The organism is Paraburkholderia fungorum, assembly GCF_902833645.1.
In the GTDB taxonomy this organism is placed as follows: Bacteria; Pseudomonadota; Gammaproteobacteria; order Burkholderiales; family Burkholderiaceae; genus Paraburkholderia; species Paraburkholderia fungorum.
Genome location: NZ_CADFGE010000018.1, coordinates 1 through 115,106, shown reverse-complemented (window position 1 = coordinate 115,106; position 115,106 = coordinate 1). Strand labels below are relative to the sequence as shown.

Genomic DNA, 115,106 nt, shown 5'->3' with positions numbered 1-115,106 from the left:
GTGGCCGCTGATCAAACCGCGGGACAGCACGCCATACGCCGTCACGCCAATCCCGAGTTCGCGGCACACCGGCAGGATCTCGTCTTCAATGCCGCGTGAAATCAGCGAGTACTCGATCTGCAAGTCGCTCACCGGATGCACCGCTGCCGCACGGCGGATGGTCGTCGCGCCCACCTCGGACAAACCGACGTGCCGTACATAGCCGGCTTTGATCATGTCCGCGATCGCGCCCACCGTATCTTCGACAGGCACGTTGGGATCGAGCCGCGCGGAACGGTAGATGTCGATATGATCCACGCCCAGCCGCTGCAGCGAATAGGCGAGAAAGTTTTTGACCGCGGCGGGACGTGCGTCGTAAAGCGACCAGCCGCCGGCGGGGTCGCGCATCGCCCCGAATTTCACGCTGACGATCGCCGCGTCGCGACGCGACGGCGGCGCGCTTTTCAGCGCCTCGCCGATCAGCATTTCGTTGTGGCCGGAGCCGTAGAAATCGCCCGTATCGAGCAGCGTAATGCCGGCTTCGAGCGCGGCGTGGATGGTGGCAATGCTTTCGGCGCGGTCCGACGGACCGTACATGCCTGACATGCCCATGCAGCCAAGACCGATCGCCGAGCTTAGCGGCCCCGTCTTACCCAGTTGAAGTTGTTTCATGACGTTCCTCTTTGGAAGTGACGCCGCAAGAAAAGGCGCTCGACCCGAAGTATCGGCCCAATTTCAGCGTGCGATAATCCACTTCAATCTGAATGACCCGTGCGGAACGGCGAACAATGCAGGAACCCGATCTTTCCGATTTGAAAGCTTTCGTCGCCGTCACGCGGGCCCGCGGATTTCGCCATGCCGCGCTGACCAGCGGCGTGTCGGCCTCCTCGCTTAGCGAAGCGGTTCGAAGGCTTGAACAGCAGCTCGGCGTCAGACTGCTCAACCGCACGACGCGCAGCGTCACACCCACGGAAGCCGGTCAGCGTCTGTTCGAACGGCTCGCGCCGGCGTTCGGGGAAATCGCCATCGCGCTGGATGCGGTGAATCTCTTTCGCGAGAGTCCTACCGGAACGTTGCGGTTAAACGTTCCGTCGATCGCGGCGAGAGAAATCCTGCCCGCGCTCCTGTCCCGCTTCCTTGCCGCTCACCCGGGCATCACGGTGGATGTCGGGACCAACGACACGTTCATCGATATCCTCGCCGCGGGTTTCGATGCCGGCATCCGCTACGACGAACGCCTCGAGCGCGACATGATCGCCGTGCCGATCGGCCCGCGCGTTCAGCATTTCGTCGCGGCGGCTTCGCCAGCCTACCTCGCGGCCCGCGGCGTACCGCGGCATCCGGGCGAACTGCTGAACCACGCATGTATCGGCCACCGCTTCGACAGCGGCGTACTCGCGACCTGGGAATTCAAACGGGGCGACGAGGTTGTGCGGATCGAGCCAAACGGGCCGATGATCGCCTCCGTGATCGAATTGCAAAGAGGCGCGGCCATCGACGGATTGGGGATCGTCTATTCGTTCGATGAGTTTCTGCGGCCGGCAATCGAACAAGGCACGCTCGTGCCGATACTCGACGAATGGTGTCAATCGTTCAGCGGACCGTTTCTGTACTACCCGAGCCGGGCACATATGCCGGCGCCGCTGCGGGCATTCGTCGACTTCATTCTCGCCGCCAACGACCCGGATAGTCAGCCATAGGCGCGACACGAGGCGCGATACGCCGGGCTACGCGTTGTACTGCATGAGTCCCGGCAACGCCTCCGCCAATGCATCGATAGCCAGCCGCACCTTCAGCGGCAAGTGCGGAGTTTGCAACCAGAGCGCGTAGACATCGTAGAGATATTCCGGCTGATCCGGCAGCAATCGCACGAGACTGCCGGTCTGAATGCGCTCGCGAACGAGCCAGTATGGCAGCCACGCAAGCCCCATCCCGAGCACCGCCGCGTCGGCGATTGCATCGAGATCGTCGAACCGCAACCTGTTTGACGGAGTGACCTCGACCGGCGAGTTCCCGGCGCACGGAAACAGCCACGGGCGAATACGCCCCGAGCGCCTGTAAATAATCGCCTGATGCGTGCTGAGTTCTTCTATCCGCCGAGGATGCCCGTGCGCCGCCAGATAAGCGGGTGCGGCACAGACCACCATATGCTGGCGCGCAATGCGACGCGCGATCACGCCTGCCTTGTCCCCCAGACCGCCGGTCCGGATGGAGAGATCGTAGTCGTCTTCTGCCAGATCGACTAAACGGTCGTTGAAAGAGAGATCCAGCTCCAGCCTCGGATGGCGTTGCGCAAATGCCAGCAGGACCGGCGCCACACAGCGCCGCCCGAAGTGAACGGGCATCGAGACGCGCAGCTTGCCACGCGGTTCGGACAGTTGATCGGCAGCGAGAGCATCCGCCGCATCCGCTTCGGCGAGTATGGCCCGGCAGCGTTCGTAGTAGGCGCGGCCGAACTCCGTCAGGCTCTGCCGCCGCGTGGTGCGGGTAATCAGGCGCACGCCAAGACGCTCCTCGAGAAACTGCACGTGCTTGCCGACCATCGGTCCGGATAAGGCGAGTGCGTCCGCCGCGGCCGCGAACGAGCCCAAATCGACAGCTTTGACGAACACGGCCATGCTCGTGAGACGGTCCATATTGATAACTGTTGGTTTCGACTGTTCTAGTTATAACGCTATTTATCCCGTCATGCATCGCCGTCATAGTTCATTCATTCCAATCACTTTCGAGTTGAAATCCTATGACACGTGTTATTCGCTTTCATCAACATGGCGGCCCCGAGGTTCTACGCATCGAGGACGTCACCGTTCCACCGCCCCCTCAAGGGGAAGTTCAGATCCGCGTGAAGGCGTTGGGTCTTAACCGCGCCGAGGCCATGCTGCGCGCGGGCAATTACATCGAAACGCCTACGCTGCCTTCCGGTCTTGGGTACGAGGCCGCGGGTATCGTCGATCGGGTCGGGGAAGGCGTGCAAGAATTCGCGCCAGGCGACGCGGTCAGCGTCGTGCCGCCGCCGACCATGCTGCGCTGGCCCGCTTATGGTGAGGTGGTCAATTTTCCCGCCAGGTTTGTCGTCAAGCATCCGCCTTCGCTCAGTTGGGAAGCGGCCGCGGCAGTCTGGATGCAATATCTCACCGCTTACGGTGCGTTGATCGACATCGCCAAACTGGGTAAGGGAGACTTCGTTGCCGTGACCGCGGCGTCGAGCAGCGTCGGCCTTGCGGCGATACAGATTGCCAACCGGGTCGGCGCCACCCCCATTGCGGTCACGCGCACCTCGGCCAAGCGGCAGGCGTTGCTCGAGTTGGGCGCCGCCCATGTCGTCGCTTCCGCGGAGGAACACCTGGCGGGCCGCCTGAAGGAAATCGCAGGGTCGCAGGGTGTGAGGGTCGTGCTGGACCCAATCGGCGGCCCGATATTCGAGCCGCTCACGGACGCCATGTCTCACGGCGGCATCCTGCTGGAGTACGGCGCTTTGAGTTCTGAGCCGACACCTTTCCCGTTATTCACGGTGTTGAGCAAGGCGCTGACGCTGCGCGGCTATCTGGTGCACGAGATCATCGGCGATCTGGCGCGACTCGCGGCGGCCAAGGCTTTCATCCTCGACGGATTGGCCTCGGGCGCGTTAAAACCCGTCATCGCGAGGACATTCCCGTTCGACCAGATCGTCGACGCCCATCGCTTTCTGGAGTCGAACCAACAGTTCGGGAAGATTGTCGTGACGGTTTGAACCCGGCCGATACAGCGCGCTCAGCCGGCTGCGACGACCTCGATACGCAAGGCTTCCCCGCCGGCTGCAATCGCCAGCAAATGGTCGACGTTCGGGTGCGCGCCCGGACGGTTGCGCGCGTCGGCCGTATGCTCGGCGAACACGGCGAGGCCGTGTTCTGCCGCCTTGGCGTCCAGCGTGCCGAAGGTTTGCTGCAGATAGTTGTATACCGCCAGCGAGCCCTGCTTGCCCGGCTTGTTCTCGATGCTGGCCACTACGGCGCCCTTGCCGTCGAGCAGATCGATACGTTCGATGCCACCAATGGCGGGCAGTTGGGCGAGGTTGTCCTTGAACACGTTGCTCGGCTGAATCACTGAAAACACTCCTTCTATTCGAAAAAATACGGCGAGCCGTATCTTATCCGATAGGGTGCTGCGCATCGCGCTCAACACACGGCGCGCCGCAAGGCCCGGCGTCGCGCGAACTTCGGTTTTTTCGAACTATCGCTCCCGGTTTAGCAGATTTATCCGTTTCCCAACCTGACGCAGACTGAGGCTCACCACCACTGCGGACCTTGTCCGCGCCAAGGAGCCCCGATATGCGTAACTATCCGCGCAACAGTCCTCAAGCCGCCGCACGTATCGTCGCGTTGGCGCTCATCTCAGACGGTCACGTCAGCAGCTCGGAAGAGCGTGCACTCGAAAGCCTCGATATCGCCGGCGAGCTGGGTCTCGCCCCGGCGCAATTCGCGCAGATTGTCCAGACGATGTGCGAAGACCAGTCGGTCGCGCACACGCCGGCGGTCGGCCAGCTCGATGCGGCCCAGCTCACCACGTTGTTCGGCGAGATCGACGACACCGCCTTGCGTCGCAAGGTGATCCGCCTGTGCCTCGCCGTCACGGTCGCGGACAACTATCTGGCGGACGGCGAAATCGCCTTGCTCACCGCCGTGTTCAGGGCGTGGGGACCTCAGCCGGTCCAGCCCACGAACCGGCACGTCGCACTGCTGAGCGCGCCGCGCGCTCACGCGCGCACGGCAGCGACCACCTGAGAAGCGAGCGCATGATGTTGCCCGCGCCGCGAACGGATCGCGTGGATCTCTTCGACCACGCCTTCCGCCCGGCCGAGCCGGCGCAGTCCGCGCAGCAACGCGACGTCCCCGGCGCCGAGTTCCGCGAGCGGAAACACCCCGAGGCCACGCGCGGCGAACACCGCCATCAGCGCGCTGTCTTCGAATTCGCCGGCAATCCGCGGCCGGATACCCGTAGCTTCGAACCAGCGGTCGAGCCGCGCGCGCAACGCGCTGTGCCCGGTAGGCAGAAGCACGGGCACATCGGCGAGGCACTGCGGAAAGCCGGCACGGGCGGCTTTGCCGACAATCGCCGCCGGACCGTACCAGTCGACCGGCGAGCCGATCAGGCGCTGGCTCACCACGCGCAAATCCGCATTGTGCGGCGCGGGTTGGCACGCAAGAACGAGATCGAGCCGATGGAGCGCGAGTTCGGACAACAGTTGCGCGTGCTCGCCTTCGTGACATAACAGCCTGAGCGACGGCGTATCGAGCACCGGCGCCAGCAGCGCGTGCGCCGCGAGCTTGGAGATGCCGTCGGAAAGCCCCACGGCAAGCCGCGCAATGCGTTCGCCGCCCGTCTCGCGCATCTCGTCGAGCAGCGCCTCGCCAATCTGAAAAATCTGCTCCGCGCGATTGAATGCCGCCTCGCCCGCTTCGGTCATGGTGACGCCGCGCCCGGCCGGCTTCAGCAACTGGCGACCGATCGATTTTTCCAGCTCGCGCACCTGTGCGCTGATCGTCTGCACCGCCATATCGAGGCGCTCGGCCGCACGCGCGAAGCCGCCCTCTTTCACGACGATCCAGAAGTAGTACAGATGGCGATAGTTGAGCATGGGCAGGAAATAGTTCGAAAAAACCGATATATCGATCAGATTATCACTGATTTATCCGAACCATGAAGACGGCGATGATAGCGACATACCGAAGTTGCCCGTCACTCGTCATTCATTACTTACGGACCCCATGGATTCCTTACTCATTCTCGCTGCCGACCCCGCCGCATGGGCTGCGCTTCTCACGCTGGTCGTGATGGAAATCGTGCTCGGCATCGACAACCTGATCTTTATCTCGATCCTCAGCAACAAGCTGCCGGAAGCCCAGCGCGCGCGTACCCAGCGCCTCGGCATCATGCTCGCGCTCGTGTTGCGGCTCGGCCTGCTCGGCACCGTCGCGTGGATCGCGCAGCTGACCGCGCCTGCTGTGACGTTGCTCGGCCACGCGTTTTCGTGGCGCGACCTGATCCTGCTTGGCGGCGGCCTGTTCCTTGTCTGGAAGGCGACGAGTGAGATTCACCAGAACGTCGTCCATGCCGAGGAGGTTCGCGACAAGGCAAGCACGACCGTGCAATTGACCGCAGTGGCCGCGATCGGACAGATCCTCGTGCTCGATATCGTGTTTTCGGTCGACAGCATCATCACGGCGGTCGGCATGACCGAACACATGCCGATCATGTTCATTGCCGTGATCGCCGCGGTCACCGTGATGCTGTTCGCGGCCAACCCGCTGTCGCGCTTTATCGACCGGAATCCGACCATCGTGATGCTCGCACTCGGCTTCCTGCTGGTGATCGGCATGACGCTCATCGCCGAAGGTTTCGGCACCCACGTGCCGAAGGCTTACATCTACGCGGCCATGGCGTTCTCCGCGTTTGTCGAAGCATTGAACATGCTCGTGCGTCGGGCGAAATCGAAGCAGGCGCTTAGCGTCGAGCGATGAGCGTCCACCGACTTTTTATCCTTAAGGAGCAACGAAATGAAATGTCCTGTTTGCAAGACCGCTGACTTGCTGATGACCGAGCGACGCTCGATCGAAATCGATTACTGCCCGGTCTGCCGCGGCGTCTGGCTCGATCGCGGCGAACTCGACAAGCTGATCGCGCAGGATGCCGGCAGCAACGAAGCGCCGGTGAGCGCCGCCGCACCCCCGAGCCGGAACGATCACCACGATCGCGACCGTTCACACAACAGCGAGCATGGCTACGACCGCAATCGTGGGTATGACAACAACCGCTCGTATGACAGTCACCGCACGGACTATCGGGGACACAAGAAAAAGCGCTCGCTGTTCGACATGTTCGATTTCGACTGAACGTGTCCGCGACTATTCGGACCCGCGGCTGTATCGAATGAAAGGGCGCGTGCTGATCCAGCAGCCGCGCCCTTTCAGTTTTTCCTTCTCGATCTCTGCTGACGTGGCCTCATGCCAACGCCAAACCCTTCAGACAAATAACAACGCGCCGCGTGTCATCGGCCGGGCGATCTGCCGCGTTAACGCATTTAAGGCGGCACAGTTGTAGCAGCAGTTACCTAGCGGCAACAACCGGCGCACCAACCCATCACCAGTAACGCTCAGCATTGGCGGTTTGAGCGCGGCGCGCACGCGCTCAATCTCCTCGCGCACACTGCCTTGATGCTTCCCCAAATTGTTTTGCCTGCCCGTTTATCCTTCAGATGCCAATTTCATTCGTTTCGATCAAAAAAACCGGCGTGCTTGCCGCGCTCGCTTATTGCGCGCTCAGCATCGCGATGCCGGCTCATGCAGCCGACAACGTGATCGTGCTCGACTCCGGCGAAGCCCAACTGACGCTGGTCGATCCGGCGACGCACAAGGTCATCGGCACGGAGCCGACCGGCAAGGAACCGCATCATCTGATGATTACGCCGGACGGTCACTCGCTGATCGTCGCCGATTCGATTTCGAACGATCTGATGTTTCTCGATCCGCACACCGGCCGCGTGCAGCGCAAGGTCGAAGATATCGAAGATCCCTATCAGCTCGGTTTCTCGCCCGACCACAAATGGTTCGTCACCGCCGGCCTGCGGCTGGATCGCATCGATGTGTATCACTATGACGGCCAGAACATGACGCTCGCCAAACGCGTCCCGCTTTCGAAAACGCCGAGCCATATGACGTTCTCGTCCGATAGCAAGATCGTGTTCGTCACGCTGCAAGACACCGGCGAAGTGGCCGCGATCGATCTGGCGACGCAATCGGTGCTATGGAAACTGCATGTCGGCAATACGCCCGCCGGCCTCTGGATGACGCCGGGCGACCGCTATCTGTTGATCGGCATGACGGGCGAAGACGACGTCGCCGTGGTGGATTGGCACAAGCAGCAAGTCGTGAAGAAAATCCAGACGGGGCGCGGCGCGCACAACTTCCGCAACCTCGACGACGGCCATCACGTGGCGGTCACGAACCGCGTGGAAAGTACGATCAGTATTCTCGATTACAACACGCTGACGAAAACCGCCGACATCACCGGACTTATGCCCGGACCCGACGACATGGAACTTTCCGCGGATCATCGCTATCTGTGGGTCACATTCCGTTTTGCGCGACATGTCGGCATCATCGATCTGACAACGCATAAACTTATCGACACAATCGCTGTCGGACGCTCACCGCATGGTTTGTATTTTGCCAACCGTGCCCCCGTGTACGCGCCCAATCCAGACTGAGCAGGCTTTCGTTTTGATGACAGCATTCGCAATTTCAAGAGGTTTTCGATGATTCACGAGATCGTCGCGCAACTCGACAATGGCGTCTCGGCGTTGCAGACACTTCTGTACGTCGACGTGGTGCAGCCGTTGTTCTATCGCTTCGGCCTGATGGGCTACGACGAGGACACCTACGACGCGCTCTACTGGGTGATCATCGGTGTGCTGGAAATACTGATCACGTATATCGCCTTGCGGCCGCTGGAAGCGCTGCGGCCCATCGAGACATGGTCGGATCGCAAAGCGCTGCGCGCCGATGTGATCTACACGTGGATTGCCAAGCTCGGCATCATCAATATCGCGTTCTTCTTCATGCTGCAACCATTGTTCAATCATTGGCAGAGCCTGATGGCGATCTACAACGTGCCGAACATCGACATCGACGGCTTGTGGCCGGGCGTCACCGATCAACCGGTCGTGTCGTTCCTGATCTATCTGATCGCGCTCGATTTCTTCGGCTACTGGTATCACCGCTGGCAGCACCGCTTCGGCGTGTGGTGGGAACTGCACGCGGTGCATCATAGCCAGCAGCAGATGTCGTTGTGGGCCGACGACCGCAATCACTTTCTCGACGACATCATCCAGGCGGCGTTCTTCGCCGCGATCTCGCTCTTCATCGGCGTACAGCCGACCCAGTTCGTGGTGCTGGTCGCCGTCGGCAACTTCATGCAGAGCGTGCAGCACGTGAACGCGCGTTTGCCGTATGGGTGGCTGCTCGAACGCACGATCGTCAGCCCGATTTTTCACCGGCGTCATCATGCGATCGGCTACGGCCATGAAGGCACGCGCTACGGCTGCAACTTCGGCGTGCTGTTTCCGTGGTGGGACATGATGTTCAAGACCGCGTCGTGGGACCGCACCGTCGAGCCGACCGGCATTCGCGACCAGTTGCCGGCACCGCACGGCGCCGGGCGCTCCTACGGCAACGGCTTGATCGCCCAGCAATGGCGCGCGTTTGGCCGCATCGCCATGCGTCTGCGGGGCCAACGCTCCTACGGTGGCGTGACAGACTGAGCGACATCGCTCGCTGTGAAGCCTGGGGCGCCTCACCCCAGGCCCACGGCCCGCGCGATTAGCAACCCGCCTGCGCCGACGATCCCGGCCCCGATGACGCGCGCCGCGCGCTCGCCATGTGGGGCAACGCGTTCGACGGTGATCGCCGCCGTCACGGCCGCCATCACCCGCAAATCCATCATCCCGGCCACCAGAAGGACCATGGTCAGCCCGGCACAGCAGGAACTGCAGTGGAGGCCGAGACGCAAGCCGTGCCGCCACGCCGTGGCGGCATCCACGGGCAGAGCGGGCAAGCCGCACCGTCCCGGCAGCATCTGGCCGCACCCCGGCGGCGTACGGCAACAGGCAAGACGGCGTGCCTTCCACGCCGTGAACTGCAACGCGCCGGCGATCAGCACAATTACACCGGCCGCAAGCGGAACGACGCGCGCCAGCGCCGGCAGTTCCGTTTCGAGCGCCGCAAGCGCAACGCCGAGCGGAAATACGGCCACACCAAGCGCGCTCCATACGAAGAAATACCCCGCGCCCACCAGCAGCGTCAGACGGCCGACGCGCGTCTCACCGATTGCGCTGACGGCGAGGCGATAGCGCCACAGCATGGGGACGAGCGACGGCAGCATCATCGCGACCATCATTACGATCCACATGCCGACAAACGACGCCGCGAGTCCAGGCCACGTCTGTCCACACATTCGCATCCATGCCGCCGACATTGTCCAGCCGCCTGGCATCGGCATGCCGCCCATTGCCGACATCGACGCGGCGCTCACCGCCGTCACCGTCGCGCTGACGGCGAACAGCAGCGCCGAGACGCCCAGGAACGCCCGCTGCGAAACGGGGGTCTCGCTCGGGCGCCGCGATATTCGCCGGCCTGCGCTCGCGCTCACCTGTTCCATCGCAGGGCTCAGCGCGTCTCGTACTCGTCGTGGCGCTTCCACCAGACGCCCGTCTCGTTGCGCCCCTTCGGCGCGCGGTCGAGCCACTGATACATCGGCCAGATGCCGTCCACGCCTCGCGCATAGGTGGAATACGTGTGATAGACCACGCCGTCTTCGAGAACGAACGCACTCAAACCCGGCCGGTCGCGCGTGTACGTCGCCGCGTCGGTGCCGCAGGTCGCCGCGAACTGGGCGACGGGCTCGGGAATCTGCGCCGCGTCCATCGCGTGGGCGCCGCGCTCATAGTTGTACTCAATGCTCCCTTCACGCTGTTGCGCCTCGGTAAACGCGATGTTGAAGTCGAAGTTGAAGTCGCTGCCGTGCGAAGACGCCCAGGGGAACGTCCACCCCATCCGGCGCTGATACGCCTGCAGCTTCTCGAACGGCGCCCGCGACACCGCCGACAAGGTGACGTCGTGATTCGCCAGATGAACCGCGACGCCGTCGAAGCCATCCGCGATCGACGAACATGACGGACATCCCGCCTTGTAGTCAGGCCCAAACATGAAGTGATAGACCAGAAGCTGCGAGCGTCCTTTAAAGAGGTCCGCCAGCGAAGCGCTGCCCGCATCGGTTTCGAACCGGTACTGCTTGTCGATGCGCACCCAGGGCAGCGCCTGCCGTTGTTGCGCCACCGCATCGCTCTGCCGTGTGAGCGCCTTCTCCGCCTTGAGCAGTTCGAGCCGTGCGGCCAGCCATGCGTCACGCGTTCCGGTCGTATGTGTCGTAGTCATGCTTGCCTCCTTGGGCGTCCTGCGTCGCTCGCCTGATTGTCGATACGACGTAGTGGTTGGTGGTCGTGCTAGATTAGTCACGGGCACCCGGACGGTGGGAGTGACAAGTGTGGCGGGATTCAGATAGACCATGACACCATGGACGCGCTAGTAACGGCGGCGGCGCGGGCGCTGGCGGCAGGCGACCCGCTCGGCGCATTGAACCGGGTCGCCTTGCGCGACGACGCAGCCGCGCTCGCACTGCGCGGCATCGCGATGGCACAGCTCGGCGATCTCGTTCGAGCAAAGGCGCTGGTGCGAAGCGCCGCGCGCGCCTTCGGTCCGAAAGAACCGGTAGCCCGTGCCAGATGTGTAGTTGCCGAGGCCGAAATCGCGCTCGCCTCACGCGATCTGGGCTGGCCCGCCAAGGCGCTCGACGCCGCGCGGGCAACGCTCGAAGCCCACGGCGACCGGCTGAATGCCGCGCATGCGCGGTATCTCGAAGTCCGGCGCCTGCTCCTGATCGGCCGCCTCGACGAGGCCGAGCGTTTGCTCGCGAGGCTCGACCCCACGCCCTTCCCACCCGCGCCGCGCGCCGCTCACGAGCTGGTCGTCGCGGGAATCGCAATGCGCCGCCTCCAGACGAAACAGGCGCGCGCCGCGCTCGCCGAAGCTGAACGCGCCGCCCGTCAGGCCGGCATCCCGTCGCTGACGGCGGAAGTCGACAGCGCCCGCCTCCTGCTGAACACGCCCGCAGCGCGGCTGGTCGCGCATGGCGAGGAACGGCCCCTGCTGCTCGAGGAAGTCGAAGCGTTGCTGACGTCGAAGGCGCTCGTTGTGGACGCGTGCAGATACGTCGTACGTGAAGCCAACATCGTCGTACCGCTCGCGAGGCGTCCGGTGCTGTTCACGCTGGCACGTACCCTGGCCGAAGCATGGCCTGAAGACGTACCGAGGGACGCGCTTATCGCGCGAGCATTCCGGACGAAGCACGCCGATGAAACGCATCGTGCGCGATTGCGCGTCGAAGTCGGGCGGCTGCGCGCCTTGCTCGGGCCACTGGCCGGCATCAGCGCAACGAGGCAGGGCTTTGCGCTCGCGCCGCACGGCGCGCGCGAGGTCGTCGTACTCGCGCGGCCGGTGGAAGAGCCGCACGCCATGGTGCTCGCGTTCCTCGCCGACGGTGAGGCGTGGTCGAGCTCGGCGCTCGCGATTGCGCTGGATACCAGCCAGCGCACCATGCAGCGCGCACTCGACACGCTGGCGGCCGCCGGCAAGGTGCAGTCGTTCGGCCGCGGGCGGGCGCGGCGCTGGATGACGCCGCCCATGCCCGGATTCACGACGACTTTGTTACTCCCCGCGTCTCTGCCGATTGATTAGGATGCAGCCATGAAACGATCAGCCGCCAATATCGTCCGTGAATATGGACCCTTTCCGGGCGTCGACGCCGTACATGGCGTGACCTTCGACGGGCAACACGTCTGGATCGCGAGCGGCGACAAGCTGAACGCTTTCGATCCGGCGAGCGGAGCCATGCTGCGCACGATCGACGTGGTCGCGCGGGCCGGCACGGCCTTCGACGGCCAGCACCTGTTTCAGCTCGCCGACGAACGCATCCAGAAAATCGATCCGGTTAGCGGCCGCGTGCTGGATACGATCCCGGCGCCCGGCGGTGGCGGCAATTCAGGGCTCGCGTGGGCCGAAGGATCGCTCTGGGTGGGACGCTATCGCGACCGGCGGATTCATCAGGTCGATCCCCAAACCGGGGAAATTCTTCGCACCATCGAATCCAACCGCTTCGTCACCGGCGTCACCTGGAGCGACGGGGAACTCTGGCACGGCACCTGGGAAGACGACGCGAGCGAGTTGAGGCGAATCGATCCTGGTACCGGCGAAGTGCTGGAAAGCCTCGAGATGCCGCCGGGCGTCTACGTGTCGGGACTCGAAGCCGATGGCGGCGATCAGTTCTTCTGCGGCGGCGCAACCAGCGGGAAAGTGCGCGCGGTACGTCGGCCCGCACGAGGCGCCGAGCTTCCCGCCGAGTCTGTGGACGAATAAGCGAAGCAGACAGTGCGCCACCTGGCACAACGCCCGGATCGACACGCCAGCCGATAAACAACAAACGTTGCCAATCCAGGGTTTCCATCAACAGAAATAGCTGTTGCCAAACTTTTTGTTGTCGTACTATCCGCCTTGACAACACATGTTGCCACATAGGCGGGTTGCGCATCGCATGTTGCGACGCCACCCGGTGTTAGTCAGCCGCCCCTTGACGCTGTCAGGGGCATTGCCCACCACCGCGGAGAATTTATGGGACGTCGCTCCTTCCTCATGTCTATGGTTGCTGTCGCCATGCTCGGCACAACCCTCGCCCACGCTGACAACAAGGAACTCGTTGTCGGCACCGACACATCGTTCATGCCCTTCGAATTCAAGCAGGGCGACAAGTACGTTGGTTTCGATCTGGACCTGTGGGCGGAAATCGCCAAAGATCAGGGCTGGACCTACAAGATTCAGCCGATGGATTTCGCCGGCCTGATTCCCGCTCTGCAAACGCAGAACATCGACGTTGCGCTCTCCGGCATGACGATCAAGGAAGAACGCAAGAAGGCGATCGACTTCTCCGATCCGTACTACGACAGCGGCCTGGCCGCGATGGTGCAGACCGGCAACACCAGCATCCAGTCGATCGACGACCTGAACGGCAAGGTGATCGCGGCCAAAACCGGCACGGCCACCATCGACTGGATCAAGGCGCATCTGAAACCCAAGGAAATCCGTCAGTTCCCGAACATCGACCAGGCGTATCTTGCGCTGGAGGCCGGCCGGGTGGGCGCCGCCATGCACGACACACCGAACGTGCTCTATTTCGTCAGCACCGCCGGCAAAGGCAAGGTAAAGGTCGCCGGCACACCGGTCAGCGGCGACAAGTACGGCATCGGTTTTCCGAAGGGCAGCCCGCTCGTCGCCAAGGTCAATCAGGAGTTGAGCAGGATGAAAGCGGACGGCCGCTACGCGACGCTGTACAAGAAATGGTTCGGCTCGGAGCCGCCCAAGTCGTAAGCGTCATTGGCAGGACGCGCAGCGAAGCCCGCTGCGCGCGGGACGACTCAACCAGGAGCGGTGTGTGGAATTCGATTGGTCAGTTATCTGGACTGCACTTCCGGACTTGATGGCCGGCGTGAAACTGACGGTGTTCATTGCGTTCGTGGGACTGGCCGGCGGGTTCGTGGTCGGCGTCATCGCCGGCATGTTCCGCGCGTACGGTCCGCTCGCGCTTAACGTCGTCGCGCAGGTCTACATTGAACTCATTCGCGGTACGCCGATTGTGGTTCAGGTAATGTTTCTTTACTTCGCGCTGCCGCTGCTCGCGCATATCCGGATCGACGGACTCACCGCCGCCATCATCGCGATCACGGTGAACTCGGGCGCCTACCTTGCCGAAGTTGTACGCGGGGCTTTGCTGTCCATTCCGAAAGGCTTGATGGAGGCCGGTCTCGCCATGGGATTGTCGATGCCGCGGGTGTTGCTGAAAATCGTCGGGCCGCTGGCGTTCCGCCGGCTGATTCCGCCATTGGGCAATCAGTGCATTGTGAGTCTGAAGGATACGTCGCTCTTTATCGTCATCGGCGTAGGCGAACTGACGCGCCAGGGCCAGGAAATCATCGCCGGAAATTTTCGTGCGGTCGAAATCTGGTCGGCCGTCGCGGTGATTTACCTGGTCCTGACGGGTGTGATGACGCTGTCGTTGCGTCTCGTCGAAAGAAGGATGCGCATCCTATGAGTATGGTCGAATTCCAGAGTGTCTCGAAGAGCTTCGGCCACGTGCCCGTGCTCAAGGACATCGATCTTCGTATCGAGAACGGAGAAGTCGTGGTGATCGTCGGGCCTTCGGGCTCCGGCAAATCGACCCTGCTTCGCTGTATCAATGCGCTCGAAAAGATTAGTGGCGGCGAGCTGCTCGTCGACGGCCTGAGCGTCAAAGGCAATGCATCGGACATCCGCACGATTCGCCTCGAAGCCGGCATGGTGTTTCAGCAGTTCAACCTGTTTCCGCAGATGACCGCGCTCGAGAATGTGATGTTCGGACCCATTCAGGTCCGTGCAGCAACGCGTGCCGAAGCGCGTGACCAGGCGATGGCGCTGCTCGACAAAGTCGGTCTCGAATCGCGGGCCAATCACTATCCGTCGGAATTGTCCGGTGGACAACAGCAGCGTGTTGCGATCGCGCGGGCGCTTGCCATCAAGCCCAAGCTGATGCTCTTCGACGAGCCGACGTCCGCGCTCGACCCCGAGCTTCGTCACGAAGTGCTCAAGGTCATGCAGGATCTCGCGACTGAAGGCATGACGATGATCGTCGTCACACACGAGATCGGCTTCGCGAAGCGGGTAGGGACACGTCTGCTGTTCATGGACAACGGGGGGATTGCGGAGGACGGCGAGCCGGCGGCGCTGATCGACAATCCGCCTACGCAGCGCTTGAAGGACTTTTTGCAGCATGTGGCTTAGCTCATTGCGTGCCTCGGATCCTGGCATCGGCTTGCCAACCCATCGCCATTATGTGACGATGGGTCGATGCCCTACACGATCGAGCCTCTGCAATGACCACCATGAAATTCGATACAGTCGTGCTCGGCGCGGGCATTGTCGGCGTGTCGGTGGCGGTGCATCTTCAGAAACGCGGCCGTCAGGTCGCACTGGTCGACCGCAAGCAGCCCGGCAACGAAACGTCGTTCGGCAATGCCGGGCTGATCCAGCGTGAAGGCGTGTATCCGTACGCGTTTCCGCGCGACCTCGGCACCTTGCTTCGGTACGCGCGCAACCAGTCGCCGGACGTTCGCTACCATGCTGACGCCATACTCAAGACCGCGCCCTTTCTTTGGCAATACTGGCGCAATTCTCATCCGGCAAAACACGCGGCTATCGCGAGGTCGTACGCCACACTGATCGAGCATTGCGTGGACGAACACCGCGCGCTGGCGGCCGAGGCCGGCGCGAGCGCGTTATTGCGCCCAACCGGCTGGATCAAGGTGTTCCGCACGGCGCCCGTGTGGGACGAAGAAATCCGGCATGCCGAACAGTGGCACCGGGAATATGGCGTCGAATTCGAAGCGCTGGATGCGGGCCGGCTGCAACAGAAGGAGCCCGATCTCGACAAGACCTTGTTAGGCGGCCTGCGTTATACGGAGTCCGAATCCGTAAGCGACCCCAACGCGCTGGTCACCGCCTACGCAAAGTATTTCGAAGCGCTCGGCGGACGCTTCTTCATCGGTGACGCGGACTCGTTTCGTGAAAGTTGGACGGTCGACACGCAAGACGGAACCATCACCGCTTCATCGGCGGTCGTCGCGTTGGGACCGTGGTCGGATCGTGTGAGCGCGCGGCTCGGCTATCGCTTGCCGCTCGCCGTCAAACGCGGGTACCACATGCACTATGCGCCACAGGGGGCAGCCCGTCTGAATCATCCGGTTCTGGACGTCGAGAAGGGCTACGTGCTGGCACCCATGGCAAAAGGCATCCGTTTGACCACGGGTGCGGAAATCGCGCACTGCGACGCGCCTAAAACACCCACGCAACTCGCCGCGGTCGAACCGGTTGCGCGCACGCTGTTTCCATTGGGCGAGCGCCTCGACAACGAGGCGTGGATGGGACGGCGTCCCTGCACGCCCGACATGATGCCGATCATCGGACCCGCCGGAAATTACAAGGACCTGTGGTTCGCGTTCGGCCATGCGCACCATGGGCTGACGCTTGGCCCCGTCACGGGCCGGCTGATCGCCGAGATGATGACCCACGAGGAAACGCTCGTGGACACGCGGCCGTTCAGGGTGGAGCGGTTCTAAAGCCGATTCGCTCCACCGTTTGATCCGTTCAGGTTGCCCGAGAGCGGTTACTGGCCGCTCGTCTGCAAGATCGCACGATACTGCTGTCGCACCGGCTGGGCGTTTTCGTAATTACGTTCCTTGATCACGCCAAAGCCGCGAATCGACGACGGCACCCGCAACAAGGCCAGCGCCGCTTCGATCGTTTGCGGGGTGAGCCGTTGAAGCGCGAGTTCGACGTCTTCCTCGAATTCGCCGATCAACGCACGTTCGATGACACGGTCCTTCTGGCGGCCAAACGGATCGAAGGCGGTGCCGCGCAACACTTTGCCGTGCTTCATCACGCGCAACAGCGGATCGAGCCACGCCGCGCGAAGGGCAATCTTGGTTCTGCGGCCGGTACGAGGATCGCGACGCGTCAAAAGCGGCGGCGCCATGTAAAAGGTCTTCTTGCCACCGCCATCGAAAGCGCCGGACAGGTACGACTGGAAGCTGCCGTCGGTATGCAGACGCGCGACTTCATACTCGTCCTTGTACGCGAGCACCTTGAAATAGTTGCGCGCCGCCGCTTCGGTAAGTTCACCGGCGGTCCCGGCAATACGCTGCTCGGCCTGCTGCACCCGCTCGACAAGCGCCCTGTAGCGGCGGCCATAGGCGGCGTTCTGATAACGCTCAAGGTCGCGCACACGGTCGGCAACAAAGCGCTCGAGTTCGAACTCACCGGATGCCACCACAGCCACGCCGGAAACCTGCTCGATCACACTCGCGTCGTGAGCCAGCAAGCGGCCCCAGAAGAACGCCCGCCCGTTCATCTTGACTGCCGTGCCGTTCAGTTCGATAGCCCGCAAAATGGCCGTTTCCGAAAGCGGAATCAAGCCTCGTTGATACGCATACCCAACCATCATCATGTTCGACGCAATCGCGTCACCGAACAGAATCTCGGCGGCGCCCGAACCATCCCAGAACGCGGATGAGCCCGACCCGAGCGCGCCTTCGATCGCACGCTGGTGAATGGCCTTGCTCACGGGCAGATCGCCATCGCGCACAAAGTCCGAGGTGGATGTAATCCGTTCGTTCACAACGGCCCGCGTCACGCCCGGCGCGACCCGCGAGAGCGCACCCGCTGACGCCGCGACCACCGCGTCGCAACCAAGCAGAACATTCGCGGCGTGCGCGCCGATGCGTGACGTCACGATTTGCGCGCGGCTGCTCGCAATCTGCACATGGCTGATCACGGCACCGTTCTTTTGCGCGAGACCGGTGAAATCCAGGGTCGAGACGCCCTTACCTTCCAGATGGGCGGCCATCGCGAGAATCGCACCGATCGTGACCACGCCCGTGCCGCCGATACCGGTGACGACAATGCTCGCGTGTGCGTCCAGATCGGCCGGCACAGCCGCCGGCGCAGGCAGTTTCGCGCGCCATTCAGCCTCAATCGCGCCAATCCGCTTCTGATCCGGCTGTTTGGGTTGCAGCCCCTCAACCGTAACGAAGCTCGGGCAGAACCCTTTGAGGCACGACGTGTCCTTGTTGCAACTCGACTGATTGACGGCACGTTTGCGGCCGAGCTCCGTTTCGAGCGGTTCGATCGCAATGCAATTCGACTGCACCGAGCAATCGCCGCAGCCTTCGCAAACCGCCGGGTTGATCACCACGCGCCGGGGCGGGTCGATCAGCTTGCCGCGTTTGCGGCGCCGGCGCTTCTCGGCCGCGCAGGTCTGGTCGTACACGATGACCGAGACGCCTTTGGCCGCACGCAGCGTGCGCTGGAGTGCGTCGAGGTCGTCGCGATGCTGAATCTCGACGTTCGCGGGCAGCCGCAGGGAACCGGTGTACTTTTCAGGCTCGTCGGAAACGACCACCACTTTGGCAACACCCTCGGCGACCACCTGGGCCACCACGCGCTGAACAGTCAGGCTGCCTTCGGCGGGCTGGCCTCCAGTCATCGCAACCGCGTCGTTAAAGAGAATCTTGTACGTAACGTTGGATTTCGCCGCGACCGACTGGCGAATCGCAAGACTTCCCGAGTGCTGATAGGTGCCGTCTCCCAGGTTGACGAACATGTGCGGAATATCCATGAACGTCGACATGCCGATCCATTGCACGCCCTCGCCGCCCATCTGACAGAACGTCGCCGTATCGCCCGCTTCGCCCAAGGCCATGATGTGACAGCCAATGCCGGCGGCAGCGTACGAACCATCCGGCAACCGGGTCGACGTATTGTGCGGACAGCCGGCGCAGAAAAACGGCTTGCGGCTCAGCGGCTGCGCATCGTTGCCGGCCGCCGCGAGCGCAATGACGCGCGAACCATTGCGTTGAACCGGCGCAACGAGCGGAACCGGCGGAACGGATACCGTGAGTTCGACCTGGGTATGGGCAAAGAACCGTTTCAGCGCGGCCGCGATCTGGTCCGGCGCGAACTCCATCGCGGCGGGCAGTAGCGGCCCTGCTTCGCCCAGGTCCTTGCCGAACACAGCGGGACGTTCGTCCGGCCGCAGATTGAACAGCGCCTCCTTGATCTGACGCTCGACGAAGGAGCGCTTCTCTTCGACCACGACCAGCGCCTGCATGCCGCGCGCAAAGGCGCGTACGCCCTCGGTCTCCAGCGGCCAGATCATGCCGATCTTGTAGACGCCGATGCCGAGGCGCTCAAGCTCCTGCGCCGACAGCCCAAGGGCCGCGAATGCCGCCAGCACGTCGCCGTGCGCCTTGCCGACCGTGACGATACCGACCCGCGCGCCGCACGGCCGTACGAGCGTGCGATCGAGCGGGTTGGCACGCATGAAAGCGAGGGCGGCGGGCAAACGCTCATCGAGTATGCGTCGTTCGAGTTCGCTGCGCTCGGCCGGCCAGCGAAGATTCGGATCGTAGTTGAAGCCGCGCCCTTCCGGCACGTGGATGTCGGCCGGCAATCTGAAACGAGGCGCCGCGCCGGCGTCATGCGCCTGCACGGTCATCGACCGGCCGCTTTCAACGGTTTCGGTGATGGCCTTGAAAGCGACCCACAGGCCGGAGAAACGCGACATCGCGTAACCCGCCAGACCGAACTCGATATATTCCTCAACCGACGCCGGAAACAGAATCGGCATCATCGCGCCTTCGAAGACATGGTCCGTCTGGTGCGGGAACATCGACGACTGTGCCGCGTGGTCGTCACCCGCCACGGCGAGCACGCCGCCTTGCCTCGACGTGCCCACAATGTTCGCGTTGCGGAACACATCGCCGGTTCGGTCGACGCCCGGGCCCTTCCCATACCACATCGAGAAAACGCCTTCGACGCGCTTGCCGGGAAAGGCGTCGACCTGTTGCGCGCCCCACAGCATGGTGGCGCCCAGGTCCTCATTCAAGCCGGGTTCAAAGCGGATCGCGTGGTCCGCGAGCAGTTTCTTCTGACGCCACAGTTCCTGATCGAAGCCGCCGAGCGGCGAGCCGCGGTAGCCCGACACCAGGCCGCCTGTCCGGATGCCCGCGGCGCGATCGCTGCGAGCCTGTTCAAGCAGAATTCGCACCAGCGCCTGGGTGCCCGTCAGGAAAACGGTGCCGTTCTCCCTGACGTAGCGGTCCTCGAGACCGTAGTCCATGTCGATCGGACGCCCCAGCTCCACTGCTCGCATATTCATTGTGTGTCTCCTCTGCCTGTAGTGGCATGCGAGCCATTTTAGGTAGCCGATAGAGGCGATTCGTGCCAAACTCAGTCCCACAATCGCTTGAAATTGGCAAGTCGCGCCGATTTTCAACCGTTTTAAGGGAAAGTTAGCCAATGAAGTTTGACCGTACCGACGTGGCCATCCTGCGCGCATTGCAGCTCGATGCCCATACGAAAGCCGCCGACCTCGCGGAGTCGCTGGGTCTTTCGCTGTCGCCGTTTTACCGGCGTATCCGGATGCTTGAAGAGGCCGGCGTCATCAACCAGTACGTGACGCTGCTGGATCAGGAGAAGGCGGGGTTTCCCGTCAATGCGTACGTGTCCGTGGCAATCGAGAAGAAAAGCGAGGCACGGCTCGCGGCGTTCGAGCGCGCGATTGCGAACCTGGATGAAGTGATGGAGTGCTACCTGATGACCGGCGCTTTCGACTACATGCTCCGGGTGGTCGCGGCCGACATTGCGGGCATCGAGCGCTTCGTCATGACCCGGCTCACGAAGGTTGACGGCGTGCGCGACATTCACACCTCCGTCGCGCTGCGTCGCGTCGAATATAAAACCGCGCTGCCGCTACGCATTCGCGACGAATAATGCCTAGCTGAAGGGCGCCTTTTCCGGTTCAGCCGCATATTTGTCACGGAGCGCGTTCACGCAGCGGGTGAAGCGCGTGCGGAAGCCGACAGGGTCGGTACTCGGCGGCGTGAGTCCATCCGAGGTCACGTTCCATCCGTCGGCGGTGCGGGTAGCGTCCAGATCGAAGTTCGCGCCCGGCTCGTCTTCGAGAATCACCGTCTCGCGTATTTCGCGGCCCCCGGCGCTGATCACCGCCTGACACCCCTGATGAAGGCCGCCCGCCGCATGAACGCCGCTGCTGCCCAGAGGGGCGCTATTCGCGGCTGCGCCGTACATCCGTAGCGACTGGAATTGGGGCGGCGTCGCGGCGGTAACGAATGCAACGTCGCTGTCCGATATGCCGTCGCTACAACCGCTGATCAGGCACGAAATCGCGGCCAGCACGAAGCCGGCGAAAGCGTGTCGAAAACTCCATGTCTCGTGGCATAGCATGGTTGGCCCCGTAGTTCTTGATATGTGGTCGGGAACCTCGTGTCCCGGCTCCGCGCCATTCATTGCGGCAATAAGGATAGCCGATACGCATGCCAACGATCCAGCGTGCCGATATCAAGTCGGGACACGTCACTCGCCTCTGAGTGCGCGTATTGCATCCAGCAATCTGTCGATCTCGGGCTCCGTGGTCAGATAGCTGACGGACGCACGCGCAATCTGCTTAAGACCTCTCGCCTCCATATCCAGCGGCGTGTAGCCCACACCGTTACTGCCGATCGTAATGCCCTGCGCCGCCAGTTTGCGCTGCACCGAGAGCGGCTCCAGACCCGCTACGTTGAACGCCACCAGGCCGGACTGTTCGCGCCCCTGATCCAGCACCGTCACGCCGGGGATCTCCGCGAGTTGCACGCGCAAGGCCTGAGCAATGCTGTCGATGCGCGCGCGAATATTTTCGATGCCGATCTCCAACGCCTCTTCCAACGCATTGGCCACGCCGCAATGCAAGGCGGGCGACGATTCCGACACCTCCAGACGCGCCGCGTCGTTACGCAAGACGGGTTCGCCGTCGGCGCCCAGCGGCGCGGATCGCGTATCGACGAAAGCCGGGGTCAGGCGCGGCAGAAAATCCTCGCGCACGTACAGCAGACCGGTGCCTCGCGGGCCGCGCAACGCCTTGCGGCACACGCCGCTCAGAACGTCGCAACCCACCGCGGCGACGTCGATGGGAAGTTGTCCAAGCGCCTGCGCGGCATCGATGAAGTACGGGATGCCGTGGCGGCGCGCGACCTGCCCGATCGCCGCGGCCGGGTTGATCAGTCCGCCGTTCGCCGGCATCCAGGTCAGCGCGATCAGGCGCACACGATCATCGAGCATGGCCTCCAGCGCCTGCGGATCGACGGCGCCGCTGGAGTCGGACGGAATGACGTCGATCGTCGCCCCTGTGCGCTGTGCCGCAAGACGCATGGCGGCCAGATTGCCGCCCCACTCATGACGCCCGACCAGAATCCGCTCGCCGGATCGCAAGGGCGCAAGCGCCGCGAATGCGGCCCCCCAGCCGGACGAGTTGCCTGTCGTCAGCGCAATCTCCGCGGGCCGGGCGTTCAGCAGGCGCGCAGCCAGCAGGCGCGCGCGCTCGGTTTGCTCACGTCCCGTTACGCCGGCTTCCATCGGCCCCGTGGTAGCTTCGAGCCATAGCTGGGCGCGTATCGCTTCCAGCGTGGCGGACGACGGCAGCGAGGCCCCCGCGTGATTGAAATGCGTGACGGTTTGAGCGCCGGGCGTGCGGGCGCGCAGCGCTTCCACGTCGGCAAGCGAGAGAGGAGATGGCATGGTTATTCCAATGACGGGCGTTGAGCTCAAGCTGCTGTAAGAGAGATCACGGCTTCGACTTCGACGGCCACACCGGCAGGCAGCGACGCGACACCGACCGCACTGCGCGCATGGCGGCCGGCCGCGCCAAATACGTCGACCATCAGATCGGATGCACCGTTGGCAACGGCGCTATGACGATTGAAGTCCGGCGTGCTGGCGACGAACACACCCAGGCGAACGACGCGCGCGACACGCTCCAGCCGGTCGCCTGTCGCGGCCGCAATCTGCGACAGGACGCCCAGCGCCGCGAGGCGCGCCGCCTCGATGCCTTGATCGTCCGTGAGCTCTTCGCCGAGGCGGCCCAGGCAGGCCGGCTGGCCGCCCTTGCGTGATATCTGGCCGGATATAAAGAGAAGATTGCCTTCTTGCACGAACGGCACGTAATTGGCTGCGGGCGAGGCTGCGGCTTCAAGCGTCAGGCCGAGTTCGGCGACACGTGCGGAGATGGAAGAGGTCATATCAGGAGCGTCCGATCGTAAGGGAGAACCCATCGTATGGGCCCGGCCTTGGTGTGACCAATCAATTTTTACACGCCACGCATGAGCGAAACTAATGCGTACCGTCCAGCACGTCTTGCGCGGCGGTCTGCGTGATCCACGCGCGGAAAGCAGACGCGGCATCGCTCAAGCCGCCCTTGGGGGTGACGAGCCACCAGCCGACGCGAGGTTCGTCCAGCACCGCGTCGGGCAATGCCTCCACCAGCGCCTTGCTCGCCAGTTGCTGGCCAATCAGCCGATGGCGGCCCATTGCGATGCCCTGCCCGGCGAGCGCCGCTTCCACGACGATGTTGTAGTCATGCAGTTGCACATGCTGCGCGCGGCTAAGGTCTACGCCGAACCGATTCGCCCACAGTTCCCACTCGAAGGAATGCTTCGAATACGAGGCCAGAAGCGGAAAGCGCAGCAGATCCTGCGGCTTGCGCGGGCGGCTTCGGCCACTGACAAGGGACGGGATGCAAACCAGCGAAAGACGCTCAGGCATGAGTTGCTGCGAACGTACGCCCGGCCAGCCGCCCCGGCCGTAACGGATCGCCACGTCGACCTCGCCGCCCGACACGTCGGCCAATGCGATCTCGGGCCGCAACTGCAGATCGATACCGGCATGGGCGGCCGAGAAAGCATGCAAGCGCGGCGCCAGCCAGCGCGTTGCAAAAGAAGCCAGAATCCCGACCGTCAAGGTGGCCCGCTCGCCGGGATGCACGCGAACCTCGCGGGTACCGGCGCGCAGCAGTTCGAAGGCGGCATGCACCTTCGCGTAATACGCCAGGCCCTCTGGGGTCAGCTCGACGGCACGCGTGCGCCGCTCGAATAACGCAACGCCCAGGTCGGCTTCCAGTTTCTGGATCTGGTGACTGACAGCACTCTGTGTCACGAACAGTTCCTGAGCCGCATGACTGAAACTCAGACGCCTCGCGGCCGCTTCAAAAGCACGTAGCGACAGGAGCGGCGGTAATGAGCGGGCGGAATGCATCGGAGCTTGGCAATGGCACGAAGAGTTTGCCATGCTACGCCACTTGGTATTGCCGCGCGCGCCTCAGGCACGCAGCGCGATACGAATGCCGCCGCACGCGCTAGCGCAAGCCGGCCGCAATTTCGACGTTCGCGACCATCGCCATGAGCCGCGGCGCGACATCGTCGATCAAACGACGTCCCTGCGCCGACTGCGCCGGCACCGCGCAGTTGAACACCAGCGTCTCAGCGTCCACCTGCGCGCACAACGGCGCAGCGACGCCGTACGCGTTCTTCTGCATATCGCCGTACGAAAAGCACACGCCGGCTTCATGGTAGTCGCGCAGCGCCTGCTGCACCTGCGCCCCATAAAGTTGCCATTGCTCAGGCACGGCGACGCGCAGCCGGTTCAGCGCCACCTCACGCTCCTGCGGTGTGACCGCCGCCAGCCACGCCCGGCCCATCGCCATCCGCAGAATCGGACGCACCGCGCCGACGTCGGGCCGGGCAAGAATCCGCTCGTCGCCCGGACAGCATTCGACGTAGACCATATTCGACTGATCCCGCATGCCAAGCGACACCGACCCGCGAATCTGCAACGCAAGCTCGCGCATGAAAGGCCGCGCGATCTGCCGGATGCGCATGCCGGCCAGCAGCGGATAGCCCATCGAGAGCACACCGCCGCCGAGCCGATAGTTGCGCGCCACCTGGTCATGGCGCAGGTAGCCGAGCTCGGTCAAGGTGTAGGCAAGCCTCGACACCGTGGCCTTCGACAAACCCGTCCGCTCGGCAAAATCCTTGTTGCCGAGCGCCGCTTCGCCGGGCCGGAAGCAGCGCAGAATTTCCAGACCGCGCGCGAGCGTGAACGCGAACTGACGGTCGTCGTCGTCGGGAAACGAGTCCATGGTCGGCCGCCCGGGAAATGGACCCGGTGAGAGTCGCGCTTCGTCGTCGGCGGCAGGCTGCAAGGCGAGCTGGCGTTCGACCGTTTCCACCATCGCCACGAGCCGCGGCGCGATCTCGTCGACAAGCATCCTGTAGGTCAGTTGCACCCGCGGCACGCCGCAGTTGAAGACGAAAGTTTCTGAATCGATCGATGCGCGCAGCGGTACGGCGACCGCATGGATTGCAGGCTCGAAATCGCCTTCGCCCAGCGCGAGGCCACACTTGTCGAACGTACGCAGCGCGCCCTTCAATCCGGCGTGATACGCGTCCCACTGCTCGGGGTCGCGGGTGCGAATCTGTTCGAGCACGAGAGCGCGTTGCGCGGGCTCGGCGCGGCCGAGCCAGGCCCGGCCCATCGCGGAGGCAAGCATGGGCAGCGACGCACCGGTATCCGGACGAAACGCCGGCGATTCATGACCGCGCGCAGTCTCGACATACACCATGTGCGAGCGATCGCGAATGCCGAGCGACACCGAACCGCGCGCCACATCGGCAAGCTCCCGCATCAGCGGCCGCGCCAGTTCACGGATCCGCAAGCCCTGCAGAAACGGATACCCGACCGACACCGCCGCCGAACCCAGCCGATATTTGCGCGCGCTGTTGTCGTAGCGCAGAAAGCCGAGCACGGCGAGCGTATACGTGAGCCGCGACACCGTGGCTTTCGACAGGCCTGTGCGCTCGGCAAAGTCCTTGTTGCTGAGAATTGCGTCGCCCACCTTGAAGCAGTTCAGTAACGCGAGGCCGTGCGCGAGCGTGGTGGCAAACTGGGGATTGCGGAGTGGATTCGGTGCCATCGTTTATGCGAAGAAACGCTCGGGGCGTGCTTGCGCCAATTGGAACACGTTCGCCAGCCGGCCTCCATCCGTGTTTAACATAGCGAAACCCTAGTACCGCCATCCTGCCAGATTGCTAGGCTGAGCCACTCCTACAGGTCTACGCGGAGTGGTCTCAATGCCTTTGTCATCCTGTCAGCAGGCGCTCGGCCCGCTGTTCAATCCCCAATCGATTGCCGTTGTCGGCGCCTCGTCGAATCCGGCCAAAATAGGCGGCCTGCCGGTGGAGTATCTGCTGACCCAGCAGTATCCCGGCGCAATCTATCCGGTCAACCCGAAACAGGATCGCATCCAGGGTCTGCAGTCTTACCCGAACCTGCGCGACGTCGGCGCGCCAATCGACATGGCCATCTGTGCGGTGCCCGCAGCAGGCGTTATGTCCGCAGTGGAAGATGCGGCGGCCGCCGGGGTCCGCTCGATCGTGATGTTTTCCTCGGGCTTCGCGGAAATCGGTGCAGCCGGTGTGCGCGCACAGAACGAACTCCGCGCGCTCGTAAAGGACAGCGCGATCCGCTTGCTGGGACCGAATTGCCTCGGCTTCGTCAACAACCATCAAGGCGTGTACGCGACGTTCACCCCCGCGCTGAAAATCGCCGCGCCGCTGCGCGGCAACATCGGACTGATCAGCCAGAGCGGCGCGTTCGGGATCTTCGCGTTGATGCTCGCGCAGCGTCGCGGTCTGGGTATCAGTCATTTCGTCTCCACGGGCAATGAAGCGGATATCGAACTCGCCGACGCGCTCGCGTGGCAAGCGCTCGACCCTGCCACCTCCGTGATCCTGTGCTACCTCGAAGGCGCGCGCGACGGCGAGAAACTGTGCGCCGCGCTCGAACTGGCTCGCGCGCAGCGCAAACCCGTGGTGATGTGCAAGGTTGGCCGCACCACGCAGGGCGCCGCAGCCGCGGCATCGCACACCGCCTCGCTTGCCGGCTGCGATGAAATCTACGACGCCGTGTTGCGCCAGTACGGCGTGTACCGCGCGCAAGACATTCACGAACTGTTCGATATCGGCTATGCCTGTTCGGTCGCACCGCTGCCTGCGTCCGAGGCGCTTGGCATCGTGTCGCTTTCCGGCGGCGCCGGCGTTTTGATGGTGGACGAAGCCGACCGGTTAGGGCTCTCGGTGCCCCCGCTGGCGCAAGCAGGACAGCAGGCGATTCTCCAGCGCGTGCCGTTCGCGTCCGCCGTCAATCCGGTCGATATCACCGGCCAGATACTCAACGAGCCAGCGTTGCTGGGCGACACCGTCGATACGATGCTGGAGCACGGCCAATATGGCGCGATCGTGTCGTTCCAGGCGGTCACCGGCATTTCGCCGCAACACAGACCGATGGTCACCGAGTTGTGGGCCCGCGTGCGCGCCGCTCATCCGGACCTGACTATCGCCATCGTCTCGCTCTTCGACGAGCAGAACCGCGATTTTCTCGAATCGCACCGCTGCCTGACGTTCGAGGAACCCGCTGCCGCCGTGCGGGCGATTGCCGCGCTACACGCATTTAGCCGGCATTTCGAGCGGCAGCGGACGCCGATTGCGTTGCCTGAACCCGTCGCCATCGAGCCTGCGCGTTTCGACGAAGCCGACGCGCTGCGCCTCCTCACCGACGCCGGCATTCCGGTGGTTGCGAGCCGAGTGGCAAGAAGCGCCGACGAGGCCTCCGACGCAGCCACCCGGCTCGGATTTCCGGTCGTGCTCAAGGTGCTGTCCGCGGACATCGCACACAAATCGGATGTCGGCGGCGTCGCACTGCGGCTGGCCGATTCAGAGGCGGTTCGGGCCGCCTTCGCGCGTATCACGGAGAACGCCGCGCGCGCCGCGCCCAACGCGCATATCGAAGGCGTGCTGGTCGCGCCGATGATCCAGGACGGCGTGGAATGCATTCTCGGCGTGACACGCGATCCGGTGTTCGGTCCAGTCGTCATGTTCGGACTGGGCGGGGTTCTCGTCGAAGTGCTCAAGGATGTCACGTTCAGGCAGGCGCCCTTCGACGTCGCGGAAGCGCACCGGATGATTCGCGAGATTCGCGCGTGGCCCGTGCTGGGTGGCGTGCGCGGTCAACCGCCGGTCGACGTCGACACACTCGCCGACACACTGGCCGCGCTCTCGCGTTTCGCCTCGGCCAACGCCGGCAGCATCGAGTCGATCGATATCAACCCGTTCATCGCGCGGCCCAAAGGCCAGTTTTCGTGCGCCGTGGATGCGCTCGTAACAATCCGCTCAACGGAGAAAACATGTTCCCCATAAGCCCCCGATGGCGCGCATGGATCGTGGTCGCGCTGATGTTCCTGTTCATGCTGATCAATTTCGCCGACAAGGCCGTGATCGGTCTCGCCGCCGTGCCGATGATGCATGACCTTGGACTGACGCCGCAGCAACTCGGCCTCGTCGGCAGCAGTTTCTTTCTGCTGTTTTCGACGGCCGGTGTGCTGTTCGGTTTCGCGGCCAACCGCATCAAGGCAAAGTGGCTGCTGGCGGTGCTCGCGCTCGCGTGGGCGCTGGTGCAGTTTCCGCTCGTCGGCACGGTCTCGTTCCCCTTGTTGATCCTCTGCCGGATTCTGCTCGGCGCGGGCGAAGGACCGGCCTACCCGCTGGCGATTCACGCGACCTACAAATGGTTCGATAACAGCAAGCGCAGCATCCCGAGCGCGATCGTGCTGCAAGGCGCCAACACCGGCATGCTGCTGGCCGGCCCGTGCCTGACCTATCTGATCATTCACTACGACTGGCATCGCGCGTTTCTCGTACTCGGCATTGCCGGATGTGTGTGGACCGTGCTGTGGCTGCTACTGGGCGCCGAAGGTACGGTCGACGAAACGGCGGACGCGGCGGATGCGCAGACCGCACAGCCGCCGGGTCAGCACGTTCCCTACCGGCGGCTGATTATCGATCCGACTCTGGTGGGTTGCATCCTGCTGACCTTCGTCGGCTATTCGGTGCTGTCGGTTGGATTCACCTGGTTTCCGGCCTATCTGCGGCTCGCGCTTGGTTATCCGGCGGCCGACGCCGGCTGGCTGTTCTCGCTGATTGTCAGCGCCGGCATTCCCGTCACGCTCGCCGCGTCGTTCCTTTCCCAGTGGCTTGGCGGCAGGGGCGTGAGTTCGCGCCTATCGCGCGGCGTCATGACAAGCGTGCCGGTCGCGCTCGCGGGCCTCGCCCTGTTCGGCACGACGCTTGCGCTCAGTCCCGCGCTCAAGGTGTTGTGTCTGAGCGCGACCAATGTGCTGAGCCAGTTGATCTTTTTCTTCGGCCCATTAATGATCGGCGAAGTCACGCCGATCAAACAGCGCGCCGCCTGGCTCGGCATCAACGCCTCCCTCGGAACGCTGGCGGGTCTCATCGCGCCGGCGTTGATGGGGCACTTCGTGAGCGATACACAGGGCATCGCCGAAGGCTTCAGGCATGGTTTCACCGTGCTAGGCAGCATTCTGTTGCCGTGCGGCGTGCTCGGCATCTGGCTACTGAATCCCGAACGCTCGGTGCGCGCTTTGCAGCACTTCCACGCTCGCGCCGGCAGCATTCGCAACGACGTGGCCGCAGGGCCGTCCGCCAGCGAGGAGGCGGCTTGACGGAATAACGCTCAATCGGGAACGCAGCCTGTCCACCGGCGGACAGGCTGCATTTCGGCTTACCGCTGCGCGTCCTCATCGATACGCTCAACCGGCGGAATCGTGTAGGCCTTCGACAAGATGGCTTCGCGCGGATGGTATAGCCGCAAGATGAGATAGAAACGGCCCGCAGGAGCCGGCAACCAGTTCGAGATCCCCTGTCGCGGTTGCGCGTGCTGGATCAGAATGTCGAGCGAACCATCCGGGCCGTAGTGCAGATCGCGCGTGCGATCGCCGATCGCATAGCGCCGGATCGGGTTATCCGCGAAACAGAAGTCGCTGCCGTAAATCGATACTGACCAGAAGGCATCCACCGGCGGCAAGCCCCCGGCAGGAAAGTGCAACACGTAGTCATGCGCGCCGTCGAGCTGCTCGCCCTTGCTGTCGAAGTCGCCCAGCGCATAGAGCGCCTCCTCGCTCGCGAGCGCGCCAAGCCCTTTCATCGCGGTACAGGAGCGCGCCAGATAGTCCGTGCCCAGTCGGCCACCCGCATAGTTGATCGACCATGGCCGCGCGCGACGGCTACGGGTATGGCCATCGACGATCTCGATACCCGCTGCCACCGCCCTTCGCAAAACCGCCACCTGCGCGTCGTTGGGCAGCCTGGCATCGAACGCCCGCTCCGCTGAAATACCCAGGCGGGAAAACTGGGCGACGAGGCCCGTATCCACCGCGGGCGGCGGGTTGTCGGCCATCGCTCTTGCCAGGTTCGCGAAGAACGCCTCGCCTGCTTCGTTCCAGGGCTGGTAGGCCGCCACCGCGCGCGGCACGCGGACCGGCGCCATCGCGCGCAGCGTGAAACCGGCCTGGAAGGCACGCGCTGCCTCCATGTCTTCAACACCATCGATCAACACACGGCCCAACACCCAGACGAGATTCCTCGGACAGCGGATTTCGATCGAACCGGCCGGCAGCGAGCCGGACCAGTCGGGGCCGACAATGGCAAAGCTTGCCGCTGACGGCCCCATCACACGCGGACCGAGGTTATGGAAATTGTCGCTATACGCGTCGATGAACTCCATCACGAAGTAACGCCCGGTCGGTGCCGGCGTCGAAAACATGACGGGACCGTCGGCGAGATTCAGCCAGGCCATCGAGTAAAGCAGGTCATTGGCCGGCGTGACGACATCACGGTCCTCGTGGGTCCACGGCCGCGGACAATGCGAGAACTGGTTGATCGGCGCACGGCCGTTGTTCTGCGGTTCGTCGACGGCGGTCATGAGCGCGCACGTACGCACCATTTCGACGAGCGGATAACCGTATATGAATGCCTGAACCCCTGCGACGTAAGCCCACTCCTGCTGTGCATTGCCAATGGTCATTCGAGAAACTCCGTGAGGATCGGCTTGCATGCGAGCACGCACGGGGAGGCGGGATAGCGGGATCCCCTTGCAAGCCTGAGGAGCGCAAAGTATAGGCAGCGGCCGGCGCGCGAGTGTTTAACATAGCGAAACCCTGGTACCGTTATCCGGCCGGCGCGGTAGGCTCGATCCCACTCCTTCCTGTCCATAACCGGAGCGGTATCCATGTCTGGCTTTGCAAGCGAAAATCTCACCGCACTCGCCCGCGATGCGGTGATCTACACCCTGCCCCTATTCGAAATGGCGCGCACGCGCGCGGCGACCTGCCCCCGCCGCGACGACAACGGCGAGTTCGCCGGCGACAGTCCGGCTTCGACCCTCGGCTGGGTCAATCAGCTGGTGCGCGGCCGTCAGTTGCTGGGCCCGCGCAACCGCGAAGTCGTGACGCCCAATAACGACACGCTTTACCTCAGCACGTGGCTCGACCTCGGCGACGAACCGCTCGTGCTGGAAGTGCCCGACACGGCGGACCGCTACTACGTACTCGGTCTGCTGGACTTCTACACCAACCCGTTCGAATCCATCGGCACGCGCACAACCGGCAACGGCGCGCGGCGCTTTCTGCTCCATTACGGCGACGTGCCGCCGCTCGCCGACGACGATCTCACAGCGATCGCCTGCCCAACGCGAGAGGTCTGGATGATCGGCCGCATCCTGGTCGACGGCATGGACGACCTGGCCGCCGCGCATGCCCTGCAGGATCGCTTCGCCGTGAAGACGCTCAGCGGTCAACCCGCACAACGGCGTTTCGATGTCGGCATGGCGCGCGGTGCAGCGGCCGGCGATCCGCGTTTTTATGCAGCGGCGGTCAACGCCGCGCTCGCCCGCAATCCTCCGCCTGCCGCCGAATCCGCACTCGTCGCCCGTTTTGCCGCGGTCGGCATCGGCGCAAACATTGACGGTTCGACACTCGCGGCGCCCACGCTCGCCGCGCTCGGCAGCGCGCTCGAGCAGGTGATCGCCGAGCTGGGCGTGCCCCAGCCGTCGGCACTCGGCGGCGGATGGTTCCTGCCGGTGGAAGTCCGCGCTTCGTTCGGCGACGACTATCTGAAGCGCGCACACGTCAGCCGCAACTACATCGGCGCACTCGGCGTAGAGGAAGCGATGTACGTCACCGCCGACCGGGACAGCGAAGGACAACCGCTCGACGGACGCCATACGTACGAACTGTCGTTCCCGCCTGACGGCCTGCCGCACTCGCAGGCATTCTGGTCGATCACGATGTATGACAAGGCATCGCGCATGCTGGTGGATAACGCGATCGAGCGATACTCGATCGGTGATCGCTCACCGCAACTTCGCTACGATGAAGGCGGCCTGTCGCTGACCTTGTCGGCAACACCGCCGCGTGACCCTGCCGCGCTAACCAACTGGCTCCCCGCGCCCGACGGGCTGTTCTACATCATGCTGCGCATCTACATACCGGGCGCGCTTCATCTCGACAGAAAGTTTCACTATCCGCCGATCCGCCGCGTTCCGGCCGAGAGACCCTGAAAAACCGTCAGCTCGTTAGACCAGCCCGTTGACCAGACCGTCGACTAGCTAAGGCGCCGCAAAGTCCAGGCGCCTGCTGAGCTTCACGCCGGCCGCCCATTCCCGCGCGGCCGCGCCGCCAAAATAAAAATCCAATATTCGGCGACGGATTCACGCGACCTGCTCCGTTAAAGAGACTGGAGCACAACGTTCGCACATCACCCACATCCTGACAACACTGAAAGCTGGCATAGCCAACCAGCCGTCGTGAGGGCTCGGCCAACGTTGTTGCCCCCTGTTTTCAGGCCTTCGCGTTCGATTCCCTTACTATGACAACTCAAATACTGGTCGTTGACGACGATGTCGAACTTCTTGGTTCGCTGGCCGCCTTTCTCGGACGAGAAGGAATGGCGGTCTCCGTTTTGCACGAGGTGAGATCACTTGGCGATCAGATCGAACGGAACCCACCGGATCTGATTGTTCTCGACCAGATCATGCAAGGCGTAAACGGTCTCGCCGCGTTGACCAAACTGCGCGCCGCCGGCAACACTGTCCCCGTGATTCTGGCCTCCGGGCCCGACGACATGGACCGGATCGTGGGACTCGAAATGGGCGCGGACGACTGTATCGGCAAGCCCTTCAATCCGCGCGAACTGCTTGCGCGCATGCGGGCCGTATTGCGCCGACAATCCCAGGCCGCGCCGGGCACCGCGCAGGATGAACACACCGTGATCGAGTTCGGCCCATTCACACTGGATCTTCAACTGCGCACGCTGATCATGGAAAACAAGCGGCTCACACTGTCGGCCGGAGAATTCGCGCTACTAAAGGTCTTCGTCAGCAACCCTATGCGCACGCTGACCCGGGAGCGCCTGCTCGAGCTGCTGCATGGCCCGGAAGACGATCATACCGACCGCGGTATCGACGTCCAGGTGTGGCGGCTGCGCAGAATCCTCGAGAGCAACCCCTCCTCTCCGCGCTTCATCCAGACCGTGCGCAGTCACGGTTATGTGTTCGTGCCGGATGGCGCGCAGCGGTCCACGAGGCATTGAGGCTTCGCTTGCCGCGACGATCGCAACGCTGAACCTGGATGTGGACAAGGCCTTCAAGGCACTGCATTATCCTTGCTGGCGAGCAGCGCCGAACCAGAGAGGCGAACAATGCCCAGGCACAACCCAGCGCTTCATCGCAACGAAAAAGTCCCCATGACACCGGGCCGCCGGCGGCTTCTCATCGCCGGCGCGATACTGCTGACAGCGGCGTTAGGCTGGGGACTCTCGGTGATCCTCGAACCCGCCTTCCGCCATACGATCGTCATCACCACCGGTGCGGACAACGGCATCTATCGCGGCTTTGCAGACCGCTATGCGCCCCTCCTGAAACGCGACGGCATCAAACTCGATATCCGCAGTTCGTCGGGTTCGAGCGAAAACTATCAGCGCCTGACGGACCCGAACAGCGAATACGAAGTGGGTTTTATCCAGTCCGGCACCACCCGCCCCAAGGACACCGATCACCTGCAGACAATCGCCGCGGTCTCCTATGAACCGATCTGGGTGTTCTACCGTGGCGAGCCCACCGTCAACCGGCTGGCGCAACTGCGTGGCAAGCGGATTTCGATCGGCGTTCCCGGCAGCGGCCTGCTGAACGTTTCGCAGGTATTGCTCGGATACAGCGGCATTACACGGGACAATACAACGCTGCTCGAAATGGACGCGACCCAATCCTATCGAGCGCTCGAAAACGGCCAACTGGATGCGGCCTTCTTTATCGGCAGACCCGATGCGCCCATGCAGACAACCCTGCTGAACAGCAATCTCAAGCTGATGAGTTTTGCGCAGGCCGACGCGCTGGTGCAGAAATTCCCATCGCTATCCAAGGTGATCTTTCCGCGCGCGTCGACCAGCGTCGTCAACGATCTGCCGCAGACCGACGTCACGCTGCTCGCCGCCACCGCGTTGCTCGTCGCCAAAGACACGCTACACCCCGCGCTGGTCTACCTGTTGCTGGACGCGGCCAAAACCGTCCACGGCGGCGAAGATTACTTCACGCGGCTTGGCGTGTTTCCCAATCTGAACACCGAGGAGTTCCCTGTTTCTGAAGAGAGCGAGCGTTACTTCAAAACGGGGCGCCCGTTTCTGCAGCGCTACCTGCCGTTCTGGCTAGCCAGTTTTATCGAAAGGCGCTTGCTGATCCTGCTCCCCTTCATGGCGTTAATGCTCGGGCTGTTGCAGGCGTTGCCGCGCATGGCGGAGGCCCGCATCAAGAAACGCCTGGTGGTCTGGTATCGCGAGATCAAGGCGCTTGAGGATGAAATATGGAAAAACCGCCATCCCACTGTGGACCAGATCGCGCAATGGCAGGAAGAGATCGAGCATATCGATGCGAACGCCAACCAGATCAAGATGCCACAGCGTTATATCCACGACGTCTATGCACTCAAACAGGCGATTGGCGTAGTCCGGGACCGGATTGCCCGGGTCGCGCAGCAAGCATAGCTTAAGGCGCCGGCGCGGCAGCGTCGTCGACAATCGGCTGGCGAGCCATGAACCAGTAGAACAGCGCGGCACATCCGGCAATGATGCCGCCGGAGATGAACGCGAGCGCATAAGAACCCGTGCGATCGACGATGAAGCCCGCGACGACCGGCGAGAATGCCCCGCCAAAGTAGCCGCCAAAATTCTGGATCGCGCTCACCGACGCAATCATCGACGACGGCGCGATATCCGCCGCGAGCGCCCACGCCGAGCCGACCACGGCGGCAATGAAGGCGAGACCGACGGTGAACAGTGCGATGGTCACGCTGAATACGTGGGTATACGGCAAAGCGATCGCGCACGCCGCCGCGCCCACCGAACAGCAGGCGATCAGTAGGCGCTTCGCATCGATCGCCGAGGCGAGATGGCGGTCGACGATCTTCTTCGCCAGATAGCCCACCGCGATTTCGCCCACAGCGCCGCCCGCCCACGGAATACCCGCGACCACGCCGAGCTGCGCGAACGAAATGTGGAAGCGGTCGAGCAGATAGAGCGGCAAAAACACGAGGAAAATATTCCACAGCCAGATCGTGCAAAAGTAGCCGAGGATCATGCCCCACACGCTGCGGCGGCCGAACAGCGAACGCCATTTGAGCGAGGAACTCGCCAGCGACCGTTCGTGACCGCCGCCGCCTGCTTCGATGTAGGCCAGTTCGTCCTTCGACAGGCGCTTGCTGTCGACCGGATTGCGATACAGCAGCAGGAACAGCAGCGCGAACGCGATCCCGACGGCGCCGGTCACATGAAATAGCGAGCGCCAGCCGAACGCGACCATCAATGCAACCAGCATGGCGGGCGCGAGCGCCGGCCCCCACTTCGACGATGAATCCCACACGCCCGTCGCGAAGCCGCGCTCCTTGGCGGGAAACCACGCCGCGGTGATTTTTGCCGAGGTCGGCCAGCACGGCGCCTCGCCCACCGCGAGCAACGCACGCATCACCAGCAAGCCGGAGATCGAACCCACCACGCCTGTCAGCCAGGTCGCGACACTCCACCAGATCATGCCGAGCGCATACGCACGCTTCGCGCCGAAACGGTCGATTACCCAGCCCGCGGGTAACTGCATGACCGCATAGGTCCACGCGAACACGCTGCCGAGCAGACCAATCTGCGTGCGCGTCAGCCCCAGTTCCTGAATCATGCCGGGTGCGGCGATCGAAAGACTGGCGCGATCCATGTAGTTGATGATCCCGCCGATCAGCAGCCAGATCAGCACGTGCCAGCGGAAATTGAGGTGAGTGGACGGCGCCGCGGCGGCCGGTACCGGAATGATGGGTTTATTCAAATCGTGTCTCCATCCAGATGGCCTTATGCGGCCATTCATTGTTGCCAGTGGCACGTCTCAATGCTCACGTGCGTGCGCTGTGGACCTTCAAGTGACCATTGAGTGGCCACCGAGCAACCAGTGTACGGATCGCGACCCATCGACTCCAATGAGGAAACCGGATGGGCCGATAGCGTTTACGTTATCGGCCGCTCCATCAAGACGGTCGCAACAGCAGCTTCTGGACTCGCCAGTTCAGAAGCTCGGCCACCAACAGCACGTTCTCGGACGGACAAGCCATTTGATGAATCCAGCCAAACTGCTTCAGTTGCTTGCCGGATTGGCCCAGCACGCCAAGCAGTTTCCCTTCGAGCGTCAGTTTGTAGATGCGCCCCGGAAACGCATCGGAACTGTAGAGCACCTGATTCGGGCCCGGCGAAATGCAGATCGCCCACGGCGAGCCGGGCGCAAAGGTGCCCTCGGCTATGGCGGCTTCGTCCGGCACGTTGCCGATGGCCGGTTGAGCGCCTGGCGGCACCGGCACGTCGATTGTGAACTGCCGCTGGAAATTGCCTTCGCCGTCGAACACCTGAATGCGGCGATTGCTGCGATCGGCAACATAGACAAGACCCTTCGCATCGACCGCGATGCTGTGTGGCGTATGAAACTGACCCGGACCGGTGCCACGATCGCCCCACGATTTGAGCCAGTTGCCGTCCTTGTCGACCTTCGCCACGCGGGAGTTGATGTATCCGTCGCTGATGTAGGTGTTGTCGGCGCTGTCCCACGCGACATCGGTAACCTGCCTGAAGCGTCCCGGCTCCGCCGGCAGCGGCGGATTCGGATGCTTGAGCGGACCGGTTGCCTCGTCCGCCGCTTCCTGCTTGCGGCCGAACACCATGGCTACGCGTCCCTCCGGCGTGAACTTGATCACCATGTCGGAACCTTTGTCGGTCACCCAGATATTGTCGTGCCGGTCGACCTTGACCGTGTGCGCAAACGACCACGCGTACAGGTTGTGGCCGATCTCGCGGACGAAGCGGCCGTCCGGTGCGAACTCGAGAAGCTGGGCCGCAGCCGCCCCGTAGGCCGGCCCAGTCGAGTTGCCGCGCGAGAGCACAAAAATATGTCCCTTCGAGTTGAAGCTGACGCCCGAACACTCGCCGAAATAAACATCGTCTGGGAGACGCAGCAGATTGGGAACCGACTCGTAAGCGATGCCCGGGACAGATTCCGCGTAGGCGAGACTGGGGAACAAAGCGAGCGCCGCGGCACTTTCGGCGGCCAGAGCGAGGAAGCGGCGACGGCTCAGCACCGCGCCCGGAGAGTCACTGCAGCAAAGACAGGAGTACGACTGTTGATCGTTCATTGGCTTGTCTTCCTTTCGCTCGCCTTGCGGGACAGCGGCGTGGTCGGTTTACGCGCCAAGGTATGCGGCATGTCCGGATAACAGGCGCACAGAGTCTTGCACGGCGAGGATACACCGGGAAGACGCACACGCGAATTCCCGCTGCCTGGAAGACGACGCAGACCACCCAGATCACGCGTACTATCCCGTCTGTCCGGATCGACGGCCGTACTCAACGGCCGCAACCGCCATGCGCCACGCTTCACTCGAGGTGATATCCATGCTAAGGAATCTTTCGCAAGCCAGCTTCGCAACCGTCGCGATCGCCATGCTAGGCGCTTGTGCGATGCCGCCCGCCAGTCCGCCGAGTGCCTCTATCGATCCGCCTCAGGCGGAGCGCGTGATGGCGCTCACTGCATCGGGCGTGCAGAACTATTCGTGCGAACTCGACGCGCAGGGTCATCTGGCATGGGTGTTCCGGAGCCCACAAGCCACGCTCTACGATGCAAGCGGTCGCGCGGTGGTCCGGCATGGCGCGGGGCCGTCCTGGGAGGCGGAAGATGGTAGCCGGATCGTAGGCCGCGTGCTCGCGCAGAAGCCCAGCGAAACACCGGCGAGCATTCCCCAGCTATTGCTCGAAACACATAGCACCGCCGGTAGCGGCACATTGTCTGCAGTGCGATATGTGCAACGCGTGCATACCGTCGGCGGGTTAGCGCCGGCTGCACCGTGTTCAACGGAACATACATCAGGAAGCTCGCCCTATCTCGCGAACTACGTGTTCTACCGCTAGGCAGGCAAAGCCGTCCGCTTACTTCATGTTGGGCTGGTTCGGCGGCGGCAGCGCCGGATCGAGTTTCGCGGACTGTCTCACCAGTTGTTCGGTCATCGCAGCCGCAACCGGGTTCGAGCCCGGACGGTACGGATCGTTGCGGCTGAACTGCGGTTGAGGTTGAGATTGTGGCCGGGGCGGCGGCAATGCCGGATCGAGTTGCGCGGACTGTTTGACCAGCGCATCCGTCATCGCGGAAGCAATAGGATTCGCGCCGTCACGATGCAAGCTGTCACGATGGGTTTCGGTGCGCGGCACGGGGACAGCGCGCGGTGCGACGTATGCATGCTGCGCGACCGGTTCACGTGGGCGCATATCCGCTTTCGGCGGTACTTGCACGATCTCTTTCGCTGGCGAACCGGATTGCATTGCCACGGTTCCGCTCACAACCTGATTGGGGTCAGTCGCTGCGGGCCTGGGCGGTGGCGCTGCGCCGACCACAGTTCCCGCTGTCGCATGAGCGTCATCCAGTTGGGGAGCAGCCTGGAAGGAAGTCGCGGCCAATTCCGCTGAATTGTCCCTCGGGACCTCGGTATCGGCCGCTGCGTGATCTCTTTCTTGCAACAGCAGAAAAGCGCCGAACGCCACTTCGATGAGCAGCACGCCGACTATCAAAGATTTGCTTACATTCCTCATATTAACCAACGATTCGTTCAATCGACGCGACAGGATTGATGACGGCCGCCCGCTCGGAGAACGCGCCGGACGGCAGTTCGCGGCGTAGGCCCGCGATGGGTTGATGCGGGGATGATTTGCGCGGCCCGCACACGTTGACGTGTCCAGCGGGAACGGTCCGGTGGCTCACGCCACCAAACGGCACGGGACATGCTGCCTATGCTAATGCGAAAAAACAATCCGTGCCGAGCGCAACAAGCCCGCGCGCGGAACTCCGCAATGTGTGAGCATTCTGCGTGCCCGGTGCCAGCAGGGATTACAGCGTGATGCAGCGGAAGATCCAGTCGGAAACGGGTAATTTTCTCGTCCGGATCGGTCAGATTTTTGTCGGCAACGAACTAGAGGCTCGTTACGTTAACGGAGGTGTGTAGCCTTTCCTCCCGCTCCGGAAACAAGGCGCGCCGCCATGAAGTCGATCAGCGCGCGGACTCGGCGCGGAACCGGGCGGCCCGCGCTCCACACCAGATGCACCGGAACCGGTTCGGGTTCGAACGCGTCCAGCACCGTCACCACCTGGGCCGCATCGAGCAGTTTCTGCACCTGAAAGATCGGCGCCCGGCCGACACCCGCGCCTGCCGCAGCCGCGGCATTGCACGCAAGCGCGCTGGCGGAGCGGAACCGCCCCGTGACCTCGACAGCGCCGCCGGCCCGATTGAACGCCCATGTCTCACGCTCGGCATGCTGGCGCAGGATGCAGTCATGCGAGGCAAGGTCGGACGGATGGATCGGATAGCCGCGCGCGGCGAAATAGCTCGGTGTGCCAAATACCACGCGCCGCAACGTGCCCACCTGTTTCGCGCGTAAGTTCGAATCCGGCAAACGTCCGAGGCGGACCGCGAGATCGATGTCGGCTTTCGCGAGGTCGAGATGCTGTTCGGCGAGCACGAGTTCGGCCCGGACAGACTCGTGAATCGCCAGAAACGTCGCAAGAATCGGCGAGACAAACTCGGCTCCGAATGCCGTTGGCGCGCCAACGCGAATACTGCCGCGCAACTGTGTGGCCTGCTCGACGAGTTCGTCGCGCGCTGCGCTGATTTCTCCCAGTGCGGGCCGAATTCGCGCGGCGAATTTCAGGCACGCCGCGGTGGGCTCGACCCGGCGCGTCGTACGGTGAAACAAAGTCGTGTTCAACTCACGCTCGAGCGCGGCAATAGCACGGCTCACCGATTGCAACGTTCGACCCAGCGAGCGCGCCGCAGCCGTCAGGCTTCCTTCGTCGAGGATAGCCAGCAGCACTTCATATTCGTCTTTGTTCATGCCCGTCATTCTCTCGTTTTCCGGAAGAATCTCTGACGGCTCGCACAGCTAGCCGGGAGCCGCTCACCGCCGTACATTCTAGCCATGTCGATACCCGGCCGATTCGCAAGGAGGCGATCAATGACTCAACGTAACGAGAATGGCATGCCCATGAAATACAGCGACCGGTTCACCCTCGCCGATGCACGCCAGGTAGCGCGCGCAGCCGAAGAGGAAGCTCTGCGTCACGATTGGCCCATGGTGATCGCGGTGGTGGATAGCGGCGGACACCTGGTGCTTCAGCAGCGGCTCGATGGCGCGCAACTCGGCAGTTACGAGGTGGCAAGACAGAAAGCCGAAACGGCCGTGCGATTCCGGCGCCCGACGCGCGTTTTCGAGGACGCCCTCACGCAGGGCGGACTCCATCTGCGTCTGCTCGGCATGACCAACCTCGTGCCGCTGGATGGAGGAATCCCGCTGATTCGCGATGGCGCCGTAGTCGGCGCGATAGGTGTGTCGGGCATGCGCTCCGACCAGGACGCACAGGTCGCCCAAGCCGGCGCCGATGCGCTGCCGGCAACGGCAGCGCAATCAGAACCAGAATCGGAACCGGAATCGCCGCGCGGCCGTTAAGGTTTGCCTTTGAGGGTGAACGGCGCCAGCAGAGACCGTACGTCGACCTGCTGCCCCTGGAGCAGAAGCAGCCTCGCATGCAGCACCAGGTTCTCGAGGACCAGCTTCGCGGTGCTCAACAGGTACAGCGCATGAATGTCGGAAATCGACATGTTGCCTGCTTCGACCAGGTGATGACGCTCGACCAGTGAACTCATGACAAGCCGCCTGAGCTCCTGCTCACCGAATGGGAGGTCTGCGAAGTCGATCGGGTCGTCGGCTTCCACTTCCCGCAGCAGTTCCACCAGCGTTTCCGTGCTTACGTCCATGTGCAGGCTCCACGTTGTCGTTAAGACCAGCATAGCCAAACAGAGTCACCAGCACTCACAGCCTACCGTGTCTGCCAGCGAGAGTCCACCGTGACCTGACCTGGATGCAGCAGTAGAATGCTGCGGACATGGAGGGTCATCCTATGGCAAGCATAACGAGCATCGGTATCGAACAACTGCGCCCGCTGCAGGCAACGGTCGGCATGCTGGAAGTCGATGCAAAACGAAAGCGCCTTCTGGCCATGGATGCAAAGTCTTTGAAAGCCTTCCTGAAGAGCGCGCCGATTCCAACCGTCATCGGCAAACGCGAGAGGCACTATGTCATCGACCATCACCATCTCGCGCGTGCGCTGTGGGACGGCGGCATCACGAAGGCATTCGTCGAGGTGGCAGCGGACCTGTCGCAACTGCCGGACGAGAAGTTCTGGGACACCGTGATTGCAAAACGCTGGGTGCATCCCGTCGATGAACGCGGCATCCTGCGCGCCATTTCCGCGATTCCGGACGAGGTCTCCGCGCTGATCGACGACCCGTACCGCAGCCTCGCCGCGTTCGTGCGCGACGCGGGAGGCTATCTGAAAACGCCCGAACCCTTCGCCGAGTTCCAGTGGGCGGATTTTTATCGCACACGCATTCCGATGTGGACCAGCGAGTCGCAGTTCAATGCAGCGGTCGAGCAGTCTGTCCACCTGGCGTGGAGCCCCGACGCCCGAACGCTGCCGGGTTTCAAATCGCGGCGCGTGAAATAGCGCCGGGCTTACCCACGCCGTTTCTTCTTCAACTCGATCGTTTCGAACAACTCATAGTTTTGCGTGGGTGTCTGGTCGGCGCCCGGCGCGTGGTAGTAGTTCATCGTAATCGTCGTCTCGCCACCCGGCTGCCCCGGGTCGTGATCGAATACCGCGATGCCGTAGCCCGTGCCAGTGTCGCGTTGCGCCGACCAGATGGCATCTTCAACGGCGTCCGCGCCGGCACGTACAAAGGTTCCCGCGGCCGTGCCCGCAACCGGACGATTAGGCCGCGTGAAAATGCGCGCCTGCGGCAAGCCGGTACCGGCATCCACCCCGTAGACGTCGAGCGGCGCACTCGTGCCGCCGCCGCCGAGAATCAGGTGAATCGTGCCGTGGCTCGTATCGAACGTCGACGCCCCCGACGACACCGCCGACATCACCGGCCGCGGCTGCAAGGTATCGACCACGCGCCCCGTGGCGATATCGGTGCCCTTGTTGTGATTGCAACCGCGCACGGGATAGCTGCGCTCGTAATCGTGGTCATGCCCGCACAGCACCAGATCGACGCCGTAGCGGTCGAACAGCGGCAACCACGCCTCGCGAATGCCCTTGTCGGAACCGTTGCCGGTCTTCGATGAACTCAGCGCGTCCTGATGCATCTGCACGACGATCCAGTCGACTTCGTGGTCTTCCGCCGCCCGGCGCAATGTCCTCTCGAGCCAGCGGGTTTGTTCCCCTTCGCTATAGCCACGCACATAGAGCGAGGTGCCCGGCTGAATCGGCGGATTGCCGGTGCTCGCCACCGGCACCAGCGGGCTCGGGCCGGCAACGAACGCGGCCGCATCCTGATAGACCACGTCGTCGGCATCGAGCGAAATGAAGAGCACCGAGCTCACACGAAAGCTGTACCAGCGCCCCTGAAAACGCGTGTGATTTTCCGGCAGCGTATAGCGCGACAGATACGAGGCGAGGCCTTGCTCGCCGTTGTTGAATTCGAGTTCGTGATTGCCCGGACAAGGCATCCACGGCCGGTTCGACGCCGAAGTCTGGCAGTTGTTGCCGAAATCGCGCCATACGTCCGGCTGATGCGCCGGGTTCAGATTGGCGTAGCAAAGATCGCCGTTGAGCAGGTGGAACAGCGGCTCGAATCGCTCGACGGCCTGAACCGCGAAACGGCTCTGCGGCGACGACAGGACCCAGCCGGTATTGGGCGTCGCGAGGTCGCCGTAGCTGGTCCAGCGGAACGGCGCACGGCCGCGCGGCGCGGTGCGAAAGCTTGCCGTGAAGGGTTGAGCCGCGTTGCTGTCGTTGTCGGCGCTCACCTCGTACTGATAGGTCGTGTCGGGCCTCAGGTCGCGCAGACGCGCGTGATAAGTGAACACGACCTCGCCGTTGATGCCATCGGTATAGGTGCTCTGGACACCGTGCACCGTCCGCGCCGTCTCGCCCGCGCCGTTCAGGCGCACCCGCGGGTTGACCGCCGGTGCCGGCGACGACCACGACACGGTCACCTCGCTCGTCGGGTCGTTGCCCCAGGTCAGGTGAATCTGCTCCGGCGTGCCGTCGGGCGCACCGTTGGCGCCGCGCGCCGTCAACGCGAGCGTGCCCGCGGCCGTCGCGAAACTGGATGCGCCCGCCAACTTCAGAAACCCACGGCGCGAGACGACGCTGGCGCCCTGATCGGTCGGCAAGTCCTTGACGATTTTCTTGTTTGTCATGTCGGGTGTTGTTTTAGGGGGGTGGAATGTCGCCCATGCGGAAGCGGACGGCGGCCAGTTGGCGCGCGGTGCGATGCAGGCCGCGCGTGCCGGGCCGCACCAGGGCACGACGGAAGTGACAGCGCATCCTAGTCGCGAAGCTATGACAGCCAGATGAAACGGGCATCCAGAACAAGCTGGCAAAAGCCTTCCATGCGCGCTGAAAACCGGCACGGCGCCGCATATTCAGGCATTGCGAGCGGCCTGCCGGACACGCCGAAATACCACGCCCGGCAGCCCGATTCATTAAGGGTCTGCATCCCCCACCCCTGCGGCGTGTAAACTGCTGACTTTTTTGACTCTGGTGGTATGGTGCAAGTCCCCCAGCGCACAGCTTTCAGCGGCCCGGCGCTCATACGCTTACTTGCCAGCCTGACGGACGTCGACGTTCCCGAATCCAGCCAGTCGCTGTCGGACCGGCTGAGCCAGTGGCTCGGCTGGACCGACGCGATCGCGTTGTCCTCGGCGCTAACCAACAACCCGCCGGCCGTCGGCGGCGGCGCGCGCGCCTTCGGCGACGCTGAAGAGAGCGAGTGCGCCCGCGCACGCGCATCGTTGGCGGACGCCATCGTCGGCGATAGTGTGTTTGCCGCCGCGCGGCGTCGCGGTTCCGCGGCGCACGCGCCGGCACAAGGCGGCTCCGACGATGCGCCGGTCGACTACGCGGTGTTCCGGCAACGCTACCTCTCCATGCAGCAGACGATGGAAACGGGGGTCGGCAACCTGCGCGGCCGCCTGCGGGCCATGCTGGCCGCCAAAACGCCGGCCATGGCCCGGCTTGCGGTGGTAGATGCCGTGATGGAGCGCGCGCTCAGCGAGCGCGAGCGGAGCCTGCTGGCCGCCGTGCCGGGCTTGCTCGCCGGGCACTTCCAGCGTTTGCGCGAGGCGGAGCAGCACATGCTGGCCGACGCCGAAGCCCCGGCGGACGACGCAGCGGCCCCAGTGGCCACGGCGGCCGCCCCCGCCGTCACGCCCGGCACCTGGCTGGACACGTTCCGCAAGGATATGCAGAGCGTGTTGCTGGCCGAACTGGATGTTCGTTTACAACCGGTCGAAGGGTTGCTCGCAGCCCTTCGCACCCGCTAACTGGGACACTATGTCCAGATATCTCAATCTCGTTGTTTTTCTGGTAGGTCTGGCCGCGGTGTGCTGGATCGGTGGCGGCTACGTCGGCTCGAACGCCCTCGCCCTGGCTGTCACGATGTTGATCGGCGTTTGCTATCTGGCGGGCGCGCTCGAACTGCGGCGCTACGGCCAGGCCACGGCCACGCTGACGCAGGCGGTCGCGGGTCTGTCCGCGCCGCCACCAAGCCTCGGCAGCTGGCTCGAACCGCTGCATCCCAGCCTGCGCAATGCGGTGCGCCTGCGCGTCGAGGGTGAGCGCGTCGCCATGCCGGGCCCGGCGCTGACGCCTTATCTGGTTGGCCTGCTCGTGTTGCTGGGCATGCTCGGCACGCTCCTCGGCATGGTTGCGACCCTGCGAGGCACCGGCATCGCGCTGGAAAGCGCGACGGACCTGCAAGCAATCCGCGATTCGCTCGCCGCGCCGGTCAAGGGGCTGGGCTTCGCGTTCGGCACCTCGATTGCGGGCGTGGCCACCTCCGCGATGCTGGGGCTGCTTTCGGCGCTGAGCCGGCGCGAGCGGATTCAGGCGGCGCAAATGCTCGACGTGAAGATCGCAACGACTTTGCGCATCTACTCGCAGAGCCATCAGCGCGAAGCAAGCTTCAGGCTGTTGCAGCAACAGGCCGAGGTGATGCCGACCCTCGTCGACCGTCTGCAGGCGATGATGGCCGCCATCGAGCAGCAAAGCCACACATTGAACGAGCGGCAGATCGCCAGCCAGGCCACCTTCCACGATAAGGCCGAGGCAGCCTATACGCGCCTTGCCGCCTCTGTGGAGCAGTCGTTGAAGGAGAGCGTCGCCGAAAGCACCCGCGCCGCCAGCGCGGCGTTGCAGCCGGTCATGACGGCCACGATGGCCGGTCTCGCGCGCGAAAGCGCCGCGCTGCACGACACCGTTACGCACGCCGTGCAACGGCAACTGGACGGACTCTCGGCCGGGTTCGAGACCACCGCGAGCAACGTCACGGACATCTGGAACAAAGCCCTGGAGAAGCAGCAGCAATCGGGCGCGGCGCTCACCGAGCATCTGGGCGCGTCTCTCAATCGATTCACCGAGACCTTCGAGCAGCGCTCGGCCGGCCTGTTGGATGGCATCTCCGCGCGGCTCGACGCAACGGCCGGCAGCGTGACGGCGGCATGGAACGAAGCGCTGTCGCGGCAGGAGCAGGTCAGCGAGAAGCTGGCGGACCGCAATCAGCAAGCGCTGGCGGCGGCCGCAGCGACCTTCGAGCAGCATTCGGCATCGCTGTTGCGCGCGGTGGGGCAATCGCATACCGATTTGCAGACGGAATTGGCCTCGCGAGACCAGCAGCGTCTGGCGAGCTGGACCGAGACGCTTGGGTCGATGGCGAAGTCTTTGAGCGAGGAATGGGAGCAGGCCGGTACGCGCAGCGCGAGCCGGCAGCAGGAAATCTGCGACGTGCTCGCACAGACCGCACGCGACATCTCGGCCCAGACTCAGGCACACGCAAGCAGCACCATCGCCGAAATCGACCGACTCGTACAAGCGGCGGCGCAAGCTCCAAAGGCCGCAGCGGATTTGCAGGCGGAACTCGCCGCGCGCGATCAACAGCGACTGGCGGCGTGGACCGAGACGCTCGGTTCCATGGCCGCGACATTGAGCCAGGAATGGGAGCAAGTCGGCGCGCGCACTGCGAGCCGCCAGCAGGAGATCTGCGACACGCTCGCACAAACCGCGCGCGACATCTCGGCCCAGACCCAGGCACACGCCAGCAGCACGATCGCCGAGATCGACCGACTCGTGCAAGCCGCGGCGCAAGCTCCAAAGGCAGCGGCGGATTTGCAGGCGGAACTCGCCGCGCGCGATCAACAGCGACTGGCGGCATGGACAGAAACGCTCGGTTCCATGGCCGCGACGTTGAGCCAGGAATGGGAGCAGGTCGGCGCGCGCACTGCGAGCCGCCAGCAGGAGATCTGCGACACGCTCGCACAAACCGCGCGCGACATCTCGGCCCAGACCCAGGCACACGCCAGCAGCACGATCGCGGAGATCGGCCAACTCGTGCAGGCCGCATCGGAAGCGCCCAAGGCCGCGGCGGAAGTCGTCGCCGAATTGCGTCAGAAACTCTCCGACAGCATGGTGCGCGACACCGCGATGCTGGAAGAGCGCAGCCGCATGCTGGCCACGCTGGAAACCCTGCTCGATGCCGTGAACCACGCGTCCACCGAACAGCGTTCGGCCGTCGACGCGCTGATCACCACGTCGGCGGATCTGCTGGATCGCGTCGGTACGCGTTTCACCGACAAGGTCGAACTCGAAACCGGCAAGCTGGGCGCGATTGCCGCGCAGGTGACCGGCAGCGCGGTCGAAGTGGCGAGCCTCGGCGAAGCATTCGGCGCGGCCGTGAAGTTGTTCGGCGAATCGAACAGCACGCTGATCGAGCATCTGCAACGTATCGAAGCGGCGCTCGACAAGTCCCTCGCGCGCAGTGACGAGCAGTTGGCCTATTACGTGGCGCAGGCGAGAGAAGTGATCGACCTGAGCATGATGTCGCAGAAGCAGATCGTCGAAGACCTGCAGCACCTCGCGGGCAAGCGCGCGCCGGTTGGAGCTGAAACGGCATGAGCGAGGAAATCGACGGCGGCGTGGAAACGGCGGCGCCCATCTGGCCTGTCTTCGGCGACCTGATGTCGGTGCTGCTGGGCGCTTTCGTGCTGATTCTGGTGAGCGTGATCGGCGTGCAACTGGAACTCTCGACCCGGCTGGAGCAGGAGGTCAAGCAGCGGCAGATGGAAACGCAGCGCCGCAAGACCCTGGAACAGGCACTGGCAGGACCGCTGGCTGCGGGCCGGGTAACGCTGGTCAACGGCCGCATCGGCATCAACGGCAACGTGCTGTTCGCGCTCAACTCCGATCAGTTGCAGCCCGAAGGCCGCGACGTGCTGAAGAGTCTGGCGGGGCCCTTGTCCGCCTACCTGCGGGCCAATGACCAGATCCTGATGGTGAGCGGCTTTACCGACGACCGGCAGGTGCGCGAGGCCAACCGCCGCTTTGCCGACAACTGGGAACTGTCGGCCCAGCGCGCGTTGACGGTGACCCGTGCGCTGATCGACGAGGGCGTGCCCTCCTCGGCCGTATTTGCAGCCGCGTTCGGCTCCCAGCAGCCCGTCAGTTCAAATGCCGACGACCAGGGCCGGGCCAAAAACCGGCGCGTGGAAATCGCACCGGTTCCGCGGCCCTCGAGCGCAACGGTGAAGCCACGTGAGTAATGTGACTCGTGCGGACGGTAGCGCTAGCGATGTGACTGGCAGCGCCCGGGCTACGCTCGATGCATGGCGTGAGTGCGGCGCCGATCGGCTGAACCCGATCCGCTTTCATTTCATCGAGGCGCTGGAGCGGCGGGCCGCCGCCCACTGCGGCGAGGCGCGGCGTCTGCTGGACCAGCGGCTGTCCGGATTGATCGCCGCCTATGCCGGGGATCTCGAACGCACGGCATCTAACGCTGCCGAGACTGCTGCCCACCCAGGCGGCGCGGCATCCTCCGCTGAACCCGCGCTCGACACGCTGGCCGGCCTGATCGGCTACATGTCGAACCCTAGGTCGGCGGACGGCAACGGCCCGGCGGCGGCCAACGCCATGCCCCGGCGTCCCGCTTATCCCGAACTGGAGGTGCTCGACTACTTCAGGCATACGTGGTCGAAGCTCCGCGCCGAGAAACAGTTGCGGCAGTCGCTCAGAAAAGCGCCGGATAACGCCGGGCCGCTCAATTCGAGCAGCCTCGTGCATCGGTCGCTCTCGTTGATGCGCGAACTGTCGCCGGGCTATCTCCAGCAGTTCCTGTCGTACGTTGACGCCCTCTCGTGGATGGAGCAGATGAACGGCGGCAGCGCGTTGCCGGTGAAAGACACGCCGCGCGCCACGACCGCCAAGAAGAGTGCGCGGAGCAAATCCCGTTAGCGCGAGATCAGAGGCCGCCTCGCCGATCGGCTCTGTGTGCGTTGACGACGAACCGGCGGCGCCAGCAGCATTTATGCAGCCGTGCGCCAGGCCCTGATCCTGCGGTTCAGCGGCTCGGAATAAAGCCTGGCAATGCCCGCGCTCAATGCGGCCGACAGCACAAAAAATCCCGCCAATAGCAGCAGCTTTACGTCGCCAGTCACAACACGCGGCGGCCACAGTGTTCGCATTGCGCCAAGCACGATCAGGTGGAAAAGGTATAGCTCGTAGCTAAGCCGCCCGAACCACTCGAAACCCAGCAGAACCCGGCCGACGCCAACGGCAGGCATAGCCGCCCGGCATTCGACGTAATCAGATAACCCGAGATGACGAAGAACATCGTCACTCCGTAGTTACCGTTTCGGGCGACCGCCCGCACCGCATCCCAGCCGAATACCTGTGCCAGAAACGTGTCGTTCAGACGGTACGCAATGTTGAAGTGATGGAACAGGACAAGCAGAATCGAGACGCCGCGGATCATGTCGATCCGGGCGTTGCGCCGGCCAATGCTCATCATGCACGAGCCGCCGTCCACCTCACGAACACGGCGCCGACTTCTCGCAGGACAGCCTCGCGAGCGGGCATGCCAAGCGCGGGAGCATCGTAATAGGCTGCGATCAGAAGTGGCGCGCGTCCTGGTGGGCGCACGATGGCGTAGTCGTTGGTTTGTTCTTCCACGCTCGTTCCAGGTCGGTCAGCCGCTACCCAGTCCGCTGGCAACGCCGCGCGGAGCCGGTTCAGACCCGGCTTGCAGGCAATCATCCACTTTTCAAGTTGCGCACGCGATTGAGGGCTCAGCACATTGCCCAAAAGAATCTTGCTCGCCGAGTTCGCGATCGATCGTGGCGTCGTGGTATCGAGCACGCCGCTGTACCGGTTCGACTCGGGCTCGTACCGATCGGAACGCGTCACGGTATCTCCAAGACCGCGAACGAATTGGGTCAGACCGGCGGGACCGCCGGCGCTTCTCATCAACAGCACGGCCGCCGTATTGTCGCTAACTTCAACGATAGCCTGGCACAATGCGCCGACCGGCATCGCACCTTCAGCGACGTGCGCCTTCGTCACAGGAGACGTAAAGACAAGGTCCTTCTCGGTGTACCGCACAAGGCGGCCAGGATCTTCCTTGCCGGCATCCACGCGGGCCAGCACCTGCGCGGCAAGCAGTCCCTTGAAGGTGCTGCACATCAGAAAGCGTTCGTCGGCGCGATGAGCCAGGGTTCGGCCTGAACCGGTATCGATCGCGAACACACCGAGGCGTCCGCCATGGCGGCGCTCGACATCGGCTAACGAAACCTCATTGGCGGCGCGTGCGGCCGTCGCGCCGAGACCGAGTAGTAGAGGCAATCCGAACGTCAAGCTCCTGCGGGTTGCGGAAATACTCACCGAATCGTCCTTTTATTCGAGTTTTGACTTCTTCTTCGGAATGCAACGGCTCCACCCTTGTTTGTGCCTTGGCGGCGGAATGCGCTGTACTGGATTCACACAAAAAAACGGGCCAGTCCCGCGAAGGACTGGCCCGCTCACCGCATTCCATCACGTCTGAGGATTCGTATCGTCGGTGGCTTGAGCATTGGCGGCGTCGTCCTGCTTCTCGCCGTCTTTCTTCTCGACCAACCCCTCCAATGCACCGGCACCTTCAAAGCCGGCCACCGCTGCAATACCTTTCGTTAGCAGACCTGCATCCGGATCGACTTTTTCCGCTGCTTCAACGGCTGCTACTGCGCCAGCGATCTTGCCTACTTCGTCCAAGAGTCCCATTTCGCTCTCCGCGAGAAAAAGTGAAATGCCATCCTCTCACGAACTCGACGCGTTGTCGCCAAATGTAAAATTGATTTACCAGTTAGCCCAGAAGTCGAAATGGCATTGAAAGAAATGTCGAATCCACAGGCTTAAATCGGCTTCGTTACCGGCGCGGTGGCAGCCGGATCCGTGATGCTGATTTGCCCCGTTTCGACGTGACCCGCAATGCGCCTCAACCAGCCTGGATTGCCAGCAACAGTCAATTGAAAGTCATACCACTGGCTGCTGCACGACAGGTCCCAATGCGCTTCCACGCTCTTGCCCGCCGGCACCGTCACCGTGAGCGGCGCCTGACCATACGCGACGTCGGTCGCGGTGACCGTGAGCGGCGTAGTCCCCGCGTTTGACACCGTGACATAGACGTTGCCGTTGGCCACGTCGTAACAGGTCACGACATCCGGCTTGGCGGCTGCGTCCGCGCTCGACGAACCCGCGAAGCGCCGGAAGTATCCGTTCGGACCGTAGACGTTGACCATGTAATTGCCATTCGTGTCGAACGCCCACGTATCGGTCAATTGCTTGCCGGCTTCGACGGTGTAGCGACGCGGCATCGCGGTGGGATCGCCCGTGTACACCCAGAAATGCGCGCCCTGCTTACCGGTGTTCGCGAACGTCAGCGCATAGCCTTGCGACTGCACCTGGCCGTTCACATGCAGCTCGTACGGCAACGCACGCGCGGGCCGCGTGCCGGGCTCCTGCGCGGTTACCAGTTGCTGCGCGGTACTGGCCGGCGCCGCTTGCGCCGTGGCACGCGCGCATTGCAAATCGGCCTGGGCAACGTAGGTTTGCGTGCTCGGCAGCGACGGCACGGTAGCGTCGGATTTCGAGAAGTCGAGCGCTGCGGTCAGGTCGCCGCAAATCGCACGGCGCCATGGCGAGATGTTGGTTTCCATCACGCCGAAACGCTTTTCGATGAATTGCAGTACCGACGTGTGATCGAATACCTGCGAGCAGACGAAACCACCTTTCGACCACGGCGACACGACGGTCATCGGCACGCGCGGACCGAGACCGTACGGCAGATTGTCGGCGGTATAAGTACCGGCTTGCGTCGCGGTCACGACGTTATGCCGCTCCAGCGAAATGTCGACGGTACTCATACCCGAACCCGGCAACGTGGGTGCTTGCGGCGGCACCACGTGGTCGAAGAACCCGTCGTTCTCGTCGTACATGATGAACAGAACCGTCTTGCTCCACACATCGGGATTCGATGTCAGTGCATCGAGAATCGTCGAGATGTAGTTCGCGCCGTAGAGCGGTGTGAATTTCGGATGTTCCGAATACGCGGCGGGCGGCAGCAGCCATGACACTTGCGGCAATGCATTGGCCTGCACGTCCGCCTTCAACTGCGTCAACGTGCGTGTACTCATACCGCGATTCTGCAGCGACGACCCCGCCGGTGCATTCACGAAGTTCTGGAACGACGCCAGCATGTTCGTGCCGTAGTTGCCGCTGAAATTGTCGAAGCCGGTGCCTTGCTGGTAGATCTGCCACGAGATGCCGGCCGTCTCGAGCCGCTCGGGATAGGTGGTCCAGTTGAAGGGCTGCAGCTTGATCGTGTCGAACTGGTTGTCGATGAAATCGGTGTTGTCGAGCAGCGGGCCGCCACCGGTGGCGAGCGGGTCGACCATCCCCGTCATCAGATACATGCGGTTCGGGTGCGTGTTGCCGGGGATCGAACAGAAGTAGTGGTCGCACACGGTGAAGGCATCCGCGAGCGCGTAATGGAACGGAATGTCCTCACGCACGTGATAGCCCATCGTCATGTTGCTCTTCTGCACGGCCCACTTGTCGGCGCGGCCGCTGTCGATCGCACCGTGCGTGGTGGCCCACGTATGCGGCAGGCCGCCGATACATTGTGCGTTGACGTTCGGATTGGTCGTGTCGTAGCGGAACGGCGCGATCACCTTCGTCTGATCCTCCTGACGCGGCTGGAACCACACCGGCTGGCCATTCGGCAGCGTCACGGGGAAGCGGTCGTTATAGCCGCGCACGCCGCTCAGGTGACCGAGATAGTGATCGAACGAGCGGTTCTCCTGCATGAAGACAACAATGTGCTGCACGTCCTGAATCGTCCCCGTCACCGAAGCCGGCTCGATTGCGAGCGCTTTGCGAATCGATTCGGGAAACAGGGTAGTGGCGGCTGTCGCGCCCGCCAGTCCGGCGGACAGCTTCAGAAAATCTCGGCGCGTTTTGGTGACCATGCGATGGACCTGGTTTGAATTGCGGCTCAGGAGGCGGGCGGGACGAAGCCCGGCGGGCAACTCATGCGCGCGTTGGCGACCGTGGCGTTGCCACATGCCGCCTTCGTCGATGCGGCGGGCGTCGACCCGGCCGACGGCAAGCTGTCGCCGCACGCGCCAAGAAGCGTTGTCACGGCAATCGCACCGACGAGCGCAAGAAGCCGGAATGCCGAAGTCGGCATGAGTGTCTCCGTGGAAATGAATGACGGACGCGAGCGCGCGTCGGCAACCGCCGCGCTCATGCGCCAGCAGTGCCGAGAAGATAATTACGCTTTATTACATGCGAGTGTCGTGGCGAAAAACAGGCGGACTACGGATAACCCTTAGCGCCCCGGCGGCTGAGGATTATTCGCCGGATTGGTATCGAACCGGGCAACCTTCTTAATGCCTTCATCACTGACGAGTGCCTGCAATTCGGCTTCCATCGCGTCAGCGATTTCTTTGCCGTATATCTCCTCGCCATTCACATAGACCGTGAACGACTGCAAGTACTTCGCTCGCTTCTGCGGGTTCTCGATTGTCTGCCGGGTCCATTGATAAAGCGGATAGTTTTCCGTTCCGTGCTTTTCCGCTTCGCTGACGTAATCCGCGAAGGCGTCGAACTGACACTTCAAGCTCGCGCTGTGCCGGCGTAGCACTTCATGAAGCGCCGGATGCGAAACAGCCTGCTGGTCGGCGCGCAGATCAGCGGCAAGCTCGGGCGTGACGGTGATTCTTAGCTGGAATTGCCAGGTGAGTTCCATGTCGACCTCGATATCGCGCCAGCAGCACGCGCTAGTGAAAATAAGCCGGCGCTACTGGCCGTCTTGCAGTGGCGACTATAGACCGGTTAATTCGGAATCGACTCGCCAATGCTTCCTGCATGAGTTAATTACGATTTGCTTTCAAATCAAAAGAAAATCAATCTTCAGTCAATTTCTCTCAGGACTTGCCGATAACACGTGGACCTGCCTTTGCATAAACGCCGAGGCGGGAGGCCACCTCATTCAGACCATAACCAAAGAGGCATTTAGAAGCCCATGTTTGCTTTGCGAAGGATTCTCCTCGTCATTCCGATTGCCACGCTCGCCGCGTGCTCGGTTGTCGCGCCGCCCTATTCGGCTTCTGTCGACAATATCCAGACACTCAAGAACGCAGCGCCTCTGGCAACGCGTCTCGGCACGTTCACCAACGATAAAGCCGACGGCGATCATTCGTCCGTGCAGTTGCGTGCGAACCGTATGACTTCGCCGGTTGGCGATTCGTTTGCGCAATACCTTTCTGGCGCCTTGCAGCAGGAACTGTCCATCGCCCGCGCGTTATCGCCCGATGCCAAGGTCGAACTGAGCGGCGTGCTGCTGAAGAATAACGTCGACGCCAACATCGGCACGGCCACCGGCACGATTTCCGCTCGCTTCATCGTCAAGCGCGGCGACGAAGTGCGATACGACAGCGTGAAAACCGCAACGACGCAATGGGACTCGGCATTCGCAGCCGCGATCGCGATTCCGCGGGCGACCCAGGAATATCCGCTGATCGTCCAGAAACTGCTCGCGTCGCTCTACGCGGATCCCGCGTTCATGCAAGCCATCCAGTAACCCTCCTTTTCTCACAGAGCAGAAATCATCATGAAGCTGATGCACCTTATTCGCAGTATCGCGGTCACCGGCGCAATCGCGTCGCTCGCAGGTTGCGCACACGACATCACCATCTCCGGCGACCCGGCTGCACTCACGGCGGCCACCACCGCGGCCACGGCACCGGCGAGCGCGCAAACGACGCCGATCAACAAGACGGTCGGGCTTGTGATTACCGACGAACTGCGCACCAAGGAAGTCGTTACGCCGGGCGGCGGTGGCGACAAGGTAGCCTACAAACCGTATCGCGATCTGGAACTGCCGATCTATGTCGAACTGAGCCAGGTGTTCAGCAATGTGGTGAAGCTGAATGCCGCGCCAGATCAGGCAACGGTCCAGTCAAAAAATCTGAGCTACGTGGTCACGCCGACCATCTCGACGACGTCCTCGTCGCCTAGCCTTCTGACCTGGCCGCCGACCGATTTTTCGGTGACGCTCGTGTGTACCGTGACCGATCCGAGCGGCAAGCTCGTGACGAAAAAGGAAGTGACGGGCAACGGTCACGCGGAGTTCAGCGAATTCAAGCGCAACTTCGGTCTCGCCGCGCAACGCGCGACGACTGACGCCGTGCAGAAGCTGCAAGCCGCCATGCAGGACACGCCGGAACTGCGTCAGTAAAAGCAGTCCGCGATGATCGGCGCCCGCTGCATTCGGCGGGCGCATCGTTTCGTTCAGAAGAGTTGCTCGCCAGCTTCAAGCCAATCACACCTTATCCGCGGAATGCGCGGCCAGCTTTTTTTCAAGCTGCGGGATCTCCTCACCCCGAACCGATTTGCCGAGAAGAAAACCCTGAGCATGCGTGCATCCGCAAACCCGCACAAAATTCAGCTGTTCCTGCGTCTCGATGCCTTCCGCCGTGGTCGGCATGCCGATTTCCCGTGCCAAGGCCACGATCCCGCGAACCACAGCAGCGGATTCGCGGCGATGTACGGACTCCTTGACGAACGAACTGTCGATCTTGAGCTTGTCGAATGAGAAGCGCACGAGTGTCGACATGGTTGAAAAACCCGTGCCGAAATCGTCGAGCGCGAGGCCGATTCCCAACGCACGCAGCTTCTCGACATTTTGCCGGGTGACGCTATCGTCGCTCAACAACACCGTTTCCGTGACTTCGATATTCAGACGTGCCGGCGGCAATCCCGTCTTGCCAAGAATCGCGGCGACTGTCGACGCAAACGACTCCTCCCGCAACTGCACCGGCGAAACATTCACCGCGACGCTCACCGCATCACGCCAGTTGGCCGCTTCCGTGCAGGATTGCAGCAAAGCCCACTCGCCGAGTGCAAGGATGAGGCCGGTACGTTCGGCAGTAGGAATGAAGGCTGAGGGAGAAAGCTCGCCGCGAGTCGGATGGGTCCAGCGCAGCAGCGCCTCGCGGCCGGAAATCGTGTCGTCGCTGAGATCGACAATCGGCTGGTACTCCATGCGCAGATCGCGATAAGACTGCATCGCGCCTTCCAGATCGCTGCGCAGCAAGCTCAAACTTTCGTCGGAGGCGTGTCTGACCGCATCGAAGATCGCGAAGGCGCTCTTGCCGCTGCGCTTGACAGCGTACAACGCGCGGTCCGCGCAGATAAGCAATTGCGGCCCGGTGGTTGCGTGCTCCGGATAGAGCGAGACGCCCACGCTGCCGCCGATGTGCACCAATGCCTCGGTCAGTGCGAAAGGACGTGCGAGTGTTTTGACGATGCGATCCGCCAGCAAATCGACGTCGCGGGTCGATGCCGTGCCGTCGGTAATGGCGACAAACTCGTCGCCCGCCTGGCGTCCGACCAGGCCGCCGGCCGTCAGCACTTCGCGCAATCGAATCGCGGCCTCCTGAAGGATCTGATCGCCGGCGGCGTGGCCCAGGCTGTCATTGATCGCCTTGAAGCCGTCGAGGTCGATCAGCAGGACCGCGAATCGATAGTCCTCCCGCAACGAGCCTGCCGCGGTGCGCTCCAACAGAAGCTCGTTAATGCGCGCACGGTTGGGCAGGCCGGTGAGGCTGTCATGATGGGCGAGCCGGTGACTGCTTTCGCGAGCCAGCAGCAGCGCAACGATGTCGCGATTGCTGCGCAACGCCACGGTGAAGAAACCCGCCGCGCAAAACGGCGCCTGGAACAGCAGCACGAGCTTGCCGGAGCCGGGAGAAAGGGCCGCCCCGCAAGCCAATAGCCCGAGAATGAACGAAATCTGCAGAAGCACGAGCCGGGGCGTGCCCGCGTTGCGTCCGGCCAGTCCGCCGATCACACCCACCGCGCAAACGTTGCCGAGCAGGAAAAGCGTCTGGTCGCCGCTGGTATTGCACAGAAACGTGCCAAAGCCGAATACGGCTGCCCAGAGAATACTCGCGAGGAGAAAGGCTGAGGTAGGAGTCGGAAGGTTGCGGGCGCTGCGCCGGTGGCACAGCCAGATCAGCATGAGACGCGCAATCAGCAACGCGACCACGGCGCAGCCCCACGCCGCGTAAAGGGCCGTTGGGTACAGGTAGTAGGCGGTCGCGCAAACACTGATTTCGCAAATCGACGCAAATACAATCGACGCGGTTCGAGTGAACAGGTTGGCAAGCAATATTTGCCGATTGTCAGCGCTCAGATTCTGAGCGGAGGACACTACCCATTTGAAAAATGGAGACCTTGGTTCGCTGAAAGCCATGACCTGCGCATTTTTAATGGTTAGTGGAATACTCCGCGCGATTATCACGTAAACACAAAGCGTCCGGTGCAAAGCGTCAGCCCTGCTCCCGGACACATTAAGCCTGTGCAACCACAGTGCCGCTCAGACGACTTCCACCGGCACCCGTTTTGCCAACGCGCACATCAGCTCATATCCGATGGTTCCCGACGCGTGGGCGACGTCGTCGATCCTGACCTGGTCACCCCATAGCTCGACTTTCGAACCGATCCGCGCATGCGGGCAAGGCGACAGGTCGACGGTCAGCATGTCCATCGAAACACGGCCCACCACTTGCGTCATCACGCCGTCGACCGCGATGGGTGTACCCGTGGGTGCATGCCGGGGATAACCGTCCGCATAGCCGCACGCAACCACGCCAATGCGCATGTCACGATTCGCGGCGAAGGCGCGACCATAGCCGACTGTTTCCTGCGCCGACAACGACTGCACGCCGATCACTTCGCTTGTGAACGTCATTGAAGCGCGCAAGCCCACGTCGCCGATGTGGCGCGACTGACCGGTGGGCGAACCGCCATAGAGCACGACGCCCGGGCGCACCCAGTCGCGATGCGCCTGGGGATGCCACAGAACGGCCGCGGAATTCGCAAGACTTCGTTGACCCGGGATGTCTTGCGTCACCGCATCGAAACGATCCATCTGCCATGCAACGTCGCCTTCGTCCGCATTCGCGAAATGGCTCATCAGTGTGATGTCCGCGATACCCGGAATCGATTTCGCCTCCTCCCACGCGGCGCGGTATGCGTCGGGCCGGAAGCCGAGGCGATTCATGCCGGAGTTCATTTTCAGACTCACGTTGACGCGCTTGCCTGATGACGACAGGCGCAACAGATCGAGTTGCTCACGGCAATGCACGGCCATGGAAAGATCAAACTGTTGGGCGATCCGCACATCATCCGGCCGGAAGATACCTTCCAGAAGAAGGACCGGCCTGGTCCAACCCAATTCGCGCACGCGGACCGCTTCGTCGAGATCGAGTAGCGCGATGCCGTCGGCACTCGCTAGCGCAGGGAAAATGCGCTCGATACCGTGTCCGTACGCGTTCGCTTTGACCACGGCCCAAACCCGTGATCGAGGTGCCCGCTGTTTGACGACGGAGAGATTATGGGCAACTGCAGTGGGATGAATCTGCGCAACGATGGGGCGTGGCATAGGAGGCGTTGAGGCTTGTTTGGAAAGGGAATAGATGCCTGTTGCTAACAACCCGCGTTATGCGTGACAGGCAGCGTTTTCCACTATCGTATCGAGCCTATGCCAGTTTTTGTTAATGTATTGTTTTGATTTTCAGGTTTATCTTTCGTTTGATTGGACCCGATTCTGCCCGCTCGGAAAGTGTCGGTTCGCAGCCCAGCACGAACGACACCCTCCGGCGCGAGCGCTCATTGGATATCCAGCACCGGTTGGCTTTTCACCAGATCGTCAATCGCCTTGATCTGCGATAGGAAAGCTTCGAGCAGATGAAGCGGCAACGCGCTCGGGCCATCGCAGCGCGCACGATCAGGGTCCGGGTGAGCTTCCAGAAAGAGTCCGGCCAGCCCGACTGCCATCCCGGCGCGAGCGAGGTCGACCACCTGGCGGCGACGGCCGCCGGACGCTTCGCTCGCGGGATCGCGGCGTTGCAGACTGTGCGTGACGTCGAATATCACCGGGCAGTTGTCGCTCGCGTCGCGCATCTCGCGGAACCCCAGCATATCCACGACGAGGTTGTCGTAGCCAAACGAGCTGCCGCGCTCACATAGGATCACCTGGCGATTGCCGGCCTCGTTGCATTTCGCTACGACGTGTTTGATCTGCGCGGGACTCATGAACTGCGGCTTCTTCACGTTGACCGGCTTACCCGTGCTCGCAATCGCCACCACCAGATCCGTTTGACGGGCAAGAAACGCCGGCACCTGAAGCACGTCCGCAACGTCGGCAACCGGGCGGGCCTGCGCGACTTCGTGCACGTCCGTAATGACCGGAACGCCGAATCGCTGCTTCACCGCGCTCAGTATCTCGAGCCCTTCATCGAGCCCAACCCCGCGATAAGAATGCATCGATGAGCGGTTCGCCTTGTCGAACGAGGCCTTGAAGACGAACGGCACGTTCAGCTTGTGCGTGACTTCGACATATTTCTCACACACGTCCAGCGTGAAATCGAGGCTTTCGAGTACATTCAGGCCGCCGAAAAGTACGAACGGCAGCGTGTTGCCGAGCGTCACGCCCGGTGCGATATCGATATTCATGATGTTCCCCCTACGTTTGATAAGCCACATTCGCGCGAGCACGCGCACTGATGTGGAAACAATCTTAGCCGTCGCTCAATGCATCAGCCCGCGTGTGTAGAACGGCGCGAGCTGTTGACAGGCAGAGACTACCACCGGAGCGCCGGACAACCTTGCTTGAATGATTGAGAGCGGCGTTGCTTACCGCGGATGAAGCAGGAGGCATCGCATCGCAATGGTATTGTGCCCCTCGGATATGAGTTATTCGGCAGCGGAGCGAACTGCCGCTTCATTGAAGTCCGCGAGAACTGCCGCGGCACCAGGAAACGCTGCGCTACCTTCAGCGCGTTTTCTGACGATAACGCAGCGAATCGATAACCAGCGCCAAGGCCCGTGAAGACTCCGAACGACTCGCGTAGTACGCGTGTAAACCTGGAAACGTTGGGCACCAGTCGTCGAGCACGCGAACAAGGCGTCCCGCCGTGACGTGAGCCTGCACCAGATCCGATGGCAGGTAGGCAAGACCATAGCCCGCCAACGCGGCGTCGAGCATGTGATAGCTGCCGTTGAATGAGAGCTGGCCCTCCACGCGCACCTGAACTTCACGACTGCCTTTTTTTAGCTCCCAGGCATAGAAGCCGCCGAGTGTCGGCAAACGCAAATTGATGCAGTTGTGCTGCATCAGATCCTGAGGCTTCTTCGGCTGCGGCTTGTTCTCCAGGTACGTCGGCGAGCCGACGATCGCCATCTTCATATCCGCGGCAATGCGAACCGCGATCATGTCTTTCGCGACCTGATCGCCATGACGGATGCCGATATCGTAGCGATCCGCGACGATATCGGTGAGGCCATAGTCCGTCATGATCTCGACCTTGATCTCCGGATACTTGTGCAGCACTTTAGACAGCTTGGGCCAGAGAACCGTGTTGGTGGCGTGATCTGTCGCCGTGATGCGAATCGTGCCGGCAGGCTTGTCGCGGAGTTCGGTTACCGCCATCAGTTCAGCTTCGATTTCCCCGAAGCGAGGCGCCACCCGCTGCAGGATACGGTCACCCGCTTCGGTAGGCGACACGCTGCGCGTGGTCCGCGTCAGCAAGCGCAGGCCAAGCCGGCTTTCGAGTGCACGAATGGTGTGGCTCAACGCGGATTGGGACACACCTAGCTGCGCGGCCGCGCGGGTGAAATTGCGTTCGCGTGCAACAGCGATGAAGGCAAGCAGATCGTTGAAATTTTCGCGTGGCATTGATGGAACCGATCTCATGGGTGTTGGTGGGATTTAACCACTAGTCACACATGAGCGCATTGACTAGATTCGTCATGCCAATCGCGGCTGTACTAGCCGGGCCGCTTCTCCAACACCTCTTTTACAACCGGCAACGCGGAGAATACGTTCGGCCAACCCGCGTAGAAAGCCAACTGCGTCATCACTTCGGAGGCTTGCGCCTTCGTGAGGCCGTTGTCCATTGCCCGGTTCAGGTGATACGTCAGTTGCGCGAACTGCCCCGTGGCGACAAGCGCACTGACCGTCACCAGGCTTCGATCTCGGGGCGTGAGGCCCGGACGCAGCCAGAGATCGTGAAAAAGCGCTTCCGTCGTGTAGTGCACGACACCTGGCGCCACCGCACCGAAGTTCTTCTCGACGGCTGTTGCCCTTTGAGCTTCCGCAGCCTCGTCGATTGGAAGCTGTTCGCCCGGAACCGCCGGCAGCCCGGATAGCGTGATCCCGCGCTTATCGAAAGCCGGCTTTGCGGCCACCACAGCCGACGCCGCATTGCCCCAACCGGAATAGAACGCCAGATGCGTGACGATTTCGGAAAACTCATTCGGCTTCACGCCGCTATCGAGCGCCAGGTTCAGGTAAAACGGAATATCGGTGGTCTGATTGCGCGCAATCAGCACCGCTAGCGTAACGATGCTGCGATCCCGGGCAGACAGTTGCGGGCGCTTCCAGAGATCGCCAAGCAGTACGCCGTTCGTGTAATGCTCGAGCGCCGGCGAGACAGTGCGCATAGCATCGAGCGTGGATGTCGGCGGAAGAGAAGCTACCTTCGTCATATCGGTTGTCCTTTCAATGTGCGAACAGGCGCCGAGCCCCAAAGAAAGCACGGTCGCTGCTACGGCAAAATATTTCATCTTGCGATTCCATCCTGTAGATGACGTGCGCAGCGGTCGAATCGGGCGCGTGGCGCGGAATGTCCGCGGGTTCATGAGCAATCTAGCCATCTCGCGCGCGCGTGACTAGATGCTAAATTCCGCAAACACTTATGAATCAGGTTCATAACAGCATGCGGTTTAGTGGACTTAATCTCTAGACGGTGAGTCTCTATGATCTGAACCACGGGAAAAACCTGCACGGAGAAAAGTAATGGACTATCGATATCTGGGCCGTAGCGCCCTTAAAGTTTCGCCCTTGTGTCTGGGCGCGATGATGTTCGGCGGCGAAACGGACGAAACCACGTCGAAGCGCATCATCGACAAGGCGTTCGATCATGGTGTCAATTTCATCGATACGGCGGACGTCTATCACGCGGGCCGTTCCGAGGAGATCGTAGGACGGGCGGTCGCCGGGCAACGCGATAGCTGGGTCATTGCCACGAAGTTCGGCTACCCGACCACTCAAGGCCCGAACGAACAGGGGCAGTCGCGCAAATGGATCATCCAGTCAGTCGATGCAAGCCTCAAGCGCCTGGGCACGGACTACATCGACATTCTCTACTTCCATCGCGCGTTACTCGACGCGCCGCTCGAAGAAGCCGTGCGCACGATCGGCGACCTGATTCGCCAGGGCAAGGTTCGCTACTTCGGTCTGTCTAATTTCCGCGGCTGGCGCATTGCCGAAATCGTGCGTCTTGCCGATCAGTTCGGCATCGATCGGCCGGTCGCAAGCGAGCCGCTCTACAACATGGTGGATCGCACCGCCGAGATCGAGCAATTGCCCGCAGCGGCGCACTATGGTCTCGGCGTCGTACCTTATAGCCCACTGGCTCGTGGCGTACTGACCGGCAAATATGCGCTGGATGGCGCACCGCCGGCCGATTCGCGCGCGGGGCGCGGCGACAAGCGCATCCAGCAGACCGAGTGGCGCCCCGAATCGCTGGCGATCGCGCAGAAGCTCGCGGCTCATGCCGCGGCGCGCGGTACGAATTCGATTGCGTTCGCCTTGGCGTGGGTGCTCAAGAACCGATTCGTCAGCTCCACTATCGCCGGTCCTCGCACCGAGGCACATTGGGACAGCTATATTCAAGCGCTGAATGTGGAACTGGGACCCGAAGACGAGAAGTTTGTCGATAGTCTGGTGCCGCCCGGCCATGCGTCGACGCCGGGGTATACGGATCCGGGGTATCCGATCGAAGGTCGCAGGGTTGGTTGATGCAGCGTGGGGGGTTGATCGGTTTCGTGGGAGGCATGGCTCCCTTGGGATCGATGTTTCGGTATGGGCGCGCCACTGGTGAAGCGCCGGCCGGCGGGCGTCATCCGATTTCAGCCCCGTGATCCAAGCTTGAACAGAAGGAGTCCTGGTCGCGCGATAGTAGGACCTTAGGTACCGCCGAAATTCGTCGCACTCGACTTAAGCGTCGCTCCGCCGGGCCACTGTGCGAACTCAAAGCTGATAGTTGCGTCCTCGTACTGTCCGCCCCGAGTTGTTGCCTGAAACGACATGAGCAATTCGAATCGCCGGCTTCCCATTCGTCGGCGACCTCGGGAAAATGCAACATATCTGGCGTCGACTCCGTAATACGCATAAGTGACGGGATGACATTCCAGCTTGACGAACCATTGATGAAAAGCTCGGGCACAAAAAAAGAGCGGCGTCACCGCCTGAATGTCGGGACGCCGCCTGAATCACACACCCGCAGGACGAGATAGACCGCGCGAGTGAGCTCACAGTATCGGTCGCCGTTGCTGGCTTCAAGACGAAAAATTTTCCTTTGTAACAGTGGCCGAGGCACGATTTACGCCATTTGGCCGGATCGTTTCCGCTCGCCCCGTCGTCCGTGCTGCATTCGTATGAGGACATGCCGCCGCAGCCTGCGCGAAGTTACAAGACCGGAAAACTGTTACAAAAGCGCTCTCCAATCGTCCGTGCCGACAACGGTCTCGGGCGCTGCGTCCTTTCCGGTCGCTTACGGGCTGTGAGATATGTCTAAACGTACAGTATCGTAGGTCGCGCGCGAAGATCTAGACTTATAGTCCGGAGACAAATACGGAGCGCGCCATGGTTACGAAAACCGACCGTCGGACATTCTCCGGGCTGACCGCAGCGTTTTTGTCGGGTCCGCGGGCCAAGCAAAGCGTCTCCTACACCGTGAAGGCAGCCCAGCAGCGTGCCGACGAAGCCTGGAGACGTACCGCGCACGGCGTGCATAGCTCCCCACTCATTAAAGCCCCGAAAGCCTGATTATCAAAAATCACAAACAAACCCAAGCTTGCCGTCCGAATCAGCCGTCATCAGACCGGAGACTAACCATGACTGCGCCGCAAAAACCTTTCGGTGTCACGCTGAAGCCGCAAGCCCGGGCTCCACGCAAGTTGATCGAGGTCCCCGACCCCGAGGCACGCCCCGATCTGATGGAAGCCGTTCGCCGAGTCGTGACGGAGAATCGGGAAGCCGGAGGGCGACGTCGCCGGGAATAAATCGATCCCGCATTCTGGTCCTGGCGCAATGGGAAGCGCTCGCCGCCTCCCTCGTGCCTGCGGCGGCGTAAATGGAAGCGGCCGCGTTGCGCGACCGTGCGCCGCAAATATTGACCTCGCGGACGTGCTCGCTGAGGAAGTGGAAGAGTTGTACGCCATCCATCCTGACAAACGGATAGAGCTGGGCGTGATCGGCGATTCGCAGGGCGTCTGGGACGGCCAGCGCCTGCAGCAATTGCTCGGAAACCTCGTACACAACGCCATCAGGTATGGCGCCCGGGACGCGCCGGCGCGCGTAGTGGTGATCTGCGATGTAACACAGATCCGTATCGAAGTCAGGAACAGCGGACCGGCCATTGCGCGCACATCGCTGGCGCGTATCTTTGATCCGCTAGCACGGGCGACGAACATGAGGACAAAAGCGACGCCAGCAATCTCGGACTAGGCCTCTATATTGCTAACGAAATTGCCAAGGCTCATCATGGTGAAATCGAGGCGCGGTCTGACGGAACGGAGACGGCGTTTTCGGTGTTACTCCCGCGTGCGGGCGACCTGTAAATTTCCTTCGGCGCGAATGCGCCAGATGAACGGGCTCGTCTGCTTTGTGCTCGGTGAGAGCCGTGCTTGACGAACGACACATGCAACGTGTGCTGATACTCGGGTGGCGTCGCCATTCCCTCATTCCCCCGGCCGGGCGACGGACGATAAGAATGCGCGGTTCCCATCGCGATCGAATTGGACAACGAGATAATATATCGGCCAGTCATATCAGCCTCCACAATATTCAAACCGGGAGTAGAACATGCCGGACAAACGGCAACCAGGCGATACGATCCAGAACTGGACAGACAAATGGGTGGCATCTGTCGCTGACTATGCAATTTGTGCGATTTCTCCCGAAGGCCGGATCCTGACGTGGAATCCCGGCTGCGTAACTATTCACGGATACCAGCCGGACGAAATTATCGGCCACATGCTGGACGTCCTCTACACGGAGGACGACCGCCAGAAACGGGCGCTTTCGACCTGCCTCGAAAGCGCCCGACGCATAGGGCGCCATGACACTGAAGGCTGGCGAGTCCGCAAGAATGGGTCAACGTTTTGGGCCAGCGACGTAACTACTGCGTTGCATGCGGAAGGCGGGCAACTTGTCGGTTACGTGAATATCGTGCGCGATGTCACGGAAAAGAAGGCCGCGCACGATGCGGTACTTGAAAGCGAACGGCGCTTCCGTGTGCTGGTGAATGGGGTGACCGACTATGCGATCTTCATGCTCTCGCCGGAAGGGATAATCACAAACTGGAACTCCGGCGCACGACGCATCAAGGGCTATACCGCCGAGGAAATCATTGGATCGCATTTCTCGCGTTTTTACACACCGGCAGACGCGGCGACTGGACTGCCACAGCGCGGGCTGGCCACTGCCGCAAGAGAAGGGCGATTCGAAGCGGAAGGATGGCGGGTCAGGAAGGATGGCACCCGTTTCTGGGCGCACGTCGTAATCGACGCAATTCACAACGATGACGGAACGCTTGCTGGATTTGCGAAGATCACCCGCGACATCACCGAGCGGATGGAGGCGAACCGGGCTCTCGAAGAGACCAGGACGGCACTGTTCCAGTCCCAGAAGATGGAGGCGATCGGCAAGCTGACAGGTGGCGTCGCGCACGATTTCAACAATGTATTGCAGGTATTGCGCGGCAACCTGGAACTGCTGGAAAACCGCCATGCCGGCGACCGATGGACCCGCGATCGGCTTGACAAGGCGATCGACGCGGTAGAGCGCGGCGCGAAACTGGCATCCCAACTGCTCGCCTTTGGACGCCGCCAGCCTTTGCGACCGGTTGTGATTAACCTGGCGCCCGCGATACGAGGCATGGACGATCTGCTGCGGCGCGCGCTAGGTGAAACCATTGAGGTGGAAACGGTCGTCGCCGGCGGGCTATGGAACACGATCGTGGACATTCATCAGCTCGAGAACGTCATTCTCAATCTGGCAATCAACGCGCGCGATGCGATGCCGGATGGCGGAAAGCTGACCATGGAACTGGCCAATGCAATGCTCGACGATCAATACGTTGCCGGACTGCCCGATGTGCCGGCAGGCCAGTACGTCATGCTCGCCGTCACCGACACGGGCACGGGCATGCCGGCTAACGTGCTCGAGCGGGCATTCGACCCATTCTTTACGACGAAACCCGAAGGGGCGGGAACCGGCCTGGGTTTGAGCATGGCCTATGGTTTCGTCAAGCAAAGCGGCGGACATACCCGCATCTATAGCGAGCTCGGGCATGGCACCACCGTGAAGATCTACCTGCCGCGCTCCACCGAAGCGGCAATGGAACCTCCCGCGAGACCGAGCGTCAGGTTGCTAGGCGGAACAGAGACCATTCTCGTCGTGGAAGACGATCTCAAAGTGCAATCGACCGTCGTCGATACGCTGTCGGGTCTTGGTTACAGCGTGCTGAAGGCAGACTGCGCCGAAGAGGCGTTGACCGTGATTCGAAGCGGCGTCCACATTGACCTGCTTTTTACCGATGTCGTGATGCCGGGGGCCGTGCGCAGTCCCGACATGGCTGCGCAAGCGGTGCAGCTTCTGCCGCGCCTGAAGGTGCTTTTCACCTCCGGTTATACGCAGAACGCGATCATTCACGGTGGACGGCTCGACCCAGGGGTCGAACTGCTGAGCAAGCCATACACTCGCGAACAACTCGCCTACAAGATCCGCCAGCTGCTGGGAGGAGCCGGCGCGCCGCTTGAGAGCGAGGGCGCGACGGCGTCGGAAGCAGGCTGCGGCACGACAGGTCTGCGGGTTCTTCTGGTCGACGACGATCCCTCGCTGCTGGAAGCTACGAGCGAATTGGCAAAAATACTCGGACACGACCCAGCCGCGACCGCGTCGCCGGAAGAGGCCCTGCGCTGGCTGAGGGACGAGGCATTCGACGTATTACTCGCCGATCTGGTGATTCCCGGCATGTCCGGAATCGAACTCGCCGAACAGGCGATTCAGATACAGCCTGCGCTGCGCATTGTCTTCGCCTCGGGCAATGAGATGCCCGACGTTCCAGCGCTGAAGTTTCGTTGGAAGGCGTTGCGCAAGCCCTATACCCTAGAAGAGCTGGATAAGGTACTGGACCAGCCTGAAATTTAGATGCGCTCATCGGTGTACTGGCCACCATTGATGCGAGGACTTACGTCCTGCCGAAATACTGTGCGCTTGAATGCCATCGCGGTGCTGTCGGCCGGAAGGCACCTGAAGGTGCCGCACGGCCATCTTGTCACGTTCGCCACCCGATAGTTCAGAACTGCGAATGCAGGCTGGCGCGACATCGTCGCTCCAATACAACGTTGCCCGTTTTGAAGGGACGAAATAGAGCAGCCCTACGCCTCTACTGGCACGGTGCGATCAGCATTATTGCGAATTTGTGACGGATTACTCCAGAAAACCGGAAGAGTCTAATGCAGCCACAAACCGAGGCCGCGCTGCATTAGCCCTCCTATACTCGCGCCGTTGTTCAAGTCTCAATCCCAACACGCTGGAGTTAATTCATGAAGAAGATCCCCGTCGCCATCGCCGTCTCTGCCGCGCTTGCCGCATCGGCCGCCCATGCACAGAGTTCGGTCACGCTGTACGGTCTCGTCGACGCCGGTATCGCGTACACCAATAACGTCGGCGGCAGCGGCCGGGTCGCACTGGCGAGCGGCAATATCAGCGGTAGCCGGTTTGGTCTGCGCGGCGCGGAAGACCTCGGCGGCGGTCTGAAGGCCATCTTCGTGCTCGAAAATGGTTTCAACGTCAATAACGGCACGCTCGGTCAGGGAGGCCGGATGTTCGGTCGTCAGGCATACGTTGGCCTGAGCAGCAAAAATTTTGGCGCGGTCACGCTGGGGCGCCAGTATGACTCCATGGTCGATTTCGTCTCGCCCCTGTCTGCTACTGCAGGCACGTTTGGTGACTCGGGGTTTGCGCACCCGTATGACAACGACAACCTTCAACATAGCGTCCGCTTCAACAACGCGGTCAAGTTCACCAGTCTCGACTATGCCGGCTTCAAGGCCGGCGGCATGTACGCGTTCAGCAACACCCAGACCGGCTTTGCTGTCGACCGTGCGTACAGTGCGGGCGCCAGCTACAACTACGGTGGCTTGAACGTGGCTGCCGCCTATTTGCAGATCAACGGTTCGGGCGCTTCGAATCCGAATACCACAGGCGCCGCTGACCCGACAGAGTTCAAAGGCGGCCTGACGTCGGATGTGCAGCGTACGACGGGCGCGGGCGTGAGCTACGGCTTCGGTCCTGCGACCGTCGGGTTTGTCTACACGCACAGCCAGTACCAGGATACGAACGCGTTCGGCCTGAAGCAAGGCGGGGTTAGTTTCGACAACTATGAAATCAACGGCAAGTACGCAGTCACGCCGGCACTTATGGTCGGCATTTCGTACGCCTACACGGATGCACATTTGAGTGGCGCAACGTCGTACGGTACAGATCCGAAGTGGAACCAGATCAACGCGATTACCCGGTATTCGCTGTCCAAGCGTACGGAACTGTATGCCGAAGCGATGTATCAGCACGCAACGGGCAACAAGAACGTCGCAGTCCTGTACAACGCGGGTGGTGCTTCATCAACGGGCAATCAGGTCATGGGTTCTGTCGGCATATTGACCCGTTTCTAAGGCGGCTCGACGCAGAGCGGCAAATGCCATGGCATTTGCCATGTGTGACGACGCAACAGTCAGGTGCGCCGGCGAAGCACTCGCCGGCGCAAAGATCATCCGGGCACGACCCATACAGCCTGATTGAAAAGGTCGCGTCCAGATGCGTCGGGACACCTGTCGCGGGTCCCGATGAAACGGTGGTCATGGCGCAGTGAATGCGGAGCGAGAGTCCGCTGATACTTTCGCCGACGCGACTTTCTCCGAGTAACATTTTGGCCCGTCCACTTGGACGGGCTTTTTTTTCCAGGCACTGGCGTGGTTCAATTGTCGCGTGCAGCATCCGGAATAACCAGACGTCTCAAGCGAGCGCCGCGCTTGTTCGCAGCGGCAGCGTCGACACGCTCAGACGCCTCTCCCGCACGCTTCTTGTTGCCGGTAAAACCCACCCTAATTGACGCGCAGCACCTAACTGCTTCGCTCGGATCATCGCAGCACCGCATTGCTCGCCAGCAACTCGGCCGTGGTACGAAAGTCGCGTGAAGCCCGGGTCCCACTCACGCCCGCTACCACCTCCGCCAACGTGACAAAACCGTGAGTGATATAAGGCGACAGGCCGCTGACAGCGCCGTTCAAAGCATTGCGGGTGCGGGCGTACACAGCAGGTCGTACGGCGGAAATGCGCGCACGGGCAGCCGCCAGAGTGGGTTCGGGCGCACCCAGACCGGCGTCCGATATCAAGTCATCCGCAAACAATACGCCGTCGGACACTTCCGGTTTATGCCTTCTGGACACATCCAACCTCGTTCCGGCGGATTGCCGCTGCACGCTCGCTAACGGCCTGCCTGTCAGCCGCGCTCAGACGGGCGAGGTTTTTCACCTGCAGTGCCATACGTGGATTTTTGGCAAGCAAGGCCTGATGGCGCATCAGGAATTCCCAGTACAACGTGGTGAAGGGGCAGGCACGCTCACCCGCCCTCTCGCCCGGGTCGTAGCGGCAGTTCCTGCAGTGGGGACTCATGCGCTGAATGTACTTTCCGGTCGCCACATAAGGCTTGCTACCCATCATCCCGCCATCGGCGTACTGGCTCATGCCTAAAGTATTCGGCAGTTCGACCCACTCGACAGCATCGACGTACACCGCGAGATACCATGAATGCACCTTTTGCGGTTGAACGCCCAGCATCAGGGCATAAAGGCCGGTCACCATCAGGCGCTGGATATGATTGGCGTAACCGTGTCTCAGCGTTTGTGCCAAAGCGTCACGCAGGCACGCAAAATCGGTGGCCCCGGTCCAGTACCATGCCGGCAGTTCCTGCTGGGCATCCAGCAGGTTGCGCTCACCGTATGCAGGCATCTGCGTCCAGTAGATGCCCCGCACATATTCGCGCCAGCCAAGGATCTGGCGGATGAAACCTTCAACGCTGGCAAGCGGAGCGTGGCCGTTCCGATAGGCCATTTCAGCAGCCGCCACTACCTCTCGCGGGTTCAGCAGCTTCAGGTTGAGCGCAGCGGAAATCTGGGCGTGGTAGAGCCAGGGATCGTCAGGCCACATGGCATCCTGGTAGCGTCCGAACAGCGGCAGCCTGTCTTCTATAAAATCACTCAGCGATTGCAACGCCTGAGCTCGTGTTACAGGCCAGCCGAAGTCGTCGAGCCGCCCGGGGTGCCCGCTGAAGCGGGCATTGACCAGCGCGATCACCTCGCGCGTCATATCGTCCGGTTCAAAACAGGCGCGCGGCGGCACGAACCCGGGCCCATCGACGCCAAAGGGCTCGCGATTAAGGCTGTCGAAGTTCCACCGGCCACCCAGCGGCTCGTCAGACAGGCCGTCGCCCTCCATCAGAACCTGATGGCGCTTGCGCTGTTCCCGATAGAAGTACTCCATGCGCAGGACTTTCCGGCTTTTGGCATGCTCCGCAAACTCACGCACACTGGTAAAAAAATGGCGGTCCACACGCACGTCCAGCGGTATCGAACTGGCCGCAGCAACCGTCTTGATCGCCTGCAGCACGCGCCAGTCACCCGGGGCTGTCATGATCAGGCGGGCAGGCCTTAGTCGCTGAAGGTCGGCGTGCAGTTGCGCGCCAAGACTGCCGGCGTTGTTGACGTCATCGAGCCGCGTGTAGACGAGGTCGTGGCCCGCCTCCCCCACACTCAGCGCGAAATGGCGCATAGCGGATAGGAACAGCGCCGTGCGCTGCTTGCTGGACCATACATGCGTCGACTCCTCGGCGACTTCGGCCATCCAGACCGAATCCTGTTCCGGGTCGAACCCGTCGAACGCGGACGCATCGAGGTCGAGCTGATCGCCCAGCACGATTACCAGTGAGCGCAGACTAGCCATGACGCCTCTTGCCGCGCCTGCACGCGTCCGAGCAATACTTCACATCAGACCAGTTCCTCGCCCAGCGACGACGCCAGCTCATGGGTAAGCCACAAACGACGCATAGCTTGACCGGCAACGAAGCTTTGTTACCTCGATGCCGCACTGCCGTCGCATGAACGCCTACAGTGGGCAGGAAATTGCGCGCGCCGAAGACCCACATAAGCAGGATCAACGCGTGGATCGCCATGATGATCGCGGTAACGCGCTGGGCCAGCCAGTCGCGCAGATCGTCATGCGCGCCGACGACGGGACGTTTCGCGCCTATTCGCATCGCGCGCGGACAACCGGACCCCGACGCGAGCCGGGGAAACTCCACGCTGACTGAGACGGAACGCTCTGGCATCACGCGCCCGCCATCGAATGAAGGATGCCATGGCCGCCGTCCACCCCGATCTGCTGGCCGGTGATCCAACCAGCATCATCGCTCAGCAGAAAGTCGATCAACGCCGCGGTATCCTCGCCTCGACCCAGACGTCTCATAGGATTTAACTTTGACATCCGGGCGATCGACTCGGGCGAGCCCGTCAGCTTCGACGACATGTTCGAGACAGTGAGTCCCGGATGGACGCAATTCACCCGGATACCGCGCTCAGCATAGGTCGCCGCGGCCGTGACGGCGAGCGCAGCCACTGCGGCCTTTGCACCCGCGATGGCCTCGTGATTCGGAAATCCAGACTGCGCCGCAACCGTGCCCACAAGTACAGCGCTCGAGGGCTTGCGGTGGGCGAGCGCAGCGGTCACGAAAGCCCGAAGCACGTGCCACGCACTGATGTAGTTATCGGCAAGCGTCGCGCGCATATCCGCTTCGCTGGTCAGGTGCAGAGGTCGGATCAGAATCGAGCCGACGCAATGGGCGACACCTGTGACTTCTCCAAATCGCTCAATGCCTGCCTGAATCGCACATTGCACCTGCGCCGCATCGGTTACGTCGGCGGGTGCAGCGAGCGCGCGCACTCCAAGTTCGTCGGCGAGTTCGGTGAGCCTCGGTCCGTCGCGCGATGTAAGAACAATGCTTAAACCGCGCGCTGACAGTCTCCGGGCAAGTGCAGATCCGACTGCACCGCTCGCGCCAGTAATCCAGATCGCAGCCATTGCCTCGCTCCCGACAGAAACCCGTTACGTTCAGCCGCTCAATACCGGGCATCGAGCCACACTCTCGTGCCAGCCAATCAATTCCGACCCGGCAGAAGATCCAGAAATTCGCGGCGCAGCGCGGGATCCCGAAGAAACGAACCGCGCATCACGCTGTTGACCATTTTTGCGTCGTCGTCTTTTGTGCCGCGCCAATGCATGCAGAAGTGGTCGGCCTCCAGCACCACGGCAAGCCCGTCGGGCTGAATGCGCTCTTCGAGCAGATCCGCGATCTGCTTGACGGCCTCTTCCTGGATCTGCGGCCGGGTCATGATCCAGTTGATCAGGCGTCCGTATTTGGACAGACCAATGAGGTTCGAATTTTCGTTGGGCATCACGCCAACCCAGACCCGCCCCATGATCGGGCACAGGTGATGGGAGCAGGCGCTACGCACGCGTAGCGGACCCACGATCATCAACTCGTTGAGCCGCTCGACATTCGGAAATTCGGTGACAGCCGGCGCGGCGTCGTATCGTCCCGCAAAGACCTCGCGCACGAACATTTTTGCCACGCGTTGCGCGGTTTCGTGCGTGTTGTGATCGTTGTCGACGTCGATGACGAGCGAGCGCAAAACCCCTTGAAGCTTGTCCGCGACTTCCTTTTGCAGCAGCTCCAGCTCTCCCTCGCGAAGATAGCCGGCGATGTTGTCGTTCGCGTGGAACCGGGCTCCCGCACTCAGAAGCCGACATCTGATCCGCTGCGAAAGCGGCACGCCCTCGCCCAACTCCACGCCGTGGCGTATGTCCTGCGCTACTGATTGCATGAGACCTTTTCTCCCAACGTCAATGTGTCAATCCGTACGCGTTACCTGCGCTGTGTCATGTGCGCTGTGTCCCCGACTCGCGAAGCCACGCCTCACTCCGCCTCATGCGGTTGAGGCGACCAGCCTTCTTCGCGCACCACACGCTCGAGCGCCGACTCGATCAGCACGCGCGCGCGATTGGCGACGTCGCCGAGATGCCGGTGTAAAGCAACGTCGTGCGCCGAGCGCGATGTACATGCGTCGCTATAGGATTCGAACGTGGCCAACTGCATCACCAGTTCAGCGAGGTGCCGGGGACATTCGCACGCAATCGTCGACGAGCGGGCCGCGATGGCTTCGAGCTCGGCGTCGTCATACCGACGCGGGGAGCGCGTCCACGTGGATGCTTCGCCGGACTCAAGCGTCAGTTGAGCGCTCTGGAAAAGATCGCCGAGCAGCTGGCGGAGTTCGGTTCTGCTGTCGAGCTCCCGATACAGCCGCACACCGGCGAGGCGCAACGCTTCTGCCGCGCGCCCCGTGCCGAAGCCGTACACCACGGCGACCGCCGCCGCGCCGCAGGCGTCGGCGAGTGCGAGAACCTCGGAGGCGGCGTCCTCATGCAGAGAAGGAAGACGCAACAGCAGAATGTTCGTCTCTTCCCCTTCAGATGACGCGTCTTCGCGCGCCGCAGCCAGATCCGCATATTCTGCGAGCATGCCAACGCCGTAGCGCTGCAGATCGATACCCGTTTCGGCCAGGCGCCGGGCGAGATTCTCGCCCACCAGCGTGAGCCGGAACCTGACCTCGGAACGTGTATTGGCCGGGCGCGCTCTGCCGGTGGACGCCTCCCCGGCAGCAAGAAACTCGAGTTGTTCGCGTTCCAGACGCGCAATCGCTCCAATCGCGTGGCCGCGCTGCACCAGCGCGTTGATCAGCACCAGTCGGCGCACGTCGTCTTCGGAGTACAGGCGCTGTCCCGCCTCACTTTTAGCCGGGCCCACCACCTCATAGCGCCGCTCCCAAAGCCTTAGCCTCGTGACCGGCATCCGCGCCAGCCGCGCGGCCTCCCCGCTCCGGTAAATGCGACGGAGCGACGTGTCTTCGACGGAGGTTGACGGCATGGCCATTCCTTTAGCTTTGCATGAGTCGGAATCATATGCCCGTTTCGAGTCAATGTGAATCATTATTGCGAGTCGTGTCGCCGAATATTGGCGACAAACCGACGATACTCTGCCACAATTCTTCATAATCATTCGCCACCATGAGTCATGATGACTCATATCGGTGCGTATCCGGCTTTTGCTAGTGACTCACGGCGAGCTCCCGAACCCAGCAGAGAGAAGTCATGCCTATCAAGCGGAAAGGCCTACGAATAGCCGTCGTCGGTGCGGGGATCGCCGGCTTGTCATGCGCAACGGTCTTGCGCCGCTCGGGTTTCGAGGTCAACGTGTTCGACAAAAGCCGCGGGCCGGCCGGGCGCATGAGCACCCGTCGCGAGGGCGATCGGCAGTGCGACCATGGGGCCCAGTACTTCACCGCGCGCGATCCGCTCTTCCAGGCTGAAGTGGCGCGATGGCAGAACGCAGGCGTCGCCGCGATCTGGCCTGCACGAATTGCGGTGCTCGACGGCTCCGCCCGGACCACATGGGCGAGCGCGCAAGACCGCTTTGTCGGTACGCCGTCCATGAATGCGCCGGCGAAGTTTCTCGCTGGCGCTCAGTCGGTGACCTTGGGTTGCACGGTCACGGCGTTGCATCGGGATGGGCGACAGTGGCGCCTCGAGTCCGCCGAACAGGGCACGCTGGCGGAGCGCTTCGACGTCGTGGTCCTCGCCATGCCCGCGCCGCAGGCGGCGGATTTGCTGCGGGAGCCCGCGACCAGACTCGCGGCGCTCGCAAGCAAAACGAAGATGCGCCCATGTTGGGCACTCATGGTGCGCTTGCCTGAGCGCTTGCCGGTGCCGTTCGATGCCGCCTTCATCAACGAGGGGCCCCTGCGCTGGATAGCGCGCGATAGCAGCAAGCCAGGCCGTAACGGTCCCGAAACATGGCTATTGCACGCGAACGCCGAGTGGAGCGAGCTTTATATCGACGCCAGCGCGGAACGTGTCGCGGATTGTCTGCTCGAAGCGTTCGCGCTGCACGGCGGCCAACGGTCCAGCGAATGGACTGCGCACCGCTGGCGATTCGCCGACACCGCGGCGAGCGACGAGCCGGCGCCCGGATACATCTGGGACGAAGCCAGCGGCCTGGCAATGTGCGGCGATTGGCTCAATGGCGGCAGAGTCGAGGGTGCGTGGCTAAGCGGCCGCATGCTGGGCAAGCAGATTGCCTCCGGGTGGGAGGTTGCCCCTAAACACGGCGGCTCCCGGCCTAAGAAACCACCTCGTCAATTTACTTGACACTTAAACTATCTAGGCCTAAATTACTTTCCAGAGCAAAGTCCACTGGAGAGTCAGCATGCGTATCGTATGTATCGGCGGCGGCCCGGCCGGTTTGTACTTCGGCCTGTTAATGAAGGGCCGGAACCCGGCGTACGAGGTCACGGTGGTCGAACGCAATCGCCCCTACGACACCTTCGGCTGGGGCGTCGTCTTCTCCGACCAGACGCTCGGCAACCTGCGCGCCGCCGACGCCCCGAGCGCGGACGCGATTCTCGACGCCTTCAATCACTGGGACGACATCGAGATCAATTTCCGCGGCAGGCAGATTCGCTCGTCGGGCCACGGCTTCTGCGGTATCGGCAGAAAACGTCTGCTGAATATCCTGCAGGCGCGTTGCGAAGAACTGGGCGTCAAGCTGGTTTTCGAAACCCAGGTCACCGACGACACCATCTACAACGCCGACCTGATCATCGCCTGTGACGGCGCCAACAGCGCGATCCGTCAAAAGTACGCAGCGACTTACAAGCCCGCAATCGACATGCGCGATTGCCGCTTCGTCTGGCTCGGCACCAAAAAGCTATTTGACGCCTTCACATTCGCCTTCGAAGAAACAGAGTTCGGCTGGTTCCAGGCTCACGCTTATCGTTTCGACGATCAAACCTCCACGTTTATTGTGGAAGCACCGGAGCGCGTCTGGCGTGCCGCCGGTCTCGACGAAATGAGCAAGGAAGACAGCATCGCGTTCTGCGAGAAACTGTTCGCCAAATACCTGGACGGCAACGCATTGCTCTCGAACGCCGCGCATTTGCGCGGGTCGTCGCAATGGATTCGCTTCCCGCGCGTCGTCAATGAGGAATGGGTGCACTGGCGCAACAATGCCGACGGCACGCAAACACCGATCGTGCTGATGGGCGATGCAGCGCACACCGCGCACTTCTCGATCGGCTCGGGCACCAAGCTCGCACTCGAAGATTCGATCGAACTCGCCAACAGCATGGGCGCGCATCCGGGTGACTTGGCCGCCGCGTTGCAGCACTACACCGACGTGCGCAGTATCGACGTGCTGCGCATCCAGAATGCCGCGCGCAATTCGACGGAATGGTTCGAGCATGTCGATCGCTATACGTCGTTCGAGCCGGAACAGTTCGCCTACTCGCTGCTTACGCGTTCGCAGCGCATTTCGCACGAAAACCTGCGGGAGCGCGATGGAAGCTATCTGTCGGCGTTCGAAGACTGGCTCGCGCACCGCTCGGGCATCGATCGCGCGCCTGAAAAACACTCCGTTCCGCCGATGTTCACGCCCTTCACGTTGCGTGGCGTCACGCTGAAAAACCGCGTCGTCGTTTCGCCGATGGCGCAGTACTCCGCTGTCGACGGCGTAGCCGGTGACTATCATCTGATGCATCTCGGTGCCCGCGCCATGGGCGGCGCCGCGCTCGTCATGACGGAAATGACCTGCGTGTCGCCCGAAGCGCGCATCACGCCCGCCTGTCCCGGCATGTACGCGCCGGAACATCTGGCGGCGTGGAAGCGCATTGTCGATCTCGTGCATCATCAGTCGGACGCGAAAATCGGCATTCAGCTCGGGCACTCCGGCGCCAAAGGCTCGACACGTGTCGCGTGGGAAGGCATCGACCTGCCGCTCGACGAGGGCAACTGGCCGCTCGTGTCCGCTTCGCCCCAACAGTATTTAAGCGGTATCAGTCAGACCTCGCGTGAAGCCACCCGGGACGAGCTCAATCAAATCGAAGCGCAGTTCGTACGCGCTACGAAAATGTCCGCAGAGGCAGGCTTCGATTGGCTCGAATTGCACTGCGCGCATGGCTATTTTCTGTCGAGCTTCCTGTCGCCGTTGACCAACCAGCGCACCGACGAATACGGCGGCTCGCTTGAAAACCGTCTGCGCTATCCGTTGCAGGTTTTCAAGGCGATCCGTGCGGTCTGGCCGCAAGACAAGCCGATCTCCGTGCGCATTTCCGCCAACGACTGGGTCGACGGAGGCACCACGCCCGACGACGCCGTGCAAATCGCGCGCGCCTTCAAAGCGGCAGGCGCCGACATGATCGACGTCTCGTCGGGCCAGGTCAGCAAGCAGGAAAAGCCCGTGTACGGCCGCATGTTCCAGACGCCCTTCTCCGACCGCGTGCGCAACGAAGCCGGCATCGCGACGATCGCCGTTGGTGCGATCTCGGAAGCGGACCATGTGAACAGCATCATCGCGGCGGGCCGAGCCGATCTCTGCGCGATAGCGCGGCCCCATCTGGCCAATCCGTCCTGGACGTTGAATGAAGCCGCAAAAATAGGCTACTTCGACGTGGCATGGCCAAAGCCCTATACGGCGGCCAAGTCGCAACTCGAGCGCAATCTCGAACGCGAACGCGCCCAGGCCGCAGCTAACGCTGGCCTGTCGGCACAAGAACGCGCGCAACGCGCTGAAGGAACAACGTGAATACGCCAACTACCTCGACGCTCGCAGGACAGCATGCCGTCGTCACCGGCGGCGGCAGCGGCATCGGTGCAGCGGTGGCCGAAGTGCTGCTGCGCGCCGGCGCCCGCGTCACCTTGATGGGCCGCAACGTGCAACGTCTCGAAGCACAGCGGGAAAAGTTCAACGGCCTCGGTGAGGTCGCCTGCATCAGCGTCGACGTCACCAGCGAAGAATCGGTCGAGAAGGCATTCGCGCAAGCCGGTGCCATCGACATCCTCGTCAACAACGCAGGTCAGGCGCAGGCCGCCCCCTTTACCCACACCGACATGGCGCTCTGGCAGCGCATGCTCGACGTCAATCTCACCGGCGTGTTCCTCGGCACGCGTGCCGTGCTGCCCGGCATGCTCGAACGCGGTCACGGCCGCATCGTCAATATCGCGAGCACGGCGGGACAAATCGGTTATGCGTACGTCGCGGCGTACTGTGCCGCGAAACACGGGGTGATCGGCCTGACGCGTTCGCTCGCGTTGGAAGTCGCGACCAAAGGCATCACGGTCAACGCCGTCTGCCCCGGTTATACGGAAACCGAGCTGCTGCATGCGTCGCTCGACCAGATCACCAGCAAGACCTCACGCACGGAACAGCAAGCGCGCGAAACCTTGCTTCGCTCGAATCCGCAGCGTCGTTTCGTGAGCCCGGAACAAGTCGCCAACTCGGTGCTTTGGCTCTGCCAACCCGGCTCGGACGCGATCACGGGCCAATCCATTTCCATCTCCGGTGGAGAAGTAATGTGACCAAGTCATCGAACATCAAAACGCCCCCATCGGCCGAAGCCAAGCCGGCGCGCAAAGGCGTCGCCAAACTTGCGGAGAACGTCGTGGATCTGGAAATGAGCACCGGCGCCGATAGTCATATGGGCCTGCGTTTGTGGCTGCGCATGCTGACCACGACCAATCTCGTGCAAGCCGAATTGCGCAAGCGTCTGCGCAACGAATTCGACACCACGTTGCCGCGTTTCGACCTGATGGCACAGCTCGAACGTCATCCGGAAGGGCTGAAGATGACCGAGCTGTCGCGCCGTTTGATGGTGACGGGCGGCAACGTGACCGGCATTACGGATCAGCTCGAAAAAGAAGGGCTGGTTTCGCGCGACACCGATCCGAACGACCGCCGCTCGATCAGCGTGTGCCTCACCCCCGCGGGCCGCAAGGCGTTCGACAAGATGGCAGTAGCGCATGAGCAATGGGTCGTCGAACTGTTCGGCGGCTTGAGCCTCGACGAAAAATCGCGCACCCATCAGCGCCTCGGCAAACTCAAACAACATCTGCTCGACAGTCTGAAAGACTGATTCGCACCGTAGGAGACACTCATGACACGATCCAATGCCGACGCGCTGCTGGCCGGCAACCGCCTGACACTCGCCGGTTACGAAGCGCGGCACTTCGGCTGGTCGGTCGCCGGCAAGGTCGCGACGATCACGCTGAACCGCCCCGAGCGCAAGAATCCGCTGACCTTCGAATCGTATGCGGAGTTACGCGATCTGTTCCGGCAACTCGCCTACGCAACCGACGTGAAGGCGGTCGTGATCCACGGAGCGGGCGAGAACTTCTGCTCCGGCGGCGACGTGCACGACATCATTGCACCGCTGATCGATCTGCCGATGCCCGAGCTGCTGCTGTTCACCCGCATGACAGGCGACCTGGTCAAGGCAATGCGCCACTGCCCGCAACCCATCATTGCGGCGGTCGACGGCGTATGCGCGGGCGCCGGCGCGATTCTGGCGATGTCGTCCGACATGCGGCTCGGCACCGCGCGCAGCAAACTCGCATTTCTGTTCACACGCGTCGGCCTCGCCGGCTGCGATATGGGCGCCTGCGCGATCCTGCCGCGCATCATCGGTCAGGGACGCGCCGCCGAACTGCTGTTCACCGGCCGCTCGGCGAGCGGCGACGAAGGCCACGCATGGGGCTTCTATAACCGCCTCTGCGACCCGGCGGCGCTCCTCGCGGAAGCGCAAAAGCTCGCCGCCGATCTCGCTGCCGGCCCGACCTTCGCGCACGGCATCACGAAGAAGATGCTGCACCAGGAATGGAGCATGAGCATCGACGAAGCGATTGAATCGGAAGCCCAAGCTCAGGCCATCTGCATGAGCACCCGCGATTTCGAACGTGCATATAACGCGTTTGCCGCGAAGTCGCGCCCTGTGTTCGAGGGAGATTGAATTGAGCACTCACAGCGATATGGATCTGCACAGCGCGCTCGCGTGGCCGTTTTTTGAACCGCGCCATCGCGAACTGGCCAAGGGTATCGAAGCATGGTGCAGCAACAATCTCTCGCACGTCGAGCACGATGACGTCGATGCGACCTGCCGCCATCTGGTCCGCGAACTCGGTGCGGCAGGCTGGCTGAAATATGGTGTTGGCGGCGTGGCCTACGGCGGACATGGCGATACCATCGACACACGCGCGGTGTGCCTGTTGCGCGAAACGCTCGCCAAACATTCCGGTCTCGCGGATTTCGCGCTGGCAATGCAAGGGCTTGGCTCCGGGGCGATCTCGCTCGGCGGCACACATGAGCAAAAGACGCGTTACTTGCCGCGCGTCGCGAACGGATCGGCTCTCGCCGCCTTCGCCTTGTCGGAACCGGAGGCAGGATCGGACGTCGCCGCAATGGCTCTCTCGGCGCGAGAAGACGGTGACTTCTACGTACTCGACGGCGACAAGACGTGGATCTCCAACGGCGGCATCGCGGATTTCTACGTAGTGTTCGCCAGAACCGGCGAAGCGCCCGGCGCACGCGGCATTACCGCATTTATCGTCGACGCCGACACGCCGGGCCTGGAAATCGCCGAACGCATCGACGTAATCGCGCCGCATCCGCTCGCGCGTTTGCACTTTGCCGGCGCACGCGTGCCGCGCGGCCAGATGCTCGGCGCACCCGGCGAAGGTTTCAAGCTCGCGATGCGTACGCTGGATATCTTCCGCACGTCAGTGGCAGCCGCGTCGTTGGGGTTCGCGCGTCATGCCATGGCTGAAGGTCTTTCGCGTGCGGCGTCGCGCAAGATGTTCGGCCAGACGCTCGGCGATTTTCAACTGACGCAGGCCAAGCTCGCGCAGATGGCATTGACGATCGACAGCAGCGCGTTGCTGGTGTATCGCGCGGCATGGCTGCGCGATCAGGGCGAAAACGTCACGCGTGAAGCCGCGATGGCCAAGTGGCACGCCAGCGAAGGCGCGCAACAGGTAATCGACGCCGCCGTGCAACTTTATGGCGGAATGGGCGTGCAAAGCGGCACCGCTGTCGAGATGCTGTACCGCGAAATTCGTGCTTTACGGATCTATGAAGGCGCGACCGAAGTGCAGCAGTTGATTGTCGGCCGCGATCTCCTGAAAGCGCATGCTGCGGAATCCGGCAAGGACGCAGCGAAATGAACCCGACCTTTGAAAGACCGGTCCGCATCCGCTTTTCGCACTGCGATCCGGCCGGCATCGTGTTCTTTCCGCAGTATCTGGTGATGACCAACGCGCTAGTTGAAGACTGGTTCAACGAAGGCCTGCGGATCGACTACGCACGGATGATCGCGCAACGCCGTGTCGGCCTGCCGATCGTCAAACTCGATTGCGAGTTTTCCCGGCCGAGCCAGATGGGTGAAACGATCACGCTGTCGCTCAAACTCATCAAGGTGGGTCGCCGTTCGATCAGCATCGGGATCGTCGGCCAGCATGGCGACGAAATCCGCTTCAGTGCGAAACAGGTGCTGGTGACCACGTCGCTCGAAAGCGGCGCCTCCATCGACATTCCCGCCGACATCGCGAGCGCGCTCGCGAAGTTCGCTCCACAGCCCGAACCCATCGAGGCCCATCGCTCATGAAAAAAGCTCTCCTTCCCGCCGGTTGGATCAAGCCGCGCGGCTACGCGAACGGCGTTGCCGCGACCGGCACGCAAGTGTTCATCGCCGGCCAGATCGGTTGGGACGAACAGGCGCGCTTTCAGACCGCCGACTTCGCCCAACAGGCAATTCAGGCGCTCAGGAACGTGGTCGCCGTATTGCATGAAGCGGGCGGTAAACCCGAGCATCTGGTCCGGCTGACGTGGTACGTCACGGATAAACGCGAGTACCTTGCCTCGCTGAAAGATATCGGCCGCGCCTTTCGCGAGCTGATCGGCGACTACGACATCGCGATGAGCGCGGTACAGGTCGTTGCATTGATCGAAGACGAAGCCAAGGTCGAGATCGAAGCAACGGCCGTGATTCCCCAGTAAGCAAAGTACACGAACACGCCACCCACCAAGCCAACCGAAGCGCCCTCAGCCGGCTCAACGCCCGGGAGACCATGATGGAACCGTCAGCACATGTCGATACCTTCGCGCGCGACAATCTTCCGCCGCACGATCAATGGCCTGTCTTTCTGCTCGACAACCCGGACGTTAGCTACCCGGCGCGTTTCAATTGCGCGACGGAACTGCTCGACAGAACGATCGAAGCGGGGCATCGCGACCGTCCGGCAATCTGGTCCGACGTAGAGGGCAAGCCGCAGGCGACCACATACGGCGAACTGCTTGCCATGGTGAATCGCAGCGCGCATGTGCTGGTCGATGAAATGGGTTTGCAGCCGGGCAACCGCGTGCTGCTGCGCGGGCCGAACACCTTGCAGATGGCGGTGGCGGCGCTCGCCGCGCTCAAGGCCGGCCTCGTCGTGGTGCCCACCATGCCGCTGCTGCGGGCGAAAGAACTCAAGCAGATCATCGAGAAAGCGCAAGTCGGCGCCGCCCTATGCGACGCACGCCTGACCGATGAACTCGCGCGCTGCAACGATCCCCAGGACGAGTTCTACTGCGCGGGTCTCAAACAGACACGCCTGTTTCATGACGATTCCGCCGCTTCGCTCGACACCCTCGCGCGCAACAAACCGGACCACTTCACCGCGTGCGACACCGCCGCTGACGACGTCTGCCTGATCGCCTTCACCAGCGGCACCACGGGTGCACCGAAAGGCTGCATGCACTTTCACCGTGACGTGCTGGCCATGTGCGATCTGTTTCCGCGGCACGTTCTGAAGCCTTCATCGAGCGATGTATTTTGCGGCACGCCGCCGCTCGCCTTCACATTCGGACTGGGCGGACTACTGTGCTTTCCGCTGCGAGTCGGTGCATCGACGGTACTGATCGAGCGGCTCACGCCCGAAACCTTGCTGCAAACCGTCGAACGCTTTCATGCCACGATCATGTTCACCGCGCCGACCTTCTATCGGCAAATGGCGCCGCTCGTCGCGCATCACGACATTTCAAGCTTGAAGAAAACGGTGTCGGCAGGTGAGGCCTTGCCGGATTCGACGCGCCGTTTATGGCACGACGCCACGGGCATCGACATGATCGACGGGATCGGCGGTACGGAGTTGATCCATATTTTCATCTCCGCGCAAGGCGACGAGATTCGCCCGCATGCGATCGGACGCGCGGTGCCGGGCTACGTGGTGCAAGCCGTGGACGACGACATGCAGCCCGTCCCCGCCGGCACCATCGGCAAACTCGCGGTGCGCGGGCCGACCGGCTGCCGCTACCTGGCCGACGACCGCCAGATGAAGTTCGTACGCGACGGCTGGAACCTCCCCGGCGACTCTGTCTATCTGGACGAAGACGGTTACGTGTTTTATCAGGCTCGCGCCGACGACATGATCGTCTCCGCCGGCTACAACATATCCGGTCCGGAAGTGGAAAGCGTGCTGCTGCAACATGATGCGGTAGCCGAATGCGGCGTGATCGGCGCGCCTGACGAAACGCGTGGGCAAATCGTCAAAGCCTTCGTGGTGCTGAACCCGGGTTACACGCCCGGTGACGAACTGGTCGCGCAACTGCAGGATTTCGTGAAGAATAGCGTGGCGCCGTATAAATACCCGCGCACCATCGTATTCTTGACGTCGCTGCCGCGCACCGAAACCGGCAAGCTCAAGCGCTTTGAATTGCGTACGCTGAAATAGCTCCTCTTTCCGCGGCAACTATTTGTTTGGGATCGGAGACACACCACATGGCTGACTCTTTCATCGAAGTCGTCGCCCAGGATGGCGGCCGTTTCAATGCCTACATTGCGCGTCCGGCGCAAGGCTCGGGTCCAGGGCTCGTGCTGCTGCAAGAAATTTTCGGCATCAACGAGACCATGAGGGCGATGGCCGACCGCTTCGCCGAAGAAGGCTACGTGGTGCTGGTGCCGGATCTGTTCTGGCGGATCAAGCCGGGCATTTCTCTAGGTTACGGCGAGGCCGATATGAAGCAGGCGCTCGATTATCTCGGGCGCTTCGATGTCGATCTGGCCATCGACGATATCGCGGCAACAGTCGCGACCCTGCGTGCATTGCCCGAGCAGGCCGGCAAGGTAGGCGCAGTCGGTTATTGTCTTGGCGGCAAGCTCGCGTTCCTGAGCGCGGCACGCACTGACGTGGACTGCGCGGTCAGTTACTACGGCGTCGGCCTCGAAGCGAATCTGGATGAAGTACCGGCCGTACGCTGCCCGATGGTGTTCCACTTCCCCGAAAACGACGCGCATTGCCCGCCCGAAACGCGCGAGCGAATCAGCGCGGCGCTGCGCACGCGTCCACAGATCGAGCAATACGTGTACCCAGGCTGCGATCATGCGTTCGCCGCACCGTCACGCCCGCAGTACGACAAACCAGCCGCGATGATGGCCTATTCGCGCACGCTCGCGCTGCTGCGCAAAGTGCTGGGTCCCGTCTACGATCTGAACGCGCTGTGGGAGGCGCACTGCTACTACGAGTTCGCCACGCGCGACGTGGATGCGGTCATGCCCACCATGGTCGCGCAACCCTACGTCAATCACGTCCCCACCATGACGGGCGGCGTAGGTCACGACAAGCTCAAGCGTTTTTACACACATCACTTCGTCAATTCGAATCCTGCCGATACGAAGCTGATTCCAATCTCGCGCACGATCGGTGCCGATCGCATTGTCGACGAATTCATTTTTAGCTGCACGCATAGCTGCGAAATCGACTGGCTGCTGCCCGGTGTCGCGCCAACCGGCAAGTATTTCGAAGTGCCGATGCTGGCCGTAGTGTGCTTTCGCGGCGACAAGCTGTACAACGAGCACATCTACTGGGATCAGGCTTCCGTGCTCGTGCAGGTCGGTTTGCTGAATCCAGAGGGCCTGCCGGTGGCCGGCATAGAAAGCGCGCGCAAACTGCTCGACGAGACGTTGCCGTCGAATCAGTTAATGGGCACGAAGTCGCGAGTGTGACGTTTGACCGGGTTTGTGCCAGGTTTCGCCGGGCTTGTCCCGGCGTGAGCCGCAGGTAGCAACTAGAGCCCTGCCTCGGCACAACACCCCTATGATGTGACTCTTCACTGGCCAACCTCCCTCGACCCATGCTGATCGTCCATCATCTGAACAACTCCCGCTCGCAACGCGTGTTGTGGCTGCTCGAAGAACTCGGCGTTCCGTACGAGATCAAGCGCTACGAGCGTGACCCGAAAACGATGCTCGCGCCGTCCGAATTGCGCGCGATTCATCCACTCGGCAAGTCGCCCGTGATCGTGGACGACGGGCAGACCATCGCCGAATCGGGCGCGATCATCGAGTATCTGGTCGACAAGTACGGTCAAGGCCGCTTCGCTCCCGCCGCGGGCACGCCCGGGCGTCTGCGCTACACCTACTGGATGCACTATGCGGAAGGCTCGGCCATGCCGCCGCTGCTGCTCAAGCTGGTCGCCCTGCGTATCGCCGGCGCGCCGATGCCCTTCTTTGCCAAACCGATCGCCCGCAAGATCGCCGCGACGCTGCAGTCGAGTTTCATCGATCCGCAGTTGAAGCTGCACCTTGGCTACATCAACAAGGAATTGAGCGCGACCGGCTGGTTCGTCGGCACCGATTTCACGGCGGCCGACGTTCAGATGAGCTTTCCGCTCGAAGCCGCCACCGCGCGCGGCGGCATGGAAGGGCAGATTCCCGCTGTCGTCGATTTCCTCAAGCGTGTTCACGCCCGGCCGGCCTATCAACGGGCGCTGGAGCACGGCGGCAAGTACGAACTGCTGGGCGGCGACTGACACCCGGTTCCGCCCAGGAATTCGTAGTTGTGACCGAAAACTCGCGAGTGCTAGACTGAATTTCCCCATTGCCATCGACGGGTTGCCGCCCGGGTTCCCAACTTCGTGCCGAGCGGCGGAACGTCCGGCATTCGCCTCAAACCCGATCGCACCCGTTCGATCAAGGCAAAGGAGTCCCCGCATGACCCATTCCATCCACGGCAACAAGCGCTGGCTGGCACTGATCGTTCTGTGCCTCGGCGTGCTCATGATCGTGCTCGATACGACGATCGTGAACGTTGCGTTGCCGTCGATCGCAGCCGACCTCGGTTTTAGCGAGACCTCGCTGGTGTGGGTGGTCAATGCGTACATGCTCACGTTCGGCGGCTGCCTGCTGCTGGGCGGGCGGCTCGGCGATCTGTACGGCCACCGCAAGCTTTTTCTCGGCGGCATCACGCTGTTCACGCTGGCCTCGCTCGCTTGCGGCATGGCGAACTCGCAAATCCTGCTGGTATGCGCGCGTGCCGTGCAGGGCCTGGGCGGTGCGGTCGTCTCCGCTGTGTCGCTGTCGCTGATCATGAATCTGTTCACCGAGACCGGCGAACGGGCCAAGGCGATGGGCGTGTATGGTTTTGTCTGCGCGGGTGGCGGCAGCATCGGCGTCCTGCTCGGCGGCCTGCTGACCAACCTGCTGAGCTGGCACTGGATCTTTCTCGTCAACTTGCCGATTGGCATCGCCGTCTACGCGCTCTGTGTCGCGCTCCTGCCGTCCGCGCGCGGTCATGCTCATGGCGAACGGCTCGACGTGGCCGGTGCGGTGACGGTCACGGCTTCGTTGATGCTCGCCGTGTACGCGGTGGTGAACGGCAATGAAGCCGGCTGGACCTCGGCGCAAACGCTGGGTCTGCTGTTCGCCGCACTCGTGCTGCTGGCCGTGTTTCTTGTTATCGAAGCACGCGTGCAGCATCCGTTGATGCCGCTCGGTCTATTTCGCCTGCGCAATGTCGCGACCGCCAATGTGGTCGGCGTACTCTGGGCGGCGGCAATGTTCGCGTGGTTTTTCATCTCCGCGTTGTATCTGCAGCGCGTGCTCGGTTACCGGCCTTTGCAGGTCGGGCTCGCGTTTTTGCCGGCCAATCTGATCATGGCGTTCTTTTCGTTGGGTCTGTCGGCGCGCGTGGTGATGCGTTTCGGTCTGCGTGTGCCCCTTGCCGCTGGATTGCTCGTTGCAGCGGTCGGGCTCGCGCTGTTTGCACGGGCACCGGTCAACGGCAGCTTCGTGCTCGACGTGCTGCCCGGCATGATCCTGCTTGGCTTCGGTGCCGGCATCGCGTTCAATCCCATGCTGCTGGCCGCCATGAGCGACGTCGACCCGAGCGATTCGGGCCTCGCGTCCGGTATCGTCAATACGTCGTTCATGATGGGCGGCGCGCTCGGTCTCGCGGTGCTCGCAAGTCTCGCGGCCGCGCGCAGCGACGCGATGCAGGCTTCCGAAAGCGCCACAGCCGCGCTCAATGGCGGCTACCACGTGGCGTTTCTGTTCGGCGCGATCTTCGCGGCGGTTGCGGGTGTGCTGGGCGGGTTGTTGTTGCGTCCCGGGCAAGCTGGCGGTGCTCCTGCGGACGCGCATGAGCCCGGTCACGGCCCGTCGGCATCCGAAAAGCCTCGCGCCGCCGGCAATGAGGCGGCGACAGAAAACTACTGACCGGACCAACGCGGGGCAAACACGAAGCAGGGCATAGGAAGGAGCTCAGCTCATGACCACCCGCACCGACCGCAAAACCGCAAGCGCGATCAAATGCACCGGATCTTGCCTGGCTATGCTGGCTTCATGCAAACATGAGAGCCGAAATGAATCCCGTCGGAAAAGCGCTCTGGTTTATCGAAAGTCACTTTGCCCGCGCGCTGACGCTGGACGAAATCGCCAATGGCGGGTGCGTATCGCGCTTTCATCTGGCGCGTGCGTTTGAAGCAGCCACCGGGTTTTCGGTGATGCGCTACGTTCGCGCGCGCCGCTTGAGCGAAGCGGCACGACACCTGGCCGACGGTGCCCCCGATATCCTGGCGGTTGCTGTCGATGCCGGTTACGGTTCTCACGAAGCATTCACGCGAGCGTTTCGCGAGCAATTCGGGCTCACGCCCGAAGCGTTACGCACGCGTGGTCACCTCGACAACCTTGCTATCGTGGAGCCGATCAGAATGGACAAACCCTTTCTCACCCATCTCGAAGCGCCGCGTTTCGAAGACGGCAAACCGTTTCTCGTCGCGGGACTCAGCGAGCGCTATACGAGCGAAACCACCGCCGCGATTCCTTCGCAATGGCAGCGCTTTGGCGACTACTTCGGCAGCGTGCCGGGCCAGGTCGGCAACGTGGCGTATGGCGTCTGCTACAACGCCGACGACGCCGGCAATATCGATTATCTATGCGGCGTCGAAGTCAGCGACTTCTCAGCCTTGCCTGCCGAACTGAGCCGCTTGCGCATTGCCCCGCAACGTTACGCGGTGTTCCGCCACCGCGAGCACGTCTCGACCGTGCGGCACACGTGGAATGCGATCTGGAATCAATGGCTGCCGGAATCGGGACATGTTCCCGCCGACGCACCGAACTTCGAACGCTATGACGAAAAATTCGATCCGGTCACTGGTATGGGTGGGCTCGAGATCTGGTTGCCGTTGAAGGCCTAGTTCGGAACCACTACGCCGCGCATACCGCCACGAACGCATTGACGAGCGGCGCCGGCGCTTCGCTGAGCGCCGCTCGTTCGGGTTAAAAAAGCGTCGCGACAAAGGCGCGGCGTCCGGGTGCCTTTTCCGGCGACTGACACATTTTGTGCATTGCACCCAACACACGAGCAAAAAGTATCATCGGCTTCCGCCTTTTGCAGTGGCTGACCATTGCCCGCGACCACTACAGTTCTCGTCACCGTACGCTCGCACTGCTCCCAATCGCAGTGCCCGTATGGCGTTGCCAAAGAACATTCCAAAAGCGGAGACGAGAGTGAAATCTGTTCAATTATTGACAGCTTGCGCATTACTGGGCGCGAGCCTTCCCATGCTCGCGGCGGCACAGACCTGCAACGTTCCCGTGCTCAAGGTCCTCGCCCAGAAAAGCCTCGGCCTGACAGTCATGGAGAAGTCGCTGCCCGACTATGAAAAGCGCAGCGGCACCAAGATTGAAATCAACTACTTCGGCGAAAACGACCGTCGTTCGAAATCACGACTCGACGCGTCAACGGGCGCGGGTTCTTATCAAATCTACTATGTCGACGAGGCGAATGTCGCCGAATTCGCATCCGCGGGCTGGGTCGTACCGCTGCTGAAGTACTATCCGAAAGACGCGGACTATGACGATTTCCTGCCCGGCCGGCGTGCTGTCGCGAGCTATAAGGGCGTCGCGTATTTTGCCCCGCTGATCGGCGGCGGCGATTTCCTGTTCTACCGTCGCGACCTTCTCGAGAAGGCGCATCTACCGGTGCCGAAAACGCTCGACGAACTCGTCGCGGACATCAAAAAGCTCAACGCGCCGCCCAATATGTACGGTTGGGTTGCACGCGGACAACGCGGGTCGGGCATGAATGTGTGGCGCTGGGCGCCGTTCATGCTCGCCGAGGGCGGAACCTGGACCGATAAGAACCAGGCACCGGACTTCAATTCGCCGGCCGCGGTGAAGGCCACGCTGCTCTATCGCGATCTCTTCAAATATGCGCCTCCGGGTGCGGCGACGTACGACTGGAGCAATGCGCTCGAAGCGTTCCGTTCCGGCAAGGTCGCGTTCATGATCGAATCGACGCCATTCGCCGACTGGATGGAAGACCCGACCAAGTCCAGCGTGGCGGACAAGGTGGGATACGTGAGGCCGCCGGCACCGCTGCCGTCGGCGGCTTATGGCCACGGGCTCGCAATTTCTTCTGTCGGCGCCAAGGATGAATGCACGCGTCAGGCGGCGGGCAAGTTCATTGCCTGGGCGACGGGCAAGGATCAGGAGCAGGCCCGCCTGCGCGACAACGTTTTTAGCGACTACAACCGCACGAGCACGATCAGAAGCGATTACTTCCAGAAGCACGTCAAGCCGCAGATTCTCGCCGGCCTGAACGATACCAATCCGGTGACGAAGGTCACGATCTGGTCAAGCCCGCAGTGGCCCGACATCGGCGACAACCTCGGTATCGCGCTGGAGGAAGTGTTCGCGGGTACCCAGCCCGATGTTCAGGCCACGCTGAACGACGCCGTTCAGTACGCTCAGGATGCGATGGAGCACGGCACGAAGAAGTAATGTGAACGCCCCTCGCCGCATGCGTTATGCAGCAAGGGGCACCGCAGATCAGATCGTGGTCTCACGCGAACGCTGGGTTCGCGGGCTCTATGCTGTCGGAGACATCAATGTTCAATCGGGGCAAAACCAGCCTTCCGTTCGTATTTCTTGGGCCACCTCTTGCCGTAATGGCGATCCTCGGTCTGGTTCCTACCGTCGCGGCAATCAACCTCGCGTTGAAGAATCGCGTACTGCGCTACCCGGACAGCGAGTACGTCTGGCTGCGCAATTTCATCCGTCTGTTCTCGGACAGGCGCTTCCTCAATTCCATCGAAGTATCGGCCATCTGGGAAATTGTCACCGTGGTCGGCGCGGTCGCGGTGGGCGTTCTGATAGCGATCTATCTGTTCGAGCAGATCCACGGCCGGATGCGCAGCATCGTTTCGCTGTTGCTGATCGTGCCTGTACTTCTACCGCGCGTGTCGGCGGCCTTCATCTGGAAGTTCATGTATTCGCCGCTCACGGGCATTCTTAGCTGGTTTCTGGGTCTGCTGGGCGTCGAAAACACGGCTTTTCTCTCCGACCCTCACCTTGCGCTATATGCGGTGGCACTCGTCGACATCTGGCAGTGGGGGCTGTTCTTCGCAGTCGTCGTATTGAAGCTGCTCGAAACGCTGCCACCCGAACCGCTCGAGGCCGCCCGGCTGGACTATGCGCGCACGTGGCAAGTCTACGCGTATATCGCGCTGCCGATGCTGAAGGTGCCGATCATGAGCCTGGTGTTCATCAAGATGGTCGAGTCGCTGCGTTCGTTCGATCTCGTCTACGTGATGACCAAAGGCGGCCCTGGAATCACGACTGAAACCCTGGACATGTACGCTTATTCGCAAGGTATCGGTTTATCCGGGAAGGTCTCCTATGCGTCGAGTATGGCCGTGCTGATGATGGTTGCGACCACGCTGATTTTCACTTTCATCTGGAAGCGGGTGAACAAATGGGAAGACTGATTTCGCGAAGTGCCGCATGGTCGTTCGGCGTGGCGCTCGCGGTGGTTGCCGTGTTTCCGATATTCTGGGCATTCCTCAATTCACTGAAGAATCTGCTCGACATCGTCACGCCGACGCCGCGCTTCATTTTCACCCCGACGCTCGAAAACTACCGGCAGGTCGTGTCGAGCCCCGAGGTTCTGATTGGCCTCGGCAACAGCCTTTCCATTGTGGGCTGCGCTGTCGTGCTCGGCGCGCTGCTCGGCGTGCCCGCCGCCTATGTCATCGCGCGTTATCACGTCCCGGGAAAGCGCGACATCCAGTTCTTTCTCCTGTCGCTGCGATTTCTGCCGCCGGTTGCAGTCGCCATACCGTTGATCGCTATCTGGGTCGACCTCGGGCTGTACGACACGAAGTTGTCGATGGTGGTGACGTATCTGCTCGTCACGCTGTCAACCATTACATGGCTGTCGATTCCGGTATTTCAGCGTCTGCCGCGCGAAGTCGAAGAGGCCGCGACGTTGGATGGGTACGGCCCCTACGAAGTTTTCTGGCGGATTGCGTTGCCGGTCAGTGCAACCACGCTGATGGGAGGCATCGTGTTTAGCTTCGTACTGGTCTGGAATGAACTGATGATCGCGCTCGCCCTGACGTCGTCGCGAAGCGCGACGTTGCCGGTCGTTGCTTCCGCGTTCACGTCGCTCGGGCAGGAGGTGCCGTGGGGCGTGATCAACGCCTCCACCGTTCTGCTCGCCCTCCCCCCGCTCATTTTCGTCGGCGTCCTGAGCCGGCTGTTGAACTCAATGCTCAAAGGCAAGTAAGGAGAAAGTTTTGAAAGCTCTCGTACTCGAAGAAGCTCGCCAGCTCGCGCTTCGCGATATCGACCTGCCGCTCGAAGTCGGTCCTCGTGACGTCAAGATCAAGATTCACACGGTTGGCGTTTGCGGTAGTGACGTGCATTACTACACGCACGGGCAGATCGGTCCGTTCAAGGTTGACGCGCCGATGGTGCTTGGCCACGAAGCATCCGGAACAGTAGTCGAACTCGGCAGCGAGGTGACGAATCTGCGTGTGGGTGACCGCGTTTGCATGGAACCGGGCGTCCCGCAATTCGACTCGCCGGCCACGATGCGTGGGCTGTACAACCTGGATCCCGCGGTGCGTTTCTGGGCAACGCCTCCCATTCACGGTTGCCTGACGCCTTACGTCGTGCATCCCGCGGCATTCACCTTCCGCCTTCCCGACAATGTGTCGTTCGCGGAGGGCGCGATCGTCGAACCGCTATCGATCGGGCTGCAGGCAGCCAAGAAGGCTTCGATGAGGCCAGGCGACGTTGCCGTCGTCGTCGGCGCGGGAACGATCGGCGCGATGACGGCCCTTGCCGCCCTGGCGGGGGGTGCGTCGCGCGTCATTCTGGCAGACGTGATCGGCGAAAAGCTGGCGCTCTTCGCCGGCAATCCGGCGGTCACGACCGTGAACGTGCGTGAGCAGCGCCTCGCCGATGTTGTTCGGGACGTCACCACTGGCTGGGGTGCCGACGTTGTGTTCGAAGCGAGCGGCAACGCGAAGGTCTACGATGATCTGTTCGATCTCCTTTGCCCTGGCGGCTGTGCGGTCCTGGTCGGCATGCCAGTGGACCGCGTGCCGCTCGACGTCGTCGCGATGCAGGCGAAGGAGGTGCGCCTCGAATCGGTGTTCCGCTACGCGAATGTATTTCCGCGCGCGCTGGCGCTGATCAGCTCGGGAATGATCGATGTGAAGCCGTTTATCTCGCGCAAGTTCGCGTTCGCCGACGGCCTCAATGCGTTCGAAGAAGCGGCAGCAGGACGCCCGACCGATGTCAAGATCCAGATCGAAATGGACTGAGCCATGGCTAAAATCGTCTGTAGAGGCCTCACGAAACGCTACGATGGCGGCCAGCCGGTATTGCATCCGCTCGATATGGAAATTGACGACGGTGAGTTCGTCGTGTTGCTCGGACCATCCGGATGTGGCAAGTCCACGATGCTTCGCATGATTGCGGGTCTCGAAGGAATCACCGGGGGCGAACTTGCGATCGGCGACACGGTTGTGAACGACTTGCCGGCGCGCGAGCGTAACGTCGCGATGGTGTTTCAGAACTATGCGCTGTATCCGCACATGAGCGTGTACGACAACGTTGCGTTTGGTTTGCGCCGGCTGAAGGTGCCGGCGGCGGAAATCGACCGTCGCGTGCGGGAAGTCGCTGCGATGCTGAACCTCGACACCTTGCTCGATCGCAAACCGCGAGCCATGTCGGGAGGCCAGCAGCAGCGCGCGGCGATTGCCCGGGCAATGATCAAGACACCTGAGGTGTTTCTGTTCGATGAGCCGTTGTCCAACCTCGACGCGAAATTGCGAGCCCAGTTGCGCGGCGACATCAAGCGGCTGCATCAGCGCCTGAAGACGACGACGGTATATGTCACGCACGACCAGCTCGAAGCCATGACGCTCGCCGACCGTGTCATCCTGATGCGGGGCGGACAGATTGAGCAGGCCGGCACGCCGTCCGATCTCTACCACTTCCCGCATACGCTGTTCGCCGCGGGGTTTATCGGCACACCCGCGATGAATTTCATATCCGGAACGGTCGAGCGAGCCGCTGAAACGTGTTTCGTCCAGGTGCAGGGCCAGCGCTGGGCGCTTGCCGGACCGCGTTTCGCCACGCTGCAATCCGGCCAGGCGGTGAAACTGGCGATTCGGCCGAACTATCTGAAAGTGGCATCGGCAGACGATGAATTCGACTCGCTAAGGCTGCGCGGCAAAGTGGAGTTGATCGAACTGCTGGGCGCGGAGGCACTTGTCACGTTTGAATTCGCCGGCGAACGCCTGGCTGCCCTGATGCCGGCGAGTGACCTGCCTGAAGTGGATAGCGTGGTAACGTTTCAGTTCAAGGTGGCCGACCTGCATGTTTTCGATACCAGAACGGAGCAAAACGTCTCGTTGCCCGGTCCTAAGGTCGCCAGAACAATGCTTGCAGGTTCGCCACATCTGAACACGGGTGTGCAGGGAGCCGCTTTGCATTGACACACGAAGACGCGGCGTCGAGACAGCCGAGGAGGAGACGCGCTATGAATCCAGATCTGGAATTGGTGCACACGCGGCGGGACGAATCGTTCCGTGTTTGGGCGCACGACTATCCGCATACAGTAGCGAAATGGCACTTTCATCCGGAGTATGAAATTCACGTGATCCAGGCGTCGACCGGAAAATTCTTTGTCGGCGATTTCATTGGCGACTTCGCGCCCGGCAATCTGGTGATCACCGGGCCGAACTTGCCGCATAACTGGATCAGCGAAATCGGCGAGCGCGAAACCGTGCGGTCACGCGACGTGGTTCTGCAGTTCTCGCGTGACGCAGTCGAACGCATGGTGGCCGCATTCGCCGAGTTACACGCGATCGTCGGTCTGGTCGACGACGCGGCGCGCGGAATACAGTTTCCGGATGAGGTGGGCCGGACCATTGCCCCCATGATGCTGGAGCTTGCCGGGGCGCACGGTTGCCGCCGCGTCGAATTGTTGATGTCGATCTTCGACAGGCTGTCGTCGTGCACCGAGCGCACCTTGCTTGCGGGGCCCGCATACGATGTCAATGCGCATCGCTACATGCAATCCACAATCAATCAGGTGCTCTCGTACATCCAGCAAAACCTCCCTGGCACATTGCGTGAAACCGATGTCGCGGAACTTGCCGGCATGAGCGTGAGCACGTTCACCCGCTTTTTCCGGCGACATACCGGGTGTACGTTCGTGCAGTACCAGAACCGCCTGCGGATTAACGAGGCCTGTGAACTGCTGATGTGTTCGACGCTTAGCGTGACCGAGATCTGCTATCGCGTTGGCTTTAACAATCTGTCGAACTTCAATCGTCAATTCCTTTCAACGAAGGCGATGCCGCCGTCGAAATTCCGCGCGCTGCATCAGCTTAACGAACACATGATCGCGGCTTGACGTTTTGCTTCGACAAAACGCGCCGGCCGCAAGAACCAGGACGACACTCTTGACTTTCCTTGGAATCGACCTTGGGACCTCCGAGGTCAAAGCGCTACTCACAGACGACGAATCGCATACGCTGGCCACCGGCAGCGCACGACTTGAAGTCGAAAACCCTCACCCCCACTGGTCCGAACAGAGTCCGCAGGCGTGGTGGCACGCCACGCTCGATGCCGTCACGCAAGTACGAACGTCCAATCCCGCCGGCTTTTCGGCGCTACGTGGTATTGGGTTATCTGGACAGATGCATGGCGCGACCCTGCTCGATCGGGCCGGCCAGGTGTTACGTCCAGCGATTCTGTGGAACGACACACGGGCATCCGCCGAATGTGTGGAGCTTGAAGCGCTGGTTCCAGAATCGCGCCTGATTACCGGCAACCTTGCGATGCCGGGTTTCACGGCGCCGAAACTGCTCTGGCTGTCCAAGTACGAGCCGGCCGTGTTCCGCGCAGCGCACAAGGTCCTCTTGCCGAAAGACTACGTAGCGTGGCGGCTAACCGGCGAGTTCGTCTCCGACATGTCCGATGCGTCGGGCACACTGTGGCTCGACGTCGCGAAGCGCGACTGGTCGGACAGGATGCTCTCCGCGACCGGCCTGTCGCGTGAGCACATGCCCAGACTGGTGGAAGGCAGCGAGGCTGCGGCGCAGTTGAGCGACACTTTGCGGCGCGAATGGGGCATTGCCAACCCTGTGCTCCTGTGCGGCGGCGCGGGTGACAATGCGGCCAGCGCGATCGGCATGGGCGTCGCCGGGTCAGGCAGCGCGTTCCTGTCGTTGGGCACCTCCGGCGTGCTGTTTGCCGGGACTGACCGGTTTGCGCCAAATCCCGCGCAGGCGGTGCACGCGTTCTGCCATTGCTTGCCCGGCCGCTGGCATCAGATGAGCGTTATCCTGTCGGCGGCGTCAAGTCTCGCGTGGCTGTCCGACGTGCTCAGGAAAGATGTCGCCGATCTTGCCGGCGCGGCCGCGAATGCCGACGCACAGGGCGCGCCGCTGTTCCTGCCATACCTGAGCGGTGAGCGTACGCCTCATAATGATGCGAACGCGAAGGGGATGTTCTGGGGCCTCACCGGTGCCCACGGCGAGGCCGACCTTGCTTACAGTGTGATGGAAGGCGTAGCTTTCGCGATGGCCGACGGCTACGCAGCGCTGCAAGGCGCCGGCACAACGCTGGAAACGGCATCTTTCATCGGAGGCGGCTCGCGGAGCCGTTTCTGGGCAAAGCTGTGTGCAACCACCACTGGCGTTGCAATGCGCCGTCATCATGGCGGCGACGTCGGCGCTGCTTTAGGCGCGGCACGGCTTGCGCGGTTGGCCGTTACAAAGGAGAGCATCGCACAGGTGTGTACGTCACCCGCAACGATCGAGGTCTGCGAACCCGACGCCGCACAGCGGCCCATGATCGAGAACCGGCTTGCGCGATATCGCAGACTGTACGAGGCACTGAAAGGCATTTCTCTTTGATCTATGACGTCATGATTGCCGGCGGCGGCCATCCGCCAGTGGGCCGCAGCGCTCCCGATTTCGAGCTGCTCGACGCGGCTCGGATCGCGTCGCGCGGCATGCGTTAAGCTACCCGCATGGATATCCGCCAGCTCAAATACTTCGTTGCCATCGTCGATTGCGGCAGCCTCTCGAAGGCGGCCGAACAGCTTTGCGTGGCGCAGCCTTCGCTTAGCCAGCAGGTCGCCGGGCTCGAAACCGAACTGAAAACAACCCTGCTGTTGCGCAGCCACCAGGGCGTCCAGCCGACCGAAGCCGGTCGCGCACTCTATCTTCGCGCTCGCGACGTGCTCCGTCAGATGGCGCAGATTCCCCTCGCGGTGCAGGTCAATGGCACGGAATCCGGGCAGGTTGCGATCGGCTTGCCGACCAGCGTCGCGGTCGTGTTCGCGCTACCCATGTTCAACTACGTACGGCGTCACTATCCCGGCATCCGTTTGCAGATCGTCGAAGGCATGAGCGGATACCTCGCCGAATTGATGGCGAACGGGCGCCTCGATATGGCCATCCTGTTTCGCGAGTCGGAAACGCGAGGCGTCTCGGTACATCCGCTGTTCGAGGAAAACCTGTTCGTGTTCGGACAGATCGCCGGCATCGGCCCGGCGCATGACGTCACGTTGCGTCAACTCGCGAATGTGCCGATGGTTCTACCGAGCGCGGCGAACGGTTTGCGCGTGCTGATCGAGCGCGCCTTCGCACGCGAAGGCATCGAGCCCGATATCGTCGCCGACGTCGACTCGCTGCCGACCATGCTCGCCATCGCACGCCAGGGCGAGGTGGTGACGATCGTTTCGTCGGATGCATTCGGGCGCAACACCGCGGACCAGCATCTGATCCATCGGCTGATCGATCCCGAGATCAGCCGTCCCGTCGGCTTGTGTGTGCCGAATGCGCTGCCCACCAGCGCCGCGTCGCTGGCGATTCAGAAGGTGGTCACACGCCTTGTCGCCGAGCTGGTCGAAAGCGGCGTCTGGTCCGGTGTGCTGCCCCCCAACGGCGCCGGCACGTCATAGCTATAGGCGTCGCCTATACCCGGTAGCTCCAATCTGTATTTCACGCCGATGCGGCACGCGTCTACATTGTGGCCTTCGCAGTCGATAAGAGATGCTCGCACAGAGCCCGAAGGAGACGCATGTACACCCAGATTTTCGACCCCGTCGCGCACTCGATAGGGGCTTCCGCATTTTTCGCCGTTCTTCCCCTGCTCACCCTGTTCGTCCTGCTAGGCGTCCTGCGCTTGCAGGCGCGCTGGGCAGCACTTGCTTCCCTCGCGGCGTCGATGGCGGTCGCCATTTTCGTCTACGGGATGCCCGCCGGGCAAACAGCCAGTGGCGCGCTCGAGGGCGCCGCGATCGGCTTCTTTCCGATCATCTGGATTGGCATCAACGCAATCTGGCTGTTCAAGCTGACTCAGGAAAGCGGCCACGCCGACGTGCTGCGGCGCGCCCTCGCCCGCGTCAGCGCCGACCAGCGCGTGCAAGCGGTGCTGATCGCGTTCTGCTTCGGCGCCCTGCTGGAAGCGCTGGCCGGCGGTGGTGCGCCGGTCGCGATCTGCGCGGTGCTGCTGATCTCGATCGGTGTCGAGCCGTTGAAGGCCGCAGCGGTTTGCCTGATCGCCGATACCAGCCCGGTCGCGTTCGGCGCGCTGGGCTTGCCCATTACCGTGCTCGCCAAGATCACCCGTTTGCCGGTTCATGAGATCAGCGTGATGGTGGGACGGCAAACGCCATTGCTGTCGCTCTTCATTCCGCTGATCCTCGTATTCATCGTCGACGGCCGGCGTGGCATAAAGGAAGTCTGGCCGCTCGCGCTCGTCACCGGAGTCGTGTTCGCGTTCACGCAGTTTGCAGGGTCGATGCTGCTGCCGGTCGAACTCGTCGATATTGTCGCCGCATTGATCTGCGCGGGCGCTTCGATCGCGTTCCTGCGTCTCTGGTCACCGGGCGTGTTGCGCGCCGACCTGGCCGGCGCGGGAGCGGTCGTTGTCAATTCCGGTGCCCATCAACGTCCCGACGCCGACCATGGTCATGGCCTCGCGAGTGCGTCCCACAGCGCCACCATGGCTATGCCGATGCCGGGCTCAGGCGCGCAGTTCCACCATTCAGCCGTACGCGGCAATGCATCAGCCGACACTGCCCAGGCGCCCGATTCGCGCGCCGAGATTCTGCGCGCGCTCGCCCCCTACGCCGCCGTGATCCTGGTCGTCGCAGCGACGCAGATCGGCTTTATCGGTCACGCACTGGGTGTCGTCACGTCGACGTTCGCATGGCCCGGCCTGCACGTGGTCGATCCGAAAGGGGCCGCCGTATCGGCTACCGGCGCCAAGTTCGAATGGCTGCTTTCCGCTGGCTCGATCGTATTGATCGCCGGTTTGCTGTCCGCGCCGATCCTTAAGGTCAGCGCACCGGTTGCCGCCCGGACCTATTTGAAGAATCTTCACGAACTGCGCTGGGCGGTCTTCACGGTGTGCTGCGTAGTCGGCGTGGCGTACGTGATGAACCTGTCCGGCCAGATCGTGACGCTCGGCATCTGGGCGGCCAAGGCGGGTCCGGCTTTCGCACCGGTGTCGCCGATTCTCGGCTGGTTCGCAACCGCCCTCACCGGCTCGGATACGTCGGCGAATGCGCTGTTCGGCATGTTGCAACTCACCACCGCCCATCACACCGGGCTGTCCGACATTCTGTTGACCGCGGCCAATACGTCGGGCGGTGTTGTCGGCAAGGCGATATCGCCGCAGAACCTCGCGGTCGGCGCGGTGGCCGTCGGCATGATGGGCAAGGAAGGCGTGTTGTTCAGACGCGTGGCCGGCTGGACGGTCCTGATGATCGCGGCGCTCAGTCTGCTGGTCTACCTCCAGTCCACGCCGGTGCTCGGCTGGATGGTGCCGTGATCGGCCCGGCCACCGCGGTGCCGCAGCGGGTGTCATGCCGTGTGTCGTGCCGCATGTGGTGCCGTGTCGCAAGAAAAGCCTGAGCACCCGTTTTACGCATTGAAATAGTGAGGATATGCAGAAGATGAACCATCCACTCAACGACATCACGGTCGTCTCGATCGAGCAGGCGATTGCCGCGCCGCTGGCAAGCCGGCATCTGGCCGATTGGGGCGCGCGCGTCATCAAGATCGAGCGCCCGGAGGTCGGCGACTTCGCCCGCAACTACGATACCGCGATGGATGGCCTGTCGAGCCAGTTCGTCTGGACCAATCGCTCGAAGGAAAGTCTCGCGCTCGACATCAAGACCGGTCCCGGGCAGGAAACGCTCGAAGCGCTGCTCGCCCGTGCCGACGTCTTTATCCAGAATCTGGCGCCCGGTGCGGCAGAGCGTCAGGGGCTCGACGCGAAGTCCCTGGTCGCGCGCTTCCCGCAACTGATCGCCTGCGACATTTCCGGGTACGGCTCCAACGGACCCTACAGCAACAAGAAGGCCTACGACCTGCTGGTGCAGTGCGAGACCGGTTTCCTGTCCATCAACGGCACGCCCGAGACGCCGTCGAAATGCGGTCTCGCGATTGCTGACATCGCCACTGGCATGTACGCGCTGAACGGCATCCTGATGGGCCTGCATCAACGCTCGCGCACCGGCAAAGGCATGGCGTTCGAAGTCTCGCTGTTCGATGCGCTGACCGAGTGGATGAGCTATCCGGCGTACTACACGCGCGGCCGCGGCGAGCCGGTGCCGCGCAGTGGCGCCCGGCACGCAACCATCGCACCGTATGGTCCATTCGCGACCGGCGACGGCAAGACGGTTTTCTTCGGTATCCAGAACGAACGCGAGTGGCTCAGCTTCTGCACAGTCGTACTCGACGACGCGGCCATCGCGGTCGAACCACGCTACGCTTCGAACTCGCTACGGGTTGCGAATCGCGAGGCGCTGGAACGGACCATCGAGGAGCGCTTTGCCGCGTGGAGCAGCGCGCAGGTACTGGAACGGCTCGATCGCGCGTCGATTGCGAACGGCATGATGAACGACGTCGAAGCACTCCTCGATCATCCCCAGCTACGCGAGCGCAATCGCTACCGCAGTGTTGAAACCGAGAGCGGTCCCCACGATATGTTCCTTCCGCCGGTGACGATCCCGGGGATCGAGCCCGTCATGGGTCCGGTACCGGCAGTTGGCCAGCATACCGACGCCATTCTCGCGGAAATCGCAGCGGATACACACTCGCAACGGAGCGGCGTATGAGTCAACGCGAATCGAATCCGCAGCGGCGCCCACGTACGACGCGCACCGTGCTCGCGGTGCCTGGACATCGCTTCAATATGCTGCAATCGGCGGCGGCTAGCGCGGCTGATGCAGTGTTCATCGATCTTGAGGATGCTGTCCCTGTCGACAAAAAAGACGAGGCGCTCAAAACTGCCGTGCAGGCACTCGCCGAACTCGACTGGGGCGACAAGACGGTCAGCGTCAGGATCAATGCGAACGAGAAAGGCATCGACGCGCACGAGGTCCGGACCTTGACCGCCGAAGCGCGGCGGCTCGATTCGATTCTCGTTCCGAAGGTGGAATCGGCGGACGTGATTGCCCAGGTAGAGCAGTCGCTGAGCGCGCGGCCCGAGTCATTCGCGCCGCTCGAAATCGAGGCGTTGATCGAGACGGCGCGCGGCGTGATGAATGTCGATAGCATTGCCGGGGCAAGTAACCGGCTCACGGCCTTGCATTTCGGGGTCGGCGATTTTTCGGCGTCCATCGGCGCGCGCAACGTCGAGATCGGCGGCACGCATGCCGGTTATGCCGTGACGCTCAAGGACGAAGCGGGCCACTACAGCGCCACGCCCCTCGACCTCTGGACGTACCCGATGATGCGGATTCTGGTCGCCGCGCGCGCTTTTGGACTGCGTGCGATAGATGGTCCATGCGGCGCGTTTCGCGATCTCGTCCTGACGCGAGCCTGGGCACTGAAAGCCGCGGCGATGGGTTACGACGGCAAGCAGGTCATCCATCCCGGGCAGATCGAGCCGACCCGTTCGGCGTTCTCACCGACCGACGACGAAGTGCGCGCCGCCCGCAAAACGGTAGAAGCGCTCGAAGCAGCGCAAGCCGCGGGCCTCGCAGCCATATCGCTCGACGGCAAGCTGGTCGATTTCGCGAACGTGCGGATGGCGCAGCGCATCCTTGCGATGGCGGAACGGGGCTGAGCGACCGGTACGCTGCGAGAGGCGTTTGCCAAAGCGGCAGTGCAGTCGCAGCCGAATACGCGCATGGATGCTGAGACTTGCCGCAACGGCACTTCCTCGTGGAACCCGATCTGATTTCTGTTCAGCGCGGCCATCGCCGGCGAGAGACAACGGCAAAGCTCACGGCGATCGAGCCCCCTTGCATGCGGCCATCGTCTGCCGGGAAGGCATCAGCGAACCGGGGGCGGCGCTCCCGCCCCACTAACCGCGCCTGCGCAGGTTCGGGATTGGCGGTGACGTCGTCAACCGGGACATCTGCACGGTCCGTGCGGTTTGCGCGACACTTAGCATTGGGTAAGGCCATGGACAATCCCGCGTTGAGAGACATATCCGTATTGAACAACTCGCCAATAGATTAGTAAAATGAATGATTTGATCGAAACGATAACTACGCAGAATGGAACTGAAACTGCTGAGAACGTTTTTGTCGGTCGTCGAACTGCGTCATTTCGGCCGCGCGGCGGAGGCGCTTCACTTGAGTCAGCCGGCGTTGAGCAAGCAGGTTGGCGCACTGGAGGCTAGCCTGGGCGCGAAGCTGTTCGAACGTGGGCGGCATGGTGCGGAGCTGACGCGTTTCGGCGAAATTTTCCTGCCCGATGCGCAAGCGCTCGTCCACGACGCGGATGAGATTCTCGCGCGCGCACGAGAGGCGGCCAGTGGCAAGCGCGGGCATTTGCGGGTCGGTATCTGTCTGTCCGTGCTGACGATCGCGCCGCGGATCATCGCCGACTTCCGTCAACAGTATCCGGGCATTGCCATCGCGTTGAGCGACCTCTCTTCTGCCGAGCAAACCCGTCGCCTTCTGGCGGGAAAACTGGATGTGGGCTTTATGCGCGTACCCTCGGTCGAGGGTCTCTCGTCTCTTCGTGTGATCGATGAGAACCTCGCGCTGGCGTTACCTCCATCCGTTGAGCGCGTGCGTCTTCCTGCCGACTTTGACAAGCTGAATGAAATGGGTTTTCTGGCCCTGCGGCGTGCGCGCGGGCCTGGGCTCGCCGCTCAGGTCGACGGCTGGTGTCGCGAACAGGGCTTTGTACCGAACGTGACTCAGCAGGCTGACGATGTGCAGTCCGTCCTGGCATCGGTTGCTGCCGGCGTCGGCGTCGCGTTCGTCCCCTCGGGTGCGCAACATCTGCTGCGGGATGCTACCGTGCTGCCGCTGCGCGGAAAGTGCGCGAAGTGGCGCGTAGGGCTTGTGTGGCCAGATGCGCGGAGCAACCCCGTTACATCGCGGTTCGTCTCGTTCGTCCGCGCCGCACTGAAAGGCGGCTGAGTCTTCTCTGCGGGGAGGACTATTCGTCCCCACGACTCAGGGTTAGCGTTTGCCGCGGCCACCAGCGGGTTTGCCAGCGGGCTTACGCGAGCCCCCAGCCGGCTTGCTGGCAGGTTTACCGCGTGGCTTTGGCACGCTGAATGGGCTACCGCTGGACAAACTTGTGCCTTTACCCGCGGCCGCAGCGCGCTGCGCCGCAGGCTTGCGTTTGTTTTCGCCACTTTGCGGGCGCGGTTTTTTGCCGGGCACTTGCACGGCGCCCGGCGCAGCTTGTGGCACTTTCGGCTTCTTGGGTTTTTTAGGTTTCTTGATGATCTCGCCCGTCGCGCTGGTTTGCGGCACGCGATGTTCGGCCTCAAAACCCGGTTCTTCTTCACGGCGCAGCGTTTGCCGGATCAGCGCTTCAATCGCGGCCAGTTGCGGCGCTTCATCGGCACACACAAGGGACACTGCCACGCCGCTCGCACCCGCGCGGCCGGTACGGCCAATACGGTGCACATAGTCTTGCGCCACGATTGGAAGATCAACGTTGATCACCAGCGGCAGGTCGTCGATATCCAGCCCGCGCGCAGCCACGTCGGTGGCTACCAGCATACTGACTTCGCCCGTCTTGAAGCGTTCCAGCGCACGCAGTCGTGCAGGTTGCGGCTTGTCGCCGTGGATGGTGTCGACCGAATAGCCCGCGTCATCCAGCATGGCCGCCAGGTAATCCACGCCATTGCGAGTTTTGACGAACACCAGTGCGTGCTCCCAGTTGTTCTCGGCCACCAGGTGCATGAAGAGGTCAGGCTTGTTCTTTTTATCCACCGGTATCACCCACTGCCTGATCTTGCTGGCCGTGGCATTGGGCGGGCTGACGCTGATATTCACCGGGCCGCGCAGAATGCTCTCCGCCATCGCGCGGATGTCGTCGGTAAACGTGGCAGAGAACAGCAGGGTCTGGCGCTGAGCGGGCAACGCGGCAAAGACGGCGTTGAGTTCGCGCGAAAAGCCCAGATCCAGCATGCGGTCGGCCTCGTCCAGCACCAGCGTTTGTACCTGATCGAACTGCACTGCATTCTGGCGATTCAGATCCAGCAAACGGCCCGGCGTGGCAACGAGCACATCCACGCCTTTGCGCAACTTCATCATCTGCGGGTTGATGCTCACACCGCCGTAGGCGGCCAGAAATCGTAAGTCGAGGCCTTTGCCGTAATCGATAAAGCTTTGCAGCACCTGTTCGGCCAGCTCACGCGTGGGCACCAGCACCAGAACACGCGCGCGGTTGCTGGACACCGCCGGGCCGTGTTGCACCAGCCGCTGCAACAGCGGCAGCGCAAAACCCGCCGTCTTGCCCGTGCCGGTCTGCGCCGCAGCCATGACGTCCTTGCCACTGAGCACGGCGGGAATCGCCTTGGCCTGCACCGGCGTAGGTGTCTGGTAATTGAGGTCCTGCAAATTACGCAGCAAGGGATCGATCAGGCCAAGCGAGGCAAAAGACATTGGCGTATTCCGGGCTAAAGCCGCAATTCTAGCGGTTGCCGCCTGATTGCGCCGCGCAGATCAACGGTCAAAAAATATCGACGTTGATCGCCACAGAAAAACCGTAGCGCTGCCAGGCGACTGAACTATGCCGGCCACCGTTGCCCCTCATCTGCCATGTCGCTATCACGTGCGCGAGTTCGACACCACTTAAAACGATGCCGGCGATTCACAAATGCGACGTGTCGAGGCGCGCTCATCGATACGCCTCGTGCCTGTCCAGCACGCGCACATACGACGCGGCCAACATCGCAATCACGGAGGAGAACAGCATCAGGCAAAGCGGCGCGTAGGCTGCGTTGCTTTCCGTCAGTACGGCTCCCGTCATCGAGGAAAGGGCGGAGCCGCCGGCAATGGTCATCGCGCCAACCAACCCGGATGCACTTCCCGCCAGCTCCGGGCGCACCGAGAGCGCTCCGGCATGGGCGCACGGATTTGACAGGCCGTTACCGACGCCGACTAGCATGCAAGGGCCGAACAGTGCTATTGCATGCCTGGCTCCGGCGAAGAAGAGCATTAAGCCGATCAACGGACCGGCACAAGCAACGACACGTCCCACAGTGATGGTCGTAGCGAGCGGATAGCGGCTGGCGTAGCGCCCCGACAGGAAGCTGCCGAGCACGAAGCCAGCGGTGATGGAGCCCATATACAAACCTAGCGTTGCCGGTGGTACATCGAACGCCGTTTTCGCGGCCAATGGAGCACCGGCCAGAAAGGCATAGAACGTACCCGTTGAGAACGCCATGCACAGCGCGTAGGCCCAGAAGCGAGGTTCGTGGATAAGCGCGGGATAGGCCCGAAACTGCTGCCCGATGGTGTCCGATGGATACTTGTTGGTCTCACCCAGGCGGAACCAGCACAGCGCAAACAAAGCTATGCCGGCAAGGGCGAGACCCCAGAAGATCGCACGCCAGCCGCTGGTTTCGTCGATAACGCCGCCGACCGTCGGGCCGAGCATGGGGGCGAACGCCGCTGCCATCGCGGCATAGCCGATCCGGCTTGCGGCCCCCTCCTTCCCGGTCATATCCCTGATGGCGGCCATCGACACCGGATAACAGGAGGTGATCGGAGCCTGAAGCAAACGGAAAGCCAGAAAGGCCCAGATATTGCCCGCCAGCGCGCAGCCGAGCGACCCGACCACGAATACCGTCAGGCTGGTCAACACGATTGGCCGCCGCCCGAAGCGATCGGACAGCGGCCCCATGACCAGTTCCAGCACGGCGGCGACGGTTGCATATCCTGCCAGCGACAGGCTCACGAGCGCGTAGTCGGCGTGAAAATCCATCGCAATGCTCGGCAGCGAAGGCAGGAATATGCTCAGTGGCAGCACAGAGAGCGCACACAGCAGAATCAGCGTGGAGAGCGTGGGAAGCGGTCGTGTTGAAGTCATCGGCATTTCCGGTCGAAAGCAATTTCGCGCAGCGCAAAAAAAAGCCCCCGAACTTGTCGGGGGCGCATGGGGACGGCCAGGTGCCGTTACCGGACCATGCGCCGACTTCCTAGTACGATGATAAACGTAGCATTCACGCTGAATTTTCTCCTGGTTATCCTGAGCGATGTTAGGCGGCATGCTTCGGCGATGTCAACTGCCGAGATTGCCTGGCAATGCTTGGGGTCCGGCGCAGCGGCAAAGACCGAAGCGTGCGCATAGCTATTCCCACAGGTTCCGGGGCCCTCCTGTCGATGCGGTTGCGAGGGCGAGCCATGCGCACCTGCGCCGGAAAAACGCGCTAAAGAATCCTGTCCAATGCCTTGGTGAGCCTCGCGACCGCGCCTTCGACATCATGCAGTTTGTCGAGGCCAAATAGTCCGATGCGGAAAGTCTTGAAGTCTTCAGGCTCGTCGCATTGAAGGGGAACGCCGGGCGCGATCTGCAAACCGGCATCGGCGAATTTCTTGCCGGATCGTATGCCGTCATCGTCCGTGTAGCTGACCACCACGCCCGGGGCCTGAAAACCTTCCGCCGCCACGCTTCGGAAACCTTTGGCCGTCAGGAGTGAGCGAACGCGCGTGCCGAGTTCAAGCTGCTCCGCTTTCACTTTGTCGAAGCCATATGCCTCGGTTTCCTTAATGACGTCGCGCAGCGTCGCGAGACTGTCCGTGGGCATCGTGGCGTGGTACGCGAACCCGCCGTTCTCGTAGGCCTCCATGATCTGCAGCCATTTGCGAAGGTCGCAAGCGAAACTGGTGCTGGTTGTCGCGTCGATTCTTTCGCGGGCAAGAGGGCTGAGCATGACGAGTGCGCAGCACGGTGACGCGCTCCACCCTTTTTGCGGTGCGCTGATCAGGACATCGACACCACTGGCCTGCATGTCCACCCAGACCGTGCCGGAGGCAATGCAATCCAGTACAAACATGCCGCCGACGGCGTGAACAGCGTCGGACACGGCACGCAAATAGGCATCAGGCAGCATCATCCCGGAGGCAGTTTCGACATGCGGTGCAAAGACCAGATCCGGCTTGTTCTCCTTGATCGCGGCGACCACTTCTTCGATCGGCGGCGGTGCATAGGCGGCCTGCCTTCCTTGTTCGACCGGGCGCGCCTTCAATACGATCGATTCAGATGGGATGCTGCCCATGTCGAAAATCTGCGACCAACGGAAACTGAACCAGCCATTGCGGATGACCAGACACTTCTTGCCTGTCGCAAACTGCCGGGCGACGGCTTCCATGCCGAACGTCCCGCTACCCGGCACGATAACCGCCGACTTCGCGTTATAGACCTTTTTCAGGGCGCCGGAAATATCGCGCATGACGCCTTGAAAAAGCTGCGACATATGATTGATTGATCGGTCGGTGTACACGACCGAATACTCGAGGAGTCCCTCGCGGTCGACATCGGGAAGTAAGCCTGGCACGTTCGCCTCCGGTAATGGATGTATTAACGAATCGGAAACAGATTCTAACGAAAGCCACCTGCAGCGGCATCGGCCGGGAAACCCCGTTACCGATCCGGCAAGTTCCGGTATGGACCCACTGTCGAGCCACGCCGGTTGGGAATGCTCCAGTGGCAACAATCGGAACGATTGTGAACCTTCGCCGGAGCATGGTCTCCCCCATCCTTCTTGTAGGAGTGTGCCACGAATACCGAACAGGCCCCGGATGCGTGGCACAAAGGTAAGCGGGTCGGCTGGACACCGCCGCTCAGGCCCAAAAGTGTTTGAACTATCCGGGCATTGGAGACTTACCTATGCGCCACCCGGCTGCGTGTTTCATTCTGTCTGCCATTGATCCTGACATGTTGTACCTGTCGCTCAGCAATACTGTGACCACAGGGATCTATTTTTACGGCCGGCACCGCACCCTCATCCGACTCAAACCCACGATCTTCCATACCTCGGGGAACATCCACATCGATGAGCTCGACGCCAGCGGGTTGCCGGCCGCCCGGCTTGAAACTGCCAAGCTATATCTTGCCGCCAAAGTCATACGAGGGCACCTGGGTCAGCTATCGCAACGGACAGAAACTGCCTATCCATTTGAACCTCGTTGCCTACAGCACTTACGGGGCCGAGCCGGTTCCCATACTCCAGGCGGCATCCACGGACCGCTGGTACTTCGTCATTCCATCGATCGCCACGCTCAATCGCGTGATCGAGGTGCGGGACAAGAAAACTGGCGATCTTGCCCAGGCGCTGGCCCCCGCCCATGGAACGCTGTGCGATTGGGGCATCGATACGTGAAAGTAAAAGAAGACGGACCTACTCCGCAGGTAAGCGTGGCGGGAGTGGCGGTCGAAAACGGAGCGTGCGTGGGATCCTCAAAAACAATCGTTCCAGGAAGTGCGGCCGTAGTTGGCTCAACGTCGCTTGAAAAACAGTGTGGATAAGTGTATTTCGTCGACGCAAAAAAACCGCGCGCGTCTCACGACACGCGCGGTCCATTCTGAGCAGAAAGCCCGGCAACCCGGGCCGTGCGGTCAGAAGATGTTGCGCAGGCCGATTGCAACGCCGGTCTGATTGTTGCGGCCCGGGTAGTCCGCTAGAAACGCACCGGTGCCACGGGTGAAGTCGACCGTTCCGTACACCTCGGTGCGCTTCGACAACGAATACTCCGCGAGCAGCGTGCCCGAGTAATTGATGCCGGCGCCGAGCGTGCCGTCGAGCGTTGCCGCATTGCGCGCATGATCGTAGTAACCGGCCAGCGTAAGCGCTAGCACCGGCGTAGCTTGCCACGTCGAGCCGACGTAGAAACTGTCGTCGATACGGTTCGGGCTGACATGCGTCAGCACGGGTGCGCCGGCTTGCTGCTCGTCGCCATCGACAAGCCCGGTGTTGTCCTGCGAATGCAGCCAGCCCGCGAGGACCTTGACCGACGGCGTGATTGCGTAGACTGCGCCGACGTTGACGAGGTTGAATTTCTTGCCGGCGTTATCGTTCTGCTGGAAGCCCACGTCGGCCGAGAGGGGGCCAAGCGCATACGACGCTGTAAAGCCGTACATGCTGTTCTGGCCGGTGCTACCCGGCACGCCGCCGAAGCCGTACATACCCTCCACTTGCAGACCGCCAAACTGGCCGGTGTACTTGGCCGAGCTATTGGTGAACAGATATCGCCCTACCGGGTTATAGATCCAGCTGTCCTGCCAGAAGTCGCCGACGGTCAGCGGATCGTACGTGTTGCCCATCACGTCGAAGAACGGCGTTTGCTGGCGGCCGAAGGTCAGCGTGCCGTACTGGTTGTTTGAGAGTCCGACGTATGCATTGCGCTGGAATAGTGTGTTGTTGCTGTTGTCGAGTTTGCCGGACCAGAGCTGGAACTGGTTCTCGAGCTTGAAGACCGCCGACGTCCCGCCGCCCAGATCTTCAGTGCCTTTCAAACCGAAACGGCTCGGTGTCTCGATACCTTCACCCATCGACACCTGAGAATCGTTATTCGAATTCGCGTTCGTCAGGTAACGCACGCTTGTGTCAACGAGACCATACAGAGTGACCGAGCTTTGTGCGAAGGCGGACTGTGCCGAAAGGGCAAGCAGACCTGCACCGACTGCCGCAAGTGTTTTATTCATGAGGTATTCCGATTGTTGTCATGTCGCAAGCGGCACGTAAGCGTGCACTGACGTAAGTGGCGCACGCCCCACGCGCCGTGTGGCGATCATATTTCGCGACAATTAATGTCGCAATAATTCGGCGCCAATGTCGCCCACTCGCAACAGGCATTGACTTCCGCGAAGGAAATTCCGGGAGCGTGGTGACGCAGGAGTTTCATCTGCAAGGAGATCGTCATGCAGAACGCTTTGTGGTACTCGTCGTGCACGATCGTGCAAACGGATTCCGCTTTAACATTCGGCGTATCCTTTCGAATCAGATGTTCGAAAACCCTTAACCCACAACCGATGTAACGAATCCATGCAAGCAAAGCTCAGAATCGCCCGACCTGTCAGCGATATTTCTCGATCTGAAAACATGTATTGCGCAGCACTTAACCTGATTGTGCTGGCACGGTTCCAAGATCATCACGGGTTCGATGGGGTGATGCTCGGATGCGCCGGGATGGACTATCACTTTGAGTTCACCCAATGCCGCGAACACCCCGTAGCGGCCTCACCGACGCACGAGGATTTACTGGTGTTTTATGCTCCGGACCGGGAAGCGTGGGAGTCGGCATGCGACCGGTTTGTCGACAACGGATTCGTTCGGGTCAAGTCGTTCAACCCTTATTGGGACGTGTCGGGTCGAACATTCGCGGACCCAGACGGGTATCGAGTCGTCATGCAAAACACGGCGTGGTCCTCGTAGTGCGCAGGCAATGAGGCGCACCTGACGGTTTCAGTTGCGAGCATCGGAAATCAATCGTTCGGTACCTGTCGACAATAGTGAGGAATCACCATGCGCCGTTTCGTTTGGTCAGTTCTGCCGGGTCTTTTCGCCGCTGCGACGCTAGTCGCCATTCCAATCGCAGCGCTTGCCTGCACCCGCGTCGTCTATCTTGGCGACAATAACGACGCCATCACCGCCCGATCGATGGATTGGAAGCTCGACATTTCAACCAATCTCTACATCCTGCCGCGTGGCATTGCCCGCAACGGCGAGGCAGGGCCGAACTCACTCAAATGGACAGCCAGATACGGTAGCGTGGTCGCGACCGGCTACGACGTCTCCACCACCGACGGCATGAACGAGAAGGGCCTCGCTGCGGAACTCCTCTGGCTCGTCGAATCGCAGTACCCGGTTTTCGACAACAACTCGAAACCGGGACTTACCATTGCCGCTTGGGCGCAGTACGTCCTGGACAATTTCGCAACGGTCTCGGAAGCTGTCGCCGCGCTCGAGAAAGAACCCTTCACCATAGTCACGGACAATGTCCCCGGAGAAAAGCGCCTCGCCACGCTGCACCTTGCCATTTCGGATGCTACCGGCGACAGCGCTATCGTCGAGTACATCGCAGGCAAGCAGGTCATCCACCACGGCAGGCAGTATCAGGTGATGACCAACTCGCCGACTTTCGACGAACAACTTGCCCTGAACGAGTACTGGAAAGGCATCGGCGGCACAGTCTGGTTGCCCGGTACAAACCGCTCCGCGGATCGATTCGCGCGCGCTTCGTTCTACATCAATGCCATTCCCAAAAGTGAAGACCCCGCCGTCGCACTCGCCAGCGTCTTCAGCGTGATCCGCAATGTGTCTGTGCCGTTCGGCATTACTACGCCGGACGAGCCGAACATTTCCTCCACCCGCTGGCGCACGGTCGCCGATCACAAACGTTTGCTCTACTTCTTTGAATCGGCACTAACGCCAAACACCTTCTGGGTCGACCTGAAGAAGGTTGACTTCTCCCCGGGCGCACCAGTCAAACGTCTCGATCTCGGTAAGGATCAGCGCAATACTTTCGACGGCGAAGTCTCGAAGTACTTTCAACCTGCGCCACCGTTTCGATTCCTCGGGCTAGGCGGTGGGGCGTAACGCTTACGCATATCCTCAAGCCCTCATTTGCCGACCCGCTCGCCCATTGCTTCAGCCACCGCGTCGCGCACGCAGGTGGCGAGTAGCTCTGAGGCCCGTGTGTACGGCACGCGCGCCGGCCGTGCGATCACAAGCGGCTGGATCACAGTGGCTTCACGTATTGGCCGCTCGGCAACAAGCGGCGTCTGCGCGACCGCGGGACTTTGCGTAATCAGTAACGACACGCCAAGTCCGCTCGCGACCATCGCGCGCACGAGTTCAATGGAGGTTGCCCGATACCGCACGTTGGGCGCCAGACCAAGCTGCCAGAACGGCGCCATCAGGAAATCGCGACTTTGGGGTAGGTCGATCTGGATGAAAGGCTGCGCTGCAAGTTCGTGCAGCGAGATCGCGCGGCGTCGTTTAGCCAACGGCGTCTCGCTGGGCACGAGTGCGTACGGCTTGAGTTCGGCGAGACATTCGCGCTCGATGTCGCCCGGCAAGCCCACGTCGTACATGAGCGCGAGATCGATCTGGCGCTTGTGCAGCCACTCATCGAGCTGCGTCAGGTCGCCTTCCCGGAAGTGCACGGTCAAAGCGGGAAAGCGCGCCTGCGCGAGCTTAAGCACGCGCGGCAGATAGACGGGCGCGATCGTGCGGAACACGCCGATTTGCACCAGGCCGCCGTTTCCTTCGCCGACGTCGTCGGTAATGAACGCCGATGCTGAGGCGAGCAGGTGACGCGCCTCGTCCAGCTTTCGTTGTCCAAACTGCGTGAGCGTCATACCGGTGCCCGCGTCGCGCGTGAACAGCGGCGCGTCGAATAGCGCCTCCAGTTCACGAATTGCCACGGAGATCGAAGGCTGCGACACGTTCAGGTGCCTCGCCGCAGCAGTCGTGCTGCCGGTTTCCGCGGCGGTGACGAAGTAGCGTAGCAGCCTGAGCGACAGTGCCATAGGATTTTTATATAACCGTTAATTTATTCTAATATTTTATCCTATTGCCTGCGCCGCTCAGAATGTCTCCACCAGCCGAACTGGCCGGCTGTTCTGGAGGAATACCCCGTGACATTGCCCGCGCTGCCGCTCGAAGGCATTCGTGTGATCGATTTTTCCCGCGTGCTCGCAGGCCCACTGTGCTCCGCGCTGCTCAGTGATCTGGGTGCTGAAGTCATCAAGATCGAGCCGCCCGGCGGCGACGACTATCGCGCAATCGGCCCGTTCTCCGCCGGCGAGAGTGGTCTTTTCAGCGCGATGAACCGCAACAAACAAAGCGTGGTGATCGACCTGAAACGCGACGAAGGCCGCGAACTCGCTCAGGCACTCTGCGCGCAGGCCGATGTCGTCGTCGAGAACTTTCGCCCCGGCGTGGCTGAGCGTCTGGGCATCGGCTACGCGCAACTCGCCGCGCACAATCCCGGGCTCGTTTATGCGAGCGTCTCAGGTTTCGGTCAGACGGGTCCGGAGTCCCATCGACCCGCCTACGACATCATCCTGCAGGCGATGTGCGGGCTCATGGACGCGACGGGTTCACCCGACGGGGCGCCGACGCTTGTCGGCGATTCCGTTTCGGACGTGGTGAGCGGCATATTTGCGTCGTGGGGCGTGCTGGCTGCGTTGCTCGCGCGCGAGCGAACCGGCGAGGGTACCCACGTGGACGTGGCGATGTTCGACGCGACGCTTAGCCTGACCACTGCGCTGGTCGCGCGCTACGCGACCACCGGCATTGCGCCGCAACGTGTTGGGAACCGGCACCCGTCGTCGGCGCCGTTTGGGGCCTACCGCGCGAGAGACGGCTATTTTGTCGTGGCGGTGCTCAACAATCGTCTTTTCGAGCGCCTGGCACACGCAATGGACCAGCCCCTGCTGATCGACGATGCGCGCTTTGCGAACGATGCAGCGCGATGCGAGAACGAAGCTGCATTGCGCGCCTGCATCGAGTCATGGTCTGGAGTGCGGAGCATTGCCGAGGTGAATGCGCTACTGAGCGAAGCCGGCATTCCCGTCGCGCCGATCCAGAACATCAGTGAAGCGCTGGAGAGCGAGCAGGCACGCGCGCGCGGCGTTCTGGTCGAGGCGCCGGCCGGCGGCGGTGGCGTCGTGCGTCTGCCAAAGCAGCCGGTCCACTTCTCGGCGTGGCCCACCACGCGCACGACGCGCGCGCCGCGCCTTGGCGAGCATACGCAGGCGGTCCTGCAACAGCAACTCGGCGTCGATACGGCGTATGTCGCCACGCTGGTTGCCGCCGGTGTACTACATGTGGACGAAACCACCGACTTGCGAAGCGAAACGAATCAGGAGACGAACAATGCTTAAACGAATGGGTGTGACCGAGGCCGACCTGGAGATTGCGGAGGCCATCCGGCGCTTCGCGCAAGCAGAGTTGGCACCACACGCGGCGCAGGTCGACCGGGACGAAATTTCCACTACGCGCTATGTCCCGGCGCTTGCCGAGTTGGGCGTGATGGGATTGAACCTGCCGGAGCGCTGGGGTGGCATTGACGCTTCGCCCGCCGCGATCATTCTCGCACTGGCGGAGATTGCGCGCGCATGCGCATCGACTTCGTCGATGATCGGCGCGCACTACCTTGCAACCGACTCCATCCTGATCGGCGGCGACGATGCATTGCGTGCACGCTACCTGCCCGACGCGGCGACGGGCCTCAAGCTTGGCGCGTTCGCCTTGACCGAGCCGCAAGCCGGTTCCAATCCGGCGGGCATGACGACACGGGCTGTGCGCGAGGGCGACGGCTACCGCTTGCGGGGTGTGAAGCACTTCATTTCGAACGCGGCAGCGGCGCAATTCATCGTGGTCTACGCGAAGACCGGGACGGATCTCGGAACCCGAGGGATCAGCGCGTTCGTCATCGATCGCGATACGCCGGGGATGTCGGTGTCGCCAGCCGAAATGCTGATGGGTATTCGGGGCGCGCCGGCGCACGAGGTTGCGCTCGATTGCCATGTGCCGGCGGCAAACCGGCTGGGCGAGGAAGGCACCGGCTTTCGCACGGCGATGAAGGTGCTCGACAACAGCCGCCTGGACGTGGCTGCGACGAGCCTTGGCCTCGCCGAAGCGGCGCTCAGTGACGCAGTGGAGTGGGCGAAGACGCGCTGCGTCGGCGGCGAGCCGCTCGCGGGCAAGCAGGGACTGCAATGGAAATTCGCCGACATGAAGACGCGGCTGGAGGCCGCGTGGCTTCTGAGCTTGCAGGCCGCGGCGCGGCGCGCGGCAGGCGAACCGTTCACCGAAGCGGCGTCGATGGCGAAGCTCTATGCGTCTGAGATGGTGGCATTCGTCACCGACGCCGCTTTGCAGATGCATGGCGGCTATGGCTTCACGCGCGAGATGCGCGTGGAACGGCTCGTGCGCGATGCGCGGATTCTGCGCATTTACGAAGGGTCGTCGGAAATTCAGCGCACGGTGATCGCGAGGTCGGTTCTCGCGTAACGACAATGAATATGGGAGCTCGAAAGTGAAAGTGCTGGTGGCAGTCAAACGTGTGGTAGATGCCAACGTGAAAGTGAGTGTGAAATCCGATAGTACGGGCGTCGACATCGCGAACGTGAAGATGTCGATGAATCCGTTCGATGAAATCGCGGTTGAAGAAGCGGTCCGTCTGAAGGAAGCGGGCGTGGCGACCGAAGTGATCGCCGTGTCGGCGGGTGTGGCGCAAGC

General features: G+C 62.2%; 103 protein-coding genes and 3 pseudogenes (1 of these 106 running past the window's edge). 63 read left to right on the top strand and 43 right to left on the bottom strand.

Features of this window, described 5'->3' with window-relative positions:
- A protein-coding gene (locus HWX91_RS37695; RefSeq protein WP_028195292.1) for an aldo/keto reductase crosses the window boundary here: on the bottom strand, positions 1–651 show its 5' portion. 372 nt of this gene lie to the left of the window's left edge; the window shows 651 of its 1,023 coding nt (coding positions 1–651); its start codon is at positions 649–651; its stop codon lies off the left edge, out of view.
- A 116-nt stretch (positions 652–767) separates the two neighbouring features.
- Here HWX91_RS37695 and HWX91_RS37690 point away from each other — a divergent pair, with 116 nt between their 5' ends.
- Positions 768–1,679 (top strand): LysR family transcriptional regulator, encoded by a 912-nt coding sequence (locus HWX91_RS37690; protein WP_028195293.1) that lies wholly within the window; start codon positions 768–770, stop codon positions 1,677–1,679.
- A 27-nt stretch (positions 1,680–1,706) separates the two neighbouring features.
- Here HWX91_RS37690 and HWX91_RS37685 read toward each other — a convergent pair whose 3' ends face one another.
- The gene (locus HWX91_RS37685) at positions 1,707–2,615 is read right to left on the bottom strand and encodes a LysR family transcriptional regulator (RefSeq protein ID WP_028195294.1); all 909 of its coding nucleotides are present in this window, start codon (positions 2,613–2,615) and stop codon (positions 1,707–1,709) included.
- A 104-nt stretch (positions 2,616–2,719) separates the two neighbouring features.
- Between HWX91_RS37685 and HWX91_RS37680 the strand changes: the two genes are divergently transcribed.
- Positions 2,720–3,709 carry a zinc-dependent alcohol dehydrogenase family protein gene (locus HWX91_RS37680; RefSeq protein WP_028195295.1) on the top strand — a complete coding sequence of 330 codons (990 nt, stop codon included), beginning with the start codon at positions 2,720–2,722 and terminating at the stop codon, positions 3,707–3,709.
- 20 nt (positions 3,710–3,729) lie between these two features.
- Here HWX91_RS37680 and HWX91_RS37675 read toward each other — a convergent pair whose 3' ends face one another.
- The gene (locus tag HWX91_RS37675) at positions 3,730–4,062 is read right to left on the bottom strand and encodes a DUF2322 family protein (protein ID WP_028195296.1); all 333 of its coding nucleotides are present in this window, start codon (positions 4,060–4,062) and stop codon (positions 3,730–3,732) included.
- A 224-nt stretch (positions 4,063–4,286) separates the two neighbouring features.
- Between HWX91_RS37675 and HWX91_RS37670 the strand changes: the two genes are divergently transcribed.
- The gene (locus HWX91_RS37670; RefSeq protein WP_028195297.1) at positions 4,287–4,739 is read left to right on the top strand and encodes a TerB family tellurite resistance protein; all 453 of its coding nucleotides are present in this window, start codon (positions 4,287–4,289) and stop codon (positions 4,737–4,739) included.
- On the opposite strand, the gene HWX91_RS37665 is transcribed toward HWX91_RS37670, so the two are convergent.
- Positions 4,712–5,593, bottom strand: coding sequence for a LysR family transcriptional regulator (locus tag HWX91_RS37665; protein WP_028195298.1), 882 nt, complete (start codon positions 5,591–5,593; stop codon positions 4,712–4,714). The genes HWX91_RS37670 and HWX91_RS37665 overlap by 28 nt on opposite strands.
- A gap of 130 nt (positions 5,594–5,723) precedes the next feature.
- Between HWX91_RS37665 and HWX91_RS37660 the strand changes: the two genes are divergently transcribed.
- Together HWX91_RS37660 and HWX91_RS37655 are read left to right on the top strand one after the other, a co-directional pair.
- Positions 5,724–6,476 carry a TerC family protein gene (locus HWX91_RS37660; protein WP_028195299.1) on the top strand — a complete coding sequence of 251 codons (753 nt, stop codon included), beginning with the start codon at positions 5,724–5,726 and terminating at the stop codon, positions 6,474–6,476.
- 36 nt (positions 6,477–6,512) lie between these two features.
- A complete protein-coding gene (locus HWX91_RS37655; protein ID WP_028195300.1) occupies positions 6,513–6,848 on the top strand; it encodes a TFIIB-type zinc ribbon-containing protein in 336 nt (111 codons plus the stop codon).
- A gap of 129 nt (positions 6,849–6,977) precedes the next feature.
- On the opposite strand, the gene HWX91_RS37650 is transcribed toward HWX91_RS37655, so the two are convergent.
- Positions 6,978–7,181, bottom strand: coding sequence for a hypothetical protein (locus HWX91_RS37650; protein WP_127837988.1), 204 nt, complete (start codon positions 7,179–7,181; stop codon positions 6,978–6,980).
- Between the two features lie 29 nt (positions 7,182–7,210).
- On the opposite strand from HWX91_RS37650, the gene HWX91_RS37645 reads away from it, so the two are divergent.
- Entirely contained in the window at positions 7,211–8,221 is a 1,011-nt protein-coding gene (locus HWX91_RS37645) for a YVTN family beta-propeller repeat protein (RefSeq protein WP_028195301.1), read from the top strand.
- A 48-nt stretch (positions 8,222–8,269) separates the two neighbouring features.
- On the top strand, positions 8,270–9,274 hold the full coding sequence (locus HWX91_RS37640) for a sterol desaturase family protein (RefSeq protein ID WP_028195302.1): 1,005 nt from the start codon (positions 8,270–8,272) through the stop codon (positions 9,272–9,274).
- Between the two features lie 32 nt (positions 9,275–9,306).
- On the opposite strand, the gene HWX91_RS37635 is transcribed toward HWX91_RS37640, so the two are convergent.
- Both HWX91_RS37635 and HWX91_RS37630 read right to left on the bottom strand, forming a co-directional pair.
- On the bottom strand, positions 9,307–10,170 hold the full coding sequence (locus HWX91_RS37635; RefSeq protein ID WP_042274289.1) for a DUF2182 domain-containing protein: 864 nt from the start codon (positions 10,168–10,170) through the stop codon (positions 9,307–9,309).
- Between the two features lie 8 nt (positions 10,171–10,178).
- Positions 10,179–10,946: a DUF899 domain-containing protein gene (locus tag HWX91_RS37630; protein WP_028195304.1), complete on the bottom strand. Its 768-nt coding sequence runs from the start codon at positions 10,944–10,946 to the stop codon at positions 10,179–10,181.
- Positions 10,947–11,084: 138 nt separating this feature from the next.
- On the opposite strand from HWX91_RS37630, the gene HWX91_RS37625 reads away from it, so the two are divergent.
- The 6 genes from HWX91_RS37625 (at position 11,085) to HWX91_RS37600 (ending at position 16,768) form a co-directional block, all read left to right on the top strand.
- A complete protein-coding gene (locus HWX91_RS37625) occupies positions 11,085–12,305 on the top strand; it encodes a hypothetical protein (protein ID WP_028195305.1) in 1,221 nt (406 codons plus the stop codon).
- A 9-nt stretch (positions 12,306–12,314) separates the two neighbouring features.
- A complete protein-coding gene (locus HWX91_RS37620; RefSeq protein ID WP_028195306.1) occupies positions 12,315–12,983 on the top strand; it encodes a Vgb family protein in 669 nt (222 codons plus the stop codon).
- 252 nt (positions 12,984–13,235) lie between these two features.
- Entirely contained in the window at positions 13,236–13,988 is a 753-nt protein-coding gene (gene glnH, locus HWX91_RS37615; RefSeq protein ID WP_028195307.1) for a glutamine ABC transporter substrate-binding protein GlnH, read from the top strand.
- Positions 13,989–14,052: 64 nt separating this feature from the next.
- Positions 14,053–14,709 carry a glutamine ABC transporter permease GlnP gene (gene glnP, locus HWX91_RS37610; protein WP_042274292.1) on the top strand — a complete coding sequence of 219 codons (657 nt, stop codon included), beginning with the start codon at positions 14,053–14,055 and terminating at the stop codon, positions 14,707–14,709.
- Positions 14,706–15,434, top strand: coding sequence for a glutamine ABC transporter ATP-binding protein GlnQ (gene glnQ / locus HWX91_RS37605; RefSeq protein WP_028195309.1), 729 nt, complete (start codon positions 14,706–14,708; stop codon positions 15,432–15,434). The genes glnP and glnQ overlap by 4 nt, the downstream gene beginning before the upstream one ends.
- A gap of 101 nt (positions 15,435–15,535) precedes the next feature.
- The gene (locus tag HWX91_RS37600; protein ID WP_028195310.1) at positions 15,536–16,768 is read left to right on the top strand and encodes an NAD(P)/FAD-dependent oxidoreductase; all 1,233 of its coding nucleotides are present in this window, start codon (positions 15,536–15,538) and stop codon (positions 16,766–16,768) included.
- Positions 16,769–16,815: 47 nt separating this feature from the next.
- Here HWX91_RS37600 and HWX91_RS37595 read toward each other — a convergent pair whose 3' ends face one another.
- Positions 16,816–20,367, bottom strand: a complete 3,552-nt coding sequence (locus HWX91_RS37595; protein ID WP_244144189.1) for an indolepyruvate ferredoxin oxidoreductase family protein — start codon at positions 20,365–20,367, stop codon at positions 16,816–16,818.
- Between the two features lie 140 nt (positions 20,368–20,507).
- Between HWX91_RS37595 and HWX91_RS37590 the strand changes: the two genes are divergently transcribed.
- On the top strand, positions 20,508–20,981 hold the full coding sequence (locus tag HWX91_RS37590) for an Lrp/AsnC family transcriptional regulator (protein WP_028195311.1): 474 nt from the start codon (positions 20,508–20,510) through the stop codon (positions 20,979–20,981).
- A gap of 3 nt (positions 20,982–20,984) precedes the next feature.
- On the opposite strand, the gene HWX91_RS37585 is transcribed toward HWX91_RS37590, so the two are convergent.
- The 5 genes from HWX91_RS37585 to HWX91_RS41260 all read right to left on the bottom strand — a co-directional run bounded on the left by HWX91_RS37585 (position 20,985) and on the right by HWX91_RS41260 (position 26,013).
- On the bottom strand, positions 20,985–21,455 hold the full coding sequence (locus HWX91_RS37585; protein WP_127837987.1) for a hypothetical protein: 471 nt from the start codon (positions 21,453–21,455) through the stop codon (positions 20,985–20,987).
- A 129-nt stretch (positions 21,456–21,584) separates the two neighbouring features.
- Positions 21,585–22,784, bottom strand: a complete 1,200-nt coding sequence (locus tag HWX91_RS37580; protein WP_028195313.1) for an aminotransferase class V-fold PLP-dependent enzyme — start codon at positions 22,782–22,784, stop codon at positions 21,585–21,587.
- 26 nt (positions 22,785–22,810) lie between these two features.
- Positions 22,811–23,284 (bottom strand): RidA family protein, encoded by a 474-nt coding sequence (locus HWX91_RS37575; protein ID WP_028195314.1) that lies wholly within the window; start codon positions 23,282–23,284, stop codon positions 22,811–22,813.
- 91 nt (positions 23,285–23,375) lie between these two features.
- On the bottom strand, positions 23,376–24,296 hold the full coding sequence (gene gcvA, locus HWX91_RS37570; protein ID WP_028195315.1) for a transcriptional regulator GcvA: 921 nt from the start codon (positions 24,294–24,296) through the stop codon (positions 23,376–23,378).
- 100 nt (positions 24,297–24,396) lie between these two features.
- Positions 24,397–26,013 carry an IclR family transcriptional regulator gene (locus HWX91_RS41260; protein WP_311734532.1) on the bottom strand — a complete coding sequence of 539 codons (1,617 nt, stop codon included), beginning with the start codon at positions 26,011–26,013 and terminating at the stop codon, positions 24,397–24,399.
- A 157-nt stretch (positions 26,014–26,170) separates the two neighbouring features.
- Between HWX91_RS41260 and HWX91_RS37555 the strand changes: the two genes are divergently transcribed.
- Positions 26,171–28,294, top strand: coding sequence for an acetate--CoA ligase family protein (locus tag HWX91_RS37555; protein WP_042274296.1), 2,124 nt, complete (start codon positions 26,171–26,173; stop codon positions 28,292–28,294).
- Positions 28,282–29,616 (top strand): MFS transporter, encoded by a 1,335-nt coding sequence (locus HWX91_RS37550; RefSeq protein ID WP_042274299.1) that lies wholly within the window; start codon positions 28,282–28,284, stop codon positions 29,614–29,616. Before HWX91_RS37555 ends, HWX91_RS37550 begins: the two co-directional genes overlap by 13 nt.
- Positions 29,617–29,675: 59 nt before the next feature.
- Here the strand turns inward: HWX91_RS37550 and HWX91_RS37545 are convergent, their stop codons facing one another.
- Positions 29,676–30,977, bottom strand: coding sequence for a DUF1254 domain-containing protein (locus tag HWX91_RS37545; RefSeq protein ID WP_052660649.1), 1,302 nt, complete (start codon positions 30,975–30,977; stop codon positions 29,676–29,678).
- A gap of 204 nt (positions 30,978–31,181) precedes the next feature.
- Between HWX91_RS37545 and HWX91_RS37540 the strand changes: the two genes are divergently transcribed.
- The 3 genes from HWX91_RS37540 (at position 31,182) to HWX91_RS37530 (ending at position 34,987) form a co-directional block, all read left to right on the top strand.
- Entirely contained in the window at positions 31,182–32,510 is a 1,329-nt protein-coding gene (locus HWX91_RS37540) for a DUF1254 domain-containing protein (RefSeq protein ID WP_028195317.1), read from the top strand.
- 308 nt (positions 32,511–32,818) lie between these two features.
- The gene (locus tag HWX91_RS37535) at positions 32,819–33,541 is read left to right on the top strand and encodes a response regulator (RefSeq protein WP_028195318.1); all 723 of its coding nucleotides are present in this window, start codon (positions 32,819–32,821) and stop codon (positions 33,539–33,541) included.
- A gap of 153 nt (positions 33,542–33,694) precedes the next feature.
- Positions 33,695–34,987 carry a TAXI family TRAP transporter solute-binding subunit gene (locus HWX91_RS37530; protein ID WP_028195319.1) on the top strand — a complete coding sequence of 431 codons (1,293 nt, stop codon included), beginning with the start codon at positions 33,695–33,697 and terminating at the stop codon, positions 34,985–34,987.
- A 1-nt stretch (position 34,988) separates the two neighbouring features.
- On the opposite strand, the gene HWX91_RS37525 is transcribed toward HWX91_RS37530, so the two are convergent.
- Both HWX91_RS37525 and HWX91_RS37520 read right to left on the bottom strand, forming a co-directional pair.
- Positions 34,989–36,311, bottom strand: coding sequence for an MFS transporter (locus tag HWX91_RS37525; protein WP_028195320.1), 1,323 nt, complete (start codon positions 36,309–36,311; stop codon positions 34,989–34,991).
- Positions 36,312–36,507: 196 nt separating this feature from the next.
- Complete coding sequence (locus tag HWX91_RS37520; protein ID WP_028195321.1) at positions 36,508–37,659, bottom strand: peptidyl-alpha-hydroxyglycine alpha-amidating lyase family protein; 1,152 nt, start codon at positions 37,657–37,659, stop codon at positions 36,508–36,510.
- 259 nt (positions 37,660–37,918) lie between these two features.
- Between HWX91_RS37520 and HWX91_RS37515 the strand changes: the two genes are divergently transcribed.
- Entirely contained in the window at positions 37,919–38,431 is a 513-nt protein-coding gene (locus HWX91_RS37515; RefSeq protein WP_028195322.1) for a DUF3455 domain-containing protein, read from the top strand.
- 18 nt (positions 38,432–38,449) lie between these two features.
- Here HWX91_RS37515 and HWX91_RS37510 read toward each other — a convergent pair whose 3' ends face one another.
- Together HWX91_RS37510 and HWX91_RS37505 are read right to left on the bottom strand one after the other, a co-directional pair.
- Positions 38,450–38,839 carry a hypothetical protein gene (locus HWX91_RS37510; RefSeq protein WP_127837986.1) on the bottom strand — a complete coding sequence of 130 codons (390 nt, stop codon included), beginning with the start codon at positions 38,837–38,839 and terminating at the stop codon, positions 38,450–38,452.
- 660 nt (positions 38,840–39,499) lie between these two features.
- Positions 39,500–40,402: a LysR family transcriptional regulator gene (locus HWX91_RS37505; protein WP_028195324.1), complete on the bottom strand. Its 903-nt coding sequence runs from the start codon at positions 40,400–40,402 to the stop codon at positions 39,500–39,502.
- 120 nt (positions 40,403–40,522) lie between these two features.
- Between HWX91_RS37505 and HWX91_RS37500 the strand changes: the two genes are divergently transcribed.
- Entirely contained in the window at positions 40,523–41,014 is a 492-nt protein-coding gene (locus tag HWX91_RS37500; protein ID WP_244144188.1) for a GlcG/HbpS family heme-binding protein, read from the top strand.
- On the opposite strand, the gene HWX91_RS37495 is transcribed toward HWX91_RS37500, so the two are convergent.
- Complete coding sequence (locus HWX91_RS37495; protein WP_028195325.1) at positions 41,011–41,322, bottom strand: hypothetical protein; 312 nt, start codon at positions 41,320–41,322, stop codon at positions 41,011–41,013. The genes HWX91_RS37500 and HWX91_RS37495 overlap by 4 nt on opposite strands.
- 143 nt (positions 41,323–41,465) lie before the next feature.
- Between HWX91_RS37495 and HWX91_RS37490 the strand changes: the two genes are divergently transcribed.
- The gene (locus HWX91_RS37490) at positions 41,466–42,071 is read left to right on the top strand and encodes a ParB-like protein (protein ID WP_028195326.1); all 606 of its coding nucleotides are present in this window, start codon (positions 41,466–41,468) and stop codon (positions 42,069–42,071) included.
- 8 nt (positions 42,072–42,079) lie between these two features.
- Here the strand turns inward: HWX91_RS37490 and HWX91_RS37485 are convergent, their stop codons facing one another.
- Positions 42,080–43,771 carry a purple acid phosphatase family protein gene (locus HWX91_RS37485; protein WP_028195327.1) on the bottom strand — a complete coding sequence of 564 codons (1,692 nt, stop codon included), beginning with the start codon at positions 43,769–43,771 and terminating at the stop codon, positions 42,080–42,082.
- A gap of 348 nt (positions 43,772–44,119) precedes the next feature.
- On the opposite strand from HWX91_RS37485, the gene HWX91_RS37480 reads away from it, so the two are divergent.
- Genes HWX91_RS37480 through HWX91_RS37465 form a run of 4 tightly spaced genes read left to right on the top strand, consistent with a single transcriptional unit; the run spans position 44,120 to position 48,854 of the window.
- Positions 44,120–44,896, top strand: a complete 777-nt coding sequence (locus HWX91_RS37480; protein ID WP_028195328.1) for a DUF3348 domain-containing protein — start codon at positions 44,120–44,122, stop codon at positions 44,894–44,896.
- Positions 44,897–44,906: 10 nt separating this feature from the next.
- Entirely contained in the window at positions 44,907–47,522 is a 2,616-nt protein-coding gene (locus HWX91_RS37475; RefSeq protein ID WP_028195329.1) for a DUF802 domain-containing protein, read from the top strand.
- The gene (locus HWX91_RS37470) at positions 47,519–48,166 is read left to right on the top strand and encodes an OmpA family protein (protein WP_028195330.1); all 648 of its coding nucleotides are present in this window, start codon (positions 47,519–47,521) and stop codon (positions 48,164–48,166) included. The genes HWX91_RS37475 and HWX91_RS37470 overlap by 4 nt, the downstream gene beginning before the upstream one ends.
- On the top strand, positions 48,159–48,854 hold the full coding sequence (locus tag HWX91_RS37465) for a DUF2894 domain-containing protein (protein WP_244144187.1): 696 nt from the start codon (positions 48,159–48,161) through the stop codon (positions 48,852–48,854). The genes HWX91_RS37470 and HWX91_RS37465 overlap by 8 nt, the downstream gene beginning before the upstream one ends.
- A gap of 331 nt (positions 48,855–49,185) precedes the next feature.
- On the opposite strand, the pseudogene HWX91_RS41430 reads toward HWX91_RS37465, so the two are convergent.
- From HWX91_RS41430 to HWX91_RS37435, 6 genes and pseudogenes are all read right to left on the bottom strand, one after another.
- Positions 49,186–49,407 (bottom strand): annotated as a pseudogene (locus tag HWX91_RS41430) (acyltransferase family protein); the annotation flags it as partial.
- The gene (bla, locus tag HWX91_RS37455) at positions 49,407–50,279 is read right to left on the bottom strand and encodes a class A beta-lactamase (protein WP_028195333.1); all 873 of its coding nucleotides are present in this window, start codon (positions 50,277–50,279) and stop codon (positions 49,407–49,409) included. The pseudogene HWX91_RS41430 and the gene bla, both read right to left, overlap by 1 nt.
- A 150-nt stretch (positions 50,280–50,429) precedes the next feature.
- Positions 50,430–50,654, bottom strand: coding sequence for a hypothetical protein (locus HWX91_RS37450; protein WP_028195334.1), 225 nt, complete (start codon positions 50,652–50,654; stop codon positions 50,430–50,432).
- A 131-nt stretch (positions 50,655–50,785) separates the two neighbouring features.
- A complete protein-coding gene (locus HWX91_RS37445; RefSeq protein WP_028195335.1) occupies positions 50,786–52,900 on the bottom strand; it encodes a phosphocholine-specific phospholipase C in 2,115 nt (704 codons plus the stop codon).
- 26 nt (positions 52,901–52,926) lie between these two features.
- Positions 52,927–53,121: a hypothetical protein gene (locus tag HWX91_RS37440; RefSeq protein ID WP_028195336.1), complete on the bottom strand. Its 195-nt coding sequence runs from the start codon at positions 53,119–53,121 to the stop codon at positions 52,927–52,929.
- Positions 53,122–53,262: 141 nt separating this feature from the next.
- A complete protein-coding gene (locus tag HWX91_RS37435; protein ID WP_028195337.1) occupies positions 53,263–53,682 on the bottom strand; it encodes a hypothetical protein in 420 nt (139 codons plus the stop codon).
- Positions 53,683–53,958: 276 nt separating this feature from the next.
- Between HWX91_RS37435 and HWX91_RS37430 the strand changes: the two genes are divergently transcribed.
- Positions 53,959–54,516 carry a hypothetical protein gene (locus HWX91_RS37430; protein ID WP_028195338.1) on the top strand — a complete coding sequence of 186 codons (558 nt, stop codon included), beginning with the start codon at positions 53,959–53,961 and terminating at the stop codon, positions 54,514–54,516.
- A gap of 30 nt (positions 54,517–54,546) precedes the next feature.
- On the top strand, positions 54,547–55,173 hold the full coding sequence (locus HWX91_RS37425; protein ID WP_028195339.1) for a hypothetical protein: 627 nt from the start codon (positions 54,547–54,549) through the stop codon (positions 55,171–55,173).
- 84 nt (positions 55,174–55,257) lie between these two features.
- Here the strand turns inward: HWX91_RS37425 and HWX91_RS37420 are convergent, their stop codons facing one another.
- From HWX91_RS37420 to HWX91_RS37400, 5 genes are all read right to left on the bottom strand, one after another.
- On the bottom strand, positions 55,258–57,192 hold the full coding sequence (locus HWX91_RS37420) for a putative bifunctional diguanylate cyclase/phosphodiesterase (RefSeq protein WP_028195340.1): 1,935 nt from the start codon (positions 57,190–57,192) through the stop codon (positions 55,258–55,260).
- 123 nt (positions 57,193–57,315) lie between these two features.
- The gene (alr, locus tag HWX91_RS37415; RefSeq protein ID WP_042274311.1) at positions 57,316–58,383 is read right to left on the bottom strand and encodes an alanine racemase; all 1,068 of its coding nucleotides are present in this window, start codon (positions 58,381–58,383) and stop codon (positions 57,316–57,318) included.
- Between the two features lie 227 nt (positions 58,384–58,610).
- Positions 58,611–59,456, bottom strand: a complete 846-nt coding sequence (gene kdsA / locus HWX91_RS37410; protein ID WP_028195341.1) for a 3-deoxy-8-phosphooctulonate synthase — start codon at positions 59,454–59,456, stop codon at positions 58,611–58,613.
- 319 nt (positions 59,457–59,775) lie between these two features.
- Positions 59,776–60,678, bottom strand: coding sequence for a LysR family transcriptional regulator (locus HWX91_RS37405; RefSeq protein ID WP_028195342.1), 903 nt, complete (start codon positions 60,676–60,678; stop codon positions 59,776–59,778).
- 92 nt (positions 60,679–60,770) lie between these two features.
- Positions 60,771–61,490: a carboxymuconolactone decarboxylase family protein gene (locus HWX91_RS37400; RefSeq protein WP_244144186.1), complete on the bottom strand. Its 720-nt coding sequence runs from the start codon at positions 61,488–61,490 to the stop codon at positions 60,771–60,773.
- Positions 61,491–61,800: 310 nt separating this feature from the next.
- Here HWX91_RS37400 and HWX91_RS37395 point away from each other — a divergent pair, with 310 nt between their 5' ends.
- From HWX91_RS37395 to HWX91_RS37380, 4 genes are all read left to right on the top strand, one after another.
- Positions 61,801–62,805, top strand: coding sequence for an aldo/keto reductase (locus HWX91_RS37395; RefSeq protein WP_028195344.1), 1,005 nt, complete (start codon positions 61,801–61,803; stop codon positions 62,803–62,805).
- A gap of 1,389 nt (positions 62,806–64,194) precedes the next feature.
- Positions 64,195–64,515, top strand: a complete 321-nt coding sequence (locus tag HWX91_RS41015) for an ATP-binding protein (RefSeq protein ID WP_052660650.1) — start codon at positions 64,195–64,197, stop codon at positions 64,513–64,515.
- Positions 64,516–64,872: 357 nt separating this feature from the next.
- Positions 64,873–67,221 carry a hybrid sensor histidine kinase/response regulator gene (locus HWX91_RS37385; RefSeq protein ID WP_028195347.1) on the top strand — a complete coding sequence of 783 codons (2,349 nt, stop codon included), beginning with the start codon at positions 64,873–64,875 and terminating at the stop codon, positions 67,219–67,221.
- A 398-nt stretch (positions 67,222–67,619) separates the two neighbouring features.
- The gene (locus HWX91_RS37380; protein WP_025496261.1) at positions 67,620–68,747 is read left to right on the top strand and encodes a porin; all 1,128 of its coding nucleotides are present in this window, start codon (positions 67,620–67,622) and stop codon (positions 68,745–68,747) included.
- Positions 68,748–69,212: 465 nt separating this feature from the next.
- Here HWX91_RS37380 and HWX91_RS41425 read toward each other — a convergent pair whose 3' ends face one another.
- The 7 genes and pseudogenes from HWX91_RS41425 to HWX91_RS37345 form a co-directional block, all read right to left on the bottom strand.
- On the bottom strand, positions 69,213–69,521 hold the full coding sequence (locus HWX91_RS41425; protein WP_375792413.1) for a hypothetical protein: 309 nt from the start codon (positions 69,519–69,521) through the stop codon (positions 69,213–69,215).
- Positions 69,505–71,073 (bottom strand): cryptochrome/photolyase family protein, encoded by a 1,569-nt coding sequence (locus HWX91_RS37370; RefSeq protein ID WP_028195348.1) that lies wholly within the window; start codon positions 71,071–71,073, stop codon positions 69,505–69,507. The genes HWX91_RS41425 and HWX91_RS37370 overlap by 17 nt, the downstream gene beginning before the upstream one ends.
- Positions 71,066–71,275, bottom strand: a complete 210-nt coding sequence (locus HWX91_RS37365) for a DUF2256 domain-containing protein (RefSeq protein ID WP_081832980.1) — start codon at positions 71,273–71,275, stop codon at positions 71,066–71,068. The genes HWX91_RS37370 and HWX91_RS37365 overlap by 8 nt, the downstream gene beginning before the upstream one ends.
- Positions 71,249–71,386, bottom strand: a pseudogene (locus HWX91_RS37360) (succinate dehydrogenase, hydrophobic membrane anchor protein); the annotation flags it as partial. The gene HWX91_RS37365 and the pseudogene HWX91_RS37360, both read right to left, overlap by 27 nt.
- 71 nt (positions 71,387–71,457) lie before the next feature.
- A complete protein-coding gene (locus HWX91_RS37355; protein WP_028195350.1) occupies positions 71,458–72,207 on the bottom strand; it encodes an SDR family NAD(P)-dependent oxidoreductase in 750 nt (249 codons plus the stop codon).
- A 77-nt stretch (positions 72,208–72,284) separates the two neighbouring features.
- A complete protein-coding gene (gene folE, locus HWX91_RS37350) occupies positions 72,285–73,010 on the bottom strand; it encodes a GTP cyclohydrolase I (RefSeq protein ID WP_025496256.1) in 726 nt (241 codons plus the stop codon).
- Between the two features lie 92 nt (positions 73,011–73,102).
- Positions 73,103–74,110 (bottom strand): MerR family transcriptional regulator, encoded by a 1,008-nt coding sequence (locus HWX91_RS37345; RefSeq protein WP_028195352.1) that lies wholly within the window; start codon positions 74,108–74,110, stop codon positions 73,103–73,105.
- 224 nt (positions 74,111–74,334) lie between these two features.
- On the opposite strand from HWX91_RS37345, the gene HWX91_RS37340 reads away from it, so the two are divergent.
- The 25 genes from HWX91_RS37340 (at position 74,335) to HWX91_RS37220 (ending at position 103,032) form a co-directional block, all read left to right on the top strand.
- A complete protein-coding gene (locus tag HWX91_RS37340) occupies positions 74,335–75,390 on the top strand; it encodes an NAD(P)/FAD-dependent oxidoreductase (protein ID WP_042274326.1) in 1,056 nt (351 codons plus the stop codon).
- A gap of 58 nt (positions 75,391–75,448) precedes the next feature.
- The gene (locus HWX91_RS37335) at positions 75,449–77,821 is read left to right on the top strand and encodes a bifunctional salicylyl-CoA 5-hydroxylase/oxidoreductase (RefSeq protein WP_028195353.1); all 2,373 of its coding nucleotides are present in this window, start codon (positions 75,449–75,451) and stop codon (positions 77,819–77,821) included.
- Positions 77,818–78,594, top strand: coding sequence for an SDR family NAD(P)-dependent oxidoreductase (locus tag HWX91_RS37330; protein ID WP_028195354.1), 777 nt, complete (start codon positions 77,818–77,820; stop codon positions 78,592–78,594). The genes HWX91_RS37335 and HWX91_RS37330 overlap by 4 nt, the downstream gene beginning before the upstream one ends.
- Positions 78,591–79,148: a MarR family winged helix-turn-helix transcriptional regulator gene (locus HWX91_RS37325; protein ID WP_028195355.1), complete on the top strand. Its 558-nt coding sequence runs from the start codon at positions 78,591–78,593 to the stop codon at positions 79,146–79,148. The genes HWX91_RS37330 and HWX91_RS37325 overlap by 4 nt, the downstream gene beginning before the upstream one ends.
- A 21-nt stretch (positions 79,149–79,169) precedes the next feature.
- Positions 79,170–80,021, top strand: a complete 852-nt coding sequence (locus tag HWX91_RS37320; RefSeq protein WP_028195356.1) for an enoyl-CoA hydratase family protein — start codon at positions 79,170–79,172, stop codon at positions 80,019–80,021.
- Positions 80,022–80,040: 19 nt separating this feature from the next.
- Positions 80,041–81,231 (top strand): acyl-CoA dehydrogenase family protein, encoded by a 1,191-nt coding sequence (locus HWX91_RS37315; RefSeq protein WP_042274328.1) that lies wholly within the window; start codon positions 80,041–80,043, stop codon positions 81,229–81,231.
- Positions 81,228–81,671: an acyl-CoA thioesterase gene (locus HWX91_RS37310; RefSeq protein ID WP_028195358.1), complete on the top strand. Its 444-nt coding sequence runs from the start codon at positions 81,228–81,230 to the stop codon at positions 81,669–81,671. Before HWX91_RS37315 ends, HWX91_RS37310 begins: the two co-directional genes overlap by 4 nt.
- Positions 81,668–82,063 (top strand): RidA family protein, encoded by a 396-nt coding sequence (locus HWX91_RS37305; RefSeq protein WP_028195359.1) that lies wholly within the window; start codon positions 81,668–81,670, stop codon positions 82,061–82,063. The genes HWX91_RS37310 and HWX91_RS37305 overlap by 4 nt, the downstream gene beginning before the upstream one ends.
- Positions 82,064–82,137: 74 nt before the next feature.
- Positions 82,138–83,778, top strand: a complete 1,641-nt coding sequence (locus HWX91_RS37300) for an AMP-binding protein (RefSeq protein ID WP_028195360.1) — start codon at positions 82,138–82,140, stop codon at positions 83,776–83,778.
- 47 nt (positions 83,779–83,825) lie between these two features.
- Positions 83,826–85,049, top strand: a complete 1,224-nt coding sequence (locus tag HWX91_RS37295) for a dienelactone hydrolase family protein (protein WP_028195361.1) — start codon at positions 83,826–83,828, stop codon at positions 85,047–85,049.
- Positions 85,050–85,177: 128 nt separating this feature from the next.
- Positions 85,178–85,855, top strand: coding sequence for a glutathione S-transferase family protein (locus HWX91_RS37290; protein WP_028195362.1), 678 nt, complete (start codon positions 85,178–85,180; stop codon positions 85,853–85,855).
- A gap of 181 nt (positions 85,856–86,036) precedes the next feature.
- On the top strand, positions 86,037–87,539 hold the full coding sequence (locus HWX91_RS37285) for a DHA2 family efflux MFS transporter permease subunit (RefSeq protein WP_028195363.1): 1,503 nt from the start codon (positions 86,037–86,039) through the stop codon (positions 87,537–87,539).
- A 146-nt stretch (positions 87,540–87,685) separates the two neighbouring features.
- Entirely contained in the window at positions 87,686–88,519 is an 834-nt protein-coding gene (locus HWX91_RS37280; protein ID WP_028195364.1) for an AraC family transcriptional regulator, read from the top strand.
- Positions 88,520–88,793: 274 nt separating this feature from the next.
- Positions 88,794–90,107, top strand: coding sequence for an ABC transporter substrate-binding protein (locus tag HWX91_RS37275; protein ID WP_052660651.1), 1,314 nt, complete (start codon positions 88,794–88,796; stop codon positions 90,105–90,107).
- Between the two features lie 107 nt (positions 90,108–90,214).
- A complete protein-coding gene (locus tag HWX91_RS37270) occupies positions 90,215–91,093 on the top strand; it encodes a carbohydrate ABC transporter permease (RefSeq protein ID WP_028195366.1) in 879 nt (292 codons plus the stop codon).
- Positions 91,081–91,893, top strand: coding sequence for a carbohydrate ABC transporter permease (locus tag HWX91_RS37265; protein WP_028195367.1), 813 nt, complete (start codon positions 91,081–91,083; stop codon positions 91,891–91,893). The genes HWX91_RS37270 and HWX91_RS37265 overlap by 13 nt, the downstream gene beginning before the upstream one ends.
- Before the next feature lie 10 nt (positions 91,894–91,903).
- Complete coding sequence (locus HWX91_RS37260) at positions 91,904–92,938, top strand: NAD(P)-dependent alcohol dehydrogenase (RefSeq protein WP_028195368.1); 1,035 nt, start codon at positions 91,904–91,906, stop codon at positions 92,936–92,938.
- A gap of 3 nt (positions 92,939–92,941) precedes the next feature.
- Positions 92,942–94,117 carry an ABC transporter ATP-binding protein gene (locus HWX91_RS37255; protein WP_028195369.1) on the top strand — a complete coding sequence of 392 codons (1,176 nt, stop codon included), beginning with the start codon at positions 92,942–92,944 and terminating at the stop codon, positions 94,115–94,117.
- Positions 94,118–94,161: 44 nt separating this feature from the next.
- Positions 94,162–95,040, top strand: coding sequence for an AraC family transcriptional regulator (locus HWX91_RS37250; RefSeq protein ID WP_028195370.1), 879 nt, complete (start codon positions 94,162–94,164; stop codon positions 95,038–95,040).
- 49 nt (positions 95,041–95,089) lie between these two features.
- Complete coding sequence (gene xylB / locus HWX91_RS37245) at positions 95,090–96,547, top strand: xylulokinase (protein WP_028195371.1); 1,458 nt, start codon at positions 95,090–95,092, stop codon at positions 96,545–96,547.
- Positions 96,548–96,663: 116 nt separating this feature from the next.
- On the top strand, positions 96,664–97,599 hold the full coding sequence (locus HWX91_RS37240) for a LysR substrate-binding domain-containing protein (RefSeq protein ID WP_028195372.1): 936 nt from the start codon (positions 96,664–96,666) through the stop codon (positions 97,597–97,599).
- A 119-nt stretch (positions 97,600–97,718) separates the two neighbouring features.
- Positions 97,719–99,476: an L-lactate permease gene (locus HWX91_RS37235; protein ID WP_028195373.1), complete on the top strand. Its 1,758-nt coding sequence runs from the start codon at positions 97,719–97,721 to the stop codon at positions 99,474–99,476.
- 124 nt (positions 99,477–99,600) lie between these two features.
- Positions 99,601–100,767, top strand: a complete 1,167-nt coding sequence (locus HWX91_RS37230) for a CaiB/BaiF CoA transferase family protein (protein ID WP_028195374.1) — start codon at positions 99,601–99,603, stop codon at positions 100,765–100,767.
- Entirely contained in the window at positions 100,764–101,720 is a 957-nt protein-coding gene (locus tag HWX91_RS37225) for an HpcH/HpaI aldolase/citrate lyase family protein (RefSeq protein ID WP_028195375.1), read from the top strand. The genes HWX91_RS37230 and HWX91_RS37225 overlap by 4 nt, the downstream gene beginning before the upstream one ends.
- A gap of 436 nt (positions 101,721–102,156) precedes the next feature.
- Positions 102,157–103,032, top strand: coding sequence for a LysR family transcriptional regulator (locus HWX91_RS37220; RefSeq protein ID WP_028195376.1), 876 nt, complete (start codon positions 102,157–102,159; stop codon positions 103,030–103,032).
- 42 nt (positions 103,033–103,074) lie between these two features.
- Here HWX91_RS37220 and HWX91_RS37215 read toward each other — a convergent pair whose 3' ends face one another.
- The 3 genes from HWX91_RS37215 to HWX91_RS37205 form a co-directional block, all read right to left on the bottom strand.
- Complete coding sequence (locus tag HWX91_RS37215; RefSeq protein ID WP_028195377.1) at positions 103,075–104,514, bottom strand: DEAD/DEAH box helicase; 1,440 nt, start codon at positions 104,512–104,514, stop codon at positions 103,075–103,077.
- Between the two features lie 235 nt (positions 104,515–104,749).
- Positions 104,750–105,949: a multidrug effflux MFS transporter gene (locus HWX91_RS37210; RefSeq protein ID WP_042274330.1), complete on the bottom strand. Its 1,200-nt coding sequence runs from the start codon at positions 105,947–105,949 to the stop codon at positions 104,750–104,752.
- Positions 105,950–106,283: 334 nt separating this feature from the next.
- Positions 106,284–107,411 (bottom strand): aminotransferase class V-fold PLP-dependent enzyme, encoded by a 1,128-nt coding sequence (locus tag HWX91_RS37205; protein WP_028195379.1) that lies wholly within the window; start codon positions 107,409–107,411, stop codon positions 106,284–106,286.
- Positions 107,412–107,945: 534 nt separating this feature from the next.
- Here HWX91_RS37205 and HWX91_RS37200 point away from each other — a divergent pair.
- On the top strand, positions 107,946–108,236 hold the full coding sequence (locus HWX91_RS37200; RefSeq protein WP_052660652.1) for a hypothetical protein: 291 nt from the start codon (positions 107,946–107,948) through the stop codon (positions 108,234–108,236).
- A 236-nt stretch (positions 108,237–108,472) separates the two neighbouring features.
- On the opposite strand, the gene HWX91_RS37195 is transcribed toward HWX91_RS37200, so the two are convergent.
- Positions 108,473–109,558 (bottom strand): porin, encoded by a 1,086-nt coding sequence (locus tag HWX91_RS37195; RefSeq protein ID WP_028195380.1) that lies wholly within the window; start codon positions 109,556–109,558, stop codon positions 108,473–108,475.
- Positions 109,559–109,898: 340 nt separating this feature from the next.
- Between HWX91_RS37195 and HWX91_RS37190 the strand changes: the two genes are divergently transcribed.
- Both HWX91_RS37190 and HWX91_RS37185 read left to right on the top strand, forming a co-directional pair.
- On the top strand, positions 109,899–110,288 hold the full coding sequence (locus tag HWX91_RS37190; protein ID WP_028195381.1) for a VOC family protein: 390 nt from the start codon (positions 109,899–109,901) through the stop codon (positions 110,286–110,288).
- A 90-nt stretch (positions 110,289–110,378) separates the two neighbouring features.
- On the top strand, positions 110,379–111,452 hold the full coding sequence (locus HWX91_RS37185; RefSeq protein ID WP_028195382.1) for a linear amide C-N hydrolase: 1,074 nt from the start codon (positions 110,379–110,381) through the stop codon (positions 111,450–111,452).
- A 23-nt stretch (positions 111,453–111,475) separates the two neighbouring features.
- Here the strand turns inward: HWX91_RS37185 and HWX91_RS37180 are convergent, their stop codons facing one another.
- Positions 111,476–112,387: a LysR family transcriptional regulator gene (locus HWX91_RS37180; protein WP_028195383.1), complete on the bottom strand. Its 912-nt coding sequence runs from the start codon at positions 112,385–112,387 to the stop codon at positions 111,476–111,478.
- Positions 112,388–112,495: 108 nt separating this feature from the next.
- Between HWX91_RS37180 and HWX91_RS37175 the strand changes: the two genes are divergently transcribed.
- The 3 genes and pseudogenes from HWX91_RS37175 to HWX91_RS37165 form a co-directional block, all read left to right on the top strand.
- Complete coding sequence (locus HWX91_RS37175) at positions 112,496–113,746, top strand: CaiB/BaiF CoA transferase family protein (protein WP_042274333.1); 1,251 nt, start codon at positions 112,496–112,498, stop codon at positions 113,744–113,746.
- Positions 113,739–114,878, top strand: coding sequence for an acyl-CoA dehydrogenase family protein (locus HWX91_RS37170; RefSeq protein ID WP_028195384.1), 1,140 nt, complete (start codon positions 113,739–113,741; stop codon positions 114,876–114,878). The genes HWX91_RS37175 and HWX91_RS37170 overlap by 8 nt, the downstream gene beginning before the upstream one ends.
- Before the next feature lie 25 nt (positions 114,879–114,903).
- Positions 114,904–115,106: pseudogene (locus HWX91_RS37165) on the top strand (electron transfer flavoprotein subunit beta/FixA family protein); the annotation flags it as partial.

What these genes read in the sequence shown, in the direction of transcription:
- HWX91_RS37395 (WP_028195344.1), top strand. Translation starts at nt 61,801, where the DNA reads ATGGACTATCGATATCTGGGCCGTAGCGCCCTTAAAGTTTCGCCCTTG.
- HWX91_RS37190 (WP_028195381.1), top strand. Translation starts at nt 109,899, where the DNA reads ATGCAAGCAAAGCTCAGAATCGCCCGACCTGTCAGCGATATTTCTCGA.
- HWX91_RS37515 (WP_028195322.1), top strand. Translation starts at nt 37,919, where the DNA reads ATGCTAAGGAATCTTTCGCAAGCCAGCTTCGCAACCGTCGCGATCGCC.
- HWX91_RS37370 (WP_028195348.1), bottom strand. Translation starts at nt 71,073, where the DNA reads ATGGCTAGTCTGCGCTCACTGGTAATCGTGCTGGGCGATCAGCTCGAC.
- HWX91_RS37635 (WP_042274289.1), bottom strand. Translation starts at nt 10,170, where the DNA reads ATGGAACAGGTGAGCGCGAGCGCAGGCCGGCGAATATCGCGGCGCCCG.
- HWX91_RS37535 (WP_028195318.1), top strand. Translation starts at nt 32,819, where the DNA reads ATGACAACTCAAATACTGGTCGTTGACGACGATGTCGAACTTCTTGGT.
- HWX91_RS37520 (WP_028195321.1), bottom strand. Translation starts at nt 37,659, where the DNA reads ATGAACGATCAACAGTCGTACTCCTGTCTTTGCTGCAGTGACTCTCCG.
- HWX91_RS37500 (WP_244144188.1), top strand. Translation starts at nt 40,523, where the DNA reads ATGACTCAACGTAACGAGAATGGCATGCCCATGAAATACAGCGACCGG.
- HWX91_RS37270 (WP_028195366.1), top strand. Translation starts at nt 90,215, where the DNA reads ATGTTCAATCGGGGCAAAACCAGCCTTCCGTTCGTATTTCTTGGGCCA.
- HWX91_RS37225 (WP_028195375.1), top strand. Translation starts at nt 100,764, where the DNA reads ATGAGTCAACGCGAATCGAATCCGCAGCGGCGCCCACGTACGACGCGC.
- HWX91_RS37665 (WP_028195298.1), bottom strand. Translation starts at nt 5,593, where the DNA reads ATGCTCAACTATCGCCATCTGTACTACTTCTGGATCGTCGTGAAAGAG.
- HWX91_RS37640 (WP_028195302.1), top strand. Translation starts at nt 8,270, where the DNA reads ATGATTCACGAGATCGTCGCGCAACTCGACAATGGCGTCTCGGCGTTG.
- HWX91_RS37470 (WP_028195330.1), top strand. Translation starts at nt 47,519, where the DNA reads ATGAGCGAGGAAATCGACGGCGGCGTGGAAACGGCGGCGCCCATCTGG.
- HWX91_RS37265 (WP_028195367.1), top strand. Translation starts at nt 91,081, where the DNA reads ATGGGAAGACTGATTTCGCGAAGTGCCGCATGGTCGTTCGGCGTGGCG.
- HWX91_RS37365 (WP_081832980.1), bottom strand. Translation starts at nt 71,275, where the DNA reads ATGTGGGTCTTCGGCGCGCGCAATTTCCTGCCCACTGTAGGCGTTCAT.
- HWX91_RS37655 (WP_028195300.1), top strand. Translation starts at nt 6,513, where the DNA reads ATGAAATGTCCTGTTTGCAAGACCGCTGACTTGCTGATGACCGAGCGA.
- HWX91_RS37685 (WP_028195294.1), bottom strand. Translation starts at nt 2,615, where the DNA reads ATGGACCGTCTCACGAGCATGGCCGTGTTCGTCAAAGCTGTCGATTTG.
- HWX91_RS37670 (WP_028195297.1), top strand. Translation starts at nt 4,287, where the DNA reads ATGCGTAACTATCCGCGCAACAGTCCTCAAGCCGCCGCACGTATCGTC.
- HWX91_RS37220 (WP_028195376.1), top strand. Translation starts at nt 102,157, where the DNA reads ATGGAACTGAAACTGCTGAGAACGTTTTTGTCGGTCGTCGAACTGCGT.
- HWX91_RS37405 (WP_028195342.1), bottom strand. Translation starts at nt 60,678, where the DNA reads ATGCCACGCGAAAATTTCAACGATCTGCTTGCCTTCATCGCTGTTGCA.
- HWX91_RS37645 (WP_028195301.1), top strand. Translation starts at nt 7,211, where the DNA reads ATGCCAATTTCATTCGTTTCGATCAAAAAAACCGGCGTGCTTGCCGCG.
- HWX91_RS37510 (WP_127837986.1), bottom strand. Translation starts at nt 38,839, where the DNA reads ATGCAATCCGGTTCGCCAGCGAAAGAGATCGTGCAAGTACCGCCGAAA.
- HWX91_RS37170 (WP_028195384.1), top strand. Translation starts at nt 113,739, where the DNA reads ATGCTTAAACGAATGGGTGTGACCGAGGCCGACCTGGAGATTGCGGAG.
- HWX91_RS37690 (WP_028195293.1), top strand. Translation starts at nt 768, where the DNA reads ATGCAGGAACCCGATCTTTCCGATTTGAAAGCTTTCGTCGCCGTCACG.
- HWX91_RS37425 (WP_028195339.1), top strand. Translation starts at nt 54,547, where the DNA reads ATGAAGCTGATGCACCTTATTCGCAGTATCGCGGTCACCGGCGCAATC.
- HWX91_RS37555 (WP_042274296.1), top strand. Translation starts at nt 26,171, where the DNA reads ATGCCTTTGTCATCCTGTCAGCAGGCGCTCGGCCCGCTGTTCAATCCC.
- HWX91_RS37335 (WP_028195353.1), top strand. Translation starts at nt 75,449, where the DNA reads ATGCGTATCGTATGTATCGGCGGCGGCCCGGCCGGTTTGTACTTCGGC.
- HWX91_RS37235 (WP_028195373.1), top strand. Translation starts at nt 97,719, where the DNA reads ATGTACACCCAGATTTTCGACCCCGTCGCGCACTCGATAGGGGCTTCC.
- HWX91_RS37290 (WP_028195362.1), top strand. Translation starts at nt 85,178, where the DNA reads ATGCTGATCGTCCATCATCTGAACAACTCCCGCTCGCAACGCGTGTTG.
- HWX91_RS37315 (WP_042274328.1), top strand. Translation starts at nt 80,041, where the DNA reads ATGGATCTGCACAGCGCGCTCGCGTGGCCGTTTTTTGAACCGCGCCAT.
- HWX91_RS37295 (WP_028195361.1), top strand. Translation starts at nt 83,826, where the DNA reads ATGGCTGACTCTTTCATCGAAGTCGTCGCCCAGGATGGCGGCCGTTTC.
- HWX91_RS37585 (WP_127837987.1), bottom strand. Translation starts at nt 21,455, where the DNA reads ATGCTATGCCACGAGACATGGAGTTTTCGACACGCTTTCGCCGGCTTC.
- HWX91_RS37255 (WP_028195369.1), top strand. Translation starts at nt 92,942, where the DNA reads ATGGCTAAAATCGTCTGTAGAGGCCTCACGAAACGCTACGATGGCGGC.
- HWX91_RS37320 (WP_028195356.1), top strand. Translation starts at nt 79,170, where the DNA reads ATGACACGATCCAATGCCGACGCGCTGCTGGCCGGCAACCGCCTGACA.
- alr (WP_042274311.1), bottom strand. Translation starts at nt 58,383, where the DNA reads ATGCCACGCCCCATCGTTGCGCAGATTCATCCCACTGCAGTTGCCCAT.
- glnQ (WP_028195309.1), top strand. Translation starts at nt 14,706, where the DNA reads ATGAGTATGGTCGAATTCCAGAGTGTCTCGAAGAGCTTCGGCCACGTG.
- HWX91_RS37445 (WP_028195335.1), bottom strand. Translation starts at nt 52,900, where the DNA reads ATGGTCACCAAAACGCGCCGAGATTTTCTGAAGCTGTCCGCCGGACTG.
- HWX91_RS37380 (WP_025496261.1), top strand. Translation starts at nt 67,620, where the DNA reads ATGAAGAAGATCCCCGTCGCCATCGCCGTCTCTGCCGCGCTTGCCGCA.
- HWX91_RS37625 (WP_028195305.1), top strand. Translation starts at nt 11,085, where the DNA reads ATGGACGCGCTAGTAACGGCGGCGGCGCGGGCGCTGGCGGCAGGCGAC.
- HWX91_RS37490 (WP_028195326.1), top strand. Translation starts at nt 41,466, where the DNA reads ATGGCAAGCATAACGAGCATCGGTATCGAACAACTGCGCCCGCTGCAG.
- HWX91_RS37575 (WP_028195314.1), bottom strand. Translation starts at nt 23,284, where the DNA reads ATGACCTCTTCCATCTCCGCACGTGTCGCCGAACTCGGCCTGACGCTT.
- HWX91_RS37480 (WP_028195328.1), top strand. Translation starts at nt 44,120, where the DNA reads ATGGTGCAAGTCCCCCAGCGCACAGCTTTCAGCGGCCCGGCGCTCATA.
- HWX91_RS37530 (WP_028195319.1), top strand. Translation starts at nt 33,695, where the DNA reads ATGACACCGGGCCGCCGGCGGCTTCTCATCGCCGGCGCGATACTGCTG.
- HWX91_RS37275 (WP_052660651.1), top strand. Translation starts at nt 88,794, where the DNA reads ATGGCGTTGCCAAAGAACATTCCAAAAGCGGAGACGAGAGTGAAATCT.
- HWX91_RS37550 (WP_042274299.1), top strand. Translation starts at nt 28,282, where the DNA reads ATGTTCCCCATAAGCCCCCGATGGCGCGCATGGATCGTGGTCGCGCTG.
- HWX91_RS37195 (WP_028195380.1), bottom strand. Translation starts at nt 109,558, where the DNA reads ATGAATAAAACACTTGCGGCAGTCGGTGCAGGTCTGCTTGCCCTTTCG.
- HWX91_RS37285 (WP_028195363.1), top strand. Translation starts at nt 86,037, where the DNA reads ATGACCCATTCCATCCACGGCAACAAGCGCTGGCTGGCACTGATCGTT.
- HWX91_RS37340 (WP_042274326.1), top strand. Translation starts at nt 74,335, where the DNA reads ATGCCTATCAAGCGGAAAGGCCTACGAATAGCCGTCGTCGGTGCGGGG.
- HWX91_RS37545 (WP_052660649.1), bottom strand. Translation starts at nt 30,977, where the DNA reads ATGACCATTGGCAATGCACAGCAGGAGTGGGCTTACGTCGCAGGGGTT.
- HWX91_RS37215 (WP_028195377.1), bottom strand. Translation starts at nt 104,514, where the DNA reads ATGTCTTTTGCCTCGCTTGGCCTGATCGATCCCTTGCTGCGTAATTTG.
- HWX91_RS37230 (WP_028195374.1), top strand. Translation starts at nt 99,601, where the DNA reads ATGAACCATCCACTCAACGACATCACGGTCGTCTCGATCGAGCAGGCG.
- HWX91_RS37280 (WP_028195364.1), top strand. Translation starts at nt 87,686, where the DNA reads ATGAATCCCGTCGGAAAAGCGCTCTGGTTTATCGAAAGTCACTTTGCC.
- HWX91_RS37185 (WP_028195382.1), top strand. Translation starts at nt 110,379, where the DNA reads ATGCGCCGTTTCGTTTGGTCAGTTCTGCCGGGTCTTTTCGCCGCTGCG.
- HWX91_RS37595 (WP_244144189.1), bottom strand. Translation starts at nt 20,367, where the DNA reads ATGAATATGCGAGCAGTGGAGCTGGGGCGTCCGATCGACATGGACTAC.
- HWX91_RS37400 (WP_244144186.1), bottom strand. Translation starts at nt 61,490, where the DNA reads ATGACGAAGGTAGCTTCTCTTCCGCCGACATCCACGCTCGATGCTATG.
- HWX91_RS37430 (WP_028195338.1), top strand. Translation starts at nt 53,959, where the DNA reads ATGTTTGCTTTGCGAAGGATTCTCCTCGTCATTCCGATTGCCACGCTC.
- HWX91_RS37540 (WP_028195317.1), top strand. Translation starts at nt 31,182, where the DNA reads ATGTCTGGCTTTGCAAGCGAAAATCTCACCGCACTCGCCCGCGATGCG.
- HWX91_RS37660 (WP_028195299.1), top strand. Translation starts at nt 5,724, where the DNA reads ATGGATTCCTTACTCATTCTCGCTGCCGACCCCGCCGCATGGGCTGCG.
- folE (WP_025496256.1), bottom strand. Translation starts at nt 73,010, where the DNA reads ATGCAATCAGTAGCGCAGGACATACGCCACGGCGTGGAGTTGGGCGAG.
- HWX91_RS37180 (WP_028195383.1), bottom strand. Translation starts at nt 112,387, where the DNA reads ATGGCACTGTCGCTCAGGCTGCTACGCTACTTCGTCACCGCCGCGGAA.
- glnH (WP_028195307.1), top strand. Translation starts at nt 13,236, where the DNA reads ATGGGACGTCGCTCCTTCCTCATGTCTATGGTTGCTGTCGCCATGCTC.
- HWX91_RS37580 (WP_028195313.1), bottom strand. Translation starts at nt 22,784, where the DNA reads ATGCCATCTCCTCTCTCGCTTGCCGACGTGGAAGCGCTGCGCGCCCGC.
- HWX91_RS37300 (WP_028195360.1), top strand. Translation starts at nt 82,138, where the DNA reads ATGGAACCGTCAGCACATGTCGATACCTTCGCGCGCGACAATCTTCCG.
- HWX91_RS37495 (WP_028195325.1), bottom strand. Translation starts at nt 41,322, where the DNA reads ATGGACGTAAGCACGGAAACGCTGGTGGAACTGCTGCGGGAAGTGGAA.
- HWX91_RS37505 (WP_028195324.1), bottom strand. Translation starts at nt 40,402, where the DNA reads ATGAACAAAGACGAATATGAAGTGCTGCTGGCTATCCTCGACGAAGGA.
- HWX91_RS37420 (WP_028195340.1), bottom strand. Translation starts at nt 57,192, where the DNA reads ATGGCTTTCAGCGAACCAAGGTCTCCATTTTTCAAATGGGTAGTGTCC.
- HWX91_RS37310 (WP_028195358.1), top strand. Translation starts at nt 81,228, where the DNA reads ATGAACCCGACCTTTGAAAGACCGGTCCGCATCCGCTTTTCGCACTGC.
- HWX91_RS37345 (WP_028195352.1), bottom strand. Translation starts at nt 74,110, where the DNA reads ATGCCGTCAACCTCCGTCGAAGACACGTCGCTCCGTCGCATTTACCGG.
- HWX91_RS37240 (WP_028195372.1), top strand. Translation starts at nt 96,664, where the DNA reads ATGGATATCCGCCAGCTCAAATACTTCGTTGCCATCGTCGATTGCGGC.
- HWX91_RS37590 (WP_028195311.1), top strand. Translation starts at nt 20,508, where the DNA reads ATGAAGTTTGACCGTACCGACGTGGCCATCCTGCGCGCATTGCAGCTC.
- HWX91_RS37305 (WP_028195359.1), top strand. Translation starts at nt 81,668, where the DNA reads ATGAAAAAAGCTCTCCTTCCCGCCGGTTGGATCAAGCCGCGCGGCTAC.
- HWX91_RS37620 (WP_028195306.1), top strand. Translation starts at nt 12,315, where the DNA reads ATGAAACGATCAGCCGCCAATATCGTCCGTGAATATGGACCCTTTCCG.
- HWX91_RS37250 (WP_028195370.1), top strand. Translation starts at nt 94,162, where the DNA reads ATGAATCCAGATCTGGAATTGGTGCACACGCGGCGGGACGAATCGTTC.
- HWX91_RS37680 (WP_028195295.1), top strand. Translation starts at nt 2,720, where the DNA reads ATGACACGTGTTATTCGCTTTCATCAACATGGCGGCCCCGAGGTTCTA.
- HWX91_RS41260 (WP_311734532.1), bottom strand. Translation starts at nt 26,013, where the DNA reads ATGGCACCGAATCCACTCCGCAATCCCCAGTTTGCCACCACGCTCGCG.
- HWX91_RS37440 (WP_028195336.1), bottom strand. Translation starts at nt 53,121, where the DNA reads ATGCCGACTTCGGCATTCCGGCTTCTTGCGCTCGTCGGTGCGATTGCC.
- HWX91_RS37475 (WP_028195329.1), top strand. Translation starts at nt 44,907, where the DNA reads ATGTCCAGATATCTCAATCTCGTTGTTTTTCTGGTAGGTCTGGCCGCG.
- gcvA (WP_028195315.1), bottom strand. Translation starts at nt 24,296, where the DNA reads ATGCATTCCGCCCGCTCATTACCGCCGCTCCTGTCGCTACGTGCTTTT.
- HWX91_RS37385 (WP_028195347.1), top strand. Translation starts at nt 64,873, where the DNA reads ATGCCGGACAAACGGCAACCAGGCGATACGATCCAGAACTGGACAGAC.
- HWX91_RS37485 (WP_028195327.1), bottom strand. Translation starts at nt 43,771, where the DNA reads ATGACAAACAAGAAAATCGTCAAGGACTTGCCGACCGATCAGGGCGCC.
- HWX91_RS37210 (WP_042274330.1), bottom strand. Translation starts at nt 105,949, where the DNA reads ATGCCGATGACTTCAACACGACCGCTTCCCACGCTCTCCACGCTGATT.
- kdsA (WP_028195341.1), bottom strand. Translation starts at nt 59,456, where the DNA reads ATGAATATCGATATCGCACCGGGCGTGACGCTCGGCAACACGCTGCCG.
- HWX91_RS37630 (WP_028195304.1), bottom strand. Translation starts at nt 10,946, where the DNA reads ATGACTACGACACATACGACCGGAACGCGTGACGCATGGCTGGCCGCA.
- HWX91_RS37435 (WP_028195337.1), bottom strand. Translation starts at nt 53,682, where the DNA reads ATGGAACTCACCTGGCAATTCCAGCTAAGAATCACCGTCACGCCCGAG.
- HWX91_RS37600 (WP_028195310.1), top strand. Translation starts at nt 15,536, where the DNA reads ATGAAATTCGATACAGTCGTGCTCGGCGCGGGCATTGTCGGCGTGTCG.
- HWX91_RS37355 (WP_028195350.1), bottom strand. Translation starts at nt 72,207, where the DNA reads ATGGCTGCGATCTGGATTACTGGCGCGAGCGGTGCAGTCGGATCTGCA.
- HWX91_RS37450 (WP_028195334.1), bottom strand. Translation starts at nt 50,654, where the DNA reads ATGGGACTCTTGGACGAAGTAGGCAAGATCGCTGGCGCAGTAGCAGCC.